The organism is Actinomadura sp. J1-007 (assembly GCF_009793335.1).
GTDB classification, from domain to species: domain Bacteria; phylum Actinomycetota; class Actinomycetes; order Streptosporangiales; family Streptosporangiaceae; genus Spirillospora; species Spirillospora yumaensis.
In genome coordinates this window covers 3,245,208-3,360,550 of sequence record NZ_WING01000001.1, presented here as the reverse complement: position 1 = coordinate 3,360,550, position 115,343 = coordinate 3,245,208, and the positions used below count along the sequence as shown (strand labels likewise).

Genomic DNA, 115,343 nt, shown 5'->3' with positions numbered 1-115,343 from the left:
GTACGGCTCGCTCTACCCGTGCCTCAAGCAGCTCCTCGCCAAGGGGCTCATCGTGGAGGACCGGCCCGAGGAGCCGACGGGGGCCAACGCGCCGCTGGCGCTCCAGAGCCGGCGGTCCAAGATCGTCTACAAGCTCACCGCCGAGGGCAAGGAGCGGCTCCAGCAGCTCCTCACCGAGGCGGGCCCGGCGGCCTGGGAGGACGAGGGGTTCGGCGTGCACTTCGCCTTCTTCTCGCACACCCGCGCCGACGTGCGGCTGCGGATCCTCGAAGGCCGGCGCAGCCGGCTGGAGGAGCGGCTGGAGAGTGTGCGCGCCGCCTTGGCGCGGACCCGGGAACGGGTCGACAGCTACACCCTCGAGCTCCAGAACCATGGGCTCGAGTCCGTCGAACGCGAGGTCCGCTGGCTCAACGAGCTGATCGGGCGCGAGCGGGCGGAGCAGGAACAACAAGCCAAGTCTTCGAATACCACCCGCAGCCTGCCCCGGGAGACCGGCCGCTGAACGGCCGCCCGAGGGCTCGGGTGAACCTAGTGAAGGAGCAACCGGATGGGTTCGGTGCGCGTAGCCATCGTCGGTGTGGGGAACTGCGCCGCTTCGCTCGTCCAAGGCGTCGAGTTCTACAAGGACGCGGCCCCCGAGACGCGGGTCCCGGGACTCATGCACGTCCAGTTCGGCGACTACCACGTCGGTGACGTGGAGTTCGTCGCCGCGTTCGACGTGGACGCCAAGAAGGTCGGCATGGACCTGTCCGACGCCATCGGCGCGAGCGAGAACAACACCATCAAGTTCGCCGACGTCCCGCCCACCGGCGTCATCGTGCAGCGCGGCCCCACCTTCGACGGCCTCGGCGAGTACTACCGCGAGATCATCGAGGAGTCGGACGCCGAGCCGGTCGACGTCGTCAAGGCCCTGAAGGACGCCGAGGTCGACGTCCTAGTGTCGTACCTGCCGGTGGGCTCGGAGGAGGCCGACCGCTTCTACGCCCAGTGCGCGATCGACGCGAAGGTGGCGTTCGTCAACGCGCTGCCGGTGTTCATCGCCTCCGACCCCGCGTGGGCCGAGAAGTTCACCGAGGCGGGCGTGCCGATCGTCGGCGACGACATCAAGTCGCAGGTCGGCGCGACCATCACGCACCGCGTGATGGCCAAGCTGTTCGAGGACCGCGGGGTCGAGCTGCTGCGCACCTACCAGCTCAACTTCGGCGGCAACATGGACTTCATGAACATGCTGGAGCGCAAGCGCCTCCAGTCCAAGAAGATCTCCAAGACGCAGTCGGTCACCTCGCAGATCCCGCACGAGATGGCGAAGGCCGACGTGCACATCGGCCCGTCCGACCACGTGCCGTGGCTCGACGACCGCAAGTGGGCCTACGTCCGCCTGGAGGGCAAGTCCTTCGGCGACACCCCGCTCAACCTGGAGTACAAGCTGGAGGTCTGGGACTCCCCCAACTCCGCCGGCGTCATCATCGACGCGGTCCGCGCCGCCAAGATCGCCAAGGACCGCGGCATCGGCGGCCCGATCCTGTCGGCCAGCTCCTACTTCATGAAGTCGCCGCCGGAGCAGTACAACGACAGCGAGGCGCACGACGCGGTCGAGGCGTTCATCCGCGGCGACGTCGACCGCTGAACGGCCCGGACCGCCCGTTCGTCCGATCCGTCCGCACGGATCGACCGAAACCGGCGCGCCTTCTGAGAGTCTGACCCCACGGTCCGGTAGAGCCGCTCTTCGGGCGGAGCCGCGGGAACTGGGATTCCGCCCCCTGAGGGCATGGGACGCCTTGCCAGTGGACACCCCCACTGGCAAGGCGTCCTTACTTCTATAGGGAAAATGGTGATGTAGCGGCCGTTGTCACGCTCCGGCCCTACTGTGACACCCCCGGTGAATGCGCGCACCGCTTCCGAGGCCGAGTGGAGGACGTGGATGGCACGCGAGGTTCTCATGGGACGCGAGGTCGTCCTGATGACGGCGGGACTGGCGGGACTCGCGGTCGGGCTCACCGGCTGCGGCGGCGGGGCCGATCCCGCGGGCGCCGCCGGTCCGCCCCGCGACGGCGGGACGCTCCGCGTCGTCGGCTCGTCCGACGTCGAGCACCTCGACACCGCGAGCGCCGTCGGCGTCGGGTCGTACGGGCTGACCCGCGTGTTCGCCCGCACCCTGTTCGGCACCAAGGCGTCCAACGACTTCAACGAGACCGTCCCCGTCCAGGCCGACGTCGCCGCCGAGATCCCGACCAGGGAGAACGGCGGGATCTCCAAGGACGGCAAGACCTACACGGTGCGGCTGCGGCAGGGCGTCCGGTGGGACACCTCGCCGCCGCGGCCCGTCACCGCGCACGACTTCGTCCGGGGCATCGAGCGCCTGTGCAACCCGGCGGCGCCGTACTCGGGCAAGGGCTACTACACCTCCACGATCAAGGGCATGGACGCGTACTGCGACGGGTTCCGCGACGTGGACGCCAAGGACGCCGCCGCCATCGCCGCGTACCAGAACCGCCACGACGTCAAGGGCCTCGAAGCCAAGGACGACCGCACGCTGGTGTTCCGGCTGACCCGTCCGGCCAGCGACTTCCTCAACCTGCTGTCGCTCCAGGCCACGGCCGCGGCGCCCAAGGAGTACGAGCGCCACGTTCCGGACGGGCGCGAGTTCCGGCAGCACACGATCTCCGACGGGCCGTACCGGATCGCCGAGTACCGCCCCGGCGTCTCGTACCTGCTGGAACGCAACCCGGTGTGGCGGGCCGACACCGACCCCCTGCGCGAACGGCACGTCGAGAAGATCCGCATCACGTTCGGCCAGGACTCGCCCGAGACCGTCCAGCAGCAGATCGAGCAGGGCGGCGCCGACCTCGCGTGGGACCAGCCCGTGCCAACGTCGGCGATCCCCCGGCTGCGCGGCGACGACCGGTTCGCGATCAGGGAGACGCCGAGCAACAGCCCGTACCTGGTGTTCAACACCCGCGGCCCCGGCAACGGCGGCGCGCTCCGCAAGCGAGAGGTGCGCCAGGCGCTCCAGTACGCGATCGACCGTTCCGCCCTCGTGAAGCTCGTCGGCGGCCCGTCCGTGGCGCAGCCGCTGCACACCGTCATCCCGCCGGGCAACTCCGGCTACGCGCCCACCAACCGCTACCCGACCGCCGGGGAGGGCAGCGACCCCGGCAAGTGCCGCCGGCTCCTCGCCAAGGCGGGGCACCCGAAGCTGAAGCTGCGCTTCCCGTACCGGACCAACAGCGTGCACAAGCTCATCGCCCAGTCGATCAAGGACAACCTCGCCGGCTGCGGCGTCGAGGCCGAACTGCGCGCCGACACCGGCGGCGACTTCTACGCCCGGACGATCTCCTCGCCCGAACAGGCGAAGGAGGGCAAGTGGGACATCGCCGCGCCCGGCTGGACGCCCGACTGGTACGGCAACAACGGCCGCTCGATCATCCAGCCGCTGTTCGACGGGCGCACCTACGGGCCCGGCTCCACCAACTACGGCGGCTACGACAACTTCCTGGTCAACGGCCTGATCGACGCGGCGCTCACCGCCCCCGACCCGTCCCGCGCGGCCGGCTACTGGCAGCAGGCCGACCAGCGGATCATGGAGGACGCCGCGATCGTCCCGCTGCTCGACCGGGCCCACACGATCTTCCGGTCCGGCCGCGTCGCCGGCGCCCGGTTCCTCCCGACCGCCGCCGGCTACGACTACACCCGCCTCTGGCTCACCCGCTGACCTCGCGCGGCACCGTCCGGGACGGTCCGGGGCCCCGGATCGAGGGCGCCGGGGCCGCATAGGGTGATCTGGTGAGGGCGAACGAGCTGCGCGCGATCCTGGGCGGCCGGGACTTCCGGCGCCTGTACGGCACGCGCCTCGCCTCTCAGCTCACCGACGGCGTCTTCCAGGTCGCCCTCGCCGGATACGTGTTCTTCTCCCCGGAACGGCAGGCGTCGGCGGGCAAGGCCGCCGCCGCGTTCGCGGTCACGCTGCTGCCCTACTCGGCGCTCGGGCCGTTCGCCGGGGTGCTCATCGACCGGTGGCCGAGGCGGCGGATCCTCGTGTGGACGCCGATCCTGCGGGCCGCGCTCGTCCTGCTCGTCGCGGCGCTCGTCGCGGCGGGCGAGGACGGCCTGCCGTTCTTCCTCGGCGTCCTGGTCGTGCTCGGCGTCAACCGGTTCTTCCTCGCCGCCCTGTCGGCCGCGCTCCCGCACGTCGTACGGCGCGAGCACCTCGTCACCGCCAACGCGTTCGCCGTCACCTCCGGCACGGTGATCGCGTTCGTCGGCGGCGGCGCCGGCTACGCGCTGCGCCGCGCGTTCGGCGGCGGCGCCGACGGGACGGCGCTGATCCTGGTGTGCGCCGCCGCGCTGTTCCTCACCGCCGGGCTGATCGCGACGGCGCTGCCCGACCGCCTGCTCGGCCCGCACCTGGAGAACGTGACGCGGCAGACGAGCGAGGCCCTCGGCAACGTCCTGCACGGCCTCGCCGACGGCGCGCGGCACCTCGCGCACCGCCCGCTCGGGGCGCTCGCGCTCGCCGCGATCTCGTTCCACCGGTTCCTGTACGGCATCGTGCTGATCATGACGCTGCTGCTGTGCCGCAACCACTTCAGCACCGACGCCGACCGGGGGCTCGCCACGTTCGCCGCGATGCTCGGGGTGTCGGGCGCGGGCTACTTCGCCGCCGCGCTGGTCACCCCGCCGGTGGTGCGGCGGATCAGCAAGGAGGCGTGGATCGCGTGGCTGCTCGGCGGCGCGGCCCTCGGCCTGCTGCTGCTCGGCCTGCCGTTCGCCGAACGGGCGTGGGCGGCCGGGGCGTTCGTCCTCGGCGTGGTGTCGCAGGGCGTGAAGCTGTGCGTGGACACCACCCTCCAGGAGTCGATCGAGGACGCCTACCGGGGCCGCGTCTTCGCGGTGTACGACATGCTGTTCAACACGATGTTCGCCGCGGCGGCAGCGGCGGCGGCGACCTGGCTGCCCGCCGACGGCCGCTCGTACGCCACCCTCTCGGGCGTCATCGTCGCGTACGCCGCGGGCGCCGTCGCCTACCGCACCGCCTCGTCCCGGGCCGCCGCCCACCGCGACCCGGCCCCCGTACCCCACTGACTCCCGGGCCGCGGTCGGGTGAACCGCCGGACGCCGTTCCGCCGGGGTTCAGGCGCCGAGCGACTCGGCCACCGCGTACAGGGCGTCGGCGATGTGGCCGGTCTCGTCCTCGGTGCAGACGTACGGGGGCATGGCGTAGACCAGCTTCCCGAAGGGCCGCAGCCAGACGCCGTGGTCCATCACCAGCTCCTGGACGGCCCGCGTGTCGACCGGCTCCTCGGCCTCGATGACACCGATCGCGCCCAGGACCCGTGCGTCCGCGACGCCCGGCAGGTCGGCGGCGCCCTCCAGCCGCGCGGTCAGGATCGCCTCGATCGCGTCGACCTCCGCCCGCCAGTCGCGCGACAGCAGCAGGTCGATCGACGCGGACGCGACGGACGCCGCGAGCGGGTTGGCCATGAACGTCGGGCCGTGCATCAGCGCGCCGCCCTCGCCGGAGGTGAGCGTGGTGGCCACCCGCTCGGTGCACAGCGTCGCCGCCATCGTCATGTACCCGCCGGTCAGCGCCTTGCCGACGCACATGATGTCGGGCGCGAGCTCGGCGTGGTCGCAGCCCCACAGCTCGCCCGTACGGCCGAACCCGGTGGCGATCTCGTCCAGGATCAGCGGCACGCCGTGCTCGTCGGCGAGGTCGCGCAGGGCCCGCAGGTACTCGGGGCGTAGAAGCGCATCCCGCCCGCGCCCTGCACGACCGGCTCGACGATGATCCCGGCCAGCTCGTGCGCGTGCGCGTCGGCGAGGGCGGACAGCTCCTTCAGGTACGCCTCGTCCGGCTCGGCGAGGTAGCCGAGCGGCGGCGACGGCGCGAACACGTGCCGCGCCAGCACGTCGCTGAAGAGCTGGTGCATCCCGTTCACCGGGTCGCAGACCGCCATGTCGCCGAACGTGTCGCCGTGGTAGCCGCCGCGCAGGGTGAGCAGCCGGTGCCGTTCGGGACGGCCCTGCGCCCGCCAGTACTGCAAGGCCATCTTGATCGCGACCTCCACCGCGACCGACCCGGAGTCGGCGAAGAACACCTTGGTGAGCGGCTCGGGGGTGAGCGCGACGAGCCGTTCGGCGAGGCCGATCGCCGCCGGATGGGTCAGGCCGCCGAACATCACGTGCGCCATCTTCCCGAGCTGCGCGGTGACCGCCGCGTCCAGCACCGGGTTGCGGTAGCCGTGGATCGCCGCCCACCACGACGACATCCCGTCGATCAGCTCGGTGCCGTCGGCGAGGGTCAGCCGCACGCCCGACGCCTCCACCACCAGCTCCGCGGGCGACGTCGCGGGCATCGGCGCGTACGGATGCCAGACGTGCTCGCCGTCGAACGCCCGCAGCCGCTCGCTCTCCGCGGGACTCATCCGCCCCAGCTTGAGGTCGATCACGCCTCGCCACCCCGCTCCCCGTCGCCGTCTCCGTCTCCGTCGCCGTCCTCGTCGGCGTCGCCGTCCCGCACGGCCCCGCCGCCGCGGGAGGTGGCGGCGGTGCCGGGGAGTTCGTCGAAGAGGCCCTGGGCCGCGGCCCAGCGGCGGAGTTCCTCGGCGGCGGCGTCGCGGCCGATGATGCCGCGGTCGAGTCGAAGGTCGAGCAGGAACCGGTACGCCTTGCCGACGAGCGGGCCGGGCCGGATGCCGAGGATCTCCTGGATCTCGTTGCCGTCGATCTCGGGGCGCATCGCGGCCAGCTCCTCCTCCTCGGCGAGCCTCGCGATGCGTTCCTCAAGGTCGTCGTAGGTGCGGCGGAGCCGGTCGGCCTTGCGCTTGTTGCGGGTCGTGCAGTCGGCGCGGGTCAGCTTGTGCAGCCGCGCCAGCAGCGGCCCGGCGTCGCGGACGTAGCGGCGGACGGCCGAGTCGGTCCACTCGCCCGTCCCGTAGCCGTGGAACCGCAGGTGCAGCTCCACCAGCCTGGACACCTCGTTGACGACGTCCTTCGGGTAGCGCAGCGCGGTCAGGCGCTTGCGGGTCATCTTCGCGCCGACCACCTCGTGGTGGTGGAACGAGACGCGCCCGCCCGCCTCGAACCGCCGGGTCCTCGGCTTGCCGATGTCGTGCAGCAGGGCCGCCAGGCGCAGCACCAGGTCGGGGCCGTTCTCCTCCTGCGCGATCGCCTGTTCGAGAACGATCAGCGAGTGCTCGTAGACGTCCTTGTGCCGGTGGTGCTCGTCGATCTCCAGCCGCAGCTTCGGCAGCTCCGGCAGGACGTGCGCGGCGAGGCCGGTGTCGACCAGCAGCGCCAGGCCCTCGCGCGGATGCGCGCCCGTGATCAGCTTGGACAGCTCGTCGCGGACCCGCTCGGCCGACACGATCTCGATCCGGCCGGCCATCTCCTCCATCGCCCGCACGACGTCCGGCGCGACGGTGAAGCCGAGCTGCGACGCGAACCGCGCGGCGCGCAGCATCCGCAGCGGGTCGTCGCTGAACGAGTCCTCCGGCCGGCCCGGCGTGCGCATCACGCGGCGCTGGAGGTCGGCCAGCCCGCCGAACGGGTCGACGAACTCGTAGCCGGGCAGCCGCGCCGCCATCGCGTTGACCGCGAAGTCGCGGCGCCGCAGGTCCTCGACCAGCGACGTGCCGTACGCCACCTCGGGCTTGCGGGACTTCGGGTCGTACGACTCGCTGCGGTAGGTGGTGATCTCCAGCTCGTGCCCGCCCTTGCGCAGCCCGACCGTGCCGAACTCGATGCCGATCGTCCACACCGCGTCGGCCCAGGGGGTGACGAGCTCCAGGACGCGCTGCGGCGGCGCGTCGGTGGTGAGGTCGACGTCCTTGCCGGGACGGCGCAGCAGCGCGTCGCGGACCGGGCCCCGACGAGGGCCAGCTCGTGCCCGGCGGCGGAGAACAGGGCGCCGAGCTCGTCGGCTACGGGCGCGACCTCGCGCAGCAGCTCCGCGATCGCGGTCTTCTGCGTCCGCGAAGGCTCTGGGGTCACGTTCTGGTGGGGCACGGCCATCGAGCGTATTTCCTTGGTGGACGGCGGACAAAGGACTTTCGGACGGTCCCGGGGGCGCGCGGGAGCACCCTTCCGTACGCGTAGGGAAGTGGGCTCTTCACATGGCGCGATCCCCGGGTTACGTTCTGGACACCCCGATGACGCCCTCGCGTCCGCCGGTGAGCCTCCCGTACACCAAAGGTAGCGGGCTCCGGCGGGACGCCGTTCCGCCGCCCGTACGGCCGGGCCCTGAGCGGACGCCAGGGGTCGATGCGGGCCTCGTGGGTAAGAGGGGAGTCCCCCCGCGGCGTGGAGTAGCGGGGACACACGAACGGGGGTGCGAGCGGGGAAGGTCCCCGCAGGGACGGAGCCGGACATGAAGGACGCCCTCGCCATCCACCGAGAGCTTCTCGAACGTGAGACCCGGCACGAGATCGTGCGGCTGCCCACCGCGATCGCCGACGCCGACGAGCTGCCGAAGGCGCTCGGTCTCCCGGCGGTCCGGTGCCTGGTGACGCGCGTCTACGCCTGCAACGACGTGCACCGGGCCCAGCGGTTCCTCGCGGGGGTGATCGTCCCGGCGGGCGGGCGCCCGCCGACCGGGGCGGTACGGCTCGCGGTCGGCGCCCGGCTGATCCGCCCCGCGCGGCCCGACCTGGTCAACGCCCTCACCGAGTACGCCGCGGGCCTCGTCTGCCCGCTGCTGCTCCCCGACACGATGCCGCTGCTGATCGACGAACGCGCCGTCGACCGCGTCCCCGCCGACGACGCCGTCTACACCGCGACCGGCGAGCCGTCCACGGCCCTCGGGATCCGCGCCCTCGACCTGTTCTCCCTCTGCGGCGCCAAACCGGTCGCCCTCTGAACGGGCCGCCCGCCGCCCGCGGCGCGTCCGGCACTTCGCGGAATCGCGGGGACCGGCGGGCCAGAAGGGTCTGAACCCCCCGGGGTCGGGACTAACATCGAGCCCGTGGTGCGGGAAAACGACGCCCGCTGTCCCCGGGCGGCCCACACGGTCACGGGCGGCCCTCGGGCGGACATGGCGTGAGAACGGTCAAACGCGCGGTCGCGCTGGCCGCTCTCCTCCCGTGCGCCGCCGCGGCCACGGCCCCCGGCGCGACGGCGTCGCAGGCGGCACCGTTCCGCATCTCCGCCGCCTCCGCCTCGGCCTCCGCCACCGTGCAGGGCCAGGCGCTCGCCGAGGCGGCGTCGCCCGCGCAGCCCGACGCCGAACGGCCCCAAGGGGCCCGCCGGTCGCAGGTGGGCGTGGCGCTGACTCGGGTGTCGCCCAAGCCCGTCGGAGAGAAGTCCAAGATCACGGTGACCGGGCTCGCCCAGAACCGCTCGGGCCACCAGCTCCCCGGCGCGTCCATCCGGCTGCGGTACGGCGCGCGGCCGTTCAGCAGCCGCGGCCAGCTCGACCAGTACGCCGAGGCCCCCGCCTCGCAGCTCCCCGGCGTCCTCACCACGCGCCCGCTCCCCGGGCTCCAGGGCTCGGGCGGCCGGCAGGGCTTCTCGTTCACCGTCCCCGCCAGGACGCTGCGGCTGAGCGGGTTCGGCGTCTACCCGATCGGCGTCGAGGTGGTCAACGCGGCGGGGCAGACCGTCGGAGGCGTGACCACGTTCATCACCTTCATGCCGAAGCGGCGGGACTTCACCCCCGTGTCGGTCGGATGGGTGTGGCCGCTGATCGACCGGCAGCACCGCGCGAACGACGAGACGTTCATGGACGACCGCCTCAGCAAGGACCTGGCGCGCGGCGGACGGCTCGACGACCTGCTCAGCGCGCCCGCCCAGTCGAAGACGCCGGTGACGTGGGCGATCGACCCCGCGCTGGTGGACGACGTACAGCGGATGACGCGCTCCTACACCGTGCGCGCGCCGCGTTCGGAGGACAAGACCCGCAAGAAGGCCGCCCCCGCCGCGTCCGCCTGGCTGAACGCCCTGAAGCAGTCGGCCCGGCTGCCGTCCTACTCCTACTTCGTCACGCCGTACGCGGACCCCGACGCCATCTCCCTGGTGCGCAACAAGATGTACTCGCACCTGTCCGTGGCGTACGACCCGAAGAACACCGGATTCGTCGCCGAGCACCTCGGCAAGCAGCCGACCACGCACATCGCCTGGCCCGCCGCCGGGACCGCCGGGCCCGAGACGCTCAACAGGCTCGCCGACCTCGACCTCAAGGGCGGCGGCGCGTTCCTGATGAGCAGCGCGTACTTCCAGGACCCGCCCCAGGGCCTCGCGGCGAACGCCACGACGGCCGTGCAGGCCGGAGGCGAGACCAAGAAGACCCTCGCCTACGACCAGAAGCTCAACGAGATCGTCAGCGGCGACACCCGCACGCCCGGCGCCGCCGTCCTCACCGAGCAGCGCTTCCTCGCCGAGACCGCGATGATCGCCGCGGAGGCGCCGAACGCGCGCCGCACCCTCGTCGTCGCCCCCAGCAGGCACTGGAACCCCGCCCCCGGACTCGCCAAGCGGCTGCTCGACTACACCCGCGGCGCGCCCTGGCTCGCCGAGACCTCCCTCGACAAGATCATGAACGCCCGGCCGCAGGACCGCGCGTTCCAGGGCTACCCCGAGCGGTACGAGAACAGCGAGCTGTCGGTGAAGTACCTCGACGGCGTGCGCGGCGTCGCCCGGCGCGCGTCCAGCTTCTCGGCCGTCCTCGCCGACGAGCGCCACATCAGCTACGAGCGCGCCATCCTGCGGCTGGAGTCGGCGGCGTGGCGCGGGCGGTACGGGCGCGCGCACGCGGCCCGCGACGAGCTGTCCGACGAGCTCGCCGACGACATGAACCGCGTCCGCATCATCATCAACCCGCAACGCCGGAGGTCCCTCGCGGGCAGCTCCGGCAAGTTCCCCGTGACCATCGTCAACGAGCTGCGCGACCAGCGCATCAAGGTCCTGCTGACGGCCGAGTCCGAGAACCGCGCCAAGCTCCAGATCGGCCAGCTCGACGAGCGCGACCGCGAGATCGTGCTCGATTCCGGGCAGAAGGTCCAGAAGTGGATTCCGGCGCAGGCTGCGGGGAACGGGAACTTCCGTGTCCACCTGCAACTGATGACGCCGGGACCGCGCAGCAGGAAGTTCGGCGCCGGCGAGGACATCACCATCCGTACCACCGGGTACGGGCAGCTGTCGCTGCTCATCATCGGCGGCGGACTTGCCGTACTCTTCGTGGGCGTCGGAGTGCGGGCCATGCGAGCAAGGCGCCGCCGGAAAGCGGAGGCAGCCGGTGAGGGGTCGACGGGAGAGGGACCAGCGAACGCCGGAGCCCACGGGGCGGCCGGGGGCGGAGCCCCCGGAGGCGGCGTCGCCGGAACCGGGCTACCCGACCCCGGAACCGGGCTACCCCCCACAGGGCTACCCGGAGGACCAGGGAGCCCAGGAGACCCGCGTCCAACCGACCCAGGGTCCGGGGCCACACGGAGCCCCGCCCCGGACGACTCCGGGCGCTCCGGCGGGCCGGGCGCCACAGCCTCCTCCGGGCCGCCCCGGCTACCCGCAGACACCCCAGGGCCAGAGCCGTCCGGCACCGGACCAGGGCCAGGGGCAGGGACGTCAAGGTCCGCCGGGACAGGGACAAGGACGCCCGGGTCCGCAGGGCCAGGCCCGTCCGGGCCAGCAGGCCCCACGTCCGGGACCGGGCCAGGCACCGGGTCAGCAGCCACCGGGGCCGGGTCAACGGCAAGCACCGGGAACGGGCCAACGGGGCCAGGGCTACCAGGCTCCTCCGCCTCCGCAGACGCGGGGACCCCAGGGGCAGGCGCAGGGATATCCCGCGCGACCACCCCAGGGCCCTCCCCGCCCCCAGGGCCCCCAAGGGCCTCCTCGTTCTCAACAACCTCAGAGCCCTCCGCCTCCGCAGGCGCCTTCGACACCTGGACAGGGTCCACAGGGGCAGGGCCATCCGTACTATCCGGCACCCCAGCCCCAGGCACCCCAACCGCCGGCACGCCCGCACCCGGCTTCACAGCAGCAGAACCCACGATCCCCGCAGGCTCCTCAGGGACAGCAGGGGCAGGGACCGGGACCGAGGCGGGATCACCCAGCACAGCAGGGCTATCCGGGGCAGCCTCCGCAGGGACAGACCCCGCGACGTCCACCACCGCCACCCCAGACACCGGCTCCCCAGGGACCGCCCCCGGAGCGACACGCGCCCCAGAGCCAGGGGCAGGGACAGGGCTATCGGCCACAGGACCCCAGGCACGGACAGGGGTACGGGCAGGAACAGGGGCGGAACCAGGGCCGACCAATGGGTCCGCCCCGGAGTCCGTCCCCGAATCCGCCGATGAACCCGGCGCAGGGCCAGGGACGCCATCAGGCGCCGACGGGCCAGGCGTACGGACAGGGGCCGACACCGCGTGGACAGGGTCCGGCCCAGGGGTACGGCGCGAATCAGGGCCCGCAGGGCTCTCCGATGACGAATCGCCAGGGGATGGGGGCTCCACCGAGCGTTCCCCCAGGCATGGCAAACACCGCGGTGGAAACGGCGGTTGACGTACCGCTGCCCGACGGCGCCGAACCGCCCACGCCTCCCGTCGAGGAGGAGAAGGGCGGCGGCGCGTCCGGGATCCTGAAGTCGGGCGCCGTCATGGCGATCGGCACGCTGGCGTCCCGCGTCACCGGGTTCCTGCGCACGGCGATGCTGGTCGCCGCCCTCGGCACCGGCGCGCTCGCCGACGCCTACAACACCGCCAACACCGTTCCGTTCATCGTGTACGACCTGCTGCTCGGCGGCGTGCTGACGGCCGTCGTCGTGCCGCTGATCGTCCGGGCACGGGAACGGGACGCGGCGTACGGCGCACGCTACGAGCAGCGGCTGTTCACCCTGGCGGTGCTCGGACTCGCCGTCATCACGGCGGTCGCGGTGGCGCTCGGCCCGGTGTTCATCTCCCTGTACGGCGGCGGGATGAAGGGCGACCAGCGCGACCTCGCGGTGATGTTCGCGCGGCTGTTCGCCGTGCAGATCTTCTTCCTCGGCGTCAGCGCGTTCTCCGGAGCGATCCTCAACACCCGCAAGCGGTTCGGCGCGCCGATGTGGGCGCCGGTGCTGAACAACATCGTGATCTGCTGCACGGCCGCCGCGTTCCTGCTGGTCAGCAGCGATACGGTGACGCCCGGCTCGGTCTCCGACGGGCAGGTCGGGCTGCTGGCGGGCGGCACGATCGGCGGCATGGCGCTCCAGACGCTGGCGCTGTGGCCGTCGCTGCGCGGCTCCGGGTTCCGCTGGCGCCCGCGGCTCGACTTCCGCAAGGGCGAGCTCGGCCAGATGGGGCGGATGGCCGTCTGGACCCTCAGCTACGTGGTGATCACGCAGGTCGGGTTCGCGGTGACGACCCGGCTCGGCAACGCGGCGGGCGTGCTCGGCCGCGAGGAGGGCCTCGGCGACGTCGGGTACACCCCGTACTTCAACGCCTACCAGCTCTTCCAGCTCCCGTACGCGATCATCGGCGTCTCGGTGATCACCGCGCTGCTGCCCCGGATGAGCGAGCACGCCGCGTCCGGCCGGATGCAGGAGGTCCGCGACGACTTCTCCAGCGGCCTGCGGCTCTGCTCGGTGGTCATCCTCCCGGCGGCGGCGCTGATGGCCGTGCTCGCGCCCGACATCACCGTGGTGCTGTTCGCGCACGGCCAGACCACGGTCGGCAACGCCCAGGTCATCGCCAACGTGCTGGAGGCGTTCGCGGTCGCGCTCGTGCCGTTCGCCGCCTACCAGCTCATGCTGCGGGTCTTCTACGCGATGCAGGACACCCGCACCCCGGCGTTCATCAGCGTGGCGGTCGTCGCCACCAACATCGCGATGGCGCTGGCCGCCTACAACCTGCTGCCCACCGACAAGATCATCGTGGGCATCGCGGCCGGTTTCGGCCTCGCCCAGACGATCGGCGCCGTCGTCGGCTGGGCCGTCCTGCGGCGCCGGCTCGGCGGCATGGACGGGCGGCGGGTCTTCGTGACGTACCTGAAACTGGCGGTCGCGCTGTGGCCGCTGGTCGGTTTCGCGTACGCCGCGCACGCCGTGCTGGAGGCCGGGATGGGCGCCGGGCTCGTCCCCGGCGTGATCTCGCTCGTGGTCGGCAGCGCGGGCGGCGGCGTGCTGTACCTGCTGTTCGCGAAGCTGATGCGCGTCGGCGAGGTGCAGACGATGATCTCGACGATCTCGTCCCGCATTCCGGGTCGCCGATGACGGCCGTTCCGGTGAAGAGTGGCAAAGTACACAGGACGCGCGCGGATAAGGCAGCCACTCCCCGGTGTAGCCACTACCATGTGGGGGACTACGGCTTGCGGGGCGACACCCTGGGGAACGCAAAGAGGAGGGTCGGAGGCGTAAGCTGCCACGCCACGAACATGGGATCTGACCACCTGCGCAGGACGTTGCCGTGAGCACGTCAGTCATCGAGCCCGGCACCCGTCTCGCCGGCCGCTACCGGCTTGAGGAGCGCATCAGCGACGCGGGCGGCTCCTCCCTCTGGAAGGCCATCGACGAGATCCTCGCCAGGGCCGTCGCCGTCCGCACCTTCGAGCCCGGCTTCCCGCGCGTCGGCGAGGTCGTCACCTCCGCCCGCGCCGCGAGCCGCCTGACCGACCCGCGCCTCACCCAGGTGTTCGACGCCGACGACTCCGGCGAGAGCGCCTACGTGGTGAGCGAGTGGGTGGTCGGCGAGACCCTGGAGCAGATGCTCGCCAAGGCGCCGCTGGAGCCCGGCCGCGCCGCGACCCTGCTGTACGAGGCGGCCGAGGCGATCGCCGCCGCGCACGCCGCCGGGCTCGCGCACCTGTGCCTGACGCCCCGCGACCTCGTCTGGACGACCGGCGGCACCGTCAAGCTGCTCGGCGTCGCCACCGACGCCGTCCTCGGCGACTGCTACTCCGACGACCCCGCCGGCGAGGACGTCCGCGGCCTCGGCCGGATGCTGTACGCCGCGCTCACCGCGCACTGGCCCGTCGTCCCGGACGAGCCGGAGAGCCGCCGCTCGTCGCTGCCGCCCGCGCCCGAGGCCGGAGGCGTCGTCAAGGCCCCCCGGCAGGTGCAGGCGGGCATCTCCCACGCGATCGACGCGATCGTGTGCCGCTGCCTCGGCGCCGGCGACCAGGCTCCGCTGGAGACCCCCGCCGACCTCGCCAAGGCCCTGCGCGGCGTCCCGCGCACGCCGCTGCCGCTGTTCGCCGGGCTCGGCAACGCCCAGCCGCCCGCGCCCCGTTCGACGGCCCGGCCCGCGCCCTCCTCGTCCACCGAGACGCAGCAGCACCCGGCCCCGCCCCCACGCACCGCCGCGAACGGACCGCCGCCCAGCCGCAGCGCCGCTCGCACGCCGCGCACGGCCACCAGGCGTCCACCTCACCGCCCGCGCCGACGACGGCCGCCTCGATCCCGCCGCCCCGCGCCTCCACCGGCAAGAACCGCGCGCTCATCGGCGTCGCCGCCGCCGCGCTCACCGTCATCGTGGGCCTCGGCGCGTGGGCGCTCACCGGCGACGACTCCGACTCCGGTGGGAAGGGCCCATCCGACCGCGCCCAGCCGTCCAGCGCGCCCCCCAGGCCGAAGTCGGTCGAACTGAAGCCGGTGCAGGCACGCGCCGTGGAACGCCTGACCCAGGGCTCCCACGACCTCCAGATCAACAAGCACCCCGAAGCGGTCTACGACGGCGATCCGAGGACGTTCTGGGAGACCCAGACCTACAAGTCCGCACGCTTCGGCAACCTCGCCAACGGCTTCGGCGTCGTCCTCAACATGGGCAAGCCGGTCCACGTCAGCAAGGTCACCGTGCAGACCCCGGTCGGCGGCGTGCCGATCCAGCTGCGCATCGGCAAGTCCGAGGCGTTCGAGGCCATGCGCCTCGCAGGCCAGGAAACGGCCCGCCACGGCGGCTTCAGCATCAACGCCTCCAAGGACGTCGTCGGCCAGTACGTCCTGATCTGGTTCACCAACGACGTCCCCGCCGGCTTCAAGGCCAAGCTCAACGAGGTAACCGTCCACGGCTCCCCCGCCTGACCCGCCAGCCAAGCCTCCGACTACCGTCCCCAAAGCCCCGGCCCACCCCCACACCCCACTCCCCACGGCCGCCGCGCTTCCCCACCCCACCCCAAGCCGCACCCCCGCCGCCCTCGCCCGCGCAAGAACCGCTCCGCGCCCCACCACAGCGCTTCGCCAGCCGCACTGATCCGCCGCGCCGGTCCAGCGAGGAACGCTCCGCTGCGTCCGCACACCGCCACCGCGCACGGGCCACAGCACCTCACCCGCCGCGCCTCGCCCCCGCGTGAGGAACGCGTCACCGCGCACCCGTCGCTGCGCTCCGCTGCTGCGCATCCCCGCCGCGCTTCGCCGCTCCAGCATCCCCGCCACGCTCCCCGCGCGTCGCCTGCCGCGCACCATCCGCTGGGGGCGGCTGCGTTGGGAGGGCTTTCACGAGGTGGGGTGCGAGGGTGGGGCGGCGTGTTGGAGGCGGGGGTTATGGAGCTTGGGTGGGGTGTGGGGGGTGGCGGGTCACGGGTTCGCGGCGAATCGGGTGGCGCGACGAGGGCTGTGACGTGGGCCGCCGCTTGTCGGTATCGTGCCTGTGAGCAGAATGTCCCCTCCCCCCAGGAATCTGTGGTGTCTACCCCAGCAGGTGCGACCGGCCGGGCCCTCCCGGCGCCGTCCGCCGTCCCCGCCTTCGGCCCCGCCGGACGCGAGGGCGTGCGCTGATGGCGTCGCTCAGCATGCGGCGCGTGGACGAGGTCCCCGACAAGGAGCTCCTCGCCCGCCACGCCCAGGGGGACCCGCACGCGTTCGCCGAGCTGGTGCACCGGCACCGCGACCGGATGTGGGCCGTCGCGATCCGTACGCTGGGCGACCCAGAAGAGGCCGCCGACGCCCTCCAGGACGCCTGCCTGTCCGCGTTCCGCGCCGCGGGCCGCTTCCGCGGCGACGCCGCCGTGACCACCTGGCTGCACCGCATCGTCGTCAACGCCTGCCTCGACCGGATCCGCCGCAAGTCCGTACGGCCCGCGACCCCGATGGGCGACGACGCGACGTTCGACGCCGTGGCCCCGAAGATGCCCGACCCGACGGACGCGCACGGGGTGTCGCTCGACGTCCGGACGGCGCTGGAGCAGCTCCCGTTCGAGCAGCGCGCGGCGCTCGTGCTGGTCGACATGATGGGCTACTCGGTCGACGACGCGGCCCAGGTCATGGAGGTACCGCCCGGTACGATCAAGAGCCGCTGCGCCCGCGGACGGGCCCGGCTCGCGCCCCTTCTCGGCCACCATCGGAACCGACGGGACCCGAAGAACGTCGGAGGTGTGGAAGGAGGTGGCATGCCCAAATGAACCCCGCACATCTGGACTACGACACTCTCGCCGATCTGGCCGAGGGACTGCTCGAAGACGATCAGGCCGCCTCCGTCAGCGCGCACCTCGACACCTGCGCCGAATGCCGTGAACGTTCCGCCGACCTTGCGGACGTCTCCCGGATCCTGGCGGAGGCACCCGTCCCGTCGCTGCCGCCCGACCTGGCCGAACGCATCGACACCGCCATCGCCGCGGAGTCGCTCGAAACGGCCACCGTGGTGAGCCTGGAGCAACGGCGCGGCAGGCGGCATTGGCGGATCCTCTCGGCGGCCGCCGCGACGGTGGTCGTCCTCGGCGGCGGCGCCGTGGCCGGGAAGGTCGCGCTGGACGGATCGGACGACGCCGGCCACCGGCACTCGGCCAACACCCCCGCCATGGACGGGACCCGCAGCACGGTCACGAGGTCGGGACCCGGAACGGCCGCGGGCGCCGCACCGTCCGGGGAGGTCCCGACGTCCGAGGGCCTGCGCTCCGCGGGCTACGCGGTGTCGCACTCCGGCACCGACTACAGGACCGGAACGCTCGGCAGGCAGGTCGACCGGCTCCTCGGCAAGGGCGCCGAACTCAAGGTCCAGGGCGCGCCGCCCGACGGCCGCCTCGCCGGCTGCGTCTCGGCCGTCACCCGCGGCAAGGCCCCCGGCCTGGTCGACGAGGCGAGGTTCGAGGGACGGCAGGCGACCGTGATAGCCGTCCAGAGCGGCAGGCCCGGCACCTGGGACGTCTGGGTCGTGGGCCCCGACTGCACCGCCCAGAACCCCCACGTCCTCAAGCAGGAACAAGCGGCGTCCTGACCCTTTCCCCTACCGTCCCTCGTCGCGTCCGTGCGCCGGGGGCGGTCAGAGGTCGGTGATGAAGGAGCGGGCTATCGTCCAGGCGCGGTCGGCGGCCTCCGCGTCGTGGTCGGGGAGGCCGGGGTCGGTGAACAGGTGGCCCGCGCCGCGGTAGCGGAAGATCTCGACGTCGGCGCCGGCGCGGCTCATGCGCAGGTACCAGGCGTTCAGCCAGTCGACGGGTTCGTAGGTGTCGTGGTCGGCGACGTGCAGCTGCACCGGGATCTCGGTGGACGCGTCGTCGGCGATGTCGGACGTGCCGTGCATCAGCAGCAGGCCGCGCGCCTTGCCGTCGGCGAGGGCAAGGTTCTGCGCGAGGGCACCGCCGAGGGAGAACCCCGCGTAGACCAGGCCCTGGTCGGTGAACGGCGCGGCGGCGGCGACGGCGCGCTTCAGCAGTTCGTCGCGGCCGATCTCCTCCTTGATCGCGATGCCCTCCTCGGCGGTCTCGACGACGCGGCCGTCGTACAGGTCGGGTACGTGCACCTCGTGCCCGTCCGCGCGGAGCCGTTCGGCCGCCTGGTGGACCGCGGGCCGCAGCCCGTACATCGAGTGGAGAAGCAGGATCGACGCCATGGCCACAGCTTAGGACCGGGCTCGGACGTGCCCGGCGGCACCGGCGGGGCCGGACGGGAATCCCCGGGCTCTAGGATCGGTTGACGCGACTGGCAGGCCGGGTCGTGCCGGAGGCGCACAGCGACACCGTGGCGGCCACGAGAAGTCGTCTGGCACCGAAGGCGAACGAGGAGAGGCACAGACAGTGAGCGACGTCCGCAACGTCATCATCATCGGCTCGGGCCCCGCGGGCTACACCGCCGCGATCTACGCGGCGCGCGGCGACCTCAGGCCGCTGGTGTTCGAGGGCTCGGTGACCGCCGGTGGCGCGCTGATGAACACCACCGACGTGGAGAACTACCCCGGCTTCCCCGACGGGGTCATGGGCCCCGACCTGATGGACGACCTGCGCAAGCAGGCCGAGCGCTTCGGCGCCGAGCTGATCACCGACGACGTCACCGAGGTCGACCTGACCGCCGACCCCAAGATCGTCAAGTCGGGCGACGAGGTGTACCTGGCCCGCTCGGTGATCGTGGCGACCGGCTCCGGCTACCGCAACCTCGGCCTGGAGGACGAGCAGCGGCTGTCGGGACGCGGCGTGTCCTGGTGCGCGACGTGCGACGGCTTCTTCTTCCGCGACCAGGACATCGCGGTCGTCGGCGGCGGCGACACCGCGATGGAGGAGGCGACGTTCCTCACCAAGTTCGCCCGTTCGGTCACCGTGGTCCACCGCCGCGACACGCTCCGCGCCAGCAAGATCATGCAGGACCGGGCGTTCGCGAACGAGAAGATCCGCTTCCTGTGGGACAGCGAGGTCGTCAAGATCCACGGCGATGACCGGGTGACCGGCGTCGAGGTGCGCGACACCAAGACCGGCGCGGAGAGCCGCCTGGACGTCACCGGGCTGTTCATCGCGATCGGCCACGACCCGCGCAGCGAGCTGTTCGGCGGCCAGCTCGACACCGACGCCGACGGCTACCTGCTGGTGGACGCCCCCACCACGAAGACGCGGCTGCCCGGCGTGTTCGCCTGCGGCGACGTGGTCGACCACATCTACCGTCAGGCCATCACCGCCGCGGGCAGCGGCTGCTCCGCGGCCATCGACGCCGAACGGTGGCTCCAGGACCAGGGCGCCGCCGAGACCGTTCCGGCCGACGCCGCGGAACTGACCCGCCAGGGCTGAGCCGTACGGGCCGGCCGCCGTCGCAGGGGTCCGGCCCCACCGAAGAACCGCCCGCCGACGTGCCCGGCGCGCAACCCGAAGGAGAACCATGAAAGCCGTGACCGACGCCGACTTCGAGACCGAGGTCCTCAAGAGCGACAAGCCCGTCCTCGTCGACTTCTGGGCGGAATGGTGCGGTCCGTGCCGGATGGTTGCGCCGATCCTCGAGGAGATCTCGGCCGACCACGCCGACAAGATCGAGATCGTCAAGCTCAACATCGACGAGAACCCGAAGGTGCCGTCCGAGTACGGCATCATCAGCATCCCGGCCATGTTCGTCTACCAGGACGGCAAGGTCGTCAAGCAGATCATCGGCGCCAAGCCGAAGGCGGCGCTGAAGCGCGAGCTCGCCGACTTCCTCTGAGCCCGTCCCGACCACGCCTCGCCCTCCGGGACGAACGAGGCGAACGTACGGCCCGTCCTCCTGAGAGGGCGGGCCGTACGTCGTGTATGAACGGATATGAGCGAGACGTCCGCGCGGGACCGAAGATCGCCGAGACGGCCGACGCGGCCTTGCGGGCGCTCAGACGACCTCAGACGGGACGCAGGGCGCCTTCGGGGGTCATGGACCCGAGAAGACGTTCCAGGGCCACCTCGACGTCCTCACGCCACGACAGGGCGGACTTCAGTTCCAGCCGCAGCCGCGGGTAGCGGTGGTGCGGCCGGACGGTCTTGAACCCGACCGACAGCAGGTAGTCGGCGGGCACCATGCAGCCGCCGTCCTCGCCCTTCAGGTCGCCGAACGCCTCGATGGCCTTCACGGCGCGGCGGGTGAGGTCCTTCGCGACGCCCTGCACGAGCATCCGCCCGAGGCCGCCGCCGGAGAACTCCGGCAGGATGTGCGCCGTCATCAGCAGCACGGCGTCCGCGCTGACCGGGCTCGTCGGGAACGCCACCGAACGCGGCACGTACAGCGGCGGCGCGTACAGCACGAACCCCGCCGGCACGTCGTCCACGTACACGATCTTCCCGCAGGAGCCCCACTCCAGGAGCGTCGAGGAGATCCACGCCTCCTTCTCCAGCTCCGGCGCGCCGGACTCCACGGCGCGGTCCCGGCTCACCGGATCCAGCTCCCAGAACACGCATCTGCGGCACCGGCGCGGCAGGTCGTCCAGGTTGTCGAGCGTGATGTTGACGAGACGACGCGACACCGGATCGGCACCCCCTGAAGGACTCGGCCTTCCGGCCCCGAGCATGCGCCAGGCACGTGAACGGGACCGGTGGGCCAAGCGTGCTGAGCGGGTATTCCCGGCAACCTTCCGGGACCCTCGGGCATCGTATCGGACGGAGCGGCCGCCGCCCGTGCCGTGAGAAGCCCGGAGAACCCCCTTCCCGCCGCGGGCGCCAACCCCGGGGTTCGTAGCCTCGCGCCCCACGCGATGCCGTAGTTTGCAAGGAAGCCGGATCACCCCTGGAGGTGCCTCGTGGAACAGCACTCGCGTACAGACGCCTACTCCGACCGTTACGCCGCCCGTGCCGCCGGCATGGTGCCCTCGGAGATCCGGGCCCTGTTCGCGATGGTCGCCCGCCCCGAGGTCGTCTCCCTCGCGGGCGGCGCGCCGTACGTCTCGGCGCTGCCGCTCGACGCCGTCGGCGACATGATCGGCCAACTGGTCGCGGGCCGCGGCGCCGAGGTCCTCCAGTACGGGTCGGCGCAGGGCGACGAGGGGCTGCGCGAGCACATCTGCGAGGTGATGGCGCTCGAAGGCGTGCGGGCGAGCGCGGACGACGTCGTCGTCACCGTCGGCGCCCAGCAGGCCCTCGACCTCATCACCAAGATCTTCGTGGACCCGGGCGACGTGGTCCTCGCGGAGGCGCCCTCCTACGTCGGCGCGCTCGGCACGTTCGCCGCCTACCAGGCCGACGTCGTGCACGTCCCCCTCGACGAGGGCGGCCTCATCCCGTCCGCGCTCCGCGAGTCCTTGGAACGCCTCCGCAGGGACGGGCGCCGCGTCAAGTTCCTCTACACCGTCCCGACGTTCCAGAACCCGGCGGGCGTCACCCTCACCACCGCACGCCGCGCCCAGATCCTGGAGATCTGCGCCGAATACGACGTGCTCGTCGTCGAGGACAACCCGTACGGGCTGCTCGGCTTCGACAACGAGCCGATGCGGGCCCTGCGCGCCGACGACCCCGACCGCGTCATCTACCTCGGCTCGTTCTCCAAGACCATCGCGTCCGGCCTCCGCGTCGGCTGGGTCCTCGCGCCGCACGCCGTCCGCGCCAAGCTCGTCCTGGCCGCCGAGTCCGCCATCCTGTGCCCGTCCAACTTCTCGCAGCTCGCGGTCCGCGAGTACCTGGCCACGCAGCCGTGGCGCGAGCAGATCAAGGACTTCCGGGAGCTGTACCGCGAACGCCGCGACGCCATGCTCGAAGCCCTCGACCAGCTCATGCCCGAAGGCTGCACGTGGACCCGCCCGGCGGGCGGCTTCTTCGTCTGGCTCACCCTCCCCGAGGGCCTCGACTCCAAGGCGATGGCCCCCCGCGCCATCGCCGAACGCGTCGCGTACGTCCCCGGCACCGGCTTCTACGCGAACGGCGAGGGCCACCGCCACATGCGCCTGTCGTACTGCTTCCCCGAGCCCCACCGCATCCGCGAAGGCGTCCGCCGCCTCGCCGGGGTCGTCGAACAGGAACTGCGCCTCCGCGACACGTTCGGGGGAGTCGGTCAGAGCGGTCCCACGGGTGTCCACACGCCCGGCCCGCACGTAGTCTGAACGCTCACCTCGTACACGCCGGCTCCCCCGTCCGGAGCCGGCGTGTTCGTCTGTCCGGAAGGAACCAGCCTTGGAACTCGGTCATGTCGTCGTTCTCGCCGGGGGACTGTCGTACGAGCGGGAGGTCTCCCAGCGCTCCGGGCGCCGCGTCACCGAGGCGCTCCGCGCGCTCGACGTCCCTGTCGAGCTCCGCGACGCCGACGCGACGCTCCTCGACTCGCTCGTGAACGACCCCCCGGACGCCGTCTTCCCCGTCCTGCACGGCGCCGCGGGCGAGGACGGCTCGATCCGCGACGTCCTCGAACTCCTGGACGTCCCCTACGTCGGCGCCCGCCCCGACGCCTGCCGCGTCGCCTGGGACAAGCCGACCGCCAAGTCCGTCGTACGGCGCGCGGGCCTCAACACCCCCGAGTCCGTCGCCCTGCCGAAGGAAGTCTTCCACGACCTCGGCGCCTCGTCCGTCCTCGAACAGATCGTGAACCGCCTCGGCCTGCCCCTCTTCGTCAAGCCCACCCGCGGCGGCTCGGCCCTCGGCGCGTCCCCCGTCCACGAGGCCGCCGAACTCTCCGCCGCCATGGTCGGCTGCTTCGCCTACGGCGACGCCGCGCTCGTCGAGCGGTACGTCGAGGGCACCGAGGTCTCCGTCAGCGTCATCGAGATCGGCGGCGAGCCCCGCGCCCTCCCCGCCGTCGAGATCGTCGCCCCCGGCGGCCGCTACGACTACACCGCCCGCTACGACGCGGGCGACACCGAGTTCATCACCCCCGCGCGCCTCTCCCCCCAGGCCGCCGAACGAGCCACCGCCGCCGCCGTCACCGCCCACCGCGCCCTCGGCCTCCGCGACCTCTCCCGCACCGACCTGATCGTGGACGCCGACGACGAGGTCCACTTCCTCGAAGTCAACGTGGCCCCCGGCATGACCGAGACAAGCCTCCTCCCCCGAGCCGTCAGCGTCGCCGGCCTGGACCTGGGCCACCTATGCCAATCCCTCCTCCTCAACCACCTCCCCTGACCCCGCCCACGCCCTCCGGTCCAAGCACCTCCCACGAAGCCCCGCCCGGGACGGCGCACGCCCCGTGGTCACTCCAAGGCGGCCGTTTCACGTGAAACAACGCGCCCCGGATAATGCCCGCCTGCCACAGCAAACACTGTGCCCCGCCCCATTCAGCCCGCGCTGGTTTCACGTGAAACATGCACCCAGCGCCCAGGACGAGTAGCCAACTCCGGCGCCACCCAAGGTGTACTCAGTCAGCTCCCAACGCTCGGCGCCGGACGAGGGAACGCCCTGCTGTTCGCACCGAGCCAAGCCGTGAGCCGCCCCACCTGGCTCAGGGTTTCACGTGAAACGTCCACCGCGATGAGCGCGAAGGCCGGGCCGACAAGCTCCGAACCAGGACTTGCAGCCCCTCGCCCCTCGTTCCGAGCCGCCCGTGGGGCGGACGCGCATCAGCCGCCATGAGACATGGCCTCCCGCAGCACCGAGGTCACTTCGGACGACAGCGTGGGTGTGCAGAGAACCTTCATCGGGTCCGGGGGCCGCGAACGCGGACAAGATGGATCCGCCAGGAGCCATCAGAGCGTCGGCGCACCAGAGTCGGTCGACGTAGGGCGACATCGCTTCGTCAGGGGGCTTGCGATAACAAGTCTGGGAAGGGCGACCGAGGGAGAGGGCGAAGCCCCAGGGCACCTCGGCATCCGTACTCACCCCACGCTCCCCACTCACGAACGCCCGGCCCAGCTTGCACCGGCAGGGGTCGAGCCACCGTCCACCACGTCTGGCGGCAGGAACCCGGCGGCGAGGCCGTGGCTATGCCCAGCGCAAGATGGAGGGCGGCGTGCGCTCCAACGCCACGCGTCGTCAGCGTGATGTTTCGGCGCATAGATTCTGTGGCCCAGCGTGAGGACGGACCGAAGCCGCCGTTTCACGTGAAACAAGCTGGCTGGATCGGCGTAGGTTTCACGTGAAACCGTTGCCTTGCTCAGCTCGACTCGTACCGCGCACTCGGCTCCCCCAGGCACCCAACGCGCATTCCCTGGACCGTACGCCCAAGCGTCCGTCTCAGGCGCCCGAGTCGCCCTGGCGACCGAAAGGCCCCCGCAGCGCGCTACTGAACACGAGAACGCTACGCAGGATCTCCTGAAATGGGGGGAGTCGCCTTCACGAAGAGCACGGCGGACGACAGGAGAGCACGGTGGCACCCCCGGAGGAATGGCGAGGGGTGCAGACAAGGCGACGGTCCGCGCATGTGGCGAAGGGACAGCGCAGCGAACGGCGTGAAACAGCGGACGGTGCGGCGCAGCGGACGGGCGGCGCGGCGGACGGTGTGGCGCAGCGGACGGGCGGTGTGGCGCAGCGCGGCGGACAGCGCGGCGCAGCGGACGGGCGAAACGGCGGACGGGCGGCGCGGCGCGGCGGGCGGCGCAGCGGACAGCGCAGCGCGGCGAACGGGCGGCGCGCAGCACAGCGGACGGATGGCGCAGCGCGGCGGGCGGCGCGGCGTTTCGAACGGGTGACGCTGCGAACGGGCGGCGCAGCGGTCAGCGCAGTGCGGTGGTCAGCGCGGCGCGGCGGTCAGTGCGGCGCGGCGAGTGGCGCAGCGGACGAGCGCCGCGGCGGACGGCGCGGCGCAGCAAACGGGCGATGCTGCGAACGGGCGGCGCAGCGAACGGTGTGGTGCAGCGGACGAGTGCTGGCGGACGAGCGGTGTGGCGGGCAGGCGGTGCGGGGACTCGGGGCGTCACCAGAGGACGGCGTGTGGAGGGTGACGGATGTATGGCCCAGGCGCTGCGGGGGCGCGGCGCGTGAGTGGGGCCGCGGAGTTCTGTGGCGTGGCGGCTCAGGGGGCAGCAGGCCCGACAGCGCTCCCTGTCCCGGACGACGTCACTGCCCACTGCCCGAGGTTCGGCGACGGCCCCGGTGTGGCGGGCGGGCGGGCGGTGCGGCGGGGACTCGGGACGTCATAGAGGAACGTGTGTGCGGGGCGGGGGATGTATGGCCCAGGCGCTCCGAGGGGGCGGCGCGTGAGTAGGGCCGCAGTGCCCCTGTGGCGTGGCGGCTCAGGGGGCAGCAGGGCCGACAGCGCGCTCTCCGTTTAGGCGGCACCGCTGTCCGAGGCTCGGCGGCGGCCCGGAGTGGCGTGGCGGCCCGGGAGCGGACGGGGGACCGGGCGGGAGAGCGGCGGCCCTGCCGGGGCGGTACGTCAGTCGGGGGTGGGGCAGGGAGCTGGGTTGGGGGTTGCAGGGATGGGGACGCCCGGCCCTTCAGGGACCGGGCATGAGGATGCCCTGGCCCATCAAGGACCGGGGAATGGGGACGCCCCGGGCCTTTGGGGTCCGGGGCGTTGGTGGGGTGGCTGGTCAGTTCTCGGAGACGCCCTTTTCGTCCGGGGCCATGGACTTGATGATGCGGTCCAGGTCCTCCAGGGTGGCGAACTCCACGACGATCTTGCCCTTGCTGCGGCCGAGGTCGACGCGGACGCGGGTCTCGTAGCGGTCGGAGAGGCGGTCGGCCAGGTCCTTGAGGGCGGGCGCGACGGGCTTCTTGCGGCGGCCCTGGCGGGGTTCGGCGGGGCCCTCCTCGACCTCGCGCATGGCGATGATCTCTTCGACCGCGTGGACGGAGAGGCCCTCGGAGACGATGCGCTGGGCGAGGTGCTCCTGGGCCTCGACGGTGTCGAGGGAGAGCAGGGCGCGGGCGTGGCCCGCCGACAGGACGCCCGCGGCGACGCGGAGCTGAACGGGGGGCGGGAGCTTCAGCAGGCGCAGGGTGTTGGTGATGTGCGGGCGGGACCGGCCGATGCGTCCGGCGAGCTGCTCGTGGGTGGCGCCGAAGTCCTCCAGGAGCTGCTGGTACGCGGCAGCCTCCTCCAGCGGGTTGAGCTGCTGGCGGTGCAGGTTCTCCATGAGCGCGTCACGGAGCATGTCGGTGTCGCTGGTCTCCCGGATGATCGCGGGGATCGCTTCGAGGCCGGCGCGCTGGGACGCCCGCCAGCGCCGCTCGCCCATGATCAGCTCGTAGTCGTGCTCGTCGGAGGTGATCCGGCGGACGACGATGGGCTGGAGCAGGCCGACGATGTGGATCGAGTCGGCGAGCTCTTCGAGGGCCTCCTCCTCGAAGTACTTGCGGGGCTGCCGGGGGTTGACCCGGATGCTCTTCACGGGCAGTTCCGCGAAGTGCGCGCCCGCGACCGGCTGGACGTCCGGCGCGGGCGCGCCGTCGGAGCCGGTGCCGTTCGGGACGGCCGGGTAGCCCGGTTCGCCCTCGCCCGCGCCCGCGCCCGGTTCCGGGGCGGGCGGTGGGGTGGGCGGGGCCGGCGGGATGAGCGCTCCGAGCCCCTTGCCCAGGCCGCGCCGCTGCTGGCTCACTGGGCCGCTCCCGCGCCGCGGTGGGCCACCTCGGACGCCGCCTCGCTGTAGGCGAGGGCGCCGCTGGAGCCGGGGTCGTACGTCATGACGGACTGCCCGTAACTGGGCGCCTCGGAGACGCGGACGCTGCGGGGGATGACGGTGTTGAGGACGACGTCGCCGAAGTGGTTGCGGACGTCCTCGGCGACCTGCGCGGCGAGCCGGGTCCGCGCGTCGTACATGGTGAGCAGGATGGTGGTCACGGCCAGCTTCGGGTTGAGGTGCGCCTTGACGAGGTCGACGGTGCGGACGAGCTGTCCGAGGCCCTCCAGCGCGTAGTACTCGCACTGGATGGGGATCAGCAGTTCGTCCCCGCCGACGAGGGCGTTGACGGTGAGCAGCCCGAGCGACGGCGGGCAGTCGATCAGGACGTAGTCGAACGCCTCGGTGTCGTACGACTCCAGGGCGCGGCGCAGGCGCGACTCGCGGGCCACCTTCGAGACGAGCTCGATCTCGGCGCCGGCGAGGTTGAGGGTGGCCGGGGCGCAGAACAGGTTGGGGATGTCGGTGGCCGGGACGACGATGTCCGACAGCGGCATGTCCTCGATCAGCACGTCGTAGATCGACGGGATCTCCGCGTGGTGCTCGACGCCGAGGGCGGTCGAGGCGTTCCCCTGCGGGTCGAGGTCGACGACGAGGACCTGGGCGCCGTGCATCGCGAGCGAGGCGGCGAGGTTCACCGAGCTGGTGGTCTTGCCGACGCCGCCCTTCTGGTTGGCGATCGTGACGATCCGGCAGTGCTTCGGCCGGGGCCACTCCTTCTCTCTGCGGCCCGACATCACCTTCATGGACGTCACCGCGGTTTCACGTGAAACCTTGGCGTCCTTGAGCGCCTCGCGCACGAGTTCTGACTCCCCCTGAGATGGTCCCTTCCGCGGACCCGGCGGCGGCTGCTGCGCGCCGCCGTTCGTCGGTACGTAGCCGACGTTGTCCGCGGTGCCGGACGTCGTGTTTCCCCACATGGCGTGCCCGGAGGGAGGGCCCCCCGCCTCCGGTGCCGGCTCCCCCGGCGCGTTCCCGGGCCCGGCCTCCCCGGCCACGCCCTCACCGCCGGGCCGACCGGGTCCGGACGGCTGATCTTCGGGGGGTTCGTCGGCGCGGTCAGGCCAGCCCAGTCCTGGTCCCGTGCTCATGAAGACCTCTTCCTCGACCCTTTGGCGCGGCGGGGCGGGCGCTCGACCCGTCCGGCCACCACACGGACAAGCGTTGTCGGCGGATCGACCTTACCGCGCCCGACTTGCCGCAGTTCGGCCGTCCGCACCCCGAACCGTTCGAGAACGGGCCGGGCCTCGTCCAACTCGCCCGCCGCGCGCTCGCCCTTGAGGGCCAGCAGCTCGCCGCCGGGGCGCAGGAGCGGGAGCGCCCACTTGGCGAGACGCTCCAGGGGCGCGACGGCGCGGGCGGTCGCCACGTCCACCGCGAACTCCTTGGCGACCTCTTCGGCGCGGGCGCGCCGCACCTCGACGTTGGGCAGCTTCAGCATCTCGACCGCCTCGTCGAGGAACCTGGTGCGCCGCAGCAACGGCTCCAGCAGGGTGATCGTCAGATCGGGGCGGACGATCGCGAGGACGATCCCCGGGAGCCCGGCCCCCGAGCCGATGTCGACGACGTTCGCACCCTGCGGGACGGCCTCGGCGACCACGGCGCAGTTGATCAGGTGGCGTTCCCAGAGGCGATCGGCCTCCCGGGGGCCGATGAGGCCCCGCTCGACGCCCGCGCCCGCGAGGAACTCCGCGTAACGTTCCGCGACGGGCAGCGCGTCACCGAAAACCTCTAGTGCAATCCCCACCGTACGAATCGTTCCACAAAAAACCCAGGCGGCGAACATACGAAACGTTCCAGGCCACCCCTTGCCGCGCGGATGGGACAACGGCGGGACGGCGATGGGTCCGTTCGTACGCTACGCCGCGTCACATGACATCTGCCCGCATATTCGCCGTAGCCGGGGTAAAGGAGGACGAGTGCCAACCGCCCTCCTGGAAGGAGGCTCCGAAGCCCATGGGTATTGGAGTCAGTCTCGCCTTCATCGCCCTCGGCGCCATCCTCGCGTTCGCCCTCCGTGTCGACCTCAGCGGTGTCAACATCCAGATGGTCGGCTGGATCCTGATCCTCGTCGGCGTCATCAGCATGATCTTCACGCTGATGTACACCCGGCCGCGCCGCCGCGCGGGCCAGATGGCCGGCGCCGACCCGGGATACGTGGACGAACCCGCGGGCCCGGTCATCCGGGAGGAGCCGACGGAACGGATCGTCCGGGAGGAGCGTGTCATCGAGCACACCACCGGCGAGCCGGTCGAACGAGTCGAACGTGTGGTCGAACGACCGGTGTCCTCGGACCCGCCGCCTCACGGCCACGCGGCGCAGGACCCGTCCGTCGCGCAGAACCCCACGATCGCGCAGGACCCGGCCCACGAGAACCGCACCTCCGTGACGTCCGAACCCCCTCCTCGCACCCCCCGCGACCGATAACGCGCCATCCCCGTCCCGCGTCGTTAACACAACAACACCGTGCCCGCAGCGGACACGCGCGGCCCCTCGCAACACCGGGCCAGAACGCCCGCCGCAAGGCACGCCGCTCGCGCCGCCCGCCGAGCACCACGCCGAACGACACGGCCACTGCACAGCACGCCAATCCGACCGGCCACCGTGCAGCGCACCGGCCGAACCGGCCACTGCACAGCGCGGCGGTCCGACCGGCCGCCGCGCAGCAGTCGGTCCGACCGGCGTCGCACGGCACGTCGGCCCCAACAGCCGCCGCGCAGCACGCCAGGTCGGTCGTCGGTCGGGCGGCGCGCGGCGGCGGGCCCGGCGGGCAGGCCGCAACGGACGGGCCCGCACCGCCAGACCGGAACGAGCGGACCTGGACGAGTAGGCCGGGACCAGCGGGCCCGAACGGACAAGCCCGAACGAGCGGGCCAGGACGAGCAGGCTCGGACGGACGGCCCAGGACGAGCAGGCCCCACCGGAAGGACAGGGACGAGCGGCCCGCACCGACAGACCGGAACGAGCAGGCCGGGATCAGCGGGCCGGGACGAGTGGGCCCGCACGTGCGGGCCTGTAACGAGCGGGCCAAGACGAGCAGACCCAACCGGACGGACAGAAACGAGCGGCCCGAACGGGCGGAAAGGGACGAACAAGCCCAACCGGACAGGCCCGAACGGACAGGCCCGAACGGACGGGTCGGGACGAGCAGGCCTGGCAGGTGGGCCGGGACGGCGATGGCCCCCGCACCACAGGGTGCGGGGGCCATCGGGGAGTTCGGGTCAGGCGGGGTAGACCACGACGTAGCGGTCGGGCTCCTCGCCCTCGGACTCGCTGCGGAGGCCGGCGGCGGCGACCGCGTCGTGCACGATCTTGCGTTCGAACGGGGTCATCGGGGCGAGCGGCTTGGACTCGCCGGCCTGCTTGACCTCGTCGGCGACGTCCTGGCCCAGCTTGGTGAGCTCGGCGCGGCGGCGCTCCCGGTAGCCGCCGATGTCGAGCATCAGCCGGGTGCGGTTGCCGGTCTGGCGGTGCACCGCGAGGCGGGTCAGCTCCTGGAGCGCCTCCAGGACCTCGCCGCGCTTGCCGACCAGCTCGTCCAGGGAGGCGCCGACGACGGCGACCACCGCGCGCTCGCCCTCGACGTCCATGTCGATGTCGCCGTCGTAGTCACCGATGTCGAGCAGACCCTCGATGTAGTCGGCGGCGATCTCACCTTCCTGTTCGAGCGCCTGGACGTCGACCTCAGTGGTGTCGGTCTGGCTCAACGGGATCTCCTTCTTCGACAAGGACCGGGCTCAAAACTAGCGCTTCTGGCTGCCGCTGCGCTTGCTGCGCGGCTTACGCGTCGGCTGGTTGCGGACGACCTTGGGCTTGTCGTCCTCCGGCTCGGGAACGGGCTCCGGCTCCTTCTTCAGCTTGGCCTTGATCCCGGACGGGGCGGCGGCGTTGTTCTTGGCTCCCTTGGCGGGGGCGCCCTTCGCGGCGGGCTTGCCCGTCGTCTTGCCGGTGGTGGTCTTGCCCTTGCCGGCGCCCTGCGCGCCGGCGCCGCCGCCGTTGTCGCCGTTCGTGGTGAGCGGCGGGTACTTGGAGTAGATGTAGTGCTGCTGCGCGAGGGTCCAGCTGTTGGACGTCACCCAGTACATGAGGACGCCGAGCGGGAAGCCGAGGCCGAACAGGCCGAACAGCGGCGCGAGGAAGACCATCATCTTCTGCGCCTGCATCATCGGGTTGGCGTCGTCGGTGACGGGCTGCCGCTTCATGCTGGCGCGGACGGTGAAGAACGTCGTGCAGGAGCTGATCACCACGGCGATGCCGGTGATGACGATCGCGCTCCACGGCCGCGGGTCGCTGCCCCAGGCGTGCAGGAACGTGTCGGGGATGTGCGCGCCGAAGATGTTGGCCTTCTGCGCGCTCTGCACCAGGTCGGGCGTCACGGCGAACACGCCGTGCCCCTCCTTGGCGTCCGAGATCCGCTTGAGCACCTGGAAGAGGCCGATGAACACCGGCATCTGCACCAGGATCGGCAGGCAGCCCGACAGCGGGTTGGCGCCGTTCTCCTGGTAGAGCTTCATGACCTCCTGGTTGAGGCGCTGCTTGTCGTTCTTGTACTTCTTGCGCAGCGCCTGAACCTTGGGGTTCAGCTCCTGCATCTTCCGGGACGCGTGGATCTGCTTGACGAACAGCGGAACGAGCGCCAGCCGCAGCAGCACGGTGAGCAGGATGATCGAACCGCCCCAGGCCCATCCACTGTCCTTGGGGACGACGGTGCTCAGTCCCGTGTGCATCCACACGATGAGCTGAGCGACGATCGAGTAAAGCCAATCAAGCACCGGGCAGCTCCTTGGGCTCTGCTAGGGCGGGGCCGCTCTCCGCGCGGCGTGAGGTGATCGTGGGCGCGGGCGCGTCCCGCCGCGGCGGCACCGGGTCGTACCCGCCGCGGTTGAAGGGATGGCACCGGCCGATCCGGCGGGCCGTCAGCCACGTGCCGCGCAGCGCCCCGTGCACCTGAAGGGCCTCCAGGCCGTACGCGCTGCAAGTGGGCTGGAACCGGCACTGCTGCCCGAGCAGGGGACTCAAGAAGCGGCGGTAGGCGCGGACGAGCAGGATCAGTACGGCGGCCGCAGGGCCGGTGCCCCGGGCCGTGTGCTGTGCGGGGACGTCGTCCCCTGGCCGACTCGTCATCTCCGCCCCTTGGACGTGGGTGGCCGCAGAAGCCGGTCGAGCGCCGACTCCAGATCCGCGGCCAGGTCGTCTGGGCGCGCCCGACCCGCGGCGGGGTTGGCACGCACTACGAGCAGGCTACCCCGCGGAAGTCGATCGAGGTGCCCGCGCACCAGGTGCCGCAGGCGGCGCCGCACCGAATTACGGACCACGGCGTTGCCCACGGTGCGGGCGACGATGAACCCGACGTGCGGCGGGGCGGACGGGTCCGCTCCGGCGGCGACGGTCCGAGGGGAGTCGTCCCGAGGGGCATCGCCGCGGCGGAGCAGGTGCGCGACGACAGTTGGCCGTCCGGCGCGACGACCGCGCCGGACGGCCAACGTGAACTCGTCCCGCCGCCGCATCCGGTACCCGGACGGCAGCATGCGTGCTGTGGGTCAGACCGCGATGCGGGCGCGGCCCTTGCTGCGCCGCCCGGAGAGAATGGCGCGCCCAGCGCGGGTGCGCATGCGCAGCCGGAAGCCGTGCTTCTTGTGGCGGCGACGGTTGTTCGGCTGGAAAGTACGCTTGCTCACTCTAGGCTCCAGTGCTGCGGTCGTATGTGACTTCAGGCGTGATAACCCGCATCGAGGGCCGCGTCTGGTCCCCCGCAGCGGGGGCCCACCCGTTCTCCCTGGAGGAGCAGATGGCGGGCACGCGTCACCACCGTCGATGCGACTCGACCTCAGAACGTTACGGGCTGGCCGGCCATCAGGTCAAACGGAGCCGCCTCCGCCGCGACCGGCGGCGCTCGCGGCCCGAGCCGGTCGGGGCCGGTCGGGACCGGTTCGGGATGCGGTGTGCGTGTTGCGGGGTGGCGGTGAGGCCGTTAAGGTCGCACCCCTGGCCTTTTCGCCGAGTCAGGTGAACGGCCCTCCCGTAGACCCTCCCGAATGACCCCCGCGGAACCGCCCGGAGGCGGCCGAATACCCGGGGATTTCATGAATCTCGCCTGACCAGACGTGCGCCCTGTGGGCTTTTACACAGGGTGCCGATGTTCATGCACAGCATGTGGACAACTCTGTGGACAACTCGTGAGAGAGTAAGTCTTCCGCGCCGCCGGAGTGCCCATCGAGGCGCGTCGCGCGCCGTGGGACGGCTGGGCGGACAGGCACTCCGGTCCGCCGGAGTTTTGGGGAGGGGACCTTGCGCATGGACGGTCAGGATCTCGGATCGGTCTGGGCCCGGACCCTCACGGCGCTGTCGGAGAGCGATCTCGCCCCGAGCTACCGAGCGTGGCTGCCGATGGTCCGTCCGCTGGCGCTGGTCGAGGGCACCGCGCTGCTCGCCGCGCCCAACGAGTTCGCCAAGGACGCCCTGGAGACCCGGCTCCGCAACCTGATCACGCAGGCCCTGTCGCACGAGCTGGGACGGGAGATCCGCGTCGCGGTGACCGTCCAGCCCGAGCCGCCGGCCCCGGCGGGCGAGCAGCCGGGCGCGGGTTCCGGCGGCGCTGGGGTTCCCGCGCAGGGGCACGAGCCCGGCGCGTACGCGGGCGAGGGCGGGTACGGCGGCGAACGGCCTTTTGACGACCGCCAGCCGTACGGCGACAAGCAGTACGGCGAGCAGTCGTACGGAGACCGCCCCTATCCAGAGCAGCCCTACAAGGACCAGGGGTACGCCGACCAGAACTACGCGGATCAGGGGTACGGCGACCAGAATCCCTACGGAGACCAAAACGCGTACCGGCCGCAGGGCGGAGTTACCCACAGCCCCGGCGCGCCCGGTGGATATCCGCCGGGCGACGACGATCGGGGTTGGCCGCAGCGCGACGGCGAGCACAGCGGCGCGTATCCGGCCGCGCCGCGTCCGCCCGCGTACGGCGCGGGGCCCGGCGGGCGCGCGCCGTACGACGGCCGCGGGCAGCCGCCCGGACAAGGCTTCGGCGGCCCAGGACCGGGTGGCCCAGGGCTCGGTGGCCCGGGAGGGCGGGGGCGGCCGGGCGCCGGTCCGTCCGACGGGTACGGCGAGCCCGGGGGCTATGGCGGCGAGACGGGCGGACGTCCCCCGCACGCGCCGTCCCATCTGAACGACCGCACGCTCGGCGCGATGCGTCCCGGCGGAGGGCGTTCCGAGCAGCAGGGCGGCGGACGCGAGGCCCGCGAGCAGCAGCCGGGCGGCGGCGGAACGGGCGAAGGCCCCCTCGGGCACGGCGACGACCCGTACCAGAACGGCGAGCCGTACCAGGGCGCGGAGCCGTACCAGAGCGTCGATCAGTATCAGGGCGCGGAGCCGTACCGGGGCGAGAGCGCCTTCCGCGACGACTTCCGCGACGACGACCAGGGCGAGTCGCGCGGGCCCGCCGGGCAGGCGGCGCCGACCGATCTGCGCGACCCGCGCGGACCGGGCGACCTGCGCGACGGCCGACCAGGCGACCTCCGCGAGGGTCGGCCGGGGGACCCGCGTGACCCGCGCGGACCCGGCGAGTCCAGGGCGCGCGACGGCAGGGAGCCTCGCGACCACGAGGGCCGCGGCGGCACGCCGGGGCCCGGCGGGCACGGCTCGAACGGAGCGCCCGCCCCGGGCGGCGCGCACAGCGGTGCGCACGGCGGTGCGCACGGCGGTGCTCACGGCGGCGGTTCCGGCGGCGGGGGAGCCGCTCAAGGCGCGGGCGCCGAGCACGCGCGGCTCAACCCCAAGTACACATTCGAGACGTTCGTCATCGGGTCGTCCAACCGGTTCGCGCACGCGGCGGCCGTCGCCGTGGCGGAGCAGCCCGCCAAGGCGTACAACCCGCTGTTCATCTACGGCGACTCAGGTCTGGGGAAGACGCACCTTCTGCACGCGATCGGCCATTACGCCCAGAGCCTGTTCAACGGCGCGCGCGTGCGGTACGTGAGCTCCGAGGAGTTCACCAACGACTTCATCAACTCGATCCGCGACGGCAAGGCCGACGGGTTCCGGCGGCGTTACCGTGATGTGGACATCCTCCTCGTCGACGACATCCAGTTCCTGGAAGGCAAGGAACAGACGCAGGAGGAGTTCTTCCACACGTTCAACACCCTGCACAACGCGAGCAAGCAGATCGTGATCAGCAGCGATCGCCCGCCCAAAGAACTGGTGACGTTGGAGGATCGGTTGCGCAACCGGTTCGAGTGGGGACTGACCACCGACGTCCAGCCGCCGGAGCTGGAGACGCGGATCGCGATCCTCCAGAAGAAGGCGCGGCAGGAGGGCCTGGCGGCGCCGCCGGACGTGCTGGAGTTCATCGCCTCGCAGATCGCGACCAACATCCGCGAGCTGGAGGGCGCGCTGATCCGGGTGACGGCGTTCGCCAGCCTGAACCGGCAGTCGGTCGACATGAAGCTCGCCGAGATCGTCCTGAAGGACCTGATCCCGAACGACACCGGGCCGGAGATCACCGCAGCGATGATCATGGCGCAGACGGTGGAGTACTTCGGCACGACGATCGAGGACCTGTGCGGGCCGTCGCGTTCGCGGATGCTGGTGACCGCGCGGCAGATCGCGATGTACCTGTGCCGGGAGCTGACGGACCTGTCGCTGCCGAAGATCGGGCAGCAGTTCGGCGGGCGCGACCACACGACCGTGATGCACGCCGAGCGCAAGATCCGATCGCTGATGGCCGAGCGCCGCGCGATCTACAACCAGGTCACCGAGCTGACGGGCCGGATCAAACACCAGGCCCGCAAGCGCTGAACGCCGCCGTGCGGACCCGGGCGGCTCCTGACGCACCGGCCCGCCGCATGAAGCGCACGCGCACCGCACACGGACGACGCGCACGGCGTGAACGGCGCGTACGAACCGTCCGCCACCGTCCTTCCCCAGGCCGCCCACAGGCCCGCGAGCGCCTCGCGACCCTGTTGACAGCGGCCGGAGCCGATCAAGGAAGGCTGGGGATAACCAGGCGGGCACCGCGCCGACCGAGCCCGGAGCCGGCGGAACCCGAAAAATCCCAAGGGAACGACCGCAGATTCCGGGGAAAAGGCCGGATCCGGGTCGTTCGGACGGCGCGTCGAAGCACTTCCGCACACACAGGCTGGGGAAAACTCTGGGGATTCTCGTGGATAGCCGGGGGACAACCTGCGGACAACCTGAGGACGACCGGTGGATGGATTGGGGACAGGCTGGGGGCGCGGACCCGGCATCATGGGGACGAGTCCGTGGACGACCTGGGGATCACCTGGGGACGGCCTGGGGACGGTCTCGCCGGCGGACGGCCCGCGACACCGCGTCCCCATGACGGCTGGGAAAACCTGCGGAGAACTCGTGGACAACCGGGGGATGACTTGAGGACGGACTGTGGGGACGGAATCCCTGTCCTCAGGCGGCGCCGCGCCGTCCACCGGCGATGCACAGGGCCGGTGGATGACGCCACGCGGTACGACCTGCGGGAACGTGGGATGTCCACACTGTCCACCGCCCCTATGACGAGTACTGCTCTACTTCTCTACTCAAGAAAAAACTCAACTCAAACTAGGGCCTGGGGATCACGCGCTCCGAGCGCCCCGCCGAGCCCCAAAGAGCGCCAACGCGGCAAGCTCGTACATCACGTACAACTCATCGTTCACGTACACCTCGCTGTTCGTCCGACACCTGCAGGAGGCGGGTCCCCTTGAAGTTCCGCATCGACAGAGACGCCCTGGCTGACGCCGTGGCCTGGACCGCGCGCACGCTCCCGGTCCGGCCCCCGGTGCCCGTTCTCGCCGGGATGCACATCGAGGCGAGCGACCGGCTGAAGCTGTCGGCGTTCGACTACGAGGTCTCCGCGCAGGTCTCCACGGACATCGACGTGGAGGAGCCGGGGACGGCCCTCGTCTCCGGCCGCCTCCTCTCGGAGATCTCGCGCAGCCTTCCTCCCCACCCTGTGGAGGTGACGACCGACGGGGCGAAGGTGATGCTCCGCTGCGGCAGCGCGAAGTTCACACTCCTCACCATGCCTGTGGAGGACTACCCGACCCTGCCGGACATGCCCCCGGCCGCCGGCGCGGTGGGCAGCGACGAGTTCGCCGCCGCCGTCGCGCAGGTCGCGATCGCCGCGGGCAAGGACGACACCATCCCCATGCTCACCGGCGTGCGGGTGGAGATCGAGGGCGAGACCGTCACGCTCGCGTCCACCGACCGCTACCGCCTCGCCGTCCGCGAGCTGCACTGGAAGCCGGAGCGTCCCGACTTCTCCGCCGTGGCGCTCGTCCCGGCGAAGACGCTCGCCGACACGGCCAAGTCGCTGACCGCGGGCGCCGAGGTGCAGATCGCGCTCGCCGGCACGGGCGCGGACGGCGGCGCGGGCGAGGGCATGATCGGCTTCGAGGGCGGCGGACGCCGGACGACCTCGCGGCTGCTGGACGGCGACTTCGTCAAGTACCGGTCGCTGCTGCCGTCGGAGTACGCGGGCCTCGCCGAGATCCAGACCTCGCCGTTCATCGAGGCGGTCAAGCGCGTGTCCCTGGTGGCCGAGCGGAACACGCCCGTACGGCTCTCGTTCCGCCAGGGAGAGGTCGTCCTGGAGGCCGGGACCGGCGACGAGGCCCAGGCCGTCGAGGCGCTGGAGGCGACGCTGGAGGGCGACGACATCGACATCGCGTTCAACCCCGGCTTCCTGCTGGACGGGCTGTCGGCGATCGGCTCGGACACGGCGCGGCTGTCGTTCACCACGCCGACCAAGCCCGCGGTGCTGACCGGCAAGCCGCCGCAGGACGGCGAGAACCCCAACTACCGCTACCTGATCATGCCGGTGCGCCTGTCAGGGTAAGGGACGATCCTGGGGCAATAGAGAGGGAGGCGGGGAGCGGCCTCGCCGTCAACGACGCGCACAGGGGAGCTGAGCATGGAGCTGGGGATCATCGGCCTGGGCAAGATGGGCGGCAACATGGCCGAACGTCTGCGCCGCGGCGGGCACACGGTCGTCGGGTACGACCGCAATCCCGACGTCAGCGACGTCGCCACGGTCGAGGAGCTGGTCGAACGGCTGTCGCCGCCGCGCGCGGTGTGGGTGATGGTGCCCGCGGGAGGCCCGACCCACGAGACCGTCCACAGGCTGGGGAACTGCTCCAGGCCGGCGACCTCGTCGTCGACGGCGGCAACTCGCACTATGTGGACGACCAGCGGCACGGCGAGGAGCTGGCGGCCAAGGGCGTCGGCTTCGTCGACTGCGGAGTCAGCGGCGGCGTGTGGGGCCTCCAGAACGGCTACGCGCTCATGGTCGGCGGCGACGAGGACAACGTGAAGCGCCTGATGCCGATCTTCGAGACGCTGAAGCCGGAGGGCGAGTACGGCTTCGTCCACAGCGGGAAGATCGGCGCCGGGCACTTCGTGAAGATGGTCCACAACGGCATCGAGTACGCGATGATGCAGGCGTTCGGCGAGGGCTACGAGCTGATCGAGGCCAGCGACGTGGTGACCAACGTCCCCGAGACGTTCCGGAGCTGGCAGGAGGGCACGGTCATCCGGTCGTGGCTCCTGGACCTGCTCAACCGCGCCCTGACCGAGGACCCCGAGCTGGACGACCTGCGCGGGTTCGCCAACGACTCCGGCGAGGGCCGCTGGACCGTCCAGGCCGCCGTCGACCACGCCGTCCCCCTGCCGGCGATCACCGCCTCCCTCTTCGCCCGCTTCTCCTCCCGCCAGGACGACTCGCCCGCGATGAAGGTCGTGGCCGCGCTGCGCAACCAGTTCGGCGGCCACGCCGTGGAATCGGCGAAGGGCGCCGACTCCCCCGGCGCCGACGTGACCCCCCACCGGTCTGAGCTCTCCTGGGGCTGCCGGGCGTCGTTCGGCGGCGGGCGGTTGTGCGGTCGCCGACGCGCGCGCACGCGAGGGCTCGTGTGCACGCGAGGACTCGCGCGTACGGCGGGCCTCGGCGGCCGCGGGGCGCGTACGGGGCTTGGGGCTGGCGGCGTAGGACGGGGCCCTGCGTGCCCGTAGACGTTCGTACGGCTCGCGTGGGGTGATCGGGGAGGGTGCCGCTCCCGTTGGCGTGCGCGGGGGCTGTGAGGGGATTCTCCGGGGCGCGGGTCGGCCGGAGGGGGCGGAAGGCTCTACCCTCGTGTCCCGTGCACGTCGCCCACCTGTCGCTCCAGGATTTCCGCTCGTACGCCACCGCAGAGGTCGCGCTAGAGCCGGGGATCACCGCGTTCGTGGGCCCGAACGGCCAGGGCAAGACCAACCTGGTCGAGGCCATCGGCTACGTGGCCAGCCACGGCAGCCACCGCGCCGCCACCGACGCGCCGCTCGTCCGGCAGGGCGCGCCCCGCGCGATCGTCCGGGCGGGCGTGGTGAAGGACGAGCGAAAGGCCCTGATCGAGCTTGAAATCAACCCCGGCAAGGCCAATCGAGCGCGCCTGAACCGCTCCCCCGTCCCCAGGCCGCGCGAGATCCTGGGGATGCTGCGTACGGTGCTGTTCGCCCCGGAGGACCTCTCCCTCGTCAAGGGCGACCCGGGTGAGCGCCGTCGTTTTATGGACGAACTGCTCACCGCCCGCGCACCCCGCTTCGCTGGCGTCCGTTCTGACTACGACCGCGTCCTCAAGCAGCGGAACGCGTTGCTCAAGTCTGCGGCGGCGCACCGCCGGGCCCCTGGTGCCGAGGTCCTGGCGACGCTCGACGTGTGGGATTCGCACCTGGCCCGTACCGGCGCGGACCTCCTCGCCGCCCGGCTCGACCTCGTCACGGCGCTGCGTCCATTGGCCGCCCAGGCGTACGAGGCGCTCGCCCCTGGCGGCGGCGACGCGGACCTCGCCTACAAGAGCTCGGTGGGCGCGGAGTTGTCCACAGACCGTGGACAGCTCGCCGAGCAGATGCTGGCCGCCGTCGCCGACGCCCGCAAGCAGGAACTCGAACGCGGCGTCAGCCTCATCGGCCCCCATCGCGACGATCTCGTACTCCGGCTCGGGGACCTGCCCGCGCGGGGGTACGCCAGCCACGGCGAGTCGTGGTCGTTCGCCCTCGGACTCCGCCTCGCCGCGTTCGACCTGCTCCGCGCCGATGGGGACGACCCCGTACTGATCCTGGACGACGTCTTCGCCGAACTCGACACGGGCCGCCGCAGCCGCCTCGCCGGCATGGTGGCGCCCGCCGAGCAGGTGCTCATCACGGCGGCCGTTCCGGCCGACGTCCCTGAGGAACTGACCGGCAACGCCTACGCCGTGGCCGACGGCACGGTGACCCGCGGATGAACGCCTCGGCGCCCTGAGGGAGAACGCGCGTGAACGACGATCCACAGGATGTGCATAACTCCCCGCGTTCTGCACCGCGAGAAAAGGGCCCAAGCGCGGCCGATTCCGCCAGCGCGGCCGACTCCCCCGGTGCCGGGGGCGCGATGGGCAGCGCATCCGGCAGCACGGCGGCGGGCGGCGCGCCCGGCGGTGCCGCGACGGGCAGTGCCGCGACGGGCGGCAGCCCGGCGGATGGCGCGACGGGTGGTGGCCTGACGAGCGGCGGCCCGGAGGGTGGCGCGCCCGGCGCTGCCGCGGGCGACGCGTCGGGCGGCAGCGCGATGGGTGGCAGCGCGTCGAGTGGTGGCGCGATGGGTGACGGTGCGGTGGGTGGCGGTGCGGAGGAGGCCGTTCCGGCGAAGTCGGGGATCGAGCTTGCGCGCGAGGCGTTGGCGCAGGCCAAGGCGGATGCGCTCAAGCGCGGGACGATGCCCGGCCAGGGCAACAAGCGCAAGGGCGCCCGCCCGCGCGCGTGCGGGAGCCGGGCAGGGGTGGCGACCCGAAAGCGTTCGGTTCGGCGATCCGGGAGCTGATGGCGACGCGGGGCTGGGAACAGCGCGCGGCGGTCGGCGGGGTGTTCGGCAACTGGCAGGGCATCGTGGGGCCCGAACTGGCAGAGCACACCAAGCCCGAACGTTTCGAGGAGGGGGAGTTGACGGTCGTCGCCGATTCGACGACGTGGGCCACGCAGCTCCGCCTCCTGTCGTCCAACCTCGTCCGGCGGCTGAACGAGGAACTGGGGCAGGGGACCGTACGGCGCGTCAAGGTGGTCGGTCCTTCCTCTGGCCCCCGGCGGGCGGGAGCCTGGCGCGTCCGCTGAGTTATCCACAGAATTCCGTTCTACTTCCCTGGGACGGGAGGGGCCTTGACGATGGAGGTAAGCGGTCCGCCCCGGGCGGGAGGGGTCTGGTTTTTGGGGGTGCGGGGCGGGGGCCGCGAGGGGCGCGTTCGGGGGCGGGGCTTTACTTTGGGTGTACGGCGTGACGCCTTGGTGTGACGGGGATGTCAGTGGCGGGTGGGAACATCTGTTCGGGAAGCGCGATGACTAGTTACGCTGCGAGCGCTCCATAGGCCGGAGGACCCCCCGGGGCCTATGGGGGGATGCATCTCCACGCCCGCTCGGGCGGCACGAGCGCACACAGCGCTCGTGAGTGCCACTTTTCGCCGCGTGACCCGGTAGAATGAAAGCGGGTTCAGGATGCTGCGCCGCCATGGGTCGCCCGGGACTCTGACAGATATGAGCCAGAGCACATGGGCGCCCTTACGTGTGTTACGGGGCACACCGCGCTCCCTCGGGCGCGGGGCGGCGAACGTCCCCGGCAGGAGGATCTCCTTTGGCGTACGACGCTAGTTCGATCACTGTCCTTGAAGGTCTGGAGGCGGTTCGCAAGCGCCCCGGCATGTACATCGGATCGACCGGGGAGCGGGGCCTCCACCACCTCGTCTACGAGATCGTCGACAACTCGGTCGACGAGGCCCTGGCCGGTTACGCCGACGACATCGTGGTGACCCTGATGTCGGACGGCGGCGTTCGCGTGCTCGACAACGGGCGCGGCATCCCGGTCGGCGAGCATCCGGTCGAGAAGCGGCCGGCCATCGAGCTGGTGCTGACCACGCTGCACGCGGGAGGCAAGTTCGACGGCAAGTCGTACGCGGTCTCCGGCGGTCTGCACGGGGTCGGCTCGGCCGTGGTCAACGCGCTGTCCACCCGGCTGGAGGCCGAGGTACGGGTCGACGGGCACGTGTGGCGCCAGTCCTACACCTGGCAGGGGCCGGAGACGGCGCTGACCAAGGGCGAGGCGACCGACGAGACCGGAACGCAGATCACGTTCTGGCCGGACGGCAGCATCTTCGAGACCCTCGAATGGAACTTCGAGACCCTCTCGCGCCGCATGCAGGAGATGGCCTTCCTCAACCGCGGGCTGTCGATCACGCTGCGGGACGAGCGGCCCGACCACGGCGACGGCGACGAGAGCGCCGAGCCGCGCGTCGTCCGCTACCACTACGAGGGCGGCATCGAGGACTTCGTCCGCTACATCAACGCGAAGAAGGACGCCGTCCACGAGTCGGTGGTCTACTTCGGCGACGACACCGAGGGCATGTCGGTGGAGATCGCGATGCAGTGGAACTCCTCCTACGCCGAGTCCGTCCACACGTTCGCCAACACGATCAACACGGCGGAGGGCGGCACCCACGAGGAGGGCTTCCGGGCGGCGCTGACCAGCATCGTCAACCGGTACGCCAAGGAGCAGAAGCTCCTGAAGGACAAGGACGACAACCTCACCGGCGAGGACGTCCGCGAGGGCCTGACGGCGATCATCTCGATCAAGCTGGCCGACCCGCAGTTCGAGGGGCAGACCAAGACCAAGCTCGGCAACACCGAGGCCAAGTCGTTCGTCCAGAAGGCGTGCTTCGAGCACCTGCGCGACTGGTTCGAGCGCAACCCGGGCGAGGCCAAGGAGATCATCAACAAGGCCACGCAGGCGGCGCGGGCCCGGATCGCGGCGCGGCAGGCCCGCGACCTGACCCGGCGCAAGAGCCTGCTGGAGTCGACCTCGCTGCCCGGCAAGCTGTCGGACTGCCAGTCGACCGACCCGTCCCGCTCCGAGCTCTACATCGTCGAGGGCGACTCGGCGGGCGGCTCGGCCAAGGGCGGGCGCGACCCGCACTACCAGGCGATCCTGCCGATCCGCGGCAAGATCCTCAACGTGGAGAAGGCGCGGATCGACCGGATCCTCAAGAACAACGAGGTCCAGGCGATCATCACCGCGCTCGGCACCGGGATCCACGACGAGTTCGACATCGCCAAGCTCCGCTACCACAAGATCATTCTGATGTCGGACGCCGACGTCGACGGCCACCACATCAACACGCTGCTGCTGACGCTGCTGTTCCGGTTCATGAAGCCGCTGATCGAGGCGGGCCACGTCTACCTCTCGCAGCCGCCGCTCTACAAGATCAAGTGGGACGCGCGGGGCAACGAGTCCGACTACGCCTACTCCGACCGCGAGCGCGACGCGGTCATCGAGGCGGGCGTCGCGGCCGGCAAGCGCGACCCGCGCCCCCGCGACCAAGTGCAGCGCTTCAAGGGCCTCGGCGAGATGAACGCCAACGAGCTGTGGGACACCACGATGGACCCCGACAACCGGGTCCTGCTCCAGGTGCAGCTCGACGACGCCGCCCAGGCCGACGAGCTGTTCAGCGTCCTCATGGGCGAGGAGGTCGAGCCCCGCAGGGAGTTCATCCAGCGCAACGCCAAGGACGTGCGCTTCCTCGACATCTGAGGCTCCGGCGGAACGCCGCCGCCGCCCCGTACGGGCGGTCCGCGGCTGACGGGCTCTGAAGCTTCCTTCCACGACGTTAGAAGAGGTCTTACAGGTGACGGACGTGACCACAGAGGGCGGTGCCCCGTTCGGCGGGCGTGTCGAACCGGTCGACATCCAGGGCGAGATGCAGAAGAGCTATCTCGACTACGCGATGTCGGTCATCGTCGCGCGCGCGCTGCCGGAGGTCCGCGACGGGCTGAAGCCGGTGCACCGCCGGGTGCTGTACGCGATGTACGACGGCGGCTACCGCCCCGACCGCGGCTACTTCAAGTGCGCGCGCGTCGTCGGCGACGTCATGGGGAACTACCACCCCCACGGCGACTCGGCGATCTACGACGCCCTCGTCCGGCTCGCCCAGCCGTGGTCGATGCGCTACCCGCTGGTCGACGGCAACGGCAACTTCGGCTCGCGCGGCAACGACCCGGCCGCGGCCATGCGCTACACCGAGTGCCGCATGGCGCCGCTGGCGATGGAGCTGCTGCGCGACATCGACAAGGAGACCGTCGACTTCTCGGCCAACTACGACGGCCGTTCGCAGGAGCCCGACGTCCTGCCGTCCCGCTACCCCAACCTCCTGGTGAACGGGTCGGCGGGCATCGCGGTCGGCATGGCCACCAACATCCCGCCGCACAACCTGCGGGAGGTCGCCGAGGGCGTCCAGTGGTTCCTGGAGAACTACGGCGCGACCGACGAGGAACTCCTCGAGGCGCTGCTCCAGCGGATCAAGGGCCCCGACTTCCCGACCTCCGGCCTGATCGTCGGCCGCAAGGGCATCGAGGAGGCGTACCGCACCGGCCGCGGCTCGATCACGATGCGCGCCGTCGTGGACGTCGAGGAGATCCAGGGCCGCACCTGCCTGGTCGTCACCGAGCTGCCCTACCAGGTCAACCCCGACAACCTCGCGTTGAAGATCGCCGAGCTGGTCAAGGACGGCAAGCTCGACGGCGTCGCCGACGTCCGCGACGAGACGTCCGGCCGCACCGGCCAGCGCCTGGTGATCGTCCTCAAGCGGGACGCGGTCGCCAAGGTCGTCCTCAACAACCTCTACAAGCACACCCAGCTCCAGGAGACGTTCGGCGCCAACATGCTGGCGCTGGTCGACGGGGTGCCGCGCACGCTGCGCCTCGACCAGTTCATCCGGCACTGGGTGCTGCACCAGATCGACGTCATCGTCCGCCGCACGCGGTTCCTGCTGCGCAAGGCGGAGGAGCGCGCCCACATCCTGCGCGCGCTGCTGAAGGCGCTCGACCGCATCGACGAGGTCATCGCGCTGATCCGCCGCTCGCCGTCGGCGCAGGAGGCGCAGCGCGGCCTGATGGGCCTGCTGGAGATCGACGAGATCCAGGCGCAGGCCATCCTCGACATGCAGCTGCGCAAGCTCGCCGCCCTGGAGCGCCAGGCGATCATCGACGAGTACGACAAGCTGATGGCGGAGATCGCCGACTACAACGACATCCTCGGCTCGCCGGAGCGGCAGCGCCGCATCGTCGGCGAGGAGCTCGCCCCGATCGTCGACAAGTACGGCGACGAGCGGCGCACCGAGATCATCCCGTTCGACGGGGACGTGTCGTACGAGGACCTCATCGCCGAAGAGGACGTCGTCGTCACGATCACCCGCGGCGGCTACGCCAAGCGCACCAAGACCGACCTGTACCGGGCGCAGCGGCGCGGCGGCAAGGGCGTGCGCGGGGCCCAGCTCAAGCAGGACGACATCGTCGACCAGTTCTTCGTCACCACGACGCACCACTGGATCCTGTTCTTCACCAACAAGGGCCGCGTCTACCGCGCCAAGGCGTACGAGCTGCCCGACTCCGGGCGCGACTCGCGGGGCCAGCACGTCGCCAACCTGCTGGCGTTCCAGCCGGACGAGCACATCGCCCAGGTGATGGACCTGCGCGACTACGAGGTCGCGCCCTACCTCGTCCTCGCTACCAAGAACGGCAAGGTCAAGAAGACCGCGCTGCGCGACTTCGACTCGCCCCGCACCGGCGGCATCATCGCGATCAACCTGGTGGACGACGACGAGGTGATCTCCGCGCGGCTGGTCACGCCGGACGACGACCTGCTGATGGTCTCGACCGGCGCGATGGCGATCCGGTTCCGCGCCGACGACGACTCGCTGCGCCCGATGGGCCGCGCCACGTCCGGCGTGATCGGCATGCGGTTCGAGGAGGACCAGGAGATCCTCAACATGCTCGTCGTGCAGGAGGAGACGCAGAACGTCCTGGTCGCCACCGAGGGCGGCTACGCCAAGCGGACCCCCGCCGAGCAGTACCCGCTCCAGGGACGTGGGGGCAAGGGCGTCCTCACCGCTAAGATCGTGCAGACCCGCGGCAGGTTGGTGGGGGCGCTGATGGTCGGCCCCGACGACGAGGTGTTCGCGATGACGTCCAACGGCGGCGTCATCCGCACCACGGCGGCGGAGATCAAGCAGTCCGGCCGCCAGACGATGGGCGTTCGCCTCATGAACCTCGCGGACGGGGACAGCGTGGTCGCCATCGCGAGGAACGTAGAGTCCATGGAGGACTCTGACGACGCCGACGCCGACGCGGGTGAAGGGAGCGAGGGTGAGTCAAGCGCCTGACCTCGTCACGCCGCTAGGCCAGGAGGACACGTGAGCACCGAGCCCGGCAAGAACAAGGGCCGTACCGGCAAGGGCTCAGGCGGCACGCCGAAGAAGAAGGCGGTGCCCGCCTCCGCCAAGCCAGGACGCGACGAGGCCACGGTCGACATCACCCCCGCCGACGAGACCCGGACCGACCTCGCCAAGGTCGAGACCGACGACGAGCCGGAGATCGCCCCCCTCAAGGACGAGGGTTCCGAGCCGGCCGCCAAGCCGACGGTGACGGACGCGGCCAAGTCCGGGACGTCCAAGCCGTCGCCGAGCACGTCGAAGCCGGCGCCGGGTTCGGCGAAGCCCTCCGCTTCGCCGTCCCCGTCCGCTTCGCCCGCCTCGTCGGCTTCCAAGCCGTCGGCCTCGCCGTCCGCTTCCGCGCCGAAGCCGGCGCCGAAGCCCGCGGCGGCGAAGCCGAAGCCCGCCTCCCCGCCGTCCGCCCCGGCCGCGGCCTCCTCGAACGGCCCGAGGCCGGCCGAGACCAAGACCGACTGGGCGACGCCGGCCGAGCCGGGCGGCTCGGTCTCCAGCGGCCGCAGCAAGATCGGCAACCCGTTCGGCCGCCGCGAGTCGGCGGCCTCCGGCTCCGGAACGGGCGGTTCGAGCGGCACGGGCGGTTCGGGCGCGGCCGGGTCGGGCTTCGCGGGCACCGTCCTGAAGGACCGTCCCGCCCCGTCCGCCAACTCGTCGGCGCCGGGCGGCAAGCCCGCCGCCGCGAAGTCGGCGCGCAAGGCCCAGCTCCAGCTCGCGCGGCTGGAACCGTGGTCGGTGATGAAGTTCAGCTTCGTGATGTCGCTGGTCTGCTTCGTGGTCCTGCTGGTCGCGGTCGTCGTGCTGTACGTGATCCTGTCCGGGCTCGGCGTGTTCGACGCGATCAGCGGCACGATCAACGACCTGACCAAGCAGCAGGGCGAGACGACCGGCAGCGTCGACGCCGGGAGCTGGTTCTCGTTCGTGCGCGTGTTCGGCTACACGGTGCTCGTGGGCGCGCTCAACGTGCTGCTCATCACCGCCCTGTCGACCATCGGCTCGGTCATCTACAACCTCGCCGCCGACCTGGTCGGCGGTGTCGAGGTCACCCTCAAGGAGGCCGAGTGACCTGAGCCCGCCGCCGCCCGGCAAACGATTTCAGGTTGCCCCTCCAGATGCGGTAATCTCTCGTTGCGCCGCTAGGGCGGCGGCGGCACAGCGGGCGTATAGCTCAGTCGGTTAGAGCGCATCCCTGATAAGGATGAGGCCGGAGGTTCAAGTCCTCCTACGCCCACCACGAAGAATCGCTTCGAGGCCGGTCCCCGTTATGGGAGACCGGCCTTCGACGTTTCGCGCCCCGTCCGGTCGCCCGGGGCGGCCCGTTGGAAGCCCGTTGTTCATCCCGGGTTCGGGGCGCGTTCGGGTCGCGAGGCTGTGTGGTTGAAGCGAACGGGAAGGCCGTTCGGGAGCGTGTTCCGTTCGGGATGCGCGGGTGCGGTGAAGGGGACGTTGAGGCCCTGGATTGGTGTGGTCGCGGAGCGTTTTCTGGGACGGCGCGTACGTGCGGTGTGGCGTGCGGTGCTCCGGCGGCCGGACGTGATCTCGTACGGACAGCGGGGGCGCGGACCTGCCAGGGGGCATCGGGCCGATAACTGTCCACAGGTTGTGGATAAGTGGTCGATGTGCGGTGGGGAGAAGTGCGCCTTCCCGCGGGGGCGCGCGAGCGCGGATCTGTGGATTGGGCTGGGGATTCCGGCGCTCGAACGGCGCGCCCCAAGGCATTGCGCTTGTGGGCCCGGTTATCCACAGGCGGTGAATCGAACGTACCGCGTTAGGGTTGCCGATCATGGGGACGAACGGGGCACCGCTCAAGGTCGGCGTGATCGGGCTCGGCGACATCGCGCGCAAGGCGTACCTGCCCGTGCTGACGGCCCAGCCGGGCCTCGAACCGCACCTGCACACCCGTACGCCCGCCACGCTCGATCTGGTCGGCGACGCGTACGGCCTGCGCCACCGCCACCGCTCCCTCGACGCCCTCCTCGACCAGGGGCTGGACGCCGCGTTCGTGCACGCTCCGACCAACCAGCACGTTCCGATCACCGAACGGCTGATCGACGCGGGCGTCCCCACCTACGTCGACAAACCCCTCGCGCCGTCCCACCGGGACGCCGCCCGCCTCGCGGAACGGGCCGAACGCGCCGGGGTCGGGCTCATGGTCGGCTTCAACCGGCGGTACGCCCCGGACTACCGCGCGCTGCTCGACCGGCCGCGCGACCTGATCATCCTGCGGAAGAACCGCAGCGGCCTGGCGGACGAGCCCCGCAGGGTGGTGTTCGACGACTTCATCCACATTGTGGATACGTTGCGTTTCCTGGTCCCCGGGCCGGTCGAGGACGTCGACGTGCGGACGCGCGTGCGCGACGGGCTGCTGCACCACATCGTCCTGCGGCTCGCCGGAGACGGGTTCACCGCCCTCGGCGTCATGAACCGGGTGAGCGGTTCCGCCGAGGAGATCCTCGAAGTCTCGGGCGGCGACGCGAAACGCGAGGTCCTCAACCTGTCGGACGTCATCGACCACGGCGCCGGCGGCACAGCCCTGCGCCGCCGCGGCGACTGGGTCCCGGTGCCGCGGCAGCGCGGGATCGAGCAGGCCGCGCTCGCGTTCCTCGACGCCGTGCGCGCAGGCCGCCCCCTCTCCGCGGACGACGCGGTCCGCACCCACGAGCTGTGCGAGCGCGTGGTCGAGGCGGCCCTCGGCTGAACGCCGCGCGGGGATGCGTCGGTGTGAATGCCGCGCGGGGGTGCGTCCGTGTGAACGCCGCGCGGGGGATGCGTTCGCGTGAACGCCGAGCGGGGGATGCGTCCGTGGACGCCGCGCGGAGGATGCGTTCGTGAATGCCGCGCGGAGGTGCGTCCGCTGCGCCCGCGTGAACGCCGCGCGGGGGGTGTCCGCGCCCGGGGGGCGGGCATGACCTGCGGTGTGGCGTCCGGCGGGTAGGAGGTGCGAGATGCCGGAACAGGACCATCACAGGCAGCCCCCGGGCAGCGAGCCCCTGACCGCCCGCAGCCCGCTCCGGCTGCGCGTGATCCTCTCGTCGATCGCGCTGGTCGCCGCGGTGGCCGCCGCCGCGATCTTCCTCGTGCTCGGGACGAGCACCGCCCACTGGACCGTCGCGGCGATCTGCCTGCTGATCGCCCTCATCGCCGTCGCCGACCTGTGGACGGTCATCCGCCGCCTCCGGACGTGACGTGCCGGGCTTACCTTGAGGTGCGTACTTACTAGAAGTTAGCTCAACTTCTACGGTGGGCCCATGAGGATCGAAGTCTTCTCCGACATGGTCTGCCCGTGGTGCTACATCGGGAAGCGGCGGCTGGAGACCGCGCTGTCCCGCGTCGAGGAGCCCGCCGAGATCGTCTGGCGCGGCTTCCAGCTCGACCCGTACTACGTGTCCGAACGTCCTGAGACGCTGCACGAGGCGCATATCGGACGGTACGGCGTGAGCGAGGCAGAGAGCGAGCGCCGGATCCGTACGATCACCGAACTGGCCGCCCGGGAGGGCCTGCACTACCGCCTCGACCGCGCGATCGTCGTCAACACGCTGGACGCGCACCGCCTCGTCCACCACGCCGCGACCCACGGCAAGGGCATCGAGGTGGTCGAAGCGCTGATGCGCGCGTACGCCGTCGAGGGGCGTTCGATCGCCGACCCGGAGACGCTGGCCGAACTCGCGACCGCTGCGGGCCTCCCGCCCCTGGAGCCGGGCGCCTACGCCGAACGTGTCGCCGCCGACCGGGAACGCGCGCACCGTTATGGCGTGACCGGCGTACCGACCCTCGTCGTGAACGAGTCGTACGGCCTCGTCTCCCCCGAAGTGGCCGACCTGATCAACGTCCTTACCTCCGCCCGCATCTGACTACCCGGGCGGAATTGAGTATGTGAGCGGATGGGGAGGGGCACCCCGGCGCGCGACGCTTCGGACATGCGAATCAGTTGTCCCGGCTGCGGAACGCCGATCCCGGCCGCCACGGGGGCCTGTCCCCTGTGCGAGCTTCCGCTCCGTGGCCAGGCGGCGCAGGACCTCTGGCACATCGACACCGAACTGCTCCGCCTGACCCGTCTCCGTACCCAGGTGCTCCACTGGCTGTACGAGTCGGCTGCCCGCCCTCACGCGGCGTACGCGGATTCCGTGTTCCAGGCGCGGGCGAGCGGTGCGCGTGCCGGGCGTACGGCTGGGCCTCATGCGGACCGGGCCGTCGCGGGCGCGGCGTTCAGCGCCGGTAGTGCACAGGGTGTGGACGGGGCCGCTGGGGAGCGGACGCGGGCGGGGCGGGACGTTTCGCGGTTCGGGGTTCGCAATGTGCTGCTGGTGCTCGGCGGGGCGTTGCTGGGCGTGGCGGCGCTGGCGTTCACGGTGATCAGCTGGGGCTCGCTCGGGATGGGGGCGCGGGCGCTGGTCCTGCTGTCGTTCACCGCGCTGGCGCTCGGCGCGGTGTGGCCGCTGGCGCGGCGCGGTCTGGCGGCGACCGCGGAGACGCTCGCCATGCTCGGGCTGGTGCTCGTCGTGCTGGAGGGCTACGCGGCGTACGCGGGGGACCTGTTCGGGCTCGGTTCGCTGGACGGGCGGTGGTACGCGGTCATCGCGGCGTCCGTCCTGACGGTCGGCTGGGGCTTGTACGGGCGGGTCGCGCCGCTGCGCCTCACGGGTCCGCAGACGGTCGTCCTCGGGCAGTCGCCGTTGCCGCTCGCGGCGTTCGCCGTGGACGTCTCCGCGTCCTGGATGGGGATGGCGCTCGTCCTGCTGTCCGCCGCCGATCTCGGGGTGCGCCGCCTAGCGGCCGGGCGGGAGGGCGCTGTGAGCGTACGTGCCGTGGCGGGGTTGTGCGGCGTTTCCAGCGGCGCGGCCGGGATCTTCCTCGCCCTGGCGGTCAGCTACCGGCCCGACCACGGCGACTCCGAGGCGAGCGTCGCCGCGGTCCTGCTCGTCGCCGCGGCCGTCGCGATGGGCTGGGCCGTTCTCGCCGAACGCCTCGTCGCCGCCGCGGCCGGGCTCACGTTCACGGCCGCCGTGACCGTGCTGCTGCCGTACACCTGGACGGCGGCGACCGGCGCCGCGGTGGCCGTGACCGTCATGGCGTCGGCCCTCCTGCTGCTGCCCGTTCCGTTGCGCCGCCCGGCGGCCGGCGGGGCCGCGACCGTCCTCGGTGTGGCCGTCCTCTGGATCGCGCCGGACGTAGTCGTCGCGGCGTTCAGCCCGCTCCAGTTCGTGGTCGATCGCTGGACGGCGGAGTCCGAGCGGCTGTTCCTCACCCTTCCCAGGTGGACGGACCCGTCCGCGCCGTTCGTGCTGGGGATCCTGGCCGCCGCGCTGCTGCTCGTACGGCGGCGCGCGGCCGTACCGCCGGTCGCGGCGTCGGCCGTGCTCTCCGCCATCGTCGTCGCGCAGCCGCCGTACGCGGTGACGCTCGCCCTGGCCGTCGGGCTCGTCGCGGCGCTCGCGGCCCTCACGGTCTGGACCGTTCTGGACGAACGGGTCCGTGCCATCGCGGGCGGCACGGCCGTCGCCGCCGGGCTCTGGGCCGCCGCCGCCTCGCTCCTGACCCGTCCCGCGACCATCTCCGTCCTGGCCGCGCTGACGCTGATCGGCGTCGCCTGCGTCGCCGCCACGCACGCGGAGGCGCGGGCTGGGGCGGGTGGAGGCAGGAGGACCGCGTTCGGGGTGCTGGACGGGGCGGTGGCGGCCACGGTGGTCGCCTTCGGAGGGCTGGTCGCGGCTTCGGGGCTGGCGAGCGGGATCGGTAGGGAATGGGCCGCGTTCGGGGTGCTGGCGGCGGCCGGGGTTGGGCTGCTCGCCGCCGCGTGGGCGCGGAGCGTCGCCGCCGAGACCGCGGCGTGGGCCGTGGCGGTCGCGGGCGTCGCGATGGCGGCGGGGAACGCGGCGTTCCTGAGCGTGGCGCTGGCCGTCGCGGGCGTGCTCGCGTTCGCGGACGCGCTGCGCGACGGACGCCGCCATGCGGGACTGGCCGGGTCGGCGCTGCTGCTGGCCGCCTGGTGGGTACGGCTCGGCAGCGCCGACATCACCGTTCCCGAGGCGTACACGGCACCGATCACTCTCGCGCTCCTGGCGATCGGACTCGCCCGTCGTTCGCGGCGTCCCGAGCTGTCCTCCTGGGCGGCGTACGGGCCCGCGCTCGCCTCCACGCTGCTGCCGAGCGTTCTCGCCGCCTGGGCCGACCCTGCCGGGCCGCGTCCGGTGCTCCTCGCCGTCGCGGCGCTCGCCGTCACCCTGGCCGGCGCGCGGGCCCGCCTCCAGGCGCCGCTGCTGCTGGGCGGCGCGACGCTGCTGCTCGTCGCGGTCCGCGCGCTCGGGCCGTACGCCGCGCGGGTGGTGCTGGACCTGCCCGGCTGGTTCCCGATCGCGTTCGCCGGGCTGGTGGTGCTGGTCGTCGGGGCGACGTACGAGCGGCGCCTGCGCGACCTGCGCCGTTTGCACGCCGCCGTGAGCCGCCTCGGCTGACCGCCGCGGCCGATCGCCTCGGCTGACCGCCGCGGAGTGCGGCCGGGGCGCATCGCGGGGGTGGGGGCAGCCCCACCCGCAGAGTGGAGATCACCCCGCCGACATCCGCGCCGGAAAGCGATGGGATCGTGGTCATGGACATTTCCACACCCGGGGCACGGGCCGCCAAGATCGCCATCGGTGGGCTGGTGGGGACCGCCCTCGTCGTCGGGATCGTCGAGCATTCGGCGACGCGGCAGAGCGTCTCGGCCGAGCTGAAGCACGCCACCTCGCCCGCGTCGGAGTGGACGGCGGCGTGGGGCGCGGCGGTGCAGCCGCCCGTCGACGGCGACGAGGACTCGGGCCCGAACTGGTCGCGCAAGGGGTTCGCCGACCAGTCCGTACGGCAGGTGGTGCGCTCCGGCGCGGGCGGCTCGAAGGTACGGATCCGGGTGTCCAACGCGTACGGCACGAAGCCGCTGCGGATCGCGGGCGCGACGGTCGGCAGGTCCGCCGGCGGCGCGATGATGTGGCCCGGCACGGCCCGCGCCGTGACGTTCGGCGGCGGCAAAGCGGGCGGTACGGCGGGCGGTGCGGCGGTGGTCCCGGCCGGTCGCGAGCTCGTCAGCGATCCGGTGCCGTTCACCACCTCGCCGCTGGAGAAGCTGGCGGTGACGTTGCGGTTCAAGGAGCCGACCGGTCCGGCGACGTTCCACCGCTTCGGCATGGGCACGGCCTCCTACCGCGCGTCCGGCGACCACCTCAAGGACGAGGGGGCGGACGCGTTCCGGGAGTCGAACGGCTCGTGGTACTACCTGAGCGGCGTCGAGGTCGCGGGCGCCGCGGCGGGGACCGGCGGGCAGAGCGGGCAGGGAGCGGGCGGGCGCGGCACGGTCGTCGCGTTCGGCGACTCGCTGGTGGACGGCGTCGGCTCCACGCCGGAGGCCGACAGCCGCTTCACCGACGACCTCGGAGAACGGCTCGCCGCCGCGCACCGCCCGTACGGCGTCGTCAACGCGGGGATCGGGTCCAACAAGCTGCTCAACTCGTCGGCGTGCGGCGGGGAGAAGGCGCTGGACCGGTTCCGGCGCGACGTGCTCGACCGGCCGGGCGTCCGCTCGGTCATCGTGCACCTCGGCGCGAACGACATCGGAGCGCCGCAGGTCGAGGACCCCTGCGTCCACCCGAACCCGAAGGTGACCGCGCGGCAGCTCATCGACGGCCACCGCAGGCTGGTCCGCGCCGCGCACGCGCGCGGCATCCGGGTCATCGGCATGACGGTCCTCCCGATGAAGGGCGCCCGGTTCCCGCTCTGGAACCCGCAGGCCGAGCAGCTCCGCCAGGCGCTCAACCTGTGGATCAGGACGGGCCGCGCGTACGACGCGGTCGTCGACGCCGACCGGGTGCTGTCCGACCCGGCCGACCGGCCGATGCCGAGGCCCGGCTACGTGTTCATGGACGGCCTGCACCCGAACGACGCGGGCTACCACGCGATCGCCGGGGCCATCGACCTCTCCGACCTCTGAGCCACTGAACAGCTTATTCAAATTTGACTAGAGGCTCGGGCCGGGCCTACCCTCGCGGCATGGCCGAGAAGACGATCCCGATCCTTCCGTCCCGTTCCATCCAGGGAGCCTGGGACTTCTACCGGGTGCTCGGGTTCGAGCGGACCACCTGGCAGACGAGCCCCAACCCCTACCTGAGCGTCCTTCGCGGCGACATCGAGCTGCACTTCTACGGGTGGAAGAAGCACGACCCGTCCGCCTCCATGACCATGTGCTACATCGTCACGGACGCCGTCGACCCGCTGTACGAGTCGTTCCGCGGCGGGTTGAAGGAGGCCCTGGGGCGCGTCCCGACCCGGGGCCTCCCGCGCATCGGACCGCTGAAGGACATGACGTACGGCATGAGGCAGTTCCTGGTCAGCGACCCCGACGGCAACCAGCTCCGCATCGGCCAGCAGATCTCCGACGACCTGCGGCACGCGCCGATCCCCGAGGAGAAGGTGGCGCGGTCGCTGCACATGGCCCTCCTCCTCGGTGAGTCCAAGGAGGACCCCCGCGCCGCCGCCAGGATCCTCGACCACCTCCTGAACTCCGGCGAACCCCTCACCGCCCCCCAACGGCTCCGCGCCCTCGTCCTGCGCGCCGACATGGCCGTCCGCCTGGACGACCCGTCCCGCGCCCGCACCCTCCTGGCCGAAGCCCGCGCCACAACCTCCGCACTCCCCACCTCCACCCCGTCCGCCGGCGGTGCCGCAGAGCCCGACGCTGCCGCTGGTCTCGACGCTGCCGGGCTCGGCGCCGCCGGGCTCGATGACGCGGAGGCTTCCGGGATGCGCGATGACCTGCGCCGATTGGAGGATCTGGAGTCGTTCCTGTCTTGACCCGGGTGGGGGCCAGACGGGTTTTCCCCAGGGGATGTGAGGCGCGGTGGAAGGTCGCGTCAAGATCGGTGAGTCCGCTGGTACGGGACGGAGGACGCGGATAGAGAGGATTCCGTACCGCGTTCCACTCGTCCGCGAGGAGAAGACCATGCAGGTCAGACACGCCGTCCCGTTGGCCGGAGCCGCCCTGGCCGCCGCATCCGTCGCCCTCCCGGCCCACCCCGCCGCCTCCTCCCCCACCCCGGCCACCGCGCCCGCCCGAGCCCTCGACGCCGCCCCGGCCACCGCCCCGGCCTCCGTGCCCGCCCCGGCCACCGCGCGGGCCACCACGCTCGTCCCGGCCTCCGCCCCGGCCTCCGTGCCCGCCTCGGCCTTCGACGCCGCCCCGGCTACCGTCCCGGCCTCCGCCTCGGCCTCCGCCTCGGCCTCCGCGCCCGCGCTGGTCCTCGACGCCGCCCCGGCCAACGCGCCTGCCCCGGCCACCGCGCCCGTCCCGGCCTCCGCGCGGGCCTCCGCGCCCGCCTCGTTGACCGGCCCGAGTTCAGCGCACGCTCTGGCGTCGCCGGACCCGACAGAGCCGAAGAGCGCACAGCCGCGCTCCAAGTCCGACCCCGGCCAGGGGGCCGAACCGGGAGTCACACCTGGTCCTGCGGTCGGCCCCGCCACTGGTCCCGCCACCGGCCCCGCGGTCGGTGTCGCATCCGGCCGCGCATCCGGTCCGGCGTCCGGAGTCGCGTCCGATCCCGCGCCCGGAGTCGCGTCCGGAATCGCATCCCATCCCGCGCCCGGGGTCGCGCCTGGGGGCGCGTCCGATCCCGCGCCTGGGACGGGCGCCGGTCCCTCTTCCGGTCCTGCGTCCGCTCACGAGCCCGCGCCTGGGGCGGCGTCCGTGCCGATCTTCGTTCCTGGGTACGGCTTCGTGTTCGTGCCCAGGGCTGAGGCCGATTCCACGCCCACCGCGAGCCGCGACATCATGGTCGTGCACGAGACGTTCGGGCCGGTGACGAGGGCGTCGCGCGCCTACACGTACGCGCCCAAGCTGGTGCCCGTGGGTTCGAGCGCGACGGTGCGTTCGGCGACCGTGGGGGACCGCAGCCGGGTGACGCTCAGGGTGAACGGCCTGGTTCCTCTGCGCGCGTACGACGCGCACGTTCACAACAAGCGGTGTTCCGCTGACCCGGCCGCGTCGGGCGGCCACTTCAAGCACGACCCCAAGGGGCCCGCGAACGCCGAGAACGAGGTGTGGCTCGGCTTCCGCACCGACGCCTTCGGCCGCGCGTCGTCCAGCTCGGCGCACGCGTGGACGTTCCCAGCGGACGGTGCGCTTCGTTCGGTCGTCATCCACGACGTGCGCAAGGTGAACGGTGTGCAGCCGCGGCTGGCCTGCATCACGCTCCCCTTCACCTCCTGACCGCCCGCCACCACTCCGCCGCGAGCGCGCCGCCACGCGCGCCTTCTGCGTGACCCGCGTCGCACTCCACGAAAGGGACGCGGCGGGTCGCCATGTGTTATGGAGCTGTCTCGGGTGGCCGAATCAGGTCACTCTCGGCCGCCGTTCCATAAGGCCGCGCCGCCGTCTCCGACCTTGGACGTTCCGGCGCGGCCATTCTGCTTGTCAATAGTTTGACGGCCTTCCAGTATTACTCGTTCACCCAACTCCATATCCGTACGAGCGGCCTCCCTCTTAGCCTTTCCGCGCCGATTGGCTAACTGAGGGGGGCCGCGTCCCATGTTCGGAACTCGGAAGCGGAGTGCCCGCCGGCGCGGCCTCGTGGTGGCCGTCCTGGCGGTCACGGGGCTTTCGGTGTCGCCCGCCGCAATGGCGAAGCCGACACCGCCCGCGTCGCCCGCGAAGGTCTACGACCACGGCAAGGCGAAGGGGAAGGCACCCGGGACGCACGTCCCGCTGCCCAAGGGATTCTCCACCAGCGAACTCCAGGTGAAATTCAGGGCGGACAAGACCGTGCGCGTGCGCGGCCAGCGGATGTCGGCCTCGTCCGCCGACGACGGCAAGGCCATCAACGCCGTACTGGCGAAGTATCCGGGGACGTCGATAAACCCGATGTGGAACGGGCCGGAGCGTGAGATCACCGCGCGGCGGGAGAAGCTGGAAAAGCGCACCGGCCGCGAGTTGCCGGACATGAACTCCTGGTACCGCGTCACCGTGCCGAACGGCGGCGCCGGCGGCCTGCTGACGGACCTCAACACGTTGCCGTCGGTGGAGTTCGCCCAGGCGAAGCCCCCGACCGTCCGGCTGTCGGAGCCGCTGCGGCCGTACCAGAACTACCGGAACCGGGTCGGCGCGGCCACGGGCACGGGGGTGGACGCCGACTACGCGGCCGACCTGCCCGGCGGCAAGGGGGAGGGCATCACAGTCTCCGATATCGAGACCACCTTCCAGGGCGACGGGCTCGACAGCGGCGTCCTGCCGAGGGACGGTCTCGGCGGTGTGGCGGCCGGTTACGCGCACACGGTGCTGGTCGCCTACAACGGCGGCGGCAACGTGTACGCGACCGGTGACAACGGCTCCGGGCAGCTCGGCGACGGAAGCGGGACCGACAGCACCACTCTGGTCAAGGTGTCTGGGCTGACCGGCGTCACGGCCGTCGCCGCAGGGCGAGCCCACTCGCTCGCGTTGAAATCGGACGGAACGGTGTGGGCGTGGGGCGCCAACGCCGACGGCCAGCTCGGCGACGGCACCACCACCGAACGCGACGCTCCGGTCCAGGTCCCGGGGATCGCCAACGCCGTCGCCGTCGCGGCGGGCGCCGACCACAGCCTCGCCGTGCTCTCGGACGGGACCGTTCGGGCCTGGGGACAGAACGCCTACGGGCAGTTGGGAGACGGAACGGCCACGTCCCGTTCCTCTCCGGTCGCCGTTTCGGGGCTGACCGGGGTTTCCACGTCCGCGGGTTCGGTTTCCGGCGGCCTCGCGCACTCGGTGGTCGTGATGGCCGATGGGACGGTCCGGGCCTGGGGGCGCAACCAGTACGGCCAGCTCGGCAACGGAACGACCACCGACAGCCGCACTCCCGTCACGGTCACCGGCCTATCGGGTGTCAAGCAGGTCGGCGCGGGCTCACTGCACACGCTCGCGCTGCTGTCCGACGGCACCGTTCGCGCGGCGGGGGCCAACGCTAACGGCCAGCTCGGCGACGGTACGACCACGTCCAGGAGCATCGCCGTCAACCCCGGGCTGAGCTCGATCGAGACCATCGCGGCCGGCGGCCACTTCAGCCTCGCCAGCAGGAACGTCCAGACCCGGGTCACCGCCTGGGCGTGGGGCGCCAACGACAAGGGGCAGCTCGGCGACGGCACGACCGCCGACGCCTCCGCCCCGCGGCAGGTGGCCGTCCTGCACGGCAACAGCGGCGGCTACTCCGGCGACCGGGTCGTGGCGGGCTACAAGCACTCCGTGGCCTCGGCCGCGGAATGGGGCTGGGGCGACAACGGCGAGGGGCAGCTCGGCAACGGGAGCACCACCGCCGCCAGCAGCCCCGTGCTCGTGCGGACGACCTTCTCCCGCTTCAACAGCTGCCACGAGGAGTACACCGGGCGCGCCTCGCCCGTCGTCCAGCTCCCGCCCGCGATCGGCGACCCCTGCTACCCGCACGAACATCCCACGGCGACGCTGGGGATCGTCGGGGCGAGCGACGACAACGGAAAGGGCATCGCCGGCGTCGCCCCGCGCGCCAGGCTCCAGGTCACCTACGACAGCGTCAAGGGCGGCGGGTTCGACGGGGTCCTGGCCGGAGCGCACCCCGGCGACGTGATCTTCCTGGAGTTCGCCGTCCCGCACGGGGACCGGCAGTATCCCGCCGAGTACGACCAGTCGGTGTACGACCAGATCGTCCTCGCCACGGCCGCGGGCGTCACGGTGGTCGAGCCGGCCGGCAACGGCGGCAACAGCCTGGACGACACCACCGACCTCTACGCCGCGCAGGTCATGGTCCGCCCGGACTCCGGCGCGATCATGGTCGGCGCGGGGGAGCCGCCGACCGTGAACGGCGGCAACTGCCTCGGCGCGAACCGTCCCGCGGCCCGTACGGCGCTGTCCAAGTCGTACCACTGGTGGGGATCCACCTATGGCGGCCGGGTCGACGTGCAGGGCTACGGGGAATGCGTCGCGACGGTGGGGACGCCGTCCGCCCGGTCGCTGACGCCGACGGAGACGGACCCGAACAAGCAGTTCACCTATTACAACGGCACCTCCTCGGCCACGCCGATCGTCGCGGGCGTGATCGCCGACCTCCAAGGCGTCGCCGGGAAGGCTGGCGGCGTCCTGGCGCCCGCGCAGGTCCGGCGGGTGCTGCGGGCCACCGGCAGCCCGCAGCCGCCGGGGACACCCACCACATCGGTCCGCTGCCCAACCTGAAGGCCGCGGTCGCGAACCTGCGCGGCGGCATCGCCGGCGGCTCGTACCACACCGTGGCGGCCAGGCCCGACGGCACCGTGTGGGCGTGGGGCCGCAACGGCGAGGGACAGCTCGGCGACGGCACGACCACCTGGCGTCCGAGCCCCGTGCAGGTCAGCGGGCTCACCGGGGTCGTCAGCGCCCCCGGCGCCGTCGCGGCGGGCGGCCGCCATTCCCTGGCGGTCAGGTCCGACGGAACGGTCTGGGCCTGGGGGTCCAACGACAACGGGCAGCTCGGCGACGGCACCACGACCACGCGGACCGGTCCCGTCCAGGTCACCGGCCTCACCGGGGTGACCGCCGTGGCCGCCGGAGACGCGTTCTCGCTGGCCCTCAAGTCCGACGGGACGGTCTGGGCCTGGGGCAGCGGCAACCAGGGCCAGCTCGGCGACGGCGCCCGCACTCCCACCCGTACCGCACCGGCCCAGGTCAGCGGCCTCACCGACGTGGCCGTGATCGCGGCCGGAGCCGCCCATGCCCTCGCCGTACGCTCCGACGGCACCGTGCGCGCCTGGGGCATGAACGACGACGGCCAGTTGGGAGACGGCACCACCACCCTGCGCACCGCGCCGGTGACGGTCTCCGGGCTCTCCGGCGTGTCCACCGCGCCGGGCGCGATCGCGGCCGGACGATCCCACTCCTTGGCGGCGAAGACGGACGGGACCGCCGTCGCCTGGGGCGGCAACGCCAAGGGACAGCTCGGGAACGGCTCCACCACCGCATCCACCGCCCCGGTCGCCGTCAGCGGCCTTACGGACGTCGCCGCCGTCGAGACGGGATCAGGACACTCCCTGGCGGTCAAGGCCAACGGGAAGGTCGCCGCGTGGGGCGACAACAGCGACGGCCAGGTGGGCAACGGCCTTTCCGGCGGGCACGTCACCACCCCCACCGTCATCTCGCTCACCGCTGCGACCGGCGTCGCGGGAGGCGACTACCAGAGCATCGCCGTCCGCGCCGACGCGACCGTCTACACCTGGGGCGGCAACTACAGCGGACAGCTCGGCGACGGCACCTACACCGGCAACGGCACGCCCAGGCAGGTCCCCGGAACACCCTGATCGACCCCATGGGCATGGCGCCGGTGCCGGACCCGCTCGCCCGGCGCCATGCCCGCCAGATCACACCCCCGCGAGAAACGCGACGTTCCGTTCCCGGACTACCGAGGCACGCCGGGCCCGCACCTGACCCTTGAGGCCCTCGGCGACGGCGCTCCGGGCGAGGCCGTGTCCGGGATGTCCGGAGCGATCGCCGCTCTCGCCGACGCGGGGACACGCCTCGTCCGGGGCGCGGTGTGTCGAGTGGTGGACGGCTGTGGAAGATCGGGATCGTGGTCCGCGGCTGGGGACACGGCTGGGGATCTCCGGTGGGTGACGCCGTCCACCGGTCATGGAACGCTGTGGAGGCCCGTCGCCCACAGTCTGTGAACGGACTGTGCGCGTACGCTCGCTGTACGTGCCTTCTTGCCTGGTCATCGGGTTATCCACGTGGTGGACAAAGGATCGCTCCGCCTGGGGGCGACCTGGGGATACGGCGTGGACGACCGCGGCCCCGTTCGTACCCAGGTTGTGCACCGAAGTTATCCACAGGATGTGGATAGAGCTGGGGGCGAGGTTGTCCCAAGGGTGCGCCGGACCTGGCGGTGGACAACCGGGTTCAGGCCCGTCCGCCTGGGGATTCCGCTGTGGAACGAACCCGCCGCAGCCCCCTTCAGAGCAGGTCGGAGGTTGTGTGCAAAGTTGCCCTCAGCCTGTGGATGACCGGGGCGCCGCCGAGCGAACGGCCCGTCCCGCCCCGTTCCGCTCCGCCTCGTCGCGAGGGGTGGCGCGCCACGCCCGGGACGCCGGGGAACGGGCGCGTACGATGATCCACGTCCGGCCCGGCGGGGCTGGGAAACGCGTGCTCAAGGCGGCTCCCGACCGGCCCGGATGGGGCGCTGAGCTGCGAACACCAGTTCGAATTGGTGCTAGGCTCGCGGACTCATGGGGCACCTTCTGAACGAGCCGATCCGCGCCGAGCACGACCCGGCCGGACGTCTCACCGCGTACGAGTGGCGGGGGTCGCGCTACGCGGTCGACGAGATCCTCAAGACCTACGGATCGTCCCCGGACGGCCGCGTCTACCGCGTGCGGGTGACCGGCGCCGCCGGCGTCGCGGTCGCCGAACTGGGCCGCGACGCCGACCGATGGCGCCTGCGCCACATCTTCTCCGCCTGACCCCTCAGGCCAGACCCGCGCGCCCGTAGGGCCCGCGCGCCCGTCGCGTCAGCGGACCCGCCGGACCGCCCGCGCGCACCGTCCCAGAACGCGCGGGCCCTTCGGGAGCGGGAGGCGGCCGGGGTCAGCGGAGGGTGACGGTGAACCTCTTGGGCTTGCTCGTGTTCCCCGCGGAGTCGGTCGCGCGGTATTCGATGGTGTGGCGGCCCTTGCCGAGCTTGCCGTACGTCAGATGGTCGATGACCGTGCCGTTCTCGGTGAACAGGAACGGGGCGCTGGAGTCGGTCGGCCAGCCGAAGTAGTTGAACCAGCCGTCCCCGTCCACGCGGAACTCCGGCACCACCACGCCCGGCCGGTCGTCCGCGCCCGTCAGCCGCATGGTGAAGCGCCCGTCGAAGACGTGGCCGCCGTGCCGGACGCCCTCCGCCGGCTTCGACAGCTCGTACGACACGGTGGGGCGCCGCGCGTCGACCGTCCAGGCGCGGGTGGCGGCGCCGACGCGGGCGGTGACGCGGTGCGTTCCGTCGCGCAGGTGCAGGCGGCGGAGGTCGAGGTCGCGGTCCGCGTTCCGGACGCGGCGGCCGTCGACGCGCCAGTCGATCGTCGGCGCCTTCCGCGCGGGGTGCGTGGTCTCGGCGTACACGACGCCGTTCGCGGCGACGGGACGGTCCGTCGGCGTCGCGGCGGTGAAGTCGAGGGGGACGGAGTCCGGCGGCGTCTTCACACGCGTGTCGACCGTCCAGGCGCGGGTCTGGGTGAGCGCGGCGGACGAACGGATCGCGGGATCGCGGACGAAGTCGGTCGGGTCGGTCACGGTCGCCTGGACGGTGTGCGTCCCGGACCTGAGGCGCAGGCGCGAGAGGTCGAGGTCGTGCCCCGCGCGCACGCGGTGCCCGTCCACGGTCCAGGTGACGGAAAGCGGGTGTCCCGTGGGATGCGTCGTCTCCAGCCACAGCACGCGGTCGGCGCCCACCGGACTGCCGTTCGGCGTGTGGTCCTGGACGAGGGCGACCTTGGACGAGATGCGCTGAGTCATCCGTTCCCTGGCGACCTGGTCGAAGTAGTAGCCGAGCGTCTTCATCATCGAATGGGCGCTGGGACGCCACACGCCGCGGCTGCTGTAGAGGCCGCCCTCGTACCGTCCGATGACGCCGCCCGACTCGCTGCGCTCGCCGAGCCACCGCCACCACTTCTTCTTCTGGTCGCGCATCTGCCGTTCGGTGAGGAGCGTGTGGTGGACGGACGAGGGCTCGGGACCCGAGTACGTCCCTCCTGGTTCACCGCGCTGGTAGTAGTCGTACTCGTCCTCCAGCCCGCCGAGCGAGTGGCCGAGCTCGTGCGGGGTGATCAGCGCCGACATCGCGTTGCCGCCGGACGCGGTCGCGTACGTCCCGCCCGCGCCGCCGTAGGTGTCGCTGTTGGCGAGCGCGACGATCTGCCGGTTGCCCGCCGTCGTCCCCTTCACCAGGTCGGCGTACGACTTGGCGGCGCTGGAGTCCATGACGAGCAGCCGTTGCAGGCCGTCCTTGCGGCACCCGCTCCAGAACGCCATGCCGAGCGGCGTCTCGTGCCGCGGGGAGGACAGGTCGGGGTCGCAGCTCACCCCGACTCGGGCGAGGTGATCTCGACCGCGTACACGTTGATGTACGCCCGGTACGACTTGAACGGCTCCAGCGTCCACAGGTCGTTCAGGTGCCGGTCGAGGTGGGCGCGGAACTTCGCCTGGTCCCCCGCCGCGTACCCGTCGCCCATGACCACCAGGTTGAACCGCTTGGCCGGGTCGCCGGTGACCTGCACCGGCACCACCTTCGCGTCCGCGGTCCGCGCCGCGGCCGACGCCGCGGGCACCGCCGCCGCCGTTCCCGCCACCGCCGCCGCCGACAGCCCGGCCGCCACGGCGAACCTCTTGCTTCTCCTCATGCGCGGACCTCCTCGAAGGCGCGCGGGGACCGGACGGGGCCGCGCGGGTTCGCGCGCGGACCACCCGGCGCCCGGACGCGCCGGCTCCGTCCGCTGATCACGCGGACTGAGCCGGATTATCGCGGGAAGATCCGCATTTGTCCCCACCCCGACGACGTAGACCCCACGCCCCCACCCTCACCGCGTCAAACCCCTACCGCGGAAACGACACGACCACCCGAACGCGGTCAGCCGAGGGCGGTGAGCTTGGCGACGTCTTCGGCGGGGAGGGAGAGCGTCGCGGCGGACATGTTGTCCTCCAGGTGCGCGACCTTCGACGTGCCCGGGATCGGCAGCAGTACGGGCGAACGGTGCAGCAGCCACGCCAGCGCGAGCTGCGACGGGGAGACGCCGTGCCGCGCCGCCGCCTCGGCCAGGTCGCCGCCCGGTTCCGCGAGCCGTCCCATGGCGAGCGGGAACCAGGGGATGAACGCGATCCCCTCCCGTTCGCAGCGCCGCAGCACGTCCTCGTACTTGCGCGAGGTCAGGTTGTAGAGGTTCTGCACCGAGGCGATCTCGACGTGCTCGCGCGCCGCCGTCAGCTCGTCCACGGTGACCTCCGAGAGGCCGATGTGCCGGATCTTGCCCTCGTCGCGCAGGTCGCGCAGCACGCCGAGCTGCTCGGCCAGCGGCACCTGCGGGTCGATCCGGTGGAGCTGGTAGAGGTCGATCCGTTCGAGGCGGAGCCGCCGCAGGCTCATCTCCACGCACTGCCGTAGGTACTCGGGGCGGCCGACCGGCGCCCACCGGTCCGGGCCCTGGCGGGTGAAGCCGCCCTTCGTCGCGATGAGCACGCCTTCGGGGTACGGGTACAGCGCCTCGGCGATCAGTTCCTCGCTGACGAACGGCCCGTACGAGTCGGCCGTGTCGATCAGCGTGACGCCGAGGTCCACCACTCGCCGCAGCACCCGCAGCGCCTCGCCCCGGTCGGCGGGCTCGCCCCACGCGCCCGGCCCGGTGATCCGCATCGCGCCGAATCCGAGCCGGTGCACGGGCACGTCACCGCCGATGGCGAACGTCCCGCTCGCCGCCGCCGGACGATCGGACAGACCAGTCATCGTCTCCCCCAAGAACACTCGTCGCGTCCAATTGGATCATCGCCGTCCGGTCGCGCCAACGAGCCCCCTCCCGACCTCCGCACGGTGGCCGGCGCGTCAGCGCCTGCCGCGCTGGCCCGCGGCGAGGTCGCGGGTGATCCGGCCGCCGCCCGCGCGCCGCTGGACGGCGGCGACCAGCGCCGGTGCGGCGCCGCCGACCAGCGCGCCGAGCCGCAGGCCGAGCGGCGCGACGTCGATCTCGGCGACGTCCCGTTCGACGGCCCGGACGGTGGCGCGGGCGTGCCCGCGGCCACGATCGGCCATCCGCGCCCCGGCGAGCTTCGCCATCACGATCGGCGCGCGCAGGTTGACGTCCAGTGCCCGGTCCACCTCGTCCAGCGCGTAGCCGGACAGCAGCCCGGACGCGGGCAGCGCCGCGTTCGCCACGAGGACGTCCACCGGCCCGGCCTCGGCGAGCAGTTCCTCGGGCGCGTCCCGTTCGGCCAGGTCGGCGGCCACGACGCGGCCTCCGATCCGTTCGGCCAGGGGTTCCAGCACCTCGGTCCGCCGCCCGCTGAGCACCACCTCCGCGCCCCGGGCGGCGAACGCCTCGGCCAGGGCCCGCCCGATGCCGCCCGAAGCGCCTGTCAGCAGAACGTTCGCGCCGCGCAGTTCCATGGCGCAGATGATGGCACCGGGCGCCCGGCCCCCGGAAGGGGCTCAGAGACCGATCCGCCACAGCAGCAGGATGACCGACGACAGGACGAGTCCGGCCGCGCCGAGCGGGACCTCGCCGAGGGCGATCAGCGCCGTGCAGCCCGTCGCGGTCGCGCCCGCGACCAGCAGCATGCCGCGCGCGCCGCCGCCGTCGGCGTCCGGCGTGCCGGGTTTCAGCTCGCGCTCCCAGAGACCGAAGTCGTCCTCTGCGCCCATCTCCGGATTATGCGTCCGTCCCGCGGTCCCGGCGATATGGCGGCGGCGTGACAGCGGCGGTCCTGATTGGACGATCGGTCCGATACCGGTGACTGGGTGCGGAGCGCCCGGGATCGGTTGCTAGGCTGCGGAGAACCTGGGGGCGTACTCACTGAACCCCGGGATTGGCTTCATAGTCGAGGTGAAGGGGTCCCCACCGTGAAGAAGCTGCTTATCCTGGCCGTCGTCGCTCTCGGCGGTTTCGCTGTCTGGCGCCGCCTCCAGCAGGACCGTGCCGAGCTGGACCTGTGGACCGAGGCCACGTCCTCCGACAGCTGAGTCGCCGGCGATAGAGCCCGCGGAGACATCGACTTCGAGGGAGGGCCCGGCGTGAGCGGAGCAGAGCGGATCACCGTCGCCTGCCTCGATCTCGCCGGGACCACTGTCGCCGACGGTGACACCGTCGAGACCGCCTTCGCCGAGGCGATCGCCACGCTTGGCATCGTCCCCGGCACGGCGGCCCACGACCGCGCCATGGCCCGCGTACGCGAGTCGCGCGGCCGTTCCAAACCCGAGATCTTCCGGGAGCTGTTCCCGGACGAGGCCCGCGCCCAGGCGGCCAACCTGTCGTTCGAGCGCTCGTACGACATGCTGGTCGACCGCCGGGGCCTGGCCCCCGTACCCGGTGCCGAGCACGCCATGGCGCGGCTCTCCGGCGCCGGGATCCGCGTGTGCCTGACCACCGGCTTCAGCCGCCGGACGCTCGGCCGCGTCCTCGACACCCTCAACTGGTGGGACCGCGCCGACCTGGCCCTGTGCCCGCAGGACGCCGGCCGCGGCCGTCCCTGGCCCGACCTCGTCCTCTCCGCGGCCCTGCGCCTCGGCGTCGACGACGTCCGCCACATCGCCGTCTGCGGCGACACCGCCAACGACATCCTCTCCGGCCGCCGCGCCGGCGCGTCCATCGTCGCCGGCGTCCTCACCGGCGCCCACGACCGCGACCGCCTCCTCGCCGCCGGCGCCACCCACGTCCTCCCCAGCATCACCGATTTCGCCGACCTCCTCCTCTCCACCTCCCCACCCGCCCTAACCCCCACACCCCCCTGATCCCAGGCCGCACGCGCGCGCCCGCCCCCGCTCCTGCGGCCCTGCCCACACCCCCGCCTCCCCGGCCCCGCAGGCCCCGGCCCTGCCCCCTCCGCGCCCGGCCCTGCTGCGGCACCGCAACGTGGACCCCAGCCATGGGCGGCCTCCCCACACACGCACCCCGGCCAAGCACGTCGTGACCGATGCGATGGCCGGGTACGAGGACACGATCGACACCACGCCCCTCGCCCCGCGGGAGAAGAAGGCGACCGGGCTGGTCTGCGCCAGGGCAGGTTCGTGCCCATGACCAATACGCTGTTCTCCGAGCCCACACGCGCGAGGGGCGTCTGACCTCCGGAACGAGACCAGCGCTCCGTCTCCCTCGGCACGAGGTCGGCGGACCGCCGGTGCATCGCGTGGGACGGACGGCGCGCAAAATAGGCTGACCGTGTGATTCGCTCCGTGGTGTTCGACGTCGGCGAGACCCTGATCGACGACACGCGGGAGTGGCGAGCGTGGTCCGACTGGCTCGGCGTTCCGCCGCACACCGTGTCAGCGCTCGTTGGCGCGGTGACCGCACAAGGCCGTGACAACGCGGAGGCGTTGCGATTGATCCGGCCGGGCATCGACATCGCAGCCGAACGCCGAGCGCGGGAAGCCGCCGGACACGGAGAGCAGATCAGCGAGAACGACCTGTACCCCGATGTCCGTAGCGCTCTCGATGATCTCCGATCACGCGGACTATGGATCGGCGTCGCAGGAAACCAGACAGCGCGCGCGGCCGAGCTGCTGCGCGCGTTGAACCTCCCCGTCGACGCGCTGGCCACATCCGGTGAGTGGGGTGTCGCCAAGCCGGCACCGGCGTTCTTCGCTCGGCTGATCGATTGGGCACCCGGCGCTGCGGGGGAGATCGTCTATGTCGGCGACCACCCTGCCAACGACGTCGAGCCCGCCCGGGCGGCAGGCTTGCGTACGGCCCTCCTCCGGCGCGGCCCGTGGGGATACCTCTGGTCCGACGATCGCGAGGTCAGGGCTGACTGGCGAATCGACGGGCTGACCGAACTCGCCGCGCTGGTGACAACCGACTGACCTTGCTTCGCTCTCAGGAGGTTGCCGATAGATTCCGGCTAGGGCCCACTCTGGAGCGTCATGTGAAGTCGGACAAGGAGGTCGGCGATCGGATCGCCGCCCTCCGCACCGCCAGAAGACTTTCCCAGTCTCAACTCGCCGAGTCGGCGCCGGTCTCATTGAGCCTTTTGAGGAAGATCGAGCAGGGCTCCAGACCGGCGACCGACCGGGCATTGGAAGCGCTCGCCGAAGCGCTCGGAGTGGTGCCTGAAGTGCTGGCCGGACGACGCGCGCCATCGGGCAGCCGCGTGCACGCGGCCATCCCCGATATCCGTCGCGCGATCGATTCCTACGACCTCCCAGAGGACGGCCCGGTCCGGACCACTCCCCAGTTGTGTCGAGCGGCCGATGCGGCGACTCAGCTTCGCCTGTCGTCGCAGTACACCAAGCTTGCCGAAACCATCCCACCCTTGCTGGGCGAACTCTCCCGGGCGGTGCACGTCCAGGGCGGCATGCAGACGCACCAAGCGGCGACGGCGCTGATGGTGGCCTACCGTGCTGCTGATGCCGTTGCCTACAAGTACGGCTACTACGACCTGTCGGCCCGCTTGGTCGAACTGATGCGCTGGGCGGCGACGAAGGCGGAAGACCCGGCTCTGGCCGCCACCGCCGCCTACGTACGAACCGAAATCTTCTTCGCCAGCCGAAACCTCGCGACGGGGCTCCGGGCCCTTGAAATGGCATTGGACGAGGTGCCGTCGCCGAGCCTGACTGGCCAGCGCGCTGCGGTCGGCGCCCTCCACATGCGCGCAGCCGTCGTGGCTGCCCGTCTGACGGAGGACCCGGGCGCTGTGGAAGACCATCTGTCACGAGCACGCCGGCTGGCCGCGACCGTCCCCGAAGGGGTCTACCTGGGTACCGCCTTCGGGCCGGCGTCGGTGCACGTCCACGAGGTGTCGGTCGCGGTCGAACTCGGCGACGCCGTACGCGCCGTCGAAGTGGCCGACCAGGCGGTCAATCTGCGAGCCCGAACCCGCGAGGGACGCCTGACCCGGAACGAGAACAGCGCCCAGCTCCTCTCAGTGTGAGGACGGGGCGCCGATGTTGCGCTCGGTCAGAGCAGTCGGGGACTCGCCTGGCGGGACAAGTCTTGGTGCAGGCGACGCTGCACCTCGTCGGAGATGGCGGCGACGGTCGAGGGCGCGTCCGTACGTGCGATCCGGCCGACGGTCCGGGCGAGCAGGTTCGCCGTACGGGTCGACCCGACCTCGCCGACCTGGGCGGCCACCTCCCCCAGCACGGGTTCGGCCTCGCGCCAGTCAGCGACGTGCACGAGCGCGTTGAGCAGGTGCACCAGATCGTTGTACCGCGCACGCTGGTAGGCGGCCCGCCGGTCGGCCGTCTCACGAAGAAGCGGTACGGCAGCGCCCCACTCGCCCAGCTCGGCGTGCGCCATCCCCGTGTGCCACAGGACTTCGGCATCGGTGATCCACCACGTCCAAGGCGAGTCCGCTGCGGTGATGCCGTCCTTGAGGGTCGCCCGCGCGCGGCCGAGAGCGTCGAGTGCGCGTCGCTTGTCGCCGAGCTGGGCGAGCGCTCGGCCGCGCCGGATGTCGAACAGCGCAGTCACACGCGGGGATGGGCGGCGGCCGTCCACGACGTCGGCGGTCAGCCGCACCGCCTCGGCGGGCCGGTGCAGATGGACCGACTGCATCGCCATATGCGTCAGTTCGAACAGCTCCATGTCACGGTCGCCGGCCGCCCGGGACAGCATCAGAGCCTCGTGGATGACCTGCCGTGAGACCTCTTGCCGGTCGGCGTCGAACGCCAGCCAGGCGGCGACCTCCGCGATCTCGCCGGTCGCGGCGATGAGATCGCGCTCAATCGGGCGCTCGTACGCACCGGAGCCGAGTTTGCGGTTCGCGACCCGGAAGGCACGCAGGGCCAAGGGCAGAACGTCGTTCCCGCCGTGAACGGTGTCGAGTCGCACGAGCGCCTGGCTGGTCTCGCGAATCGACTCCACATATGCCGCATCGACGGGACGGCCGTTGACGTCCGGCAGGTCGACGCCGAAGAGATCCACAGGGCGCTCGCCGCGACGGCGAGCCGACGACGGCTCGGTGAGGGGCACCAGTGATCCCTCCGCATCGAGCGCCGCTTCGAGCCGCCTGGCCATGGCGTCGGAGGGAGTCTGCTGATCCTGCCTGAGCTTGGACAGATACCCCGGATTGCAAGGGACCCGCCGGGACAGCGCACGCACGCCCACACCCCGCTCGACCATGAGCCGCCGGAGTTCCCGACCGAACGTCGTCATGTGGCCTCGCTTCGTCCCGAGGTGCCCTGCCTTTCCTGTTTCCAGCCTTCGCAGCCAACGGGAAACGCCTTCCACCGTAGTTCGGCTTGAAGTCGGCTGGTGTGCGGAAGGTGATTCCAGCCACAAGTACGGCCCTCGTCTCGGCGGGCGAACACCCCGCGGGCCCGAGGGTCTGACCGAAGGTGAGTCCGGCATGGGCAACATTGCGAACAAGATGCCGTGGTCCCACGCACGGCACCTCGACCGACCGCCGTCCTTGTACGCCTGGGACGTCGACCCGCCCGGCAACATCGGCGGAGCCAGCGGGGTGACCGACAACGAGGACCGTGCGCTCCGCCACGTTCATCACGAGTTGGTCGACGCACCCCTCGGAACGCGCGGCATCGTGCGACGGGTCGGCCTGGCCGGGATCTCAGGCCGCGTCTACGCCGACCTCGGAACCGTCGCCACCGCCCGCCGTGACGAGACGACCGGCGCGGTCGTGTGGCAATGACCGCGGACGAGCTGGCACGGCTGGGCCGACTCGGCGAATGCCTGCGACGCCTCGGCTGGCAGACCGAGTTGCGGGTCGGACATGACCGTCCGCACACACTCATCGTCCGTGCCAGGAACGCGACCGTGGGCGACAGCATCACCATCCGATCCCGCAACGGCGTCCGATGGTTCTGGTCCTCGCTCGACCGGCCGCTCGCACCGGTCAGCGAGATGCGCGCCGCAACGCAAGCGACCGACGCGATCCTGTCCGACCCGCCCGGGGCGCTGTTGGAAGCGCGAACCGAGCGGCTCGGCACCGGTTGACTCCGCGGCCCCGGGCTCGATGGCGCGCGCCCGGGGCCGTGGCGACCGTCCAACAGCGCCACATGACCATGGCGGGCCCGCCGCCCACGACCGGCGCGACCTGGTGCCGCCGGAGACGTGCGCGGCGGACCGGATCTTGGCGCGGGCGGTGCCCCTGCGGCGGCGGGACGGGACGAACCGGATGACTTCGGCGCGCATCCGTGCTCTTCGGAAGGGGTGCCGGGAGCCGTTACTCACCGGCCACCCCGTCCGGAAAGCCTGTGCTCTGACAACGGTGTACGATCGGACTTCGCCGCGTCGACCCGGCGTCACCGCTGGTAGATGCCAGTAGCGCGAGGGGCCTTAGCTCAGTTGGTAGAGCACCGGCTTTGCAAGCCGGGTGTCAGGGGTTCGAATCCCCTAGGCTCCACCCAGGTAAAAGGCCCGATCTCATCCGACCGCCGCAGCCGACGAGCGTCGTTTGGGAGACGTTCGGGAGACGACCTTGGATGTGGTCTCCCGCTGGGGGGCGAGTAGCTCATCCAGCAACCGTACGGGCGACCGCGGACACAACGCAGCCCGCGCGGCCAGCGCGTTCTCCCACCGCCGTTGCAGCGCGTCCACCAGGTCGGCGCGCATCGCCGGGGAGACGTGCGAGTAGACGCCTCCGATGCCCGGCATGACCTGTCCCATCCGGTCGTGCTTGAGGATCTCGGGCATCCCGTCCTCGTCCATCCAGACCTTGTGCGAGTGCCGCAGTCCGTGCGGTGTCAGCCCCGGCTTGATCGGCAGCCACGACGCCAGCGCGACCCCCGGGCCGTCCAGCGCCGCCGTGATCCTGGCGCGATGCGTCGGCACCGCCTTGCCGGTCCCGGAGACGCACGGTCGCCCGCGGGCCTGTTCGCAGTCGGGGCACGGCACCTTGAGCGCCTGCTGCTGGGCCGAGTCGTGGCGGGTCATGCCCGGCCCGCGCGGAGGGCTCCACTGCGGGCCGGTGGCGAACGGCCACGCAGGCGTCAGCGGCACGCCGGGCCAGCCCGCCGCCATGTCCACCAGCACCGGTCGCGCCGGACGGGACCGCCGGCCGTCCTCCTGCGGATAGACGCCGTCGCACGCCGGCCGCCAGTATCGGCGGCTGTAGTTCCCGCGGCGGGGGTGGCCGCCCTTGGGCCCCAAGAAGACGAACCGCCCCTCTCCCCCGCACCGGCCGTCCTCGCAACTGCATGCACGCGGGGGCCGCCTGCTGATCTGCTCTCGCATCAGCGCGGCCAGACCCGGCGGCATCTCCACCGCGCCGAAGAACCCCGGCTCGTCGATCCGGTAGGAGTCGTCCTTGGGGCCCTCCCTGCGGAACCGTCCGTCGTCGTACTCCGCCAACTGCCATTCGACGAACACCTTGGGGTCCCGGTAGAAGGACTGCTCCAGCCCGATCAGCTCACCCCACCGCATCGCGCCCCAGGCCCCCAGGACCCACAGCACGAAGTCGTCGTCTCGGTAAAGGCGATGCCCTGATGAATGGACGGCAGCCGTCCAGAGCTTGAGTGCGTCGCTAGCCGCGCCAGGCCAGAGCCGGTGGTACTCCAGTCGGGCGAGCACGCATTGCCCATGGGGTGAGAGGCCGGGAAGAGAGGACACAGGAAGCAGGACTGTTGTTCCTGGATAACGCCGAGGTACCACCTCGGCCCGCAACTCGCTTGGCCGCTTACGCGGCATGATCCCTTCGGGACGAGAACATGCGCTGAGGATAGTGCACTTTCCTTCGCGCGAAAGAGGCCCGAGCTTAATCGAAATGTGCGGGACTCCGCGCCGTTCGCGGCCGTTGGACGCCTACAACTGCCACGAGCCGTCGTCTCGCTGGGGGCAGAGCGCCCTGGTGGTTGACGCGGCTCCGGGGAGGCCGCATGGAACGCGCGTCCCGGTCAACCCCCCGGATTCGGGGGTGTGGCGTCGCCTGTCGCGCGGCTGATTCTTTAGACATGGATACCGAACACACCGATCAAGGGCTCATCGTCATGGCCGGGAGCGCCAGGGCGGTAAGGGCGGCAACCAAGATCATGCTTGCGGGGGCTCTCGCGCTCGTCGTGAGCTGCCTTCCCGCCGCGGCGGCGATGGCGCACGCCGGGGCCCTGGCACGCCCGGCCACGGCAGCGGTCGCCCCTGGCGCCGTCCTGAAGCCAGGTGAGCAACTCCAGCCGGGGCAGTTCCTCCAGTCGGCGAACGGGCGGTACAAGCTCGCCCAGCAGAACGACGGCAACCTCGTGCTGTCCGCCGGGGGCGTCGTGCTGTGGGCCAGCCGAACAGCCGGTTACCCGGGAGCGGTGACCGCCATGCAGGAAGACGGCAACGTGGTGGTGTCCCGCGCCGACCGCCCGGTCTGGTCGACCAACACCAGCGGCTACCCCGGCGCCGTCCTGGCGGTGTACGACGACGGGAACCTCGTCATCAAACGCGGTGACACGATGGTGTGGTCACGGCACATGGCCGTGGGGCGGCTGGAGAGCGGCCGTGTGCTGGAGAGCGATGACATGGTCGTCTCACCCAACCGTCTGTTCACGCTGTACCAGCAGAACGACGGGAACCTCGTGCTGCTGAAAGGCACGCGCGCGCTGTGGAGTTCCGGCACGGGCGGCTCGTACTACGCGGCCGCCGCTATGCAGGAGGACGGCAACCTGGTGATTTCTTCGCGCTCGGGCCACCTGCTGTGGGCGTCGGGCACCGACCGGCATCCCGGGGCCTTTCTCGCCGTCCAGGACGATGGCAATGCCGTGATCTATCACGGCGGCACCGCACTGTGGTCGACGGGCACTGCTGGAAGCCGGCGTCGCTGAGCTGAAAAGGCTGCCTTGGATCTGAGGATCGAAGACAGCCTTTTCCGCGTCCGCGCGTGGGCGCGGTGCGGCCTGGCACCGGGGCCGTGACCAGCACGCCGCTGATGGGGTGTCCGAGGCGCGCTTTAGGATCGGCGCATGGCTGACGATCACGAACTTCCTCGGTATCGGGTTCTTACCGGCCCCGATGATGCTGCGTTCTGTCGGCGGGTCAGTGAGGCTCTTGAACTGGGGTACGAGCTTCACGGTTCGCCGGCCGTGACGTTCAACGGCGAGCGCGTCATCGTCGCCCAGGCCATCGTCCGTCCCAACGGTTGAGGCCCCTCGGGTGGACGAGCCCGGATCAGGGCGAATGCCGCGTCGCCGTCCCCGCCTCCCGGGCGGATCCGAGGGGGCGGGGACGGGACGAGGCGTCAGTCGATGGGCTTCGGGATGATCGGGAGTTCGATCGAGGACGGGTGGTCGGCGTCGTGGTAGATCGTCTGGCCGGCCACGCGGGTCTCGGCGTCGGTGCCGAAGCGGTGGCCGGTGTTGGGGTTGCGGTCGTACATCGGGAAGTTGCTGCTGGAGATCTCCAGGCGGATCCGGTGGCCGGCCTTGAAGACGTTGCCGGTCGGCCAGACCTTGATCGTGTACTTGTAGATCTCGCCCGGCTTGATCAGGGAGGGGCGTTCCAGTGAGGTCCGGTAGCGGGCGCGCTGGACGCCGTGCTGGATCAGCATCGAGGTGCCGTCCGGCGACACGTCGGTGAGCTTGGCGGTCCAGTCGGTGTCGCGGGCGGTGGACGAGGCGTACAGCGTGACCGAGATCGGGCCGGTGGCCTCGGTGTCCTTGGCCAGCGGCGGGGTGCTGTAGACGAGGACGTCGGGGCGCTGCTCGATGAGCCGCTGGTCGTGCGGCCCGCCGGGGACGGACGCCTGGAAGCGTCCGCCGAAGCTCGGCACCGGGTCGTCCGGGTCGTAGCGGTAACGGTCGGTCGCGGTCTCGCCGGCCGCCGGCGGTGAGGTGCTGAGCGTGCCGTCACCGGTGAGCGTGTTCGCCCCGCCCGCGCTGTGCAGGTAGTACTTGGTGTTGACGGTCCCGGGGATCGGCCAGGTCGGCGCTGTGCGCCACTTGTTCGCGCCCATTACGAAGACCTTCACCGCCGGGTCCTTGTCGACGCCGTTCGGCTTGCCCTTGAGCCAGTGGTCGAACCAGCGCAGATGCAGGGCGGGGACGTCCAGGACGGCGTTCGGGCCGAAGTCGACGGCGCCCACGTTCCGGCCGGAGCCGCCGTGCGTCCACGGCCCGAGCAGGAGCTTGGAGCCCTTCCGCGCGGTCTCGGAGCCGCCCTTGGCCTGCATGCCGGCGAGGTTCTCCGCGGTGCCGTCCAGGAAGATGTCGTACCAGCTTCCGAGGTTCAGCGACGGAACGGTCACCTGCGGGTAGCGCGTGCGGATGCTCCAGCGCTTCCAGTACGCGTCGTTGCTCGGGTGCTTGACCCAGTCGTAGTAGTACGGCGCGATCCGCTTGTCCTTCGGGTAGAGCGGCGGGAACTCGTTCAGCGGCAGCGACCAGTACCACTTGCTGAACAGCTCCCTGCTCGCCTGGCCCATCTGCTTGCGGATCTCGGCGCCGTCGGGCAGCTTGCCGACGGCGCCGTTGGCCAGGTACATCAGCGGCCACGACTGCGTGAACGACTGGTACAGCGCGCCGCCCTCGTAGGTCCAGCCGTCGTAGTAGTCGGACGAGGTGAACGCCGGGACGATCGTGGTGAGATGCGGCGGGCGCAGCGTGGCGGGCATCCACTGGGTCAGCCCGGGATACGAGAAGCCGTACATGCCGACCTTGCCGTTCGCGTGCGGCAGCCGCGCGGCCCATTCGATGGTGTCGTAGCCGTCGGTGGCCTCGTCGCGGAACGGGTAGAACGTGCCGTCCGACTTGTACTGGCCGCGGACGTCCTGCACGACGACGACGTAGCAGGCCGCGGCGTAGCGGGTCGGCTTGTCGTAGAGGAAGTCCTCCGCGCCCTCCTTGTTGTACGGGAGCCGCATCAGGATCACGGGGAAGTCGCCCTCGCCCTTGGGCGTGAACACGTTCGAGCGCAGAACGGTGCCGTCGCGCATCTTCGTGCCGACGTCCTTCTCCACCGTGAACTCGCAGTGCTCCTCCTGGCCGGGCGCCGCCGCCGATGTTCCCCCGGCCGACACCAGCGCGGCCCCGCCGAGCGCGATGGCCGCGGCGCCCTGGAGCAGCCGCCGCCCGCGCCCGGGTCCGGCCGGCCTGATCGTTCCCCGCCGTCTTCTCATGCCACGGGTCCCTCCTGCTGGACGATCCGACGGCCGGAGCGTGACACGGCCGGAGACCGCCGCGAAGACGTCCGCACACCCGCTGCGCCGAGCGCCCACGCCGACGGGACGAACGGCACAAAACAAGCGACGAACGGACATCGAGCCATATTTCCCCGCCCCACGGACCGTCCCCCGGCGCCGCGTCCGTCGTCATTCGCTCACAGGGACCGGAAAGCGACTTGCAGGTCGGTTCCGTAGGAGGCCCAGCAGACGACGGAGCCGTCCTGACGCAGGCCGCCCATGTACCACTCGTCTTGGAGCCTGACCAGGCAAAGACCGTGAAATCCGATGACGGCACCGACATCCCCGGCCCGCACCGGTACATAGGCCGAACGTCCGTCGTTCCGCTCTTCGAGCAGGATCCGCCGTTCCGTGGAAAGTAGCGAGGCGCTGTCGTCGGACGATAGGGCACGCACGCGCTCGATCGTCCAACCGGGCGGAAGTTCTGAGGGCATCCCTTAATGCTCCCGCCCAGAGGAGGAGGCCGGGCCGGCGGACCTACACTGCTCGCATGAAGCTCACCGACGCGACCCGCATGATCATGGCGGAGGCCGCCCCCTTTCCGGAGCTGATGAGGGTCACGCGGAACGCCCATGACGAGTTGGCCACCGGCCGCCCGGTTCCTCACCAGACGCTCAGCTGGATGGTCCGCGAGGCCAGCCGCAAGGACCTCTACGGTGTGCTCATCCGGAAGCACGGCAAGAACGCCTTCGACGAAATGGTCACCGTGCTCTGCCGAGAGATCGACAGGCAGGCGCCGGTCCCGGCCCGCTGACACCGCGCGTAATGCGTTCATGGTGCTCAGAGTCGTGCCGTTGACGTAGCCGGCTTCGGGGGACACGACAAAGACGATGGCGTTAGCGAGGCGCTGCAAAGCGACGAACTTTCCGGCCCCCGCCCCTGCTTCCTGGTAATCCGCAAGGCTCTTTGCCGTCCGGGCGAACGGATCGTTCGGACGCGATGGTGCAACACGCGGACGCGTTCGCCTGTGGCCGTGACCAGCCGCGACGCGAGGCGGCCCGACCCGCGACCCGGGCGTCACGGCGTTCTGCGCGGGACCGTTCGGTAGCGCTGGCCCTCGACCTGCCGGACGTCCTCGGCCAGGACGCGCGCGGACTTGACCTTCCACGCCTCCCCCTCCAGAACGACCCACGCGATGTGCGCGCCCCAGGAGCGGTCGGGCAGCCGTTCCCACGCGATCAGGTACGCGGGACCGCCGGCGGTGGCGGACTCCACGATCGGCGGTACGGCGGGCATGTGTCCGTCCTACCCACTGCCTCTGACGAACCAGCCGCCCCGCACCCGGGGAAACGTTCCTGACCTGCGTGTTAGGCGACACGACCGGGCTGCCGGGGCCGCCGTCCGCCGCGTTCGGAGAGCGCCTCCCGACGAGGACGAGGCCCGCTGGCGGCACCGACGCCGGAGTGCCAGACTCGGGGCGCGGTGAGGGCTGATCTGTGGGAGCGGCGGAATGCGGACCAGAGGCAAGGGCGCGCCGGACGCGGAGAGACCGTGGGACGAGATCGTTCCCGGGCTGTGGATGGGCGGTCACCATTACCGCGGGCCCGGCGGGGAACGGATGCCGGCCGTGGCGAACGACGAGTTCGACATGGTGATCAGCCTGTTCCGGCGGGACGGGCACGGGCCGGCGCCGGGGGTCGAGCACCACTACGCCGACCTGCCGGACAGGCCGCTGCTGCCGGACCAGCTCGGCGAGGTCTGCCGGCTCGCGGACCTCGCGGTCGTGGCGGTCCGGGCCGGGCGGCGGGTGCTGGTGCGGTGCCACTTCGGCTACAACCGGTCCGGGCTGGTGGTCGCGCACGGGCTCGTCACGATGGGCCATCCCGTCGAGGACGCGATCGCCCTGGTGCGCAGCCGCAGGTCGGAGTGGGCGCTCCACAACCGGGTGTTCGTGGACTACCTGACCACGGGCCTGGACGTCGCGCGGCTGCTGTCGGGGCTGGACGCCTGAGACGCCCGGGACGCCCCGGGACGCCCCGCGGTCGATCTCGCGAACGGTGGGTAGAGGGGCCGTATGGAAAGCCCCGACGAGAAGGCCGGCGCGTCCCCTCGCGCGTCGGACATCGAACGGGAGGCCGTCGTCGCGCGGCTGAGCCGCGCGTGCGGCGAGGGGCTGCTGAACCTGGGGGAGTTCAGCGAACGGGTCGAGTCCGCCCGCGTGGTCCGTACGCGCGCCGAACTGGACCGCCTGGTCGACGACGTTCCGGACGCGCCGGGCACGCGCGCCGTACGGACGCAGTGGCACGTCGCGCCGGTCGGCGGGCTGCGCCGCCACGGGCGCTGGCGGATGGACCGCCATCTCGTGGCGCTGACCGTCATCGGCGGGACGAGCCTCGACCTGCGGGACGCGGAGATCACCGCGCCGGAGGTGACGCTGACGAAGGTGTCGCTGCTCGGCAACGTGACGGTGTGCGTCCCGCGCGGCGTACGGGTCGTCCTGGAGGGGCGCAGCCTGCTGCCGTGCCCGCGCGGTGGACGCCTGGACGACTGCGACGACGCCGGCCCGGACGCCCCGACACTGCGAATCCGCTCGTTCTCCCTGCTCGGCGGCGTCACCGTCCAGTCCCCGCCGTACGCCCCCTAAAGCCCGACCTGCGGACCTTCGGGCGGCTGACCGGCGCCCCTTCAACGGTCCGCGCGACCGATCTCCGATGAGCCGCACACCACACCCGCCGCCCCACGTCCCCGGACACCACGTGCCCGGACGCCGCTCCCGCCGGGACGCCGCTCCGGCCGGACGCCGCTCCCGCCGTCCTCCAGGAGCGGCAGCGCGGCCATGACGCGTTGCGCGACGACCCAGCGGAGCGGGGCGGCGCGGCTGGCGTTCGAGACCGACGTCTCGGACGTCGCCTCCGCACTCGACGCGAGCGCGCCGCTACCCCGGCCCCCTGAGGGCTCCGATCACAGGCATCTCCTGCGCCTGCTGATCCCCCGGCCACCGGTTCGCCCGGCACCGAACGCCACTTCCGACACTCCTTGCCCAAAGCGCCATCGCCATCCGGGCCCCGAAAACCCGTTCTCCGGAAGATCTCCCCAGCGCCTGGGTCACCTCGCGTAGCGTTCGTTCATCACGCGTGCGAGGGGACGTCCTCCAGGACGGGCCGGATTCCGGTGCGGGCGAGGCCGGGCACAGGTGGGGGAGACCGCGTTCGCGGGTGGCGAGAGCGTGTTCGCGGGCGGCGCGCGGGGCGTTGCGTATGAAGTGGATCGAAAACATTTGGCCTACTCCGCGCCTCCCTGCAACGGCGGCAGGGGCGGCGATCCCGGGCTTCTCAGGGGGTTTCAGGGCGTCGGCGGCGCGGCCGAGAGTAGCCGATGAGAGACCTGAGGAGGAGTGTCACGTCCGGGACGGGGCATAAGGAGGTATCCCGACGACGTTAGACTGAACAAATCACTCTTACGACGCCCACGGCGTTCGGCTCGTCCTTGCAGCCCACCGGATCCGCTCGCGCGGTCCGAAGGTGGTGCCTCCCGAGACGTGCCCCCTCTCGGAAGGTACTGCGTGACACCAGCTACTGCTGCTCAAGACCTGACCGCCGACACGACCCCCGCCGCCCCGGAGACCCCGGACGCCCTGGGAGCCGACGAGGCCCAGGTTCCCACGTTCGCCGAGCTCGGCCTGCCCTCGGAGCTCGTCTCCGCGCTGTCCCGGCAGGGCATCTCGGCGCCGTTCCCCATCCAGGCCGCCGCGATCCCGGACATCATGTCGGGACGCGACGTCCTCGGCCGCGGCAAGACCGGCTCCGGCAAGACCCTCGCGTTCGGCCTGCCCATGCTCGCCCGGCTCGCCGGACGGCACGCGGCGCCGAAGCGCCCGCTCGCCCTCATCCTCGTGCCGACGCGCGAGCTCGCCCAGCAGGTCCAGACCAACCTGGAGCCGCTCGGCCGCAGCCTCGGGCTGCGCTTCAAGACCGTCATCGGCCAGACCTCGATGTTCAAGCAGATCGACGCGCTGCGCCGCGGCGTGGAGGTCCTCGTCGCGACGCCGGGCCGCCTCAAGGACCTGATGCGGCAGGGCGCCTGCGACCTGTCCGACATCGAGATCGCCGTCCTGGACGAGGCCGACCACATGGCCGACATGGGCTTCCTGCCCGACGTCACCGACATCCTCGACGAGGCCCGGCGCGACGGCCAGCGGCTGCTGTTCTCGGCCACCCTCGACAAGGACGTCGACGTCCTCGTCCGGCGCTACCTGAACGACCCGGTGACGCACGCGATCGGCCCGGTGGACGAGTCCGTCGACACGATGGAGCACCACCTGCTGCTCGTCGCGCCGAAGGACAAGAGCGCGATCACCGCGGAGATCGCCAACCGGGAGGGCCGGACGATCCTGTTCGCCCGCACCAAGCACGGCGTCGACCGGCTCGCCAAGCAGCTCACCCAGGCCGGCGTCCGCGCGGCCGGGCTGCACGGCGGCAAGAGCCAGGGGCTGCGCACCCGCACGCTCGCGGAGTTCCGCGAGGGCACGATCAGCGTGCTCGTCGCGACCGACGTCGCCGCGCGCGGCATCCACGTCGACGACGTCAGCCTGGTCATGCACGTCGACCCGCCCGCCGACAGCAAGGACTACATGCACCGTGCGGGCCGTACGGCGCGCGCGGGCGAGCGCGGCACCGTCGTCACGCTCGTGCTGCCGCACCAGGTCCGCTCCACGTCCGCGATGACCCGCCGCGCGGGGATCAACGCGCCGCGCACCCGGGTCGCGTCCGGCGACGAGCAGCTCGCCAAGCTGACCGGCGCGCGCGAGCCGTCCGGCATCCCCATCCCGGAGCCGCTCATCCCCGAGCGTCCCCGCCGTGAGGGCGGCCGGGGCGGACGTCCGGGCGGTCGCCGCGGCGGCGGCGGGCGCGGCTTCAACGGCGGTCGCGGCCGCTCCTACGACCGGCAGGACGGCGGAGCTCCCCGCGAGCGCCGCGAGGGCGGCTCGTACGAGAGCCGTGAAGGCGGCGGCGGTCGCGGCGGCGAGCACCGCGGAGCGTCGTACGGCGGCGAGCGCCGCGGCGGCGCGCCGCGCGGCGGCTCGTCCTACGGCAGCCGGCGCGGCGGCGCCTACAACGGCGGCAAGCCGCGCCGCGAAGGCGGCCCCGAACGCCGGCCCGCCCGCACCAACTAACCGCAGTGTGAAAGAGGCCCCGTCGACCACCCGGCCGACGGGGCCTCTTCGCACCTGTTTCGCGCACCGACCGGCGTGCGGTCAGCCCGCCTCCTCCTGGAGGGGGATTGTTCGCGGTCCTCTTCGCGGGCGCGGTCCTCTTCGCGGAGTTTGTCCTGGAGGATCTGGAGGCCCGCGAGGCCGTCGACCGACAGGGCGGCCAGCTCGTCGAGGGAGATCAGAGGGTGGTTGCGCAGCGGCGGCTGCCAGCCCTCCTCGGGGTCGTGGCTGCGCAGCACCTTGGCGGGGACGCCGCCGATCACCGAGTGGTCGGGGAACTCGCCGCGCACCACCGCGCCGCCCGCGACCGCGACGTTCCGGCCGAGGCGGGTGCCGGGCAGGATGATCGCGCCGGTGCCGATCCAGCAGCCGTCGCCGATCACGACCGGGTTGTTCTCGGGCCACTGGCGGCCGATCGGGGTGCCGAGGTCGCCGTAGCTGTGGTTCTGGTCGGTGATGTAGACGTTCGGGCCGGTGAACACGTCGTCGCCGATCTCGATCGACTGGTGGCCGACGATGTGCGTGCCGCGGCCGAGCGAGCAGCTCCTGCCGATCGTGACGATCAGGTCCGGGCCGAGGTCCAGCCCGGGAACGAACCCGGCGGAGATCGTGACGTGCGTGCCGACCAGCGTGTGGTCGCCGATGGAGATCCACGGCTCGCCGTAGAGCGAGCCGACCGGGAAGCCGATGCACGCGCCCTCGCCGAGGTAGGCGAAGCGGCGGCGGCCCGGCGTGTGCGGGGTGATCTCGCCGTGCCGCTGGATCCATTCCCAGCCGAGCTGGACGGCCGTGTGCGCGCCCCGGCGGGCCCGCGCCCTGAGGCGGGCGGCCAGGAGCCGCCCCGGCGAGCTGGAGTTCGGCGACATGGCGTTCACCGTACCGGGTGGTAGGGAATGGCCGGTATCGCACCTCCGGAACGGGTCTCACCAGGTACGACCCCGGCACGCGGAAGGGCCCGGCCTGGGTCGGCCGGGCCCTTCTGCTCGCTGCCGCTACCGGGGGTACGGACTTCCCCGTCCGACTTGGCGTCCGCGTCGGTGTCCGCGGACGACTGCTCCGGGGGGTCGGCCATCTCCTGTGCGGCCTTGCGCCGCGTGAACAGGACGCCCGCGGCGCCGATCGCCGCCACGGCCGCCACCATGAAGAACGCGGCCTTGCGTCCGCGCCGGCGTCCGCGCCCGGCGGGTTCCACCCGGTCGGCCGCGCCGTCCAGCATCGTGCTCACCCGCGGTCCGAGGTCGGCCTCGACGTAGCGGGCGGCGGTGTGCAGCCTGGGCGCGCTCCATCCGCGCGCCGCCGTCAGGCGCTCGGCCGCGACTTCACGCGTGTGCTGCGCGGCCGGGGTGATCCGCTCGGACGCGGTGGCGGCCCCCTGGCGGCACATGTCCGCGCCGTGCCGGGTCGCCTCCTGGACTCGTTCGATCCGCGACGCCACCTGGCGCCGCGGCTTCCGGCGGATACTCATCTTTAGGGACACGCTAACCTCCCTGTTTGCGAGGTCCTGTCATGCAGCCTTCCCGAGGAGGCGGAGGTAAACCCTGTGGGCGCGATCATGCGGTCACGCACGGTGGGCAGGCGCGCGACCCCATCCGGTACGAACGTTCGAGGAGGAGGCCCGTCGTGGCCAACGAGATCTTCGCGACGCTCAACACGTCGCTCGGCAAGATCGTCATCCAGCTCTACCCGGAGCAGGCGCCCGAGACCGTGAGCAACTTCGTCGAGCTCGCCGAGGGCAAGCGGACGTGGCACGATCCGCGGACCGGGCAGAAGTCCGACGCGCCGCTGTACAACGGGACGGTCTTCCACCGCGTCATCCCCAACTTCATGATCCAGGGCGGCGACCCGCTCGGCACCGGCACCGGCGGTCCGGGCTACGAGTTCGCCGACGAGTTCCACCCGGACCTGAAGTTCAACAAGCCGTACCTGCTGGCGATGGCCAACGCCGGACCCGGCACGAACGGCTCGCAGTTCTTCATCACGACCAACGTCGCGGCGACCCAGCACCTGACCGGCCGGCACACCATCTTCGGCAAGGTCATCGAGGGCACCAACGTGGTGGACGCGATCGGCAACGTGCCGACCGGCCGCAACGACCGCCCGGCGCAGGACGTCACGATCGACACGGTGACGATCGAGCGCCGTTAGTCGTCGTACAGGGTGAGACCCCTTCGCGGCGAGCGCGCGGTCCGCGCCGCGCGATCGCCGTGAGCACCGCCACCGGTCCCGACGGAGCCGTTCGATGAGCACAGAATCCAGTCCCGCGCCCGAGACCTCGGTGCCGACCTGCTACCGGCATCCGGGGCGGGAGACGTACGTCCGGTGCACGCGGTGCGACCGCTACATCTGCCCGGACTGCATGCGGGACGCCGCCGTCGGGCACCAGTGCGTCGAGTGCGTCGCCGAAGGCAACCGGAACGTCCGCAGGCCCCGCACTCCCGTGGGCGCCGCCGTACGGGGCGGCGGGGCCGCGGCCGTGCCCGTCGTGACGTACTCGCTCATCGGCGTCTGCGTCCTCGCCTACCTGGCCGAGCTCGCCTCGTACCGGGTGGTCTGGGACTTCATGATGCTCGGCTACGGCATCGTGCCCGGCGGCAGGGTCGGCGGGGTCGCCGACGGGGAGTGGTACCGGCTGTTCACCGCGATGTTCCTGCACCAGCGGGGCGGGACGTTCGGTATCACCCACATCCTGTTCAACATGTGGGCGCTGTGGGCGGTCGGCCCGGCGCTGGAACAGGTGCTCGGCCGCTGGCGGTACCTGGCGCTGTACGTGCTGTCGGGCCTCGGCGGCTCGGTGCTGCTCTACCTGGTGGAGCCCACCGGGCAGGCGGTCGGCGCGTCCGGGGCCATCTTCGGCCTGTTCGGGGCGTTCTTCGTGATCGGCCGCAGGCTCGGCGGCCAGGTCGGGCCGATCGTGTTCCTGCTGCTGATCAACCTGGTGATCACGTTCTCGGTGCCGGGGATCTCCTGGCAGGGGCACATCGGCGGCCTGGTCACCGGCGCGGTGCTGGCCGTGGCGTTCGCGTACGCGCCGCGCGCCCGGCAGCTCGCGGTGCACATCGCGGCGCCCGTGGCGGTGCTCGCCGTGTTCGTCGCGCTGGTGCTGGTCAAGACGTCCGACATCCAGGCGGCGGTGCCGGGCCTCAGCGGGCTGGTCTGACCTGCGGGCCGCCGCCGCGCCGTCCGTCCGCGCGTTCCGCCCGAACGCACCGGAGGCGCGGCGGCGTCCGGGCGGCCACGGGACGAGCCTGTGGAAAACCTGGGGAAAGAACGGGTCTGCAATCCCCAGTCTGTGGATAACTTTCGTGGATTCGGACGGCCGCGCAAGGGGTAAGGCCGCTGGTTCCGCGTCCGGTTCCGGCCGAGCCCGGATCCGTGCCCGGACCCGGGCTCAGCGCCAGCGGGTCGACAGGATCACGCCGAGGATGATCGCCGTGAACCCGATCCCCAGGTTCCAGTTGTGCAGGTCGCTCATGACCGGAACATCGGTGCCCGTGCTCGCCGTCACGTAGAAGACGGCGATCCAGACGAGCCCGACCAGCCAGAGCGCGACCATCGTCGGCACCAGCCAGCGGGGGCTGACCTCGGGCGCCTTGGACTTCTGCGGCGGCGTGTAGACGGCCTTCTTGCGCACTTTGGACTTGGCCACGGTGGGATCGATCTCCTCGGGCGGCTGGCGGCCGGAGCGCCGGTCCGCGCATGGGTGTTTTGTCGGTTAGCGTAGTCGCTGGTGAGCAGCGTACGGCGTCGAACGTGGGGAAGCATCATCCCAGCCCTCACGCTTGTTGCGGGAACCTTGTTCGCGGCGAGCGCGAGCACGGCCCGCGGCACGAGCCTGCGCGACGAGGGCCGGACCCGGATCACCGAGCTGATCGCCTCCGAGCAGCGCCGCACCCACCGGGAGCGCGACGACTACCAGCGGCTTCGCCGCGAGGTCGACGGCATCTCCCGCGAGGCCGGACGCCACGACGCGCGCGTCAAGAACGCTCAGGCCAACGCCGACCGCCTCGCCCAGCGGTCCGGATTCACGCCCCTGAAAGGCCCCGCGGTGCGTGTCGCCCTGAACGACGCGCCTCTCCCGAAATCAGGTGATCTGCCGCGCGGTGTCGGCCCCGACGACCTCGTCGTCCACCAGGCGGACGTCCAGGCCGTCGTGAACGCCCTCTGGGCGGGCGGCGCCGAGGGAATGCAGATCATGGACCAGCGCGTGATCTCCACGAGCGCCGTCCGGTGCGTGGGCAATACCCTGATCCTGCAAGGGGTCGTGTACTCGCCGCCGTTCCGGATCACCGCGGTCGGGGACCCGGCCCGGCTGAGGGCCGCGCTCGACGCGTCCCCCGAGATCGCGATCTACCGCAAGTACGTGCACGAGTACGGACTCGGCTACTCGGTGCGGACCGACGACCAGGCCGACCTGCCCCCGTACACCGGAAACGTGACCATGAACCACGCCAGGGTCCCCGAACGCTCGACCCAGGACGACGGCGACTGACCACCCGCCCGCCTCCACCGGCCGACCGCTCGAAAGCACCCGACCGCGTCCGGCGTCAAAGGCCCGACCGCCTCCGGCGTCGAAAGGCCCCGACCGCCTCCGGCCCGCGCCCGCGCCCACAGGCCCCGCCCAACCGGACGCGCAACGAACCCCGCGTCGCCGCCCGCCAGCGCCCGGCGGAGGGCCGTCCGCCGGACGTTGACCGCGGTCCGCCGCGAGGCTCGCGGCGAGGGTGTGGTGCCGGGGACCGCGCTCGGGTGCCATGCTCGTGTCGGACGACGGCTGCCTACGACGAGGGGGACGCGCGGTGCGGATGGTGATCCGTGGCCTGGGCGAGTTGTGCATCACCGCCGGGCTGATCCTGCTGCTGTTCGTCACGTACGAGCTGTGGGGGACCGGTCGCTACACCGCGCAGCAGCAGCACCGGCTGACCGACGAGCTGCGCAGGTCGTGGGAGGCGCCGAAGGTCACCACCGAACGGGTCAAGCTGGGCAAGGGGCTCGCGATGATCCGCATCCCCCGCTTCGGCGCCAAGTACAAGTACGTGGTCATCGAGGGCGTCGACCTCGCCGACCTGCGCAAGGGGCCCGGCCACTACCCGGGCAGCGCGATGCCCGGCCAGGTCGGCAACTTCGTCGTCTCCGGCCACCGCACCACCTACTCCGCCCCGTTCAACCGGCTCGGCGAGCTTCGCGCCGGCGACCAGATCCTCATCGACACCCGTACGACGCACTACGTCTACCGGGTCACCGACCGCAAGATCGTCAAGCCGACGGCGGTCGAGGTCACCGCGCCGGTGCCGTTCCGGCCGAAGCGCAAGCCGACCCAGCGGCTCATCACGCTCACCACCTGCCACCCGAAGTACTCCGCCGCCGAACGGATGATCATCTTCGGGGAGCTGAGCCGGCAGCTCCCCCGCGTCACCGCACCCGCCACCGGAAAGTGAGGAGGCCCGATGTACGCCTGGCTCTGGCGCCACCTGCCCGGCCGCTGGCAGGCGAGGACCGCGCTCGCGGTCGGCCTCGCCCTCGCCTTCGCCGCCGTCCTCTGGTACCTGGTGTTCCCGTGGGTCGAGCCGAAGGTCCAGTTCGACCACGGCGTCGTGGACGGCACACCGGCGTCGTCCACGGCTCCCACGGCTCCCGCGACGCCGGGCTGACCCGCGTACGGCCCGGCCCCTGACCAGCGCTTCTCGCGCCGAGCCGACGATACGCCGGTTTGTACAGAAAAAATCTAGTGAAACGCGTAACGTCCGGCCTGCCCCGTACGAAGACCATATCGAGGGCTTCCGCCATTGCCCCCGAGTGGCGGAAGCCCTCTTCTCATGCCCGGACGCAGGAAGCCTCCAGCCACCCCTCCCGGACGCCCCCGGCCCCGCGTCCCACCAGCGCGAGAGTCCGCAGCGGCTCATCCGGGACGGCCCGTTCCGCCCCCAACCGCCGAAGAACCCCGGCTGCACATCCCGGACGCCCCCGCCCGGCAGCCCGTCCGCCCAGAGGCCCCGGCCGCCCAAGGCCGCATCCGCCCGAAGGCCCCATCCACCCGAAGGCCCCGGCCGCCCGAAGGCCGTCCACTCAAAGGCCCCATCGCCGAAAGGCCCCGGTCGCCCTCTGAGGAGAGAGGCCGGGGCCCTTTCGCCGCTACGCGGTGCTCAGTCGAACGGGTTGCCGTCGTCCGGTGGGGTGACCGGGGGCGACACCGGCGGTGAGGTCTGCGGGGTCTGCTGGACGAAGATGGTCACGGTGTCGCCGGGCGCCACCGTGGAGTCGGGGCTCGGCTGCTGGTCGTACACCTGGCCCGGCGAGACCGGCTTGTCGGGCGGTGCGGTGCCCGGCATGACCTTGCACTTCAGGCCCATCGACTTCAGCTTGTTGCAGGCCGACAGCTTGCTGTTGTTGAACAGGTTGGGGACCTTGAGGGTGCTCGGGCCCCGCGACACGTACAGGGTGACCTCGGTGCCCTTCGGGCGCTTCTCCCCGCCGGACGGGTCGGTCCTGATCACCTGGCCGCGCGGGACGTCGTCGTTGGTCTCGGTCTGCTGCGTGACGTCGAAGCCCCGGTCCTCCAGCAGGCTCTTGGCCGTGGTGTACGGCTTGCCCGTGACGTCCGGGATCGTGTACTCCTTCGGCGGCCTGCGCCCCTTGGACACGACCAGGCTGACCGCCGTGCCCTTCTTCACCTCGTTGCCGGGCGGGGGTTGGAGCTGATGACGTAGCCCTTGCGGACGTCGCTGCTGAAGTCCTCGTTCACCGTGCCGGACCTCAGTCCCGCCTTGGTGAGCTGGGCGGTCGCGTCGCTCTGCTTGATGTTGACGACGCCGGGGACCTTGACCTTGGCGACCTCGTCGCCGCCCCCGCCCGACATCAGGTAGCCGATCAGCGCGGCGCCGCCGACGAACAGGACGGCGAGCCCGATCCACAGGGCCGCCTTCTTGCCCGCCCCGCCGCGCTCGGGTCTCTGGTCGTCGTACTGCACCGGCGGCAGGTCGTAGCCCGTACGCCCGCCGGGCGGATGCGCCTGCGTGCCCTGCATCCCGGGGACCTGGCCCATCACCTGCGTGCCCTGCGGCTGCGCGCCGCCCATCAGCATCGTCGAGGCCGCCGTGGACGACACCGGCTGGCCCTGGAGGACCCGCTGGATCTCCTGCCGGAACTCGTTGGCGTTCTGGTAGCGGTGGTCGGGGTCCTTCGCCATCGCCTTCAGCACGATCGCGTCGGCCCACTGCGGGATGTCCGGGTCGATCTGCGACGGGGGGATCGGCTCCTCCCGTACGTGCTGGTAGGCGATCGCGACCGGCGAGTCGCCGGTGAACGGCGGACGGCCCGTGAGCAACTCGTACAGCACGCAGCCGGTGGAGTAGATGTCGCTGCGGGTGTCGACCCGCTCGCCGCGCGCCTGCTCGGGCGACAGGTACTGCGCGGTGCCGATCACCTGCGCGGTCTGCGTCATCGTCGCGGCCGAGTCGGCCATCGCGCGGGCGATGCCGAAGTCCATGACCTTGACCTCGTGGTTGCGGGTCAGCATCACGTTGGCCGGCTTGATGTCGCGGTGGACGATCCCGCCGCGGTGGCTGTAGTCCAGGGCGCGCAGCACCCCGTCGGTGATCTCCAGCGCCTTGTCGGGGAGCAGCGCGCGGTTCTCGTGCAGGAGCTCGCGCAGCGTGCTGCCGTCGACGAACTCCATCACGATGTACGGGATGTGGGTGTCGCCCACCGTGTCCTCGCCGGTGTCGTACACCGCGACGACGGAGGGGTGGTTCAGGGAGGCGGCCGACTGCGCCTCGCGGCGGAAGCGGGCCTGGAAGGTGGGGTCGCGGGCCAGGTCGGAGCGCAGCGTCTTGACCGCGACCACGCGATCGAGGCGCAGGTCCCGGGCACGGTAGACCTCGGCCATGCCGCCTCGCCCGATCACCGCGTCGAGCTCGTAGCGGCCGCCGAGCAGCCGAGGTTGACTCATATGTGCACTTTCCCTCGTACGTCTACACCTTGTCCTCCGAACCTAGTCCCCCGCTATCGGTGGGCGAGGGACCCGGGCTCGGAGTTGACGGAGTCGTGGCGCTGTCCGTCGGTACCGGTGTGGGCTTTGGGGCGGTGGGAGTCGCCCTGGACGGTGGTTTCCTGGTTGGCTTCTGTGAAGGGGACGCCTCGACCGACCCCGGCGTTGACGTGCGATGCGAACCGGACGGGGATCTCCCCGCCGGGGAACCGGGCCGCACGACGTCGTGCAGGGGAGGCGCGCTGGAGCGGAGCGTCGCCCGCGCGCCCGCGCCGCCCGGCGCGGACGGGACGGGCCTGTCCCCCTCGTCCCGGACGAGGTCGGCGGGGACCAGGCCCCGCCACATGGAGCCCGCGACGATCGCGCCGACGATCAGCACTCCCGCCGCGACCGAGGTGTACGCCAGCGCCGTGCGTCGTTGCCCGGCTCCGGTGGCACGGTCGCCCGTCCCGGAGGTGAGGGTATCCGGCGCGCCGCCACCGTCAAATCCCCTCCCCCGCCCCCTCCGGCCCCTGGACGCACCGATGATCATGTCGCGGCCCCTCCGCAGGAGGGACGCCGGGGGACCGCCGGCCCCGTTCCGCGACGTGACGGCCGCCGCCCCGGACGCACCGGACCGCGTCGCCCCCGCCCGCACCGCGCCGAACCCGACAGATCCGGACCGCGCAACCCCCGAACGAGTCGCCCCCGACCGAGTCGCGCCAGAACGCGTCGCCCCCGGCCCGCCACTGCTGCCACTACCGCCACTGCCACCATCACGCGGAACGGCGCGGACGGCCCGGGTCGCCGCGCCCGCCCCGCCGCCCGCGCCCGGACCGCCGTTCCGCCGGGAAGCGTCGTTCCGCCGAGGAGCGCCAGGCGCGGCGGAAGCGCCGGAAGCGCCGGAAGCGCCGCGGATCGTACGGGCTCGGGCGGCGACCTCGGTGGCGTCCTCCGGACGGTCCTCCGGGGCCTTCTCCAGCAGGTCGGCGACCAGCTCGCACAGTTCGTCCGGAACGGAGCCGGGCAGGTCGGGCGGCGCGTCCCGCACGTGCTTCAGCGCGATCTCGACCGGGGTGTCGCCGTCGAACGGCGGCTCGCCGGTCAGGCACTCGTACGCCACCACGCCGAGCGAGTACAGGTCGGCGACCGGGGTGATCTCCTGCCCGGACGCCTGCTCGGGCGAGATGTAGTGCGCGGTGCCCATCACCATGCCGGTCTGCGTCTGTGAGGCCATCGCGAGCCGCCGCGCGATCCCGAAGTCGGTGATCTTGACGGTGCCGTCCCCGGTGACCATCAGGTTGGCGGGCTTGACGTCGCGGTGCACGATGCCCGCCGCGTGCGCCGCCGACAGCGCCTCGGCGACCTGCTCGACGAGGTCGAGCACGGCGGGCGGCGCGATCGCGCCCTCCCGTTCCATGATCTCCGCGAGCGGCTCGCCGCGCACCAGCTCCATCACCAGGTACGCCCGGTCGTCGTGCTCGCCGAAGTCGTACACCTGCGCGATGCCGCCGTGCGGGCGCAGCGCCGCCGCGAACCGGGCCTCGGAACGGAACCGGCCCTGCACCGACTCGTCCTGGACGAGCTCCTGCCGCAGCACCTTCACCGCGACGTCCCGGGCGAGGGCCTCGTCCACGGCGTGCCAGACCTCGCCCATCCCGCCGGTGGCCAGCCGCTCCAGCAGCCGGTACCGGTCGTTCAGGACGAGGCCGGGACTCACTTCTTCAGCACCTGCGCCATGATCGACGCGGCGATCGGGCCGGCGTTGGTCGCGCCGTCGCCCGAGCCCTCGGTGACCACGGCGAACGCGTACCGCGGCTTCTCCATCGGGGCGAACCCGACGAACCAGCGGGAGTTGGGGAAGCCGGGGCCCTGCTCGGCGGTGCCGGTCTTGCCCGCGATGTTCCTGCCCTGGAGGTTCTTCGCGGTGCCCTCCTGGACGACCGCGCGCATCATGTCGGCGAGCTGGTCGGCGGTGTCGGACGTGATGGCCTGCGAGTACAGCTTCGGCGTGGCGTTGTAGACCTCGCTCTGGTCCTTGGTCCTGACCTTCTGCACCAGGTACGGCTTCATGATCTTGCCGTCGTGCGCGATCGCGCTCGCGACCATCGCCATCTGGAGCGGCGTCGCCCGCACGTTCTCCTGCCCGATGCCCGAACGGGCCGTGCCGTCCTTCCCGGTCGGGATGTCCTTCTGCGTCTTCGGGTCGAACACCGACACCGGCACGTCGCTCTCGGCGGTCATCAGGTCCGGCTCGATCTCCAGCTTGCGGTTGAACCCGAACTTCGACGCGCCCTGGTTGAGCTGCTCGATCCCCATCTTCAGCGCCAGCTCGCCGAACGTGCTGTTGCAGGACTCGGCGAACGCGCCGCGCAGCGGGGCCTGGCTGCCGCAGTTGCCGGTGTCGTGCGAGTTCGGCAGCGGCCGCCCCGACTCCGGCAGGATGAGCTGCCCGGTGTTGACGACGGTGGAGCTGCTCATGTTGAGCTGCTCCATCGCGACCGCCGCCGTCACCGACTTGAACGACGAGCCCGGCGGGAACGTCTGGCTCATCGCGTTGTCGATCAGCGGCTTGATCACGCCGGGCGCGCGGTCGAGCTCGGCGAGCCGCTTGCCGCCCTTGTCGCCCTTCTGCGGCGCGACCTCGTTCGGGTCGAACGAGGGGTAGGACGCCAGCACCGGCACCGCGCCGGTCTTCAGGTCGATCACCGCGGCGCCGGCCCGCCGGCTCGTGTTGCCCTTCAGCGCCTGGTACGCCGTCTGCTGCGCCGCCGTGTTCAGGGTCAGCTCGACGTTGGCCCCGTCCGGCTTCTTGCCGATGAACGAGTCGAACCACCGCTGGTGCGTGATCCGGGTGTCCTTGCCGGTCAGCAGCGAGTTGTACGACATCTCGATCTTGCTCGGCGAGCCGTTGAAGTAGCCGGTCACCGGCGAGTACACCGGCCCGAGCTTGTAGGAGCGGCCGTACTTCTCCTTGCCGGTCTTCGGCGAGTCGACCAGGATCTGCCCGTCCGCGATGATCTTCCCGCGCGGCCGCTTGAACACGTCGGCGAACTTGCGCCGGTTGTTGGTGTCGTTCTGGAGGCTCTCGGCCTGGCTGCCCTGCACGTAGTTGACCTGGGCCATCAGCCCGAAGAACAGGAGCAACCCGAAGATCGCGACCCGGCGGATCGGTTTATCCATGTTCATGGGGTGAGATCACCTCGTGCTCACGATCTGGGTCATGCCTTCGTCCTGGATCGCCTGGGGGCGGGCTTGCGCGCGTCATGGCTCATCCGGACCAGGATCGCGATGAGGATCCAGTTGGCCATCAGGGACGAGCCGCCCTGCGACAGGAACGGCGTGGTCAGTCCGGTCAGCGGGATCAGGCGCGTGACGCCTCCGACGATCACGAAGACCTGGAGCGCGAGGACGAACGAGACGCCCCCGCGAACAGTTTCAGGAACGGGTCCCGCGCGGCCACCGCGGCCTTCATGCCGCGCTGCACGATCAGCGTGTAGATCAGCAGCAGCGCCATCAGCCCGGTCAGCCCGAGCTCCTCGCCCATCGAGTCGAAGATGAAGTCGGAGAACGACAGCGGCGTCTGCCACGGTTCGCCCTGGCCGAGGCCGGTGCCGAGCACCCCTCCCTGGCCGAGCGCGAACAGCCCCTTCATGAGCTGGGCGCTGTCGGAGTACTCCCCGCCGAGCTGCGAGCAGGCGTAGTAGCCGGCCTGGATGTTCTGGGTGGCCTTGGCGTCGGCCTCGTTGCCCGCCTTGCGGTACTCGGCGGCCTTGGTGTCGAGGACGAGCCGGTACTTCTTGTAGGTGTCGGAGTCGGGGTTGACCGGCTCGACCTTGCCGTTGTCGAGCAGGCACCCGCCGTCGAAGTACGGCTTCGGGTTCTGCCAGATGTCGATGCGCTGGTTGACGTGCCCCATGAACGGCAGCAGCGTCGCCACGAACACGCCGACCGCGAGCAGCCCGACGCCGATCATCACCCACGACGCCCGCTGCGTCGCGATGTAGATCATCGACACGAACAGGCCGAAGTACAGCAGCGCCGTGCCGAGGTCCTTCTGCATGAACAGCACGCCCAGGCAGAACAGCCAGATCACCACGATCGGGCCGAGGTCGCGGGCGCGCGGCAGGCTGATCGGGCCGATCTTCTTGCCGATCAGCGACATCGCCTGCCGCTTGTTGACCAGGTAGCCGGCGAAGAACACCACCAGCAGCAGCTTGGCGAACTCGCCCGGCTGCACCGAGAACGGCCCGAGGTGCACCCACACCCGCGCGCCGTTGATCTCCGCGCCGATGCCCGGCACGATCGGCAGCAGCAGCAGGATGACCGCGCCGAGCCCGATCAGGTACGTGTAGCGCTGCGCGGTCTTCGGCGTGAACGACAGCGGCGCGTCGGTCTTGTCGGTGTCGCGCATGATCAGCAGGGCGATCACGAACAGCGCGATGCCGACGAACGTCCACATGAGCTGGCCGGGCGCGTCGGCCGCGTCCTTGAGGACCTTCTTGCCGACCTGCGCGGCGACCTTGCGGTCCTCGCTGGTGTCCAGGTCCAGCCGGTAGATCATCGCCAGGCCGAGGCCGTTCAGCGCCACCGCGAGCGGCAGCAGCAGCGGGTCGGCGAACGGCGCGAACTTGAGCTGCACGAGATAGGCCGCGAACGCCAGCACCGCCAGCGCCCCGCCGTAGCCGAACAGGCCCGAGGGGATGTCGCCGTCACGGGCGAGGCCGACCTCCGCGAACGCCGACAGCGTCAGCACCATCGCGAAGATGAGCAGCGCCAGCGAGGCGGCGTTGCGCCGCTGGTACGGCAGATGCGCCCTGATCTGCTCGCCGATCGAAGCCATCTACGAACGTCCTCCGGCCGAGGCCGGGCAGCCGCTCGGGCGGGCTTCGCGGTCTTGCACGCGTTGCGGTGCTCGCCCAGCTCCTTCAGCTTCTGCTCGGCGGCGGCCTGCCCGATGAACGCGAGCGTGTTCCTGCCCACGGCGGTCGCGTCGCTGCTCGGCAGCTCGGCCACCTGGATCTGGCTGTTCTTGACCTTGCTCTCCTGGCAGTTCTTCTGGCCCTTGCCCTTGACGATCACGACGTTGCCGCTCTCGACGGACAGCACGTACTTGCACACCGCGTTCTTCAGCTCGTTCAGCGCGGACGGGCCGTCGACGGTGTAGGTGGCCTTCACGTCCTGCTGCCGGTCCTGCGGCAGGTCGGCCAGCATGATCGGCGGGTTGGCCTGGTCCTTCGCGGCGGCCTTGCGGGACAGGCTGAGGCCCGGCACCTTGTCGTTGGTGCCGCGGTACAGCACGACCCGGCCGTTCTCCTCGCCGATGTAGTAGCCGCCGCGCACGTACTGCAACGCCGCGAAGCCGCCCGCCGCGAGGCCCACCACGACCACACCGGCGACGACGACCAGCCACGTCCAGCGGCGCGGACCGCGGCGGCGGCCCGCGGGGGCCGCCTGCATCGCGCCCGGCTGCGGCCCGCCCGGCATCGGCTCGTTCATCGGGGACGGCGCGGGCGGCGGCATCTCGTCGACCGCGACCGGAGGCTGCGGCATCGTGTCGCGCAACTGCGCCGCGCGCCCCGCCGGGGTGTCGACCGAACCGCCGGCCGCCGCGCCGGGAGGCCCGCCCTGCGGGTCGGGCGGCGAGGCGTTGGCGGCGGCGCCGACCGCGTGGCCGGGGCTCATCCCCGGCGGCTGCTGCCCGAGATCGACGACGTCGGCGACCACGCAGGTGATGTTGTCGGGGCCGCCGCCCCGGTTGGCCAGGTCGATGAGCTGCCGGACGGCCTGCTCGGGGTCGGCGACGTCGGTCAGCACCTGGAAGATCGTCTCGGCCGTGACCACCGTCGACAGGCCGTCCGAGCACAGCAGGTAGCGGTCGCCGACCTTCGCCTCGCGCAGGGACAGGTCGGGATCGACCTCGCCGCGGCCGTCGAGCGCCCGCAGCAGCAGCGACCGCTGCGGATGCGAGGCCGCCTCCTCGGGGCTGATCCGGCCCTCGTCCACCAGCGACTGCACCAGCGTGTGGTCGTGCGTGATCTGGAACAGGCTCCCGTCGCGCAGCAGGTACGCCCGCGAGTCGCCGATGTGCACCAGCGCGACCTGGTTGCCCGCCCACAGCATCGCCGTCAGGGTCGTGCCCATGCCCTGGAGGGCCGGGTCGGACTCCACGATCCGGTGCAGGTTGTCGTTGGCCGTCTTGACCGTGTGCTCCAGCGCGGCCAGCAGCTCGGTCGCGGGAAGGTCCTTGTCGAGGTTGCGCAGCGCCTCGATGGCGGCGGCGCTCGCGATCTCCCCGCCGACGTGCCCGCCCATCCCGTCGGCCACCGCGAGCAGGTGCGACCCCGCGTACGCCGAGTCCTCGTTGCCCTCGCGCAGCATGCCGACGTCGGAGCGCGCGGCGTATCGGATTCCCAGGGTCATTTGCGCAGCTCGATCACGGTCTTGCCGATACGGACCGGCACGCCCGGGGGCACCGGCATCGGCCGGCTGACCTTCGTGCGTCCGAGGTAGGTCCCATTGGTCGAGCCGAGATCTTCCACGATCCACTGACCGTCCTGCGCATAAAGTCGGGCATGCCGGCTCGAAGCGTAGTCGTCGGTCACCATGAGCGTGGCGTCATTGGCGCGACCGATCGTGATGGGCACGCCCGTCAGATCGATGACGGTGCCCGCCCGTTCCCCCTGGACCACCACCAGCTTGGTCGGGGCGCCGCCGTGCGCCTGGGCACGGGGCGGCTTGGGCTGTTTCGCCGCCTTGGCGGGCCGCGGCGGCGCCGCCGCCCGCGTCGCGGCCTTGGTGGCGGCCTTCGAGCCGAACAGGTCGGCCCGGATCACGCCGACGGCCGCGATGACGAAGAGCCAGAGCACCGCTAGGAACGCCAGCTTGATCAGCGTGAGGGTGAATTCGGACATCGGAGTCGGGGTTACTCCCTATCGCGGCGGAACACAAGGGTAGTGCGGCCCATCGTCACCCGCGAGCCGTCGACGAGAGTCACCCGCCTGATCGGCTGCCCGTTGACGAACGAGCCGTTGGTCGACCCTAGATCCACCAGCACGATTTCGGGACCTTCTACACGGATCTCGGCATGGTGCCGGGACACCCCCGGGTCGACCAGCCGCAGGTCACAGTCCGTGCCGCGGCCGAGCAGGGTGACCGGAGTGTTGATCTCATAGGTGCGCTGGGTGGTGTCGGACCCCTCGATCGCCGTCGTCACCAGCAGCCGCGGATGCCCCCCGAACACGCCCCCGCGCCCGCCCTGCGGCACGTCGCTGACCGGCTGGCGGATCTCCCCGCCCTCCACGGTCGAACCGCGGATCACACCGGAACGGATCCGGAACATGCCCGTGGCGAGATCGCCGGCGTTCTCGAACCGGACGCGCACCGGACCGACGAAGGAGTACCCCTGCTCCTTCGCGTACTCGCGCGCGAGGTTGGCCAGCTCCTGGCTCAGGCTGTCGGCGTACACCTGTAGCCGCTGCCCGTCCTGCTGGGAGATCTCGACGACGAAGTCATTCGGAACCAGCGTGCGGCCCTGCGCCACGATCGCGGCCCGATCGTCCATCTCGCGCTGCACAGCACTGGCCACCTCGACCGGCTGTAGCTCTGACTTGAAGGCACGGGCGAAGGCTCCTTCGACCATGCCCTCGAGCCGTCGCTCGAAGCGCTGAATGACGCCCACGGGCACCTCCTCTCCCCACTGGTAGACGATCGTATCGGTGTGAAGGTTCGCTCGAAGTATCTGAGTACCTAACCACTGCTCGGACCGTGCTAGCCTTTTTCACGCACCTGGGGGCCACCCAGGGGCGCTACACCCTAGGGCGGGTGGCGGAACGGCAGACGCGCACGGTTCAGGTCCGTGTGTCCGAAAGGATGTGAGGGTTCAAATCCCTCCTCGCCCACTTCTGAGTTGGGAGTGGTGTGGTCGGAGCTTTGCTCCTTCCCCGCCACTCCTTCGTCATTCTGCCCAGGGGGCGACCCCCTGGAACCCCCGGATGCGGGGGGCTTCGCCCCCGCGCCCCCCTTTGGGGCTTCGCCCTTGCCCCCTCTGGGGCTGCGTCCCTTGCCCCCCCTCTGGGGCTGTGCCCCTTGCCCCCCTCTGGGGCTGTGCCCCTTGCCCCCCTCTGGGGCTGCGTGGCTTGCCCCTGTGGGGTTTCGGTCTTCTCTTCGTGATGGTTAGTGCTTGGGTGGGTTACTCGGTTTTGGCGGCTGTGAGGACGGGGACGGCTGCGGCGCGGCGTCCGGGGAGTGACGAGATCGCCAGCGTTGCCGTCGCCGCGCCCGCCGCGACGAGCGGGAGCAGCCACCAGGGCGGGATCGGGCGCAGGAACGAGCTGCCGGTCGTCACGTGCAGCAGCGTCAGCGTCCCCAGCGCGACCGCGAAGCCGAGGACCGTGCCGAGCACGACCACGGTGGCCGCCTCCCAGCGGACGATCGAGCGGATCTGTCGCACGGTGGCGCCCACGGCGCCGAGCAGGCCGAACTCCCTGGTCCGTTCGGTGATGCTCATCGACACCGTGGTCGCCATCCCGAACAGCGCGAGCAGGAGCGCCATGCCGACGAAGCCGTACGTCGCGCGCAGCGCCCGGGTGAGTGAGGCCGACGCCTCCGACACGTACGCGTCGCGGTCGAGGACCCGTACGCCGGGGGCTCCAGCCAGCGCGCGCGCCAGGGCGTCCGGGGTGCCGCCCCGGACGAGGACGACCTGGGTCGCCGCGTTGGCGTCGAGTGCGTCCATCGTCGCGGGTGCCACGAGCGCCTGCTCGGCGAAGAGGTGGGACGGGTCGTGGTAGGCGTCCGCCACGGTGAGCGCGGTCCGGCCCTGTGCGCCCCGTACGACGATCTGCTGGCCGCGCCGGAGTCCGCGCTCCTTCATGACGTTCGACGACAGCGCGATCTGCCCGGGACGGAGCGCGCGTGGTCGGCCGCCCAGTTGTAGGACGTCGCGCAGCCCGGTCTGTTCGGCGCCCGTGATGAGGAAGCGGAACGGCTCGGGCTCCTCGGCCGACACCAGCTTGACCTCCGTCCGGGTCAGCGCGGCCGTCCGCGAGACGCCCGGCGCGGTCGCGATCCGCGCCGCCACGTCCCGGGACAGCGGCGCGGGGGCGCCCTCGGCGGTCCTGGCGGTCGCGGCGACCGCGTGCTCGGCCGCCATGACCTCCCGTCCCGCCTCCTCGAAGCGGTCGTGGACGGACAGCGTCACGAGCGCGACGGACGAGACCAGCGCGACGCCCAGCATCAGCGACGAGGCGGCGGAGGAGACGCGGCGCGGGCTGCGGGTGATGGCGGCGTGCGCCAGCCACCCGGTCTCGGCGCTGACGAGCGTCCCGACGCGGCCCACCAGCCCGCCCAGCGGCCGGACGAACAGCGGGGTGAGGACGGCCAGCGCGGTCATGGCCGCCAGCGAACCGAGCAGGACCATCAGGGAGACGGCGAACGTGCGGTCCTGGCCGGGAGGATCGTCGGCGCGGACGGCGACGCCGAGCGCGAACCAGAACCCCGCGCCGAGGAGGATCGCCGAGGCGGCGAGCACGCGGGGCAGGCGGCGTTCGCGCGGCTCGGCGACCGTGCTGCGCAGCGCCTGCACGGGTGAGATGCCCGCGGCGCGGCGGGCCGCCCGCCAGGCGGCGGCCTGGGTGACCGCGATCCCGGCGGCCGCCGGGACGCCCAGCGCGACCCAGCCGAACTGCGGCCCGGCGGCGGACACGTCGAAGCCGTCCCGCGCGAACAGCCGGGTGACCAGCGCGGACATCGGGAAGCCCGCGGCGACGCCGCCCGCCGAGGCGATCGCGCCGAGCACCAGCGCCTCCAGCCGGATCAGCCGTTCCACCTGGCGCGGGGTGGCGCCGATCGCGCCGAGCAGCGCCAGCCGCCGGGTCCGCTGCCGCACCAGCGTGCCGAAGGTGTTGGCCACGACGAACAGGCCGACGAAGATCGCCACGGAGGCGAGCATGCCGATCACGCCGGCGACCGACGCGCCCTCGCTCGCCGCGGCGCCCGCCTGCGCGCGCCGTACCGACTCGGCGGTGCTCACGGTGGCCGCGCCGCCCAGGTACCCGGCCAGCTCGGCGCGTAGCCGTTCGGCGGACGTTCCCGGGGCGGCCTTCAGCCAGACGCTCTGCCAGCTGCCCGGGGGCAGCATGGCGGCGCGCCGGGCGGTCTCGGGCGGGGCCAGCACCAGGTCGCCGGCGGCCACCGCATCGCGTCCCTGGACGGTGACAATTCCGGCGACCCGCATCCGGCGCGTCTCGCGGGGCAGCGTCAGGGTCAGGGTGTCGCCGGGGCGCAGCTTCCCGGCCCGCGCCATGTGCCGGACGATCACCACTTCGCCGTCGGCCGCGGGGGCGCGGCCGTCCTCCAGCCGGTACGGGTTCAGCCGCGGGTCGGCCACCCAGGGACGCAGCAGCGTGCGGCCCTCGGCCGACGCCGTGATCGGCTTCCCGTCGGGGCGGGCCGCCGTCACGGGCACGGCGGCGTCCCCGGCGGCCGCCGCCACTCCGGGTCGGGACGCGATCGCGTCCGCGCGGATCCGGCCGTCGGACGGCGCGTACGGGTCGTCCGGGTCCGCCGTCCCGCCCCGCACGAGCACGTCGGCGCGGTGGTACTCGCTCGCGTCGCTGCCCGACACCGCGTCCTGCGTGCGCAGCGCGAACTGGAGCGAGCCCGCGATGAGCGCGACCGATCCGAGCGCGGCCAGCAGCGTGGCGGTCAGCCGCACCCAGCCGTCGGCGAACGAGCGGCGCGCGATGAGCCACAGGGCGTTGCCCACGTCAGCCCTCCATCCCGCGCATGCGCGCGTGGACGGCGTCGATGGTGGGCGCGGCCAGCTCGCCGGCGATCGTCCCGTCGGCGAGGAACAGCACCCGGTCGGCGCGCGCGGCGGCCGCCGGGTCGTGCGTCACCATGATCACCGTCTGCCGGTAGGTGTCGACGGCGGCGCGCAGGAAGCCGAGCACCTCCGCGCCGGAGCGGGAGTCCAGGTTGCCGGTCGGCTCGTCCGCGAACAGCACCTCCGGACGGGTCAGCAGGGCCCGTGCCACGGCGACCCGCTGCTGCTGGCCGCCGGACATCTCCGCGGGGCGGTGGCCGAGCCGTTCGCGCAGCCCGAGCGCGTCCACGACCGTGTCGAACCACCGCCCGTCGGCGCGGCGGCCCGCCAGCCGCCCGGTGAGCCGGATGTTCTCCTCGGCGGTCAGCATCGGCAGCAGGTTGAACGACTGGAAGACGAAGCCGATCCGGTCGCGGCGCAGCTCGGCGAGCCGGGCGCGCGACAGGGCGGTGATGTCGGTCCCGCCGATGATCACGGTGCCGGACGTCACGGTGTCCAGCCCCGCCAGGCAGTGCAGGAAGGTCGACTTGCCGGAGCCGGACGGCCCCATGATCGCGGTGAACCGGCCGCGGCCGAACGCGGCCGAGACGCCCCGCAGCGCGGGCACCGCGGCGTCGCCGGAGCCGTAGGACTTCGTCACGGCGGTGGCGGTCAGCACGGGATCGCGGGCCTGCTCGTCGGTCATGACCCGGTCGCGGGTCTGCTCGTCCGGCATGAACGTCTCCTGATCGAACGGCGAAGGGGGGAAGCACTCAAGATAATCTTATCTGAGACTATATCGAGTGATCCTTGTTCCGCCTCACCCGTAAGAGGGATCAGGGTCCGATCAGGGTCGCGTTCCTTGTCGGGCGGGACGGCAACGCCGTGCTCGGTCCTCCGCCGCAGCGACGCGTTCATGCGTGAGTCCCGCGCCGCGCGGGGGCGCGCGGCGCGGGACCAGGTGGACGGGACGGCGTTCCGGGGTCGTTAGGCCGCTGGGCTGACCGTTCGGCGGGGGCCGAGGACGGCGGCCGTGGCGAGGGCAGCGAGGGTCGCGGCGATGGCGGCGGCGAAGGCGGTCCGGTATCCGAGGTTCGCGGCGATCTGGCCGCCGAGGGGTCCGGCGGCGAGGATGCCGAGGTCCCAGAAGGACGTCATCGTGCCGACCGCGGCGCCGGGCCGGAGCGCCCCCGTGCGGCCGAGGGTGATCGTGGTCGTGCAGGGGTAGACGAGGCCGAGCCCCGCGCCGGTGACGGCGACGCCGGCGAGCGCGACGGGTTCGGAGGTCGCGGCCGTGAGGACGGCCAGGCCCGCCGCCTCGACAAGCAGGACGACGCGGGCGACGGCGGCCCCGCCGTACCGGTCCACGAGGGGGCTGCCCGCCGAGCGCGAGATCAGGAACGGCACCGCGAACATCGCCAGTCCCGCCTGCTGCCCGCCGATGTGCCGGTCGCTGAGGTAGAGGACGAGCAGCGCGGTCAGGGTGCCGTAGCCGTAGGCGGCGAGGCCGAGGCACAGCCCCGGCAGGCCCGCGCCGCCGGGCAGCAGGTCGTGCCAGGAGCCCGGCCGCCGCTCCTGCCGCGAACGGGTCGTGGCGACGAGGGCGCTCGACACGACCGGCAGGGCCACGACCGTCCACCAGACGGCGTCGGCGCCGCCGAGCCGGTGGACGAGGACGGCCAGCACGGGGCCGGCGGACAGCCCGCCCCACATCGACAGCCCGAACCATCCCGTCAGCCGTCCCCTCCGGTCGCCGGTGGCCCCGGCGAGGACCCAGGGCACGGCGCCGGAGAACAGGGCCGCCTCGCCCGCGCCCATGACCAGCCGGGCGGCGAGCAGCACCGCGAGGTTCGGGGCGAGCAGATGGCCGACGGCGCCGGCGGCGGTGAGCGCGCCGCCCGCCATCACCACCGGACGGGCCAGGCCGGCGTCCCCGGCGCGTCCGGCGAACGGGCGGACGAGCGCGGTCGCGGCGAAGGCGGCGCCGACGGCCAGCGCCGCCGTCGCGGTGCCCCGGCCCATGTCGTCGGTCACGTAACCGGGGAGTTCCTGCAACGTCGCGCCGAGCGCGAGGTAGCCGCAGAGGACCGCCGTCCAGAGTCGCCGTATCGGCACCGAGTCGTCCATGCGGCAAGACAGTACAGTTCTGTACTGTGACAGTACAACCCGGTACCCTGTGGCCATGGCCGAGACGATGTCGGCGGGCCAGGCCGCCACCCGCGCGCGGATCCTGGGAGCGGCCGCCGAACTGTTCTACGAGCGCGGCGTCCACGCCGTCGGCGTCAACGAGATCGCCGCGCGGGCGAGCGCGTCCAAGCTCAGCCTGTACCGCTACTTCCCGTCCAAGGAACGGCTCGTGCAGGCCATGCTCACCGACCACAGCGACCGCATCCAAGCCTGGCTCGACCGCGAGACGGCGTCCGCGCCCCCCGGGCCCGAACGGGTGCTGGCGGTCTTCGACCTGCTCATCGACTGGTTCGCGCAGCCCGACTACCACGGGTGCGCCGTCGTCAACACCGTCACCGACACCCGCGCGGACGTCGAGATCGCCGCCATCGCGCGCCGCCACCTCGTCCGGTACCGCGCGCTGCTGGAGGACCGGCTGGACGGCCTGGACCTGGCCGACCCGGCGGCGACGGCGCGGCAACTGCTGCTGCTGATCGAGGGCGCCAGCGTCGTCACCGCCATCGACGGAACCCCAGCCGCAGGACAGGACGCCCGCAACGCCGCCCGCCACCTCCTCGCCCACCCCTAACCCCGCCGCCCGCCGAACCGCAGCAGGACCCGCCGACGGAACGGGCCAGCTGCCCAGACGCCCGGCCGCCCGGTCCTCCCGCGTCCGAACGAGGCGGCGGCGGAGGAGGAGGCGGAGGAGGAGGCGGAGGCGGGGGCTGGCTGCGAGGGAACTGCCGGTCGCGGTTGGGAATTCGGCCGCCCCCTACCGTCAGGCGGCCAAGGACCTGGCGAACGGAGCGCGGCCACCGGGGGCGGCACCCGCGCCGGCGCCGACACCGACACCGACACCGGCACCGGCGCTGGCACCGGTACCCGTGCCGGCGCTGGCACCCGCACCCGCACCCGCGCCGGCGCTGGCACCAGCACCGGCACCGACGTTCAACGGGCCGTGGCCCTGCACGGGGGCGGTCGGGCGAGTTTCGTTCGGGCCGCTGGCTGCGTCAGGAAGGGTCCTCCTGGCAGGGGGGCGCGGCTGCGACGCTTGCGACGAGTCGTCGTACGCCTGCGCGGAGCCGCTTCTCGCCGACGTCCGGGAGGATCGCCGCCACGTGCTCCGCCGCGAGCGCCGCGAGGACGGCGTGCGAGGCGTGCTCAGGGTCGGGCGTCCCGTCCAGCAGGATCGCCAGGTGCCGGTGCCAGAACCGGTAGGCGCCGATCCGGTACCGGGCCCCGGGCGCCGCCGTCTCCGACATGCGAACGAGCGCGACGTGCTCCAGCAGGTGGTCGAGATAGGCGTCGACGAACGCGACCGCGCGCTTCGCGTTCGGCGCGCCGGGGCCGAGCGGCGGCGGTCCCTCCAGGATCGCCTGCTGCAACACGCGCTCCCGGGCGTCCAGCAGCGCCGCGGCTAGCCCCGCCTTGTCGCCGAAGCGCCGGAACAGCGTGCCCTTGCCGACCCCCGCGGCGGTCGCCACCTGGTCCATCGTCACGGCCTCCACGCCCCGTTCGGCGAAGAGCCGCGCGGCGGCGTCCAGCACGGCCGCCCGGTTCCGCGCGGCGTCGGACCGTTCCTTGGGCGGAGGGGTGCGCAGCAGTTCGAGCGGCATTGCGGAAGCGGACTGTGGTCCGCTATCGTCCTGAGCCATGAACCGGACTATAGTCCGTTCTCACTCAGGAGGTTGTGCCATGACCGCACTCATCACCCGCGACGAGCTGAAGGCCGCGATCGACGCGGGCTCGGTCACCGTGGTGGACGCGCTCGGCGGCGAGTACTACGCCAAGCAGCACCTGCCCGGCGCCGTCCCGCTCGTCCGGGCCGACGTGGATGAGCAGGCCCCGTCGCTGCTCCCCGACCGCGACGCCGCGATCGTCACCTACTGCTCGAACCCGGCCTGCCCCAACAGCGGCCAGGTCGCCGACCGCCTCACCGAGCTCGGCTACACCGCCGTGCGCAAGTACCGCGAGGGCATCGAGGACTGGGTAGGCGCCGGCCTCCCCACCGAGTCCGCCTGACCCCCGTTCGCCGCACCGCACCGCCATCGCCCGCCGAACGACGCCGTCCCGGACGGGGACGGCCGTAGCGTCCCGGCGAGCGATGGCGGGAGTGTCTTGGGGCGACGTGCGGCGATGTTCCGGTGGGTGACGGTCGCAGTGTTCCGGCGGCGGCAGCGGCTCGGGGGTGACGGCCGCAGGGTTGCGTGGGCGACGCACGGCAGCGTTCCGGCGGCTCGGTCAAGCAGCTCGCGCTGGGCATCGGCATCAACAATGATCGGGGAGTTGGTCATCAACGACGTTCTGCGGGGGCCGTGTCTGGTCATCGTTCCGTCGGCCTCGCCGCCGTTCGCCTACTGAGCCCCCACTCCAGCCATCGGGCGCCCGAGCTGAACGCTCGGGCGTCTTTGCGTTACCGCTCCGGCCGGCTGCAACGTGGCCTGGCGATTCGGGCGGGCCTGGGCGCGGGTTCTGGCCAGGCTGTACTGGCTGGGGTTGGACGACGCGGGCGCGCGGTGCGCGGTGCGTGGTCGGCTTGGCGGCGTTCGCGCATGCAAGGGGGGTCAGGGGGGTGGGGGTGCCTGCTGGGTGTGGTGGTCCAGCAGGCGGGTGAGTAGTCGTACGAACTGGTCGCGTTCGGCGGGGCGCAGGGGGGCGAGCAGTTCTTCGTGGAGGTCGTCCAGGACCTTGTCGAGGCGGTGCAGGTGCCGGCGGCCCTGGGTGGTGATCGTGATGACGTTGCGGCGGCGGTCGCCGGGGTCGAGGGCGCGCTCGACGAGGCCGCGCTCGGACAGTTCGTTGAGGACGCCGACCATGTCGCTGCGGTAGACGCCGGTGCGCCGGCTCAGCGTCGCCTGGCTGGCCGGGCCGTGCTCCTCCAGCGAGGCGAGGGCGGCGTAGTGCCACTTGCGCGCGTCGGCGCGGGCCAGTCCATCGGTGATCAGCCGGTCCGTCTGCGCGGCCACCTGCGACAGCAGGCGACTGGCCCGTCGGCGCAGCCGCTCCGGCGTCCTGAACTCGCCGTCGTCGGGCATGTCCGCGGCTTCGGCTCTGGTCATGGCGCCGATCCTAACCCTTGCGTTAGTCCGACTAACGACGTATGTTCGTTTACGGAACGAACGTTAGTGACATGAACGTTAGTCATCGGAACGGAAGGGGAGGGCGTCATGGCGACCACAGGCCAGGCGTTCGGCACCGCGCTCATCGGTCAGACCGAGAAGGCGCTCAACGCGATCCTGGACCGGCAGCTCGCCGGGACCGGCATCACCGAGCCCCAGTGGGTGACCCTCACGCTGACCGTGGCCGGCGGCGGGACCGTCGACCGGGACGAGCTCGTCCGCCGGGTCAGCGGTGCCGCGCAGTTCAGCCAGGCTTCGGTGGCCGAACGTATCGCTGAGCTGACCGCCGCGGGTTTCCTGCGCGACGGCGGCGGCCGCGTTCAGGTCACCGACGAGGGGCAGGCGCGCTGGACGCGGGTCCGCGCCGCCATCGGCCCGATCACGCAGGAACTGTGGGGCGACCTGCCGCCCGAGGACCTGGCCGTCGCCGGCCGCGTCCTGAACATCGTCCTGGAACGGGCCAATGCAGTGCTGGCCGCTCCCGACCCCGCCACGAAGACGGCTTAGAACGAGAGAGGACGCCATGTCCACGGACACATTGATCGCCGACCGTATCGAGATCGCCGACCTGGTCACCCGCTTCGCGCTCCTGCTCGATGAGAAGCGCTGGGACGACGCGGACGCCGTCTTCGCTGACGATGTGGTGGTGCACTCACCGCGCGGGGGAGAGCTCCAGGGCATCGACGAGGTCGTCGAGTTCATGCGGCGGAGTGAGGTCGAGGGGCAGCACACCCAGCACACGACCACTGACCTGCTGGTGGAGGTCGACGGCGACCGGGCGGCCGCCTCGGCGAACTCGACCGTCCACTACTACCGCGACGGCCAGGCGCCCCACTTCACCGGCGGCCTGCGCCAGTCCTGCACCGTTGTGCGGACGCCGGCGGGCTGGCGGCTCCGCGAGGTGCGCATCACGCCCGCCTGGACGCGCGAGAACTGATCTCTGGACGGGATCTGGCGTGCCCGCGTTCCGGCCGGGCTTGGCGGGACCGGTCCCGGGGTTCGGGCGGGACGATGGCGGGCGCGTGGGGCCGGGGCGGTCCGGGCTCGTCGAGGAGACGTGGAGGTTGCCGGTGGCCCGCTCATCGAAGGAACCGAACGGCTCGGTGTCCGGTCCGGCCCCGGGCGGGCGGCCCGCCTGGGTGATCGTGGCCGCCGGCGTCCTGTTCACCGCGGCTCTGGTGCTCTGGGTCGTCGCCGGCGGGTTCTGGCTCGTTCTGCTTCTGTACGTCGTGTCGGCGGTGGCCGCTGTCGCGGGGCGGTCGGCGGCCAGGTACTCGGTGGTGTTCACGGCCCTGATGGTCGCGGTCACCACATACCCCGGCCAGAGTGCGGGGCATGTGGTGCTGGACATCGTCGCGCTCGTCCTTTCCGGAGTGGGGGTCTTGCTGCTCATCTGGTGGAACGGGTCGGAAACCGCCGGCCGCTGAGCGGAACGGCTCGTTGAGCTTCGGACGCGTCGGGACCGCTAGTGCGAGGCCGTCGGCCGGGTTTGGCACAGTGCCGTCTGGACGGCGGCCTTCATGTCTTCGCTCTGCGCGTCCGTGCCGCCGGGGTCGACGTTCACCATGACCGTCGCCTGGCCGCCGTTGACCGTGGCGCCGCTCGCGGTCTCGTACCCGAAGATGTCGCCGCCGTGGCCCCAGTACAGGCCGCCGCAGGGCAGGCTCCTGCTCTCCAGTCCGAGGCCGTACGCCCGGCCGCCGGAGCCGCCGGTCGCGCGGGTCCGCATCATCGCCCGCAACTGGGCCGGGCGCAGCAGCCGGCCGTTGACGAGCGCGCCCAGGAACCGGTTGAAGTCGGCCCCGCTGGAGATCATGGCGCCGCTCGCGCCCGCGACCGAGGGGTTGAACGCGGTGATGTCGATGAGCGGCGCGTCCTTGCCCGGCCGGGCGTACCCGCGCGGGTGCGGTCCGGGGATCGCCGAGCCGTCACCCGGTACGGACGTGTCGCGCAGGTTCAGCGGGGCGATGACGCGCCGGCGGATCTCCTCGGCCCACGTGCGGCCGGTCACCTTCTCGATGACCATGCCCGCCAGCAGGTAGTTGGTGTTGGAGTAGCGCCAGCCCTCGCCGGGCTCCTTCAGGGTCGGCGGGTGGGCGAGCGCGAGGTTCACCAGGTCGCGCGTGTCGTGGTGGGCGAGCGGGTCCTTGAGGATGTCCGGCGGGGACAGGTAGGTGAGGTAGTCCGGCACGCCGCTGGTGTGCTGGAGCAACTGGCGGACGGTGATCCTGCGCCCGTCGCCGCCTTCCCCGCGGACGACGCCGGGCAGGTAGCGTTCCACCGCCGAATCGAGCGAGACGCGCCGTTCTCCGACGAGCTGGAGTACGACCGTGGCCACGAACGGCTTGGTCATGCTGCCGATCCGGAACCTGCTGTCGCGGGCGATCGGCGCGCGGCTGTCCACGTCCGCGATCCCACTGGTCAGCACCGTGGTGCCGCGCCGGTCCCGCAGGTTCAGGAGCGCGCCCGGGCCGCCGTCGACCGTGGTCAGCCGGTCCATGATCTGGTGCAGCCGAGCCCGGCCCGCGTTCGGGGTGCCGGCCTGCGCTGTGCCGGCCTGCGCTGTGCTGGTCAGTGCGTTCGCCGCGACGCCGGCTGCGATGGCCATGGTGAGTGCGCCACGCAGCGCACGCCTCTGCTTGTTCATGTGTGATCCCCTTGCGTGTGCGGTGTCGGGTCAGGCCGCGACGCGGGCGGTGGTCGCGGTGCGCGCGGGGGTGGACGGACGCTGCTCGCGGGTGGCCAGGAAGAACGCGAGCCAGATCGCCACCGCACCGGCCGGGAGCAGGTCCAGGTTGGCCGTGATCGCGACGAAGCCGACGGCGGCCAGAACGGGGCTCAGCGCAGCCGCCGCCTTCCGTCCAGGCGTGATGACCGCGAACTGGATGAGCAGCGCGAGCAGCCCGAGCATGAAGAACACCGGGCCGATCTCGTACAGCGCTTGGGGGAGCACGGCGGGGACGTCGGCGTACCGGTCGGCGAGCACGCTCTTCTCGGCGGCGTCCGCGGCCTTCAGGCCGACGACGATGTCGACGATCGCGACGCGGACGAACAGCACCAGCCCGAACGCGGCGACCGCGGCCAGGACGCCCGCCGCGGCCCGGCGGGCGGTGCCGCCCGCCGCGGCGCGGATCCGGCCGTACAGGCCCGCGATCACCCCGCCGTACAGCAGGAGGGAGCCGAGGAAGAGCAGATGGCCCACCGTCCAGGCGGGTCCCGGCCCGTGCTGCCCGTCCCGGCCGTCGATGAACCGGACGGCGCCGTAGGCGAGCATGAGGGCGGGGGCGAGATGGAAGGCGATCCTGGTCATGAGCGGTTCTCCCGGAGTTCTTCGAGACCTGCGTTCTTACGTTCTCGATCTTCCGGGAGCCCGCGGCCGGGCGGATCGCCGCCGCGAGCGGTCTTCGGGCATCGGTGGCGCGGGGGAGAACGGCGGCGCGACTCCCCGCGCGACGGAGCCGCCCCTCAGGAGGGCTCGATCAGCCTGGTCTCGTACGCGGCGATCACGGCCTGGACGCGGTCGCGGATGCCGAGCTTGGCGAGGACGTTGCTCACGTGGGTCTTCACGGTGTGCTCGCTGACGACCATGGCCGCGGCGATCTCCGCGTTCGACAGCCCGCGGCCGAGCAGGCGCAGGGTCTCGCGCTCCCGCTCGGTCAGCACCGACAGGCGGTCGGAGGCGGTCGCGCCGGAGCGCGGGCGGGTGCGGGTGAGGTCGGAGATGAGGCGGCGGGTGACGGTGGGCGCGAGCAGCGACTCCCCCGCCGCCACCACGCGGACGGCGTGCACGAGGTCGTCGCGGCGCACGTCCTTGAGCAGGAACCCGCTCGCGCCCGCGTAGAGCGCGTCGTAGACGTAGTCGTCCTGGTCGAACGTGGTGAGCATGATCGCGCGGGCGCGGGTCTCGGCGCACACGACCTTCGCGGCCTCGATGCCGTCCACGCCCGGCATGCGGATGTCGAGCAGCACGACGTCGGGGTCGTGCTCGCGCACGGCGGCGATCGCGGCGGCGCCGTCGCCCGCCTCGCCCGCCACCTCGATGTCGGGCTGCGCGTCCAGGATCATCGCGAAGCCGCTGCGGACGAGCTCCTGGTCGTCGGCCAGCACCACCCGGATCACGCGGCCACCGCCTCGGCGTACGGCAGCCGCGCGAAGACCCGGAACCCGCCGTCCGGGAGCGGTCCGGTCTCGGCCGTGCCGCCGCAGGCGGCGGCGCGTTCGCGGATGCCGACGAGACCGTCGCCGCCCCGCCGCCAGCCCGGATCCCTCTCCTCGTGGCCGTGCCCGTCGTCGGTCACCGTGATCTCCAGTTCGTGGTCGGTCCAGCGGAGCAGCACCCGCGCCGTCCGCGCGTCGGCGTGCTTCACCGTGTTGGTGAGCGCCTCCTGGACGATGCGGTACGCCGCCAGGTCGGCGTCGGGGGGCAGGCCGCGCCGTACGCCCTCGACCGCGAGCCCCACCCGGACCCCCGTCCGGCCGACGTGCTCGACCAGGTCGGGCAGCGCGTCGATGGTCGGCTGGGGCGCGCGTACGCCGTGGTCCTGCTCCTCCTTCAGGATGCCCAGCATGCGGCGGAGCTGGGCCATCGCGTCCCGGCCCGCGTCGGCGATCGCGTCGAAGGCCCGTTCGGCCTGGGCCGGGTCGGTGTGGACGACCACCGGACCGGCCTCGGCCTGGACGACCATGATGCTGACCGCGTGGGCGAGCACGTCGTGCATGTCCCGGGCGATGCGGGCCCGTTCCTCCGCCGCCGCCCGCGCGGCCTCGGCCTCGCGTTCGCGTTCGAGCGCCTCGCGTTCGCGTTCGAGCTGCGCGGATCGTTCCACCAGGGCGTTCGACCGCTCCCGCGCGGTCCGCGCCAGCGTGCCGAGCAGGAACGCCGTCACGGGCAGCAGCAGCGTGAACATGAACTCGCCCGCGTCGTTGTCCTTGACGAGCAGCGCGCCGGGCGGGGTCGAGGCGGCCAGCGCGCCGATGAAGCCCCAGCGCTGCCAGCGGTGCCGTCCCAGGTCGGCGAGGGTGTAGACGGCCACCAGCGCGCCGTACTGCAACATCTGGCCCGGCCGGTGGTGCAGCGACACCCCCATGGCGAACGCCGCCACGACCAGCGCGACCGCGAACGGCGCCCGCCGCCGCCACACCAGCGGCACGACCGTGCCGAGGCTGAACACCACGCCGAGCGGCGTCACCTCCGGCGCCGTGGCGAACGGCACGAACACCGGGACGGCGACCGCGGCGGCGACCAGCACGTCCACGCCGTCCGCCCGCGACCGCGGCCAGAGCCGCGGCCACGACCGTGACCGTGACCGCGGCCGCGGCCAGGGCCGCCCGAGGAGACCGGAACCACGGAACCAATGCGACATCCCCCAAGTATCGCGACGTAACGGGCATTCCCGCCTCGCTCGCACGAGGGATTGTGGACGGGGCGGTCTAGCGCGTTCCGAGGCTCGCCAGGAGTCCTGCCGTGGCTTCGGGGACTCGGCCGGGAAGTGGTGGCTGCCCAGGTCCACGAGGACGATGTCGAGGCGGTCCCGGTAGCGGTCGATCGCTTCCGAGGCCACCAGGTCGCGGATCGCGAACACGGTGATCGGCTGCTTGGCCTCGCGCAGCGCCGCGTCCATGTCCCAGCGCACCAGGCCCTCGATGGAGCGCAGGCCCGCGGGTTGCCGGACCGCGGCCATCTTCTTGAAGTACGCGTCCTTCAGGGCCGGGTCGGTCTCTGCCGGCGATCCGCCCTCCACCAGGCCCCGGACCGCCCCGGGGAAGTCCTCGCGGAACGCGCGCAGCGTCGCCTCGGTCTGCTCGTCGCTGAGCGCCGGGAACAGGGACAGGTAGTGCAGCGCGTCGAGGGCGACCACGTGCGAGACGGTGCCGGGGAGCAGGCGGCCGGCCTCGACGGCGACCGCGCCGCCGAGGGAGTGCCCGGCCACGACCGCCGTGCGCGCCGACTCGGCCTCCAGTACGGCGGCCACGTCGCGGGCGAACTCCTCGATCGTCCACACGTCCCGGGTCGAGCGCGACTCGCCGTGCTCGGCGAGGTCGATCGCCAGGACGCGGCGGTCCCCGGGCAGATGGTCGATCACCGGGTCGAAGTCGCCGCGGTCGCACCCCCAGCCGTGGACGAGCGCCAGGACCGGGCCCTCCGCGGGGCCGGCGGCGGTGTAGCGGATCGTCGTGTGGCCCGATCGCCGAACCTCACGGACGTTCCTGGTCGTGCTCGCCATGGTGTCTCCTTGTGCCGCGTTCGGGAAAAGTGCCGCGTTCGGAAAGGCCGGTCGGGCCGGTAGCGGGTCGGGCCGGTGGCCGTCGGGCCGGCGCCTCAGCCGCACGTGGCCGGGACGGCGCGGCGCTCGGCCCGTACCTGGTTCAGGCGCAGGGCGAGGGCGCAGAGGGTGATCGCCGCGATCGCCAGCGCGTAGATCTCGGTGGCGGTCCTGAGCCCGAGGACGGTGACGGCGATCCCGCCGAGCACGGCGGGCACGCTGTTGCCCAGGTAGCTGATGACGTTGGCCAGGGCGAAGACCGCGCTGCGCTCGTGCGGCTCGGCGATCCGGGCGAACGTGCCGAACGTCGCCAGCACCGACGCGCCGACGCCGAGGCCCGCGACGACGGTGCCGGCGGCGGCGAGCCAGACGAGGTCCTCGACCGTCCCGGCGAGCGTGATCAGGGTGCCGAGCCCGAGCACGGCGGACGAGGGGGCGAGCAGCGAGGACGCGGGACGCGAGCGCAGCAGGAAGACCGCGACCGCTCCCGTGCCCGCCAGCAGCATCACGACGAGGCCGCCGGCCAGGCGGTTGTGCAGGCCGAGCAGCCCGGCCGCCACGGACGGGCCGAGCGAGAGGTACATCCCGGCCAGGGCCCAACTGGCGATCATCGCGGGCACCACCGGGACGATGTCCGCGCGCAGGTGCGCGGGCATCGCGACCCGGGGGCGCAGGGAGGCGAGGGCCCCCGGCCGGCGTCGCGACGTCTCCGGCAGGAGTGCCACGACCACCGCCGCCAGCGCCATCCCGCCGAGCAGCAGCGCGTAGATCAGCCGGGTCGGGGCGGGGCCGAACTCCACCAGCAGACCGGTCCCGAGAGCGCCGAGAGCGAGCCCGGACAGCGGCGACACCGCGGTGACGACGCCCGCCCGGCCGCGGGACGGTTCGAGATCGACGAGAGTGGCGCTCAGGGTGGTCGTCGCCGCCCCGGTCGCGATGCCCTGGAGCACCCGGGCGAGGGACAGGACGAACACGTTCCCCGCGACCAGGAACAGGACGAGCGCGACCGCCTCCAGCCCGATCGCCGCGGCGAGCACCGGCCGCCTGCCGAGATGGTCCGACAGGGCTCCGACGACCAGCAGCGAGCCCAGCAGGCCGACCACGTAGAGGGCGAAGACGACGGTCAGCACCCAGGCCGTGAAGTGCCATTGGCGCTGGTAGAGCGCGTACAGCGGGGACGGTGCGCTGGACGCGGCCAGGAAGAGGACGAAGACGGCGGCCACGCGGGCGAAGGCGGCCTTCCGCGGGCCGCCCCGCGCGCCACCGGCCGGTGGCGCGTCGATGACGGCAGGTTCATCACGCATGGAAACCTCGCAGTGATCGTTGCGTTAGAGACCCGACGGTAGCACAAACGCAGCGATCACTGCACTAAAAAGGCAGCGATCAATGCAATACTGGGGACATGGCCACGACTTCCGCCCGGCTCCAGGCCGGCAGCAGGCCCGGCGGCCGCTCCGCCCGAGTCCGCGCGGCCGTCCACCGGGCCGTCCAGGAACTGCTCACCGACGAGGGCGCCGAACCGCTGACGATCCCGGTCGTGGCCGCCCGCGCGGGCGTGCACGCCACCACGGTCTACCGCCGCTGGGGCTCGGTCGGGGACCTGCTCGCCGACGTCACGACCAGCCGCTTCTCCGGCGACATCGTGGTGCCGGACACCGGGAGCCTGCGCGGCGACCTGGAACGCTACGCCTGCGACCTCGCCAAGGACCTCAGCGACCCCGACACTCTCGCCCTGGTCCGCGCCACCATCGGCACCGGCGGGGAGCAGGGCGCCGCCGCCTGCCGGGGGGAACGCCAGCAGCAGCTCGAAGCCATGCTCGACCGGGAACGGGCCCGCGGCAACGAGCCCCCCAGCCTCGAACGCACGACGGACGCCGTACTCGCCCCCCTCTACTACCGGGCCGTCTTCACCGACCAGCCCCTCACCCCCGAATGGGCCCGCACCCTGATCTCCACCCTGCTCCCCGCCTGACACCCCTGCCCCACCAGGGCCCGGCGGCGGAGGCCCGACCGACCACCGACCCTGATCACCGGACCTGCTCCGACGCAAGACGCCGGATGCCCGTGCTGGAGCTACAGGCTTGGCGAGGGGCGGGCGGTGTCGGTGGTCCCGCTGGTCTCGCCGGTGGCGTCGGGAGCGGCCGCGAACGAGGCGAACGGCGAACGGCGTGCGGCGGTGCCTGGCTGTCGGGCTCGTTCCGGCGCGAGCGGCGGCTACAGGCGGGTCGAGGGACGGGCGATGCCGGCGGTCCCGCTGGTCTCGTCGGTGGCGCTGGGGGGCGGCCGGGAACGAGGCGAACGGCGAACGGCGTGCGGCGGTGCCTGGCTGTCGGGCTCGTTCCGGTGCGCGAGGTGGCTAGAGGCGCGTCGAAGGACGGGCGGTGTCGGTGGTCTCGGTGGTGTGGGTGAGGTCGAGGGCGGCGGATACGAAGGAGGCGACCAGGGGGCGGCGGTCCTGCTCGTTCCAGGCGAGGACGAGGCGGCTGGGCGGGGCGTCGGTCACCGGGACGGCGATTAGGCCGGGCGGGAGGGGTTCGACCAGCGAGCGGGGCAGCACGCCGACCATCCTGCGCAGTGTGATCATTTGCAGGAGCTGGACCACGTCGGCGACCTCGGGGCCGGTGCCGTCGCCTCCGGTAATCCCCTTCCAGCGCGGGAGCGTCTCGCCCTCCAGGTCGGCCGTCCGCGCTGACGGGCGCTCGGCCAGCCGGTGGCCGGACGGGACGACGACCACGCGGTCCTCGGTGTGGAGCGTCTCGTGGTCAAGGCCGTCCAGATCGTCGAACGGCGCGTAGAGCAGGCCGACGTCGGCGCGGCCGTCGCGCAGGAAATCGGTGCGGTCGGCGGGGCCGCTGAACAGGATGTCCACCCGGCGGGCGTCGGGCTGGTGGGCGTACTCGGCCAGGAGCTTCGACAGCAGGCCGGCATCGCCGCCGGGTTTGATCACGAGTCGCAGGTGGGCGTGGGGGTCGGCGGCGTGCCGGGTGTTGCGGACGGCGGCGCCGACCGCGTTGAGCGCGTGCCGTCCGTGCTCGCGCAGCGCGTGCCCGGCCGGGGTGAGCTCGACGCGGCGGCTGGAGCGGACGAACAGCTGGACGCCGAGCCGCGTCTCGATCCGCCGGATCGCCTTCGACAGCGCCGGCTGCGCGATCGAGAGCCGGACCGCGGCCCGGCCGAAGTGCAGCTCGTCGGCGACGGCGAGGAAGTACGCGATCTCGCGGGTCTCCAGTTCGACCATGCCTCCAGGTTATCAGCGGAGATCCAACGGATCTTGGACTCGGGTGGCGTGCACCGCCGAGAATCGACACATGATCCAGCACACGATGATTGTTTCGTTCGAACGTCCCCTGCCCGACGCCGAGCTCGACCAATACCTGGAAGACATCGAACGAGCCATGTTCGCCACCGGTCTCGCGCAGTCGGTCGTGGCACGGCGGCACCTCCCCGTTCCCGGGGAGGAGGCCGTTCCGGCGCTGATCGCGACCGCGATCGTGCAGATCGCCGTGGCCGACACCGGCGCGCTGGCGAAGGCGTTCGCCGAGCCCGCTCTGCACGAGGTCATCAAGCGCTGGCAGGCGCGGCACCCGTACAAGGTCGCCTGGGCCAACCACGAGGCGCTGGCATGAGCGGCGCCGCCCGGAAGGCGGGACTGGTCACCGGCGCGGGCAGCGGGATCGGCCGCGCGACGGCCCTGGCGCTCGCCCGGAGCGGCGCCG

General features: G+C 72.0%; 96 protein-coding genes, 3 tRNA genes and 8 pseudogenes (2 of these 107 cut by a window edge). 65 read left to right on the top strand and 42 right to left on the bottom strand.

Annotation, left to right across the window (positions count from 1 at the left end; genetic code table 11):
* From GEV43_RS15255 to GEV43_RS15240, 4 genes are all read left to right on the top strand, one after another.
* Positions 1–502: the 3' portion of a PadR family transcriptional regulator gene (locus GEV43_RS15255; protein WP_160821261.1), read on the top strand. 128 nt of this gene lie to the left of the window's left edge; 502 of the gene's 630 nt are visible here — the last part of the coding sequence; its start codon lies off the left edge, out of view; the stop codon is at positions 500–502.
* 45 nt (positions 503–547) lie between these two features.
* Positions 548–1,627 carry an inositol-3-phosphate synthase gene (locus tag GEV43_RS15250; RefSeq protein ID WP_160821260.1) on the top strand — a complete coding sequence of 360 codons (1,080 nt, stop codon included), beginning with the start codon at positions 548–550 and terminating at the stop codon, positions 1,625–1,627.
* A 294-nt stretch (positions 1,628–1,921) separates the two neighbouring features.
* Positions 1,922–3,712: an ABC transporter substrate-binding protein gene (locus GEV43_RS15245; RefSeq protein WP_241682919.1), complete on the top strand. Its 1,791-nt coding sequence runs from the start codon at positions 1,922–1,924 to the stop codon at positions 3,710–3,712.
* A gap of 71 nt (positions 3,713–3,783) precedes the next feature.
* Entirely contained in the window at positions 3,784–5,082 is a 1,299-nt protein-coding gene (locus GEV43_RS15240; RefSeq protein ID WP_160821259.1) for an MFS transporter, read from the top strand.
* A 48-nt stretch (positions 5,083–5,130) separates the two neighbouring features.
* Here GEV43_RS15240 and GEV43_RS15235 read toward each other — a convergent pair.
* Positions 5,131–6,425: pseudogene (locus tag GEV43_RS15235) on the bottom strand (adenosylmethionine--8-amino-7-oxononanoate transaminase).
* Between the two features lie 143 nt (positions 6,426–6,568).
* Positions 6,569–8,013 (bottom strand): annotated as a pseudogene (locus tag GEV43_RS15230) (CCA tRNA nucleotidyltransferase); the annotation flags it as partial.
* 355 nt (positions 8,014–8,368) lie between these two features.
* On the opposite strand from GEV43_RS15230, the gene GEV43_RS15225 reads away from it, so the two are divergent.
* The 7 genes from GEV43_RS15225 (at position 8,369) to GEV43_RS15195 (ending at position 18,116) form a co-directional block, all read left to right on the top strand.
* The gene (locus GEV43_RS15225; protein WP_160821258.1) at positions 8,369–8,857 is read left to right on the top strand and encodes an aminoacyl-tRNA deacylase; all 489 of its coding nucleotides are present in this window, start codon (positions 8,369–8,371) and stop codon (positions 8,855–8,857) included.
* A gap of 179 nt (positions 8,858–9,036) precedes the next feature.
* Positions 9,037–12,495 (top strand): DUF6049 family protein, encoded by a 3,459-nt coding sequence (locus GEV43_RS15220; protein ID WP_160821257.1) that lies wholly within the window; start codon positions 9,037–9,039, stop codon positions 12,493–12,495.
* The gene (murJ, locus tag GEV43_RS15215) at positions 12,479–14,182 is read left to right on the top strand and encodes a murein biosynthesis integral membrane protein MurJ (RefSeq protein WP_309239644.1); all 1,704 of its coding nucleotides are present in this window, start codon (positions 12,479–12,481) and stop codon (positions 14,180–14,182) included. Before GEV43_RS15220 ends, murJ begins: the two co-directional genes overlap by 17 nt.
* A gap of 193 nt (positions 14,183–14,375) precedes the next feature.
* Positions 14,376–15,554, top strand: coding sequence for a protein kinase family protein (locus GEV43_RS15210; protein WP_160821256.1), 1,179 nt, complete (start codon positions 14,376–14,378; stop codon positions 15,552–15,554).
* Between the two features lie 20 nt (positions 15,555–15,574).
* Positions 15,575–15,988 (top strand): hypothetical protein, encoded by a 414-nt coding sequence (locus tag GEV43_RS15205; RefSeq protein WP_160821255.1) that lies wholly within the window; start codon positions 15,575–15,577, stop codon positions 15,986–15,988.
* A 692-nt stretch (positions 15,989–16,680) separates the two neighbouring features.
* Positions 16,681–17,304, top strand: a complete 624-nt coding sequence (sigM, locus tag GEV43_RS15200) for an RNA polymerase sigma factor SigM (protein WP_175250063.1) — start codon at positions 16,681–16,683, stop codon at positions 17,302–17,304.
* Positions 17,301–18,116, top strand: a complete 816-nt coding sequence (locus GEV43_RS15195; RefSeq protein ID WP_160821254.1) for an anti-sigma factor — start codon at positions 17,301–17,303, stop codon at positions 18,114–18,116. Before sigM ends, GEV43_RS15195 begins: the two co-directional genes overlap by 4 nt.
* A 45-nt stretch (positions 18,117–18,161) precedes the next feature.
* Here GEV43_RS15195 and GEV43_RS15190 read toward each other — a convergent pair whose 3' ends face one another.
* The gene (locus GEV43_RS15190) at positions 18,162–18,731 is read right to left on the bottom strand and encodes a dienelactone hydrolase family protein (RefSeq protein WP_160821253.1); all 570 of its coding nucleotides are present in this window, start codon (positions 18,729–18,731) and stop codon (positions 18,162–18,164) included.
* Positions 18,732–18,915: 184 nt separating this feature from the next.
* On the opposite strand from GEV43_RS15190, the gene trxB reads away from it, so the two are divergent.
* Together trxB and trxA are read left to right on the top strand one after the other, a co-directional pair.
* Positions 18,916–19,893, top strand: a complete 978-nt coding sequence (gene trxB / locus GEV43_RS15185; RefSeq protein WP_160821252.1) for a thioredoxin-disulfide reductase — start codon at positions 18,916–18,918, stop codon at positions 19,891–19,893.
* 73 nt (positions 19,894–19,966) lie between these two features.
* Positions 19,967–20,296 (top strand): annotated as a pseudogene (gene trxA, locus GEV43_RS15180) (thioredoxin); the annotation flags it as partial.
* 169 nt (positions 20,297–20,465) lie between these two features.
* On the opposite strand, the gene GEV43_RS15175 reads toward trxA, so the two are convergent.
* Positions 20,466–21,083, bottom strand: coding sequence for a GNAT family N-acetyltransferase (locus GEV43_RS15175; RefSeq protein WP_160821250.1), 618 nt, complete (start codon positions 21,081–21,083; stop codon positions 20,466–20,468).
* Positions 21,084–21,416: 333 nt separating this feature from the next.
* Here GEV43_RS15175 and GEV43_RS15170 point away from each other — a divergent pair, with 333 nt between their 5' ends.
* The 3 genes from GEV43_RS15170 (at position 21,417) to GEV43_RS15160 (ending at position 25,163) form a co-directional block, all read left to right on the top strand.
* A complete protein-coding gene (locus GEV43_RS15170; RefSeq protein WP_160824537.1) occupies positions 21,417–22,649 on the top strand; it encodes a PLP-dependent aminotransferase family protein in 1,233 nt (410 codons plus the stop codon).
* A 70-nt stretch (positions 22,650–22,719) separates the two neighbouring features.
* On the top strand, positions 22,720–23,661 hold the full coding sequence (locus GEV43_RS15165; protein ID WP_160821249.1) for a D-alanine--D-alanine ligase: 942 nt from the start codon (positions 22,720–22,722) through the stop codon (positions 23,659–23,661).
* Positions 23,662–24,893: 1,232 nt separating this feature from the next.
* Complete coding sequence (locus GEV43_RS15160) at positions 24,894–25,163, top strand: hypothetical protein (RefSeq protein ID WP_160821248.1); 270 nt, start codon at positions 24,894–24,896, stop codon at positions 25,161–25,163.
* An 843-nt stretch (positions 25,164–26,006) separates the two neighbouring features.
* Here the strand turns inward: GEV43_RS15160 and GEV43_RS15155 are convergent.
* The 3 genes from GEV43_RS15155 to rsmG all read right to left on the bottom strand — a co-directional run bounded on the left by GEV43_RS15155 (position 26,007) and on the right by rsmG (position 28,881).
* Complete coding sequence (locus tag GEV43_RS15155; protein WP_160821247.1) at positions 26,007–27,014, bottom strand: ParB/RepB/Spo0J family partition protein; 1,008 nt, start codon at positions 27,012–27,014, stop codon at positions 26,007–26,009.
* Positions 27,011–27,895 carry a ParA family protein gene (locus GEV43_RS15150; protein ID WP_375539045.1) on the bottom strand — a complete coding sequence of 295 codons (885 nt, stop codon included), beginning with the start codon at positions 27,893–27,895 and terminating at the stop codon, positions 27,011–27,013. The genes GEV43_RS15155 and GEV43_RS15150 overlap by 4 nt, the downstream gene beginning before the upstream one ends.
* A 287-nt stretch (positions 27,896–28,182) precedes the next feature.
* Positions 28,183–28,881 carry a 16S rRNA (guanine(527)-N(7))-methyltransferase RsmG gene (gene rsmG, locus GEV43_RS15145; RefSeq protein WP_164717192.1) on the bottom strand — a complete coding sequence of 233 codons (699 nt, stop codon included), beginning with the start codon at positions 28,879–28,881 and terminating at the stop codon, positions 28,183–28,185.
* 170 nt (positions 28,882–29,051) lie between these two features.
* On the opposite strand from rsmG, the gene GEV43_RS15140 reads away from it, so the two are divergent.
* On the top strand, positions 29,052–29,522 hold the full coding sequence (locus tag GEV43_RS15140) for a DUF6458 family protein (RefSeq protein ID WP_160821245.1): 471 nt from the start codon (positions 29,052–29,054) through the stop codon (positions 29,520–29,522).
* A gap of 794 nt (positions 29,523–30,316) precedes the next feature.
* Here GEV43_RS15140 and GEV43_RS15135 read toward each other — a convergent pair.
* The 5 genes from GEV43_RS15135 to rpmH are packed head-to-tail and all read right to left on the bottom strand — an operon-like array spanning position 30,317 to position 32,773.
* Positions 30,317–30,802 (bottom strand): R3H domain-containing nucleic acid-binding protein, encoded by a 486-nt coding sequence (locus GEV43_RS15135; RefSeq protein ID WP_160821244.1) that lies wholly within the window; start codon positions 30,800–30,802, stop codon positions 30,317–30,319.
* Between the two features lie 36 nt (positions 30,803–30,838).
* Positions 30,839–31,867 carry a membrane protein insertase YidC gene (yidC, locus tag GEV43_RS15130; protein WP_160821243.1) on the bottom strand — a complete coding sequence of 343 codons (1,029 nt, stop codon included), beginning with the start codon at positions 31,865–31,867 and terminating at the stop codon, positions 30,839–30,841.
* On the bottom strand, positions 31,860–32,219 hold the full coding sequence (gene yidD, locus GEV43_RS15125) for a membrane protein insertion efficiency factor YidD (protein WP_160821242.1): 360 nt from the start codon (positions 32,217–32,219) through the stop codon (positions 31,860–31,862). Before yidD ends, yidC begins: the two co-directional genes overlap by 8 nt.
* A complete protein-coding gene (rnpA, locus tag GEV43_RS15120; protein ID WP_160821241.1) occupies positions 32,216–32,623 on the bottom strand; it encodes a ribonuclease P protein component in 408 nt (135 codons plus the stop codon). Before rnpA ends, yidD begins: the two co-directional genes overlap by 4 nt.
* 12 nt (positions 32,624–32,635) lie before the next feature.
* Positions 32,636–32,773, bottom strand: coding sequence for a 50S ribosomal protein L34 (gene rpmH / locus GEV43_RS15115; protein WP_067450744.1), 138 nt, complete (start codon positions 32,771–32,773; stop codon positions 32,636–32,638).
* Positions 32,774–33,389: 616 nt separating this feature from the next.
* Here rpmH and GEV43_RS56120 point away from each other — a divergent pair.
* From GEV43_RS56120 to GEV43_RS15020, 21 genes and pseudogenes are all read left to right on the top strand, one after another.
* Positions 33,390–33,584: pseudogene (locus GEV43_RS56120) on the top strand (DnaA N-terminal domain-containing protein); the annotation flags it as partial.
* Positions 33,576–35,894, top strand: coding sequence for a chromosomal replication initiator protein DnaA (dnaA, locus tag GEV43_RS53795; RefSeq protein WP_375539094.1), 2,319 nt, complete (start codon positions 33,576–33,578; stop codon positions 35,892–35,894). The pseudogene GEV43_RS56120 and the gene dnaA, both read left to right, overlap by 9 nt.
* Positions 35,895–36,810: 916 nt before the next feature.
* Positions 36,811–37,947: a DNA polymerase III subunit beta gene (dnaN, locus tag GEV43_RS15105; RefSeq protein ID WP_160821239.1), complete on the top strand. Its 1,137-nt coding sequence runs from the start codon at positions 36,811–36,813 to the stop codon at positions 37,945–37,947.
* Between the two features lie 75 nt (positions 37,948–38,022).
* A pseudogene (gene gnd, locus GEV43_RS15100) lies at positions 38,023–38,930 on the top strand (phosphogluconate dehydrogenase (NAD(+)-dependent, decarboxylating)); the annotation flags it as partial.
* A 317-nt stretch (positions 38,931–39,247) separates the two neighbouring features.
* A complete protein-coding gene (recF, locus tag GEV43_RS15095) occupies positions 39,248–40,369 on the top strand; it encodes a DNA replication/repair protein RecF (protein WP_160821238.1) in 1,122 nt (373 codons plus the stop codon).
* Between the two features lie 29 nt (positions 40,370–40,398).
* Positions 40,399–40,941, top strand: a complete 543-nt coding sequence (locus tag GEV43_RS50260; RefSeq protein ID WP_241684129.1) for a hypothetical protein — start codon at positions 40,399–40,401, stop codon at positions 40,939–40,941.
* Complete coding sequence (locus GEV43_RS50255) at positions 40,941–41,228, top strand: DUF721 domain-containing protein (protein WP_241682918.1); 288 nt, start codon at positions 40,941–40,943, stop codon at positions 41,226–41,228. The genes GEV43_RS50260 and GEV43_RS50255 overlap by 1 nt, the downstream gene beginning before the upstream one ends.
* A gap of 514 nt (positions 41,229–41,742) precedes the next feature.
* Positions 41,743–43,692 carry a DNA topoisomerase (ATP-hydrolyzing) subunit B gene (gyrB, locus tag GEV43_RS15085; protein WP_160821237.1) on the top strand — a complete coding sequence of 650 codons (1,950 nt, stop codon included), beginning with the start codon at positions 41,743–41,745 and terminating at the stop codon, positions 43,690–43,692.
* Positions 43,693–43,786: 94 nt separating this feature from the next.
* Complete coding sequence (gene gyrA / locus GEV43_RS15080) at positions 43,787–46,318, top strand: DNA gyrase subunit A (protein ID WP_160821236.1); 2,532 nt, start codon at positions 43,787–43,789, stop codon at positions 46,316–46,318.
* A 30-nt stretch (positions 46,319–46,348) separates the two neighbouring features.
* The gene (locus GEV43_RS54860) at positions 46,349–47,446 is read left to right on the top strand and encodes a DUF3566 domain-containing protein (protein ID WP_309239643.1); all 1,098 of its coding nucleotides are present in this window, start codon (positions 46,349–46,351) and stop codon (positions 47,444–47,446) included.
* Positions 47,447–47,538: 92 nt separating this feature from the next.
* A tRNA-Ile gene (locus GEV43_RS15070) sits at positions 47,539–47,615 on the top strand.
* 549 nt (positions 47,616–48,164) lie between these two features.
* Positions 48,165–49,079: a Gfo/Idh/MocA family protein gene (locus tag GEV43_RS15065; protein WP_160821235.1), complete on the top strand. Its 915-nt coding sequence runs from the start codon at positions 48,165–48,167 to the stop codon at positions 49,077–49,079.
* Positions 49,080–49,326: 247 nt separating this feature from the next.
* Positions 49,327–49,566: a DUF6343 family protein gene (locus GEV43_RS15060; protein ID WP_160821234.1), complete on the top strand. Its 240-nt coding sequence runs from the start codon at positions 49,327–49,329 to the stop codon at positions 49,564–49,566.
* 63 nt (positions 49,567–49,629) lie between these two features.
* Positions 49,630–50,232: a DsbA family protein gene (locus GEV43_RS15055; protein ID WP_160821233.1), complete on the top strand. Its 603-nt coding sequence runs from the start codon at positions 49,630–49,632 to the stop codon at positions 50,230–50,232.
* Between the two features lie 444 nt (positions 50,233–50,676).
* Complete coding sequence (locus tag GEV43_RS15050; RefSeq protein WP_160821232.1) at positions 50,677–52,833, top strand: SCO7613 C-terminal domain-containing membrane protein; 2,157 nt, start codon at positions 50,677–50,679, stop codon at positions 52,831–52,833.
* A gap of 134 nt (positions 52,834–52,967) precedes the next feature.
* The gene (locus GEV43_RS15045; protein ID WP_160821231.1) at positions 52,968–54,338 is read left to right on the top strand and encodes an SGNH/GDSL hydrolase family protein; all 1,371 of its coding nucleotides are present in this window, start codon (positions 52,968–52,970) and stop codon (positions 54,336–54,338) included.
* Between the two features lie 59 nt (positions 54,339–54,397).
* Positions 54,398–55,198, top strand: a complete 801-nt coding sequence (locus tag GEV43_RS15040; RefSeq protein WP_175250061.1) for a VOC family protein — start codon at positions 54,398–54,400, stop codon at positions 55,196–55,198.
* An 889-nt stretch (positions 55,199–56,087) separates the two neighbouring features.
* Positions 56,088–56,609 carry a superoxide dismutase family protein gene (locus GEV43_RS15035; RefSeq protein ID WP_160821230.1) on the top strand — a complete coding sequence of 174 codons (522 nt, stop codon included), beginning with the start codon at positions 56,088–56,090 and terminating at the stop codon, positions 56,607–56,609.
* Between the two features lie 408 nt (positions 56,610–57,017).
* Positions 57,018–59,573 (top strand): S8 family serine peptidase, encoded by a 2,556-nt coding sequence (locus GEV43_RS15030; RefSeq protein WP_160821229.1) that lies wholly within the window; start codon positions 57,018–57,020, stop codon positions 59,571–59,573.
* The gene (locus tag GEV43_RS15025) at positions 59,552–60,670 is read left to right on the top strand and encodes a chromosome condensation regulator RCC1 (protein WP_309240013.1); all 1,119 of its coding nucleotides are present in this window, start codon (positions 59,552–59,554) and stop codon (positions 60,668–60,670) included. The genes GEV43_RS15030 and GEV43_RS15025 overlap by 22 nt, the downstream gene beginning before the upstream one ends.
* A gap of 921 nt (positions 60,671–61,591) precedes the next feature.
* A complete protein-coding gene (locus tag GEV43_RS15020; protein ID WP_160821227.1) occupies positions 61,592–61,825 on the top strand; it encodes a hypothetical protein in 234 nt (77 codons plus the stop codon).
* Between the two features lie 124 nt (positions 61,826–61,949).
* Here the strand turns inward: GEV43_RS15020 and GEV43_RS15015 are convergent.
* From GEV43_RS15015 to GEV43_RS15000, 4 genes and pseudogenes are all read right to left on the bottom strand, one after another.
* Positions 61,950–63,577 (bottom strand): annotated as a pseudogene (locus GEV43_RS15015) (M64 family metallopeptidase).
* A 395-nt stretch (positions 63,578–63,972) separates the two neighbouring features.
* The gene (locus tag GEV43_RS15010) at positions 63,973–64,842 is read right to left on the bottom strand and encodes an aldo/keto reductase (RefSeq protein ID WP_160821226.1); all 870 of its coding nucleotides are present in this window, start codon (positions 64,840–64,842) and stop codon (positions 63,973–63,975) included.
* Between the two features lie 96 nt (positions 64,843–64,938).
* Positions 64,939–65,499 (bottom strand): SDR family NAD(P)-dependent oxidoreductase, encoded by a 561-nt coding sequence (locus tag GEV43_RS15005; RefSeq protein WP_160821225.1) that lies wholly within the window; start codon positions 65,497–65,499, stop codon positions 64,939–64,941.
* A gap of 42 nt (positions 65,500–65,541) precedes the next feature.
* Complete coding sequence (locus tag GEV43_RS15000; protein ID WP_160821224.1) at positions 65,542–65,754, bottom strand: hypothetical protein; 213 nt, start codon at positions 65,752–65,754, stop codon at positions 65,542–65,544.
* Positions 65,755–65,952: 198 nt separating this feature from the next.
* Between GEV43_RS15000 and GEV43_RS50250 the strand changes: the two genes are divergently transcribed.
* The 4 genes from GEV43_RS50250 (at position 65,953) to GEV43_RS14985 (ending at position 68,975) form a co-directional block, all read left to right on the top strand.
* Entirely contained in the window at positions 65,953–66,072 is a 120-nt protein-coding gene (locus tag GEV43_RS50250) for a DLW-39 family protein (protein WP_211238580.1), read from the top strand.
* 51 nt (positions 66,073–66,123) lie between these two features.
* Positions 66,124–66,840 (top strand): HAD-IA family hydrolase, encoded by a 717-nt coding sequence (locus GEV43_RS14995; protein ID WP_309239642.1) that lies wholly within the window; start codon positions 66,124–66,126, stop codon positions 66,838–66,840.
* 441 nt (positions 66,841–67,281) lie between these two features.
* Positions 67,282–67,908, top strand: a complete 627-nt coding sequence (locus tag GEV43_RS14990; RefSeq protein ID WP_309239641.1) for an HAD family hydrolase — start codon at positions 67,282–67,284, stop codon at positions 67,906–67,908.
* A 62-nt stretch (positions 67,909–67,970) separates the two neighbouring features.
* The gene (locus GEV43_RS14985) at positions 67,971–68,975 is read left to right on the top strand and encodes a helix-turn-helix domain-containing protein (protein WP_160821222.1); all 1,005 of its coding nucleotides are present in this window, start codon (positions 67,971–67,973) and stop codon (positions 68,973–68,975) included.
* Positions 68,976–69,001: 26 nt separating this feature from the next.
* Here GEV43_RS14985 and GEV43_RS14980 read toward each other — a convergent pair whose 3' ends face one another.
* Entirely contained in the window at positions 69,002–70,201 is a 1,200-nt protein-coding gene (locus GEV43_RS14980; protein WP_160821221.1) for a helix-turn-helix transcriptional regulator, read from the bottom strand.
* Between the two features lie 193 nt (positions 70,202–70,394).
* Here GEV43_RS14980 and GEV43_RS14975 point away from each other — a divergent pair, with 193 nt between their 5' ends.
* The 3 genes from GEV43_RS14975 (at position 70,395) to GEV43_RS14965 (ending at position 71,408) form a co-directional block, all read left to right on the top strand.
* The gene (locus tag GEV43_RS14975; protein ID WP_160821220.1) at positions 70,395–70,694 is read left to right on the top strand and encodes a hypothetical protein; all 300 of its coding nucleotides are present in this window, start codon (positions 70,395–70,397) and stop codon (positions 70,692–70,694) included.
* Positions 70,691–70,999 (top strand): hypothetical protein, encoded by a 309-nt coding sequence (locus tag GEV43_RS14970; protein WP_160821219.1) that lies wholly within the window; start codon positions 70,691–70,693, stop codon positions 70,997–70,999. The genes GEV43_RS14975 and GEV43_RS14970 overlap by 4 nt, the downstream gene beginning before the upstream one ends.
* Positions 71,000–71,335: 336 nt before the next feature.
* Positions 71,336–71,408, top strand: a tRNA-Ala gene (locus tag GEV43_RS14965).
* A 20-nt stretch (positions 71,409–71,428) separates the two neighbouring features.
* Here the strand turns inward: GEV43_RS14965 and GEV43_RS14960 are convergent.
* Entirely contained in the window at positions 71,429–72,457 is a 1,029-nt protein-coding gene (locus tag GEV43_RS14960) for a hypothetical protein (RefSeq protein WP_160821218.1), read from the bottom strand.
* 497 nt (positions 72,458–72,954) lie between these two features.
* Between GEV43_RS14960 and GEV43_RS14955 the strand changes: the two genes are divergently transcribed.
* Positions 72,955–73,806 (top strand): curculin domain-containing protein, encoded by an 852-nt coding sequence (locus tag GEV43_RS14955; protein ID WP_160821217.1) that lies wholly within the window; start codon positions 72,955–72,957, stop codon positions 73,804–73,806.
* 138 nt (positions 73,807–73,944) lie between these two features.
* The gene (locus GEV43_RS14950) at positions 73,945–74,124 is read left to right on the top strand and encodes a DUF1737 domain-containing protein (RefSeq protein WP_160821216.1); all 180 of its coding nucleotides are present in this window, start codon (positions 73,945–73,947) and stop codon (positions 74,122–74,124) included.
* Positions 74,125–74,219: 95 nt separating this feature from the next.
* Here GEV43_RS14950 and GEV43_RS14945 read toward each other — a convergent pair whose 3' ends face one another.
* Positions 74,220–76,094, bottom strand: coding sequence for a CocE/NonD family hydrolase (locus GEV43_RS14945; protein WP_194252517.1), 1,875 nt, complete (start codon positions 76,092–76,094; stop codon positions 74,220–74,222).
* A gap of 200 nt (positions 76,095–76,294) precedes the next feature.
* Complete coding sequence (locus GEV43_RS14940; RefSeq protein WP_160821215.1) at positions 76,295–76,591, bottom strand: hypothetical protein; 297 nt, start codon at positions 76,589–76,591, stop codon at positions 76,295–76,297.
* Between the two features lie 56 nt (positions 76,592–76,647).
* Here GEV43_RS14940 and GEV43_RS14935 point away from each other — a divergent pair, with 56 nt between their 5' ends.
* Positions 76,648–76,911 carry a hypothetical protein gene (locus tag GEV43_RS14935; protein ID WP_160821214.1) on the top strand — a complete coding sequence of 88 codons (264 nt, stop codon included), beginning with the start codon at positions 76,648–76,650 and terminating at the stop codon, positions 76,909–76,911.
* A 263-nt stretch (positions 76,912–77,174) separates the two neighbouring features.
* On the opposite strand, the gene GEV43_RS14930 is transcribed toward GEV43_RS14935, so the two are convergent.
* Positions 77,175–77,393, bottom strand: coding sequence for a hypothetical protein (locus tag GEV43_RS14930; RefSeq protein WP_160821213.1), 219 nt, complete (start codon positions 77,391–77,393; stop codon positions 77,175–77,177).
* 214 nt (positions 77,394–77,607) lie between these two features.
* On the opposite strand from GEV43_RS14930, the gene GEV43_RS14925 reads away from it, so the two are divergent.
* The 3 genes from GEV43_RS14925 to GEV43_RS14915 all read left to right on the top strand — a co-directional run bounded on the left by GEV43_RS14925 (position 77,608) and on the right by GEV43_RS14915 (position 81,270).
* Positions 77,608–78,108: a dual specificity protein phosphatase family protein gene (locus tag GEV43_RS14925; protein WP_160821212.1), complete on the top strand. Its 501-nt coding sequence runs from the start codon at positions 77,608–77,610 to the stop codon at positions 78,106–78,108.
* Positions 78,109–78,171: 63 nt separating this feature from the next.
* Positions 78,172–78,741: a DUF1707 domain-containing protein gene (locus tag GEV43_RS14920; RefSeq protein WP_160821211.1), complete on the top strand. Its 570-nt coding sequence runs from the start codon at positions 78,172–78,174 to the stop codon at positions 78,739–78,741.
* 918 nt (positions 78,742–79,659) lie between these two features.
* A complete protein-coding gene (locus GEV43_RS14915) occupies positions 79,660–81,270 on the top strand; it encodes a DEAD/DEAH box helicase (RefSeq protein ID WP_375539044.1) in 1,611 nt (536 codons plus the stop codon).
* Here the strand turns inward: GEV43_RS14915 and GEV43_RS14910 are convergent.
* Both GEV43_RS14910 and GEV43_RS14905 read right to left on the bottom strand, forming a co-directional pair.
* A complete protein-coding gene (locus GEV43_RS14910) occupies positions 81,267–82,175 on the bottom strand; it encodes an acyltransferase (RefSeq protein WP_160821210.1) in 909 nt (302 codons plus the stop codon). The two genes, GEV43_RS14915 and GEV43_RS14910, sit on opposite strands and share 4 nt — an antisense overlap.
* Before the next feature lie 5 nt (positions 82,176–82,180).
* Entirely contained in the window at positions 82,181–82,774 is a 594-nt protein-coding gene (locus GEV43_RS14905) for a hypothetical protein (RefSeq protein ID WP_160821209.1), read from the bottom strand.
* Positions 82,775–82,929: 155 nt separating this feature from the next.
* On the opposite strand from GEV43_RS14905, the gene GEV43_RS14900 reads away from it, so the two are divergent.
* Together GEV43_RS14900 and GEV43_RS14895 are read left to right on the top strand one after the other, a co-directional pair.
* On the top strand, positions 82,930–83,454 hold the full coding sequence (locus GEV43_RS14900; protein ID WP_160821208.1) for a peptidylprolyl isomerase: 525 nt from the start codon (positions 82,930–82,932) through the stop codon (positions 83,452–83,454).
* Positions 83,455–83,548: 94 nt separating this feature from the next.
* Positions 83,549–84,466: a rhomboid family intramembrane serine protease gene (locus GEV43_RS14895; RefSeq protein ID WP_160821207.1), complete on the top strand. Its 918-nt coding sequence runs from the start codon at positions 83,549–83,551 to the stop codon at positions 84,464–84,466.
* A gap of 231 nt (positions 84,467–84,697) precedes the next feature.
* On the opposite strand, the gene GEV43_RS14890 is transcribed toward GEV43_RS14895, so the two are convergent.
* Positions 84,698–84,955: a cell division protein CrgA gene (locus GEV43_RS14890; protein WP_160821206.1), complete on the bottom strand. Its 258-nt coding sequence runs from the start codon at positions 84,953–84,955 to the stop codon at positions 84,698–84,700.
* A 147-nt stretch (positions 84,956–85,102) separates the two neighbouring features.
* Between GEV43_RS14890 and GEV43_RS14885 the strand changes: the two genes are divergently transcribed.
* The 3 genes from GEV43_RS14885 (at position 85,103) to GEV43_RS14875 (ending at position 86,957) form a co-directional block, all read left to right on the top strand.
* Positions 85,103–85,798: a DUF881 domain-containing protein gene (locus GEV43_RS14885; RefSeq protein WP_241682916.1), complete on the top strand. Its 696-nt coding sequence runs from the start codon at positions 85,103–85,105 to the stop codon at positions 85,796–85,798.
* Positions 85,799–86,111: 313 nt separating this feature from the next.
* Positions 86,112–86,744 carry a class E sortase gene (locus GEV43_RS14880; RefSeq protein WP_160821204.1) on the top strand — a complete coding sequence of 211 codons (633 nt, stop codon included), beginning with the start codon at positions 86,112–86,114 and terminating at the stop codon, positions 86,742–86,744.
* A 9-nt stretch (positions 86,745–86,753) separates the two neighbouring features.
* Positions 86,754–86,957 carry a hypothetical protein gene (locus GEV43_RS14875; protein WP_160821203.1) on the top strand — a complete coding sequence of 68 codons (204 nt, stop codon included), beginning with the start codon at positions 86,754–86,756 and terminating at the stop codon, positions 86,955–86,957.
* 492 nt (positions 86,958–87,449) lie between these two features.
* Here GEV43_RS14875 and pknB read toward each other — a convergent pair.
* The 7 genes and pseudogenes from pknB to GEV43_RS14840 all read right to left on the bottom strand — a co-directional run bounded on the left by pknB (position 87,450) and on the right by GEV43_RS14840 (position 96,953).
* A pseudogene (gene pknB / locus GEV43_RS14870) lies at positions 87,450–89,254 on the bottom strand (Stk1 family PASTA domain-containing Ser/Thr kinase).
* Between the two features lie 22 nt (positions 89,255–89,276).
* The gene (locus GEV43_RS14865) at positions 89,277–90,992 is read right to left on the bottom strand and encodes a serine/threonine-protein kinase (protein ID WP_160821202.1); all 1,716 of its coding nucleotides are present in this window, start codon (positions 90,990–90,992) and stop codon (positions 89,277–89,279) included.
* Positions 90,989–92,455: a penicillin-binding protein 2 gene (locus tag GEV43_RS14860; RefSeq protein ID WP_241682914.1), complete on the bottom strand. Its 1,467-nt coding sequence runs from the start codon at positions 92,453–92,455 to the stop codon at positions 90,989–90,991. Before GEV43_RS14860 ends, GEV43_RS14865 begins: the two co-directional genes overlap by 4 nt.
* 15 nt (positions 92,456–92,470) lie before the next feature.
* Positions 92,471–94,115: pseudogene (locus tag GEV43_RS14855) on the bottom strand (FtsW/RodA/SpoVE family cell cycle protein).
* Entirely contained in the window at positions 94,022–95,695 is a 1,674-nt protein-coding gene (locus tag GEV43_RS14850; protein ID WP_160821200.1) for a Stp1/IreP family PP2C-type Ser/Thr phosphatase, read from the bottom strand. The pseudogene GEV43_RS14855 and the gene GEV43_RS14850 overlap by 94 nt, the downstream one beginning before the upstream one ends.
* Positions 95,692–96,186, bottom strand: coding sequence for an FHA domain-containing protein (locus tag GEV43_RS14845; protein ID WP_160821199.1), 495 nt, complete (start codon positions 96,184–96,186; stop codon positions 95,692–95,694). Before GEV43_RS14845 ends, GEV43_RS14850 begins: the two co-directional genes overlap by 4 nt.
* 11 nt (positions 96,187–96,197) lie before the next feature.
* The gene (locus tag GEV43_RS14840) at positions 96,198–96,953 is read right to left on the bottom strand and encodes a DUF3662 and FHA domain-containing protein (RefSeq protein WP_160821198.1); all 756 of its coding nucleotides are present in this window, start codon (positions 96,951–96,953) and stop codon (positions 96,198–96,200) included.
* 137 nt (positions 96,954–97,090) lie between these two features.
* On the opposite strand from GEV43_RS14840, the gene GEV43_RS14835 reads away from it, so the two are divergent.
* Positions 97,091–97,173, top strand: a tRNA-Leu gene (locus tag GEV43_RS14835).
* A gap of 290 nt (positions 97,174–97,463) precedes the next feature.
* On the opposite strand, the gene GEV43_RS14830 is transcribed toward GEV43_RS14835, so the two are convergent.
* The 3 genes from GEV43_RS14830 to GEV43_RS14820 all read right to left on the bottom strand — a co-directional run bounded on the left by GEV43_RS14830 (position 97,464) and on the right by GEV43_RS14820 (position 102,206).
* A complete protein-coding gene (locus GEV43_RS14830; RefSeq protein ID WP_160821197.1) occupies positions 97,464–100,040 on the bottom strand; it encodes an FtsX-like permease family protein in 2,577 nt (858 codons plus the stop codon).
* 1 nt (position 100,041) lies between these two features.
* Positions 100,042–100,815 carry an ABC transporter ATP-binding protein gene (locus GEV43_RS14825; protein ID WP_375539043.1) on the bottom strand — a complete coding sequence of 258 codons (774 nt, stop codon included), beginning with the start codon at positions 100,813–100,815 and terminating at the stop codon, positions 100,042–100,044.
* A gap of 251 nt (positions 100,816–101,066) precedes the next feature.
* Entirely contained in the window at positions 101,067–102,206 is a 1,140-nt protein-coding gene (locus GEV43_RS14820) for an MFS transporter (protein WP_160821196.1), read from the bottom strand.
* Positions 102,207–102,261: 55 nt separating this feature from the next.
* On the opposite strand from GEV43_RS14820, the gene GEV43_RS14815 reads away from it, so the two are divergent.
* On the top strand, positions 102,262–102,834 hold the full coding sequence (locus tag GEV43_RS14815) for a TetR/AcrR family transcriptional regulator (RefSeq protein ID WP_160821195.1): 573 nt from the start codon (positions 102,262–102,264) through the stop codon (positions 102,832–102,834).
* A 421-nt stretch (positions 102,835–103,255) separates the two neighbouring features.
* Here GEV43_RS14815 and GEV43_RS14810 read toward each other — a convergent pair whose 3' ends face one another.
* The gene (locus GEV43_RS14810) at positions 103,256–103,861 is read right to left on the bottom strand and encodes a TetR/AcrR family transcriptional regulator (RefSeq protein ID WP_206681176.1); all 606 of its coding nucleotides are present in this window, start codon (positions 103,859–103,861) and stop codon (positions 103,256–103,258) included.
* Between the two features lie 79 nt (positions 103,862–103,940).
* Between GEV43_RS14810 and GEV43_RS14805 the strand changes: the two genes are divergently transcribed.
* Positions 103,941–104,267 carry a rhodanese-like domain-containing protein gene (locus GEV43_RS14805; protein ID WP_160821193.1) on the top strand — a complete coding sequence of 109 codons (327 nt, stop codon included), beginning with the start codon at positions 103,941–103,943 and terminating at the stop codon, positions 104,265–104,267.
* Between the two features lie 542 nt (positions 104,268–104,809).
* Here GEV43_RS14805 and GEV43_RS14800 read toward each other — a convergent pair.
* Complete coding sequence (locus GEV43_RS14800; protein WP_160821192.1) at positions 104,810–105,304, bottom strand: MarR family winged helix-turn-helix transcriptional regulator; 495 nt, start codon at positions 105,302–105,304, stop codon at positions 104,810–104,812.
* A gap of 108 nt (positions 105,305–105,412) precedes the next feature.
* On the opposite strand from GEV43_RS14800, the gene GEV43_RS14795 reads away from it, so the two are divergent.
* The 3 genes from GEV43_RS14795 to GEV43_RS14785 all read left to right on the top strand — a co-directional run bounded on the left by GEV43_RS14795 (position 105,413) and on the right by GEV43_RS14785 (position 106,791).
* Positions 105,413–105,871, top strand: a complete 459-nt coding sequence (locus GEV43_RS14795) for a MarR family winged helix-turn-helix transcriptional regulator (protein ID WP_160821191.1) — start codon at positions 105,413–105,415, stop codon at positions 105,869–105,871.
* Between the two features lie 16 nt (positions 105,872–105,887).
* Positions 105,888–106,301 carry a nuclear transport factor 2 family protein gene (locus GEV43_RS14790; RefSeq protein ID WP_160821190.1) on the top strand — a complete coding sequence of 138 codons (414 nt, stop codon included), beginning with the start codon at positions 105,888–105,890 and terminating at the stop codon, positions 106,299–106,301.
* 133 nt (positions 106,302–106,434) lie between these two features.
* Complete coding sequence (locus GEV43_RS14785) at positions 106,435–106,791, top strand: hypothetical protein (RefSeq protein ID WP_160821189.1); 357 nt, start codon at positions 106,435–106,437, stop codon at positions 106,789–106,791.
* A gap of 38 nt (positions 106,792–106,829) precedes the next feature.
* On the opposite strand, the gene GEV43_RS14780 is transcribed toward GEV43_RS14785, so the two are convergent.
* From GEV43_RS14780 to GEV43_RS14755, 5 genes are all read right to left on the bottom strand, one after another.
* Positions 106,830–107,972 (bottom strand): serine hydrolase, encoded by a 1,143-nt coding sequence (locus tag GEV43_RS14780; protein ID WP_241682913.1) that lies wholly within the window; start codon positions 107,970–107,972, stop codon positions 106,830–106,832.
* Between the two features lie 69 nt (positions 107,973–108,041).
* Positions 108,042–108,674: a hypothetical protein gene (locus GEV43_RS14775; RefSeq protein WP_160821187.1), complete on the bottom strand. Its 633-nt coding sequence runs from the start codon at positions 108,672–108,674 to the stop codon at positions 108,042–108,044.
* A 155-nt stretch (positions 108,675–108,829) separates the two neighbouring features.
* Positions 108,830–109,483 (bottom strand): response regulator transcription factor, encoded by a 654-nt coding sequence (locus GEV43_RS14770; RefSeq protein ID WP_160821186.1) that lies wholly within the window; start codon positions 109,481–109,483, stop codon positions 108,830–108,832.
* On the bottom strand, positions 109,480–111,588 hold the full coding sequence (locus tag GEV43_RS48065) for an alpha/beta fold hydrolase (protein WP_206681175.1): 2,109 nt from the start codon (positions 111,586–111,588) through the stop codon (positions 109,480–109,482). Before GEV43_RS48065 ends, GEV43_RS14770 begins: the two co-directional genes overlap by 4 nt.
* A 95-nt stretch (positions 111,589–111,683) precedes the next feature.
* Positions 111,684–112,931: an MFS transporter gene (locus GEV43_RS14755; RefSeq protein WP_160821185.1), complete on the bottom strand. Its 1,248-nt coding sequence runs from the start codon at positions 112,929–112,931 to the stop codon at positions 111,684–111,686.
* Positions 112,932–113,029: 98 nt separating this feature from the next.
* Between GEV43_RS14755 and GEV43_RS14750 the strand changes: the two genes are divergently transcribed.
* Positions 113,030–113,599 (top strand): TetR/AcrR family transcriptional regulator, encoded by a 570-nt coding sequence (locus tag GEV43_RS14750; protein WP_160821184.1) that lies wholly within the window; start codon positions 113,030–113,032, stop codon positions 113,597–113,599.
* Between the two features lie 384 nt (positions 113,600–113,983).
* On the opposite strand, the gene GEV43_RS14745 is transcribed toward GEV43_RS14750, so the two are convergent.
* On the bottom strand, positions 113,984–114,865 hold the full coding sequence (locus GEV43_RS14745; protein WP_160821183.1) for a LysR family transcriptional regulator: 882 nt from the start codon (positions 114,863–114,865) through the stop codon (positions 113,984–113,986).
* A gap of 70 nt (positions 114,866–114,935) precedes the next feature.
* Here GEV43_RS14745 and GEV43_RS14740 point away from each other — a divergent pair, with 70 nt between their 5' ends.
* Both GEV43_RS14740 and GEV43_RS14735 read left to right on the top strand, forming a co-directional pair.
* On the top strand, positions 114,936–115,253 hold the full coding sequence (locus GEV43_RS14740; RefSeq protein ID WP_160821182.1) for a hypothetical protein: 318 nt from the start codon (positions 114,936–114,938) through the stop codon (positions 115,251–115,253).
* Positions 115,250–115,343 carry the start of an SDR family NAD(P)-dependent oxidoreductase gene (locus GEV43_RS14735; protein WP_160821181.1) on the top strand. The gene runs 650 nt beyond the window's last position, so the window shows 94 of its 744 coding nt (coding positions 1–94); the start codon lies at positions 115,250–115,252; the stop codon falls past the right edge of the window. The genes GEV43_RS14740 and GEV43_RS14735 overlap by 4 nt, the downstream gene beginning before the upstream one ends.

What these genes read in the sequence shown, in the direction of transcription:
- rnpA (WP_160821241.1), bottom strand. Translation starts at nt 32,623, where the DNA reads ATGCTGCCGTCCGGGTACCGGATGCGGCGGCGGGACGAGTTCACGTTG.
- GEV43_RS15010 (WP_160821226.1), bottom strand. Translation starts at nt 64,842, where the DNA reads ATGACTGGTCTGTCCGATCGTCCGGCGGCGGCGAGCGGGACGTTCGCC.
- GEV43_RS15140 (WP_160821245.1), top strand. Translation starts at nt 29,052, where the DNA reads ATGGGTATTGGAGTCAGTCTCGCCTTCATCGCCCTCGGCGCCATCCTC.
- GEV43_RS14975 (WP_160821220.1), top strand. Translation starts at nt 70,395, where the DNA reads ATGGGCAACATTGCGAACAAGATGCCGTGGTCCCACGCACGGCACCTC.
- GEV43_RS14875 (WP_160821203.1), top strand. Translation starts at nt 86,754, where the DNA reads ATGTACGCCTGGCTCTGGCGCCACCTGCCCGGCCGCTGGCAGGCGAGG.
- GEV43_RS15055 (WP_160821233.1), top strand. Translation starts at nt 49,630, where the DNA reads ATGAGGATCGAAGTCTTCTCCGACATGGTCTGCCCGTGGTGCTACATC.
- GEV43_RS14850 (WP_160821200.1), bottom strand. Translation starts at nt 95,695, where the DNA reads ATGACCCTGGGAATCCGATACGCCGCGCGCTCCGACGTCGGCATGCTG.
- GEV43_RS15225 (WP_160821258.1), top strand. Translation starts at nt 8,369, where the DNA reads ATGAAGGACGCCCTCGCCATCCACCGAGAGCTTCTCGAACGTGAGACC.
- GEV43_RS14935 (WP_160821214.1), top strand. Translation starts at nt 76,648, where the DNA reads ATGAAGCTCACCGACGCGACCCGCATGATCATGGCGGAGGCCGCCCCC.
- GEV43_RS14790 (WP_160821190.1), top strand. Translation starts at nt 105,888, where the DNA reads ATGTCCACGGACACATTGATCGCCGACCGTATCGAGATCGCCGACCTG.
- GEV43_RS14740 (WP_160821182.1), top strand. Translation starts at nt 114,936, where the DNA reads ATGATCCAGCACACGATGATTGTTTCGTTCGAACGTCCCCTGCCCGAC.
- GEV43_RS14970 (WP_160821219.1), top strand. Translation starts at nt 70,691, where the DNA reads ATGACCGCGGACGAGCTGGCACGGCTGGGCCGACTCGGCGAATGCCTG.
- GEV43_RS15160 (WP_160821248.1), top strand. Translation starts at nt 24,894, where the DNA reads ATGTGGCGAAGGGACAGCGCAGCGAACGGCGTGAAACAGCGGACGGTG.
- GEV43_RS14780 (WP_241682913.1), bottom strand. Translation starts at nt 107,972, where the DNA reads ATGGCCATCGCAGCCGGCGTCGCGGCGAACGCACTGACCAGCACAGCG.
- GEV43_RS14820 (WP_160821196.1), bottom strand. Translation starts at nt 102,206, where the DNA reads ATGGACGACTCGGTGCCGATACGGCGACTCTGGACGGCGGTCCTCTGC.
- GEV43_RS14745 (WP_160821183.1), bottom strand. Translation starts at nt 114,865, where the DNA reads ATGGTCGAACTGGAGACCCGCGAGATCGCGTACTTCCTCGCCGTCGCC.
- GEV43_RS15000 (WP_160821224.1), bottom strand. Translation starts at nt 65,754, where the DNA reads ATGGGCGCAGAGGACGACTTCGGTCTCTGGGAGCGCGAGCTGAAACCC.
- GEV43_RS15030 (WP_160821229.1), top strand. Translation starts at nt 57,018, where the DNA reads ATGGCGAAGCCGACACCGCCCGCGTCGCCCGCGAAGGTCTACGACCAC.
- GEV43_RS15020 (WP_160821227.1), top strand. Translation starts at nt 61,592, where the DNA reads ATGGGGCACCTTCTGAACGAGCCGATCCGCGCCGAGCACGACCCGGCC.
- GEV43_RS14805 (WP_160821193.1), top strand. Translation starts at nt 103,941, where the DNA reads ATGACCGCACTCATCACCCGCGACGAGCTGAAGGCCGCGATCGACGCG.
- GEV43_RS14980 (WP_160821221.1), bottom strand. Translation starts at nt 70,201, where the DNA reads ATGACGACGTTCGGTCGGGAACTCCGGCGGCTCATGGTCGAGCGGGGT.
- GEV43_RS14930 (WP_160821213.1), bottom strand. Translation starts at nt 77,393, where the DNA reads ATGCCCGCCGTACCGCCGATCGTGGAGTCCGCCACCGCCGGCGGTCCC.
- GEV43_RS14845 (WP_160821199.1), bottom strand. Translation starts at nt 96,186, where the DNA reads ATGTCCGAATTCACCCTCACGCTGATCAAGCTGGCGTTCCTAGCGGTG.
- GEV43_RS15040 (WP_175250061.1), top strand. Translation starts at nt 54,398, where the DNA reads ATGGCCGAGAAGACGATCCCGATCCTTCCGTCCCGTTCCATCCAGGGA.
- GEV43_RS15245 (WP_241682919.1), top strand. Translation starts at nt 1,922, where the DNA reads ATGGCACGCGAGGTTCTCATGGGACGCGAGGTCGTCCTGATGACGGCG.
- sigM (WP_175250063.1), top strand. Translation starts at nt 16,681, where the DNA reads ATGGCGTCGCTCAGCATGCGGCGCGTGGACGAGGTCCCCGACAAGGAG.
- GEV43_RS14895 (WP_160821207.1), top strand. Translation starts at nt 83,549, where the DNA reads ATGAGCACAGAATCCAGTCCCGCGCCCGAGACCTCGGTGCCGACCTGC.
- GEV43_RS14940 (WP_160821215.1), bottom strand. Translation starts at nt 76,591, where the DNA reads ATGCCCTCAGAACTTCCGCCCGGTTGGACGATCGAGCGCGTGCGTGCC.
- GEV43_RS48065 (WP_206681175.1), bottom strand. Translation starts at nt 111,588, where the DNA reads ATGGCGAGCACGACCAGGAACGTCCGTGAGGTTCGGCGATCGGGCCAC.
- GEV43_RS14925 (WP_160821212.1), top strand. Translation starts at nt 77,608, where the DNA reads ATGCGGACCAGAGGCAAGGGCGCGCCGGACGCGGAGAGACCGTGGGAC.
- GEV43_RS15065 (WP_160821235.1), top strand. Translation starts at nt 48,165, where the DNA reads ATGGGGACGAACGGGGCACCGCTCAAGGTCGGCGTGATCGGGCTCGGC.
- GEV43_RS15195 (WP_160821254.1), top strand. Translation starts at nt 17,301, where the DNA reads ATGAACCCCGCACATCTGGACTACGACACTCTCGCCGATCTGGCCGAG.
- rsmG (WP_164717192.1), bottom strand. Translation starts at nt 28,881, where the DNA reads ATGTTCGCCGCCTGGGTTTTTTGTGGAACGATTCGTACGGTGGGGATT.
- GEV43_RS15005 (WP_160821225.1), bottom strand. Translation starts at nt 65,499, where the DNA reads ATGGAACTGCGCGGCGCGAACGTTCTGCTGACAGGCGCTTCGGGCGGC.
- GEV43_RS14750 (WP_160821184.1), top strand. Translation starts at nt 113,030, where the DNA reads ATGGCCACGACTTCCGCCCGGCTCCAGGCCGGCAGCAGGCCCGGCGGC.
- GEV43_RS50255 (WP_241682918.1), top strand. Translation starts at nt 40,941, where the DNA reads ATGGCGACGCGGGGCTGGGAACAGCGCGCGGCGGTCGGCGGGGTGTTC.
- GEV43_RS14795 (WP_160821191.1), top strand. Translation starts at nt 105,413, where the DNA reads ATGGCGACCACAGGCCAGGCGTTCGGCACCGCGCTCATCGGTCAGACC.
- GEV43_RS14920 (WP_160821211.1), top strand. Translation starts at nt 78,172, where the DNA reads ATGGAAAGCCCCGACGAGAAGGCCGGCGCGTCCCCTCGCGCGTCGGAC.
- GEV43_RS14880 (WP_160821204.1), top strand. Translation starts at nt 86,112, where the DNA reads ATGGTGATCCGTGGCCTGGGCGAGTTGTGCATCACCGCCGGGCTGATC.
- GEV43_RS14860 (WP_241682914.1), bottom strand. Translation starts at nt 92,455, where the DNA reads ATGGATAAACCGATCCGCCGGGTCGCGATCTTCGGGTTGCTCCTGTTC.
- GEV43_RS14775 (WP_160821187.1), bottom strand. Translation starts at nt 108,674, where the DNA reads ATGACCAGGATCGCCTTCCATCTCGCCCCCGCCCTCATGCTCGCCTAC.
- GEV43_RS14800 (WP_160821192.1), bottom strand. Translation starts at nt 105,304, where the DNA reads ATGACCAGAGCCGAAGCCGCGGACATGCCCGACGACGGCGAGTTCAGG.
- GEV43_RS15170 (WP_160824537.1), top strand. Translation starts at nt 21,417, where the DNA reads ATGGTGCCCTCGGAGATCCGGGCCCTGTTCGCGATGGTCGCCCGCCCC.
- GEV43_RS14910 (WP_160821210.1), bottom strand. Translation starts at nt 82,175, where the DNA reads ATGTCGCCGAACTCCAGCTCGCCGGGGCGGCTCCTGGCCGCCCGCCTC.
- GEV43_RS14810 (WP_206681176.1), bottom strand. Translation starts at nt 103,861, where the DNA reads ATGCCGCTCGAACTGCTGCGCACCCCTCCGCCCAAGGAACGGTCCGAC.
- GEV43_RS14955 (WP_160821217.1), top strand. Translation starts at nt 72,955, where the DNA reads ATGGATACCGAACACACCGATCAAGGGCTCATCGTCATGGCCGGGAGC.
- yidD (WP_160821242.1), bottom strand. Translation starts at nt 32,219, where the DNA reads ATGACGAGTCGGCCAGGGGACGACGTCCCCGCACAGCACACGGCCCGG.
- GEV43_RS14825 (WP_375539043.1), bottom strand. Translation starts at nt 100,815, where the DNA reads ATGCCGGACGAGCAGACCCGCGACCGGGTCATGACCGACGAGCAGGCC.
- GEV43_RS15045 (WP_160821231.1), top strand. Translation starts at nt 52,968, where the DNA reads ATGGACATTTCCACACCCGGGGCACGGGCCGCCAAGATCGCCATCGGT.
- GEV43_RS15250 (WP_160821260.1), top strand. Translation starts at nt 548, where the DNA reads ATGGGTTCGGTGCGCGTAGCCATCGTCGGTGTGGGGAACTGCGCCGCT.
- GEV43_RS14945 (WP_194252517.1), bottom strand. Translation starts at nt 76,094, where the DNA reads ATGAGAAGACGGCGGGGAACGATCAGGCCGGCCGGACCCGGGCGCGGG.
- GEV43_RS15190 (WP_160821253.1), bottom strand. Translation starts at nt 18,731, where the DNA reads ATGGCGTCGATCCTGCTTCTCCACTCGATGTACGGGCTGCGGCCCGCG.
- GEV43_RS14950 (WP_160821216.1), top strand. Translation starts at nt 73,945, where the DNA reads ATGGCTGACGATCACGAACTTCCTCGGTATCGGGTTCTTACCGGCCCC.
- GEV43_RS14755 (WP_160821185.1), bottom strand. Translation starts at nt 112,931, where the DNA reads ATGCGTGATGAACCTGCCGTCATCGACGCGCCACCGGCCGGTGGCGCG.
- GEV43_RS14815 (WP_160821195.1), top strand. Translation starts at nt 102,262, where the DNA reads ATGGCCGAGACGATGTCGGCGGGCCAGGCCGCCACCCGCGCGCGGATC.
- GEV43_RS15060 (WP_160821234.1), top strand. Translation starts at nt 49,327, where the DNA reads ATGCCGGAACAGGACCATCACAGGCAGCCCCCGGGCAGCGAGCCCCTG.
- GEV43_RS14905 (WP_160821209.1), bottom strand. Translation starts at nt 82,774, where the DNA reads ATGAGTATCCGCCGGAAGCCGCGGCGCCAGGTGGCGTCGCGGATCGAA.